Below are 83081 nucleotides of genomic sequence, written 5' to 3'. Positions count from 1 at the left end.
AATTCATATTGTTCCGCAGTAGCTCAGTGGTAGAGCACTCGGCTGTTAACCGAGCGGTCGTAGGTTCGAATCCTACCTGCGGAGCCATTTTTTTGTCCTGTTTATTGTGCTTCCATAGCTCAGCAGGTAGAGCACTTCCATGGTAAGGAAGAGGTCAGCGGTTCGAGCCCGCTTGGAAGCTCTCGAAAGTAGTTATGACTTTAACATCTTATGAATGGCCCCTTGGTCAAGCGGTTAAGACACCGCCCTTTCACGGCGGTAACACGGGTTCGAATCCCGTAGGGGTCACCAATTAATATGGAGGATTAGCTCAGCTGGGAGAGCATCTGCCTTACAAGCAGAGGGTCGGCGGTTCGATCCCGTCATCCTCCACCATTTAAGCCAAAAATATTACCAAAAAATACTTGGTGAAATTATAATTCATATAGGTTATACTAACTAAGTGTTCAAAAGAAGGTTTAAAAACTAATATGCCGGTGTAGCTCAATTGGTAGAGCAACTGACTTGTAATCAGTAGGTTGGGGGTTCAAGTCCTCTTGCCGGCACTCTTAATATCGGAGGGGTAGCGAAGTGGCTAAACGCGGCGGACTGTAAATCCGCTCCTTCGGGTTCGGCAGTTCGAATCTGCCCCCCTCCACCATTATTTTAATAAGCTTTGAGTAATGGACAAGATATTGTCCCTTTTTTTCTTTTTGGGCTATAGCCAAGCGGTAAGGCAACGGACTTTGACTCCGTCATTCGTAGGTTCGAATCCTGCTAGCCCAGCCATTTAGAGCCATTAGCTCAGTCGGTAGAGCATCTGACTTTTAATCAGAGGGTCGAAGGTTCGAGTCCTTCATGGCTCATTTTGCGGAAGTAGTTCAGTGGTAGAACATCACCTTGCCAAGGTGGGGGTCGCGGGTTCGAATCCCGTCTTCCGCTCCAAAATTTTATACGACTATTTTAAACCTTAAATGCATTGCATTTTAAGGTTTTTTTTATTATAAAAACCATTAAGCCCTGCGATAAGAAGAATTGGCACGCATCAAAAGCAAGAATTAAACTATTCAGCTACCGTTTTATTGGTACTAAAGAGGCTCTTTACTCTTGAGAAACGATTTGCGAGACTGAACTAAGCTAATAAGGTATGATAGAAGTTAAGTGTGTACTTTTAAAACCATTATATAAGCGATCTATAGATTAAAGAGTATTAGCATAAAGGTTCGGTGAATGACATTGCCTGATCGATAGGGGAAAAGGTGCTCTTTAAGTAATGCCAGTACGTTTGAAGAAGTTAATCTGGTTATGATATATATCAACAAATCCTGTCGATTATATATAGATGTTTTATAAAGAATCTACGGTTTGTTTGAGAGGTAGGTTAATTCAAGAATAAGGCATGGGGTCAAACGTAAAGAAAAACGACATTGAATGATAAATAGTGAAGGGCACAGGAGAAAATTTATATGACTGTCTCCTGGCTGTATACTTAGTACAGTAAAAGTTGACCCTTATCCGGAATGGATGAGGCAATGAATAGGGCCTATTCATTCTGGGTCTAAATATAATGAGTGAAACTAATACCAATTGGGATTTTGTTAGCCGTCAGTGGATACCAGAGATCATCATTCCACAAAGAAAAGCAGCAACCTTTTTAGGATTACTGCTTTACATATCTTGTGTGAGTTTGATAGAGATTGATTAATGAGTCCAGTTCAGTACTTGCTTTGATGACATCAGAGTCAAGCATTGAAGTTGAAGAGGCAAGTAGTATCATTCTTTGGCGGCATTGTTCAATATCCTTCATAAGTATATGTAGTTCCAAGTCTTCACTCCTATCTGCAAGAGGTTTTGTTACCTTTATTACCCATATTTATAAAGATTAAACAGTGTGTCAATGTAAAAAACAAAAATTATTTTTTATTGAAACTTTTCTCAAGGCCAGTGCGTATAAATGCTGAAGGCCGCCAATGCGGAGGATGGACAATTTGGAAGGACTTATTAAAGAAAGAATACAGGAAGTGCTGGGTGGTAAACAACAGGCATATGAAGACATCGTTCAGTTTTATAAAGACAGAGTATTTCAATTGTGCTATCGCATGCTGGGTGACCGCCATGAAGCAGAGGATGTGGCACAGGAAGCTTTTTTACGGGCATATATGAATATACACACTTTCCAGATGAACCGAAAGTTCTCCACCTGGTTATACCGGATTGCTACAAATTTATGTATAGACCGTATACGTAAAAAGAAGCCGGATTATTATCTCGATGCAGAAGTAGCAGGTACAGAGGGGCTTGATATGTATTCACAGATTCCATCGGATACAAAGTTACCTGAGGATGAACTGGAGAGTTTAGAGCTTAAAGAAAAAATGCAAAAGGAAATTCAGAATCTGCCTGAAAAATACCGCTCAGTTATTGTATTAAAATATGTGGATGAGCTATCTCTGAAAGAAATTAGTGAAATCCTTAATTTACCGGTAGGAACCGTGAAAACACGAATTCATAGGGGAAGAGATGCACTGAGAAAATCGATGCGATCTATATAAATGAGGTGGATTAAAATGAAACAATGCCCAGAAAACATCGCAGATTATATGCATGATTATCTCGACGATGACATTAATGAAGAACATTCCAATGTGCTTCTTTCGCATATAGCAGAATGTGATGAGTGTAAGAAAACCTTTCACGAGTTGAGTAAAACAGTTGCCTTTCTTCAAAGTAACCATATTACAGCACCTAGCGGATTTACCGCAAATGTAATGAGAAATCTACCTAAACAATCGAAAATGCGAAGGTTTGAAAAATGGCTGCAGCGCAATCCAGTGTTAATTGCCGCTTCGCTCTTTATTCTATTGATGGGCAGTAGCTTATTTTCCTATTGGGGAGAGGATGAACAGTTCTCATTCTCTAAAGACCCTAACTTGGTCGTCGAAGGACAAACTGTGATTGTTCCGGAAGGAAAGACGGTCAAAGGGGACCTTGTTGTCAAAAATGGAGATATAAAAGTTGAGGGCAAAGTCAATGGGAACGTAACGGTTATTAATGGAGATAACTATTTAGCAGGAGCTGGTGAAGTGACTGGAAATATAGAAGAGATTGATCAACTGTTTGAATGGATTTGGTTTCATACTAAGGATATAGCATCAAGAGTTTTTTAATCTATAGATAGAAATAGACCTATTTAAGGCAATCCACCGCGGATGGCCTTTTTCTTTTTCTATCAATGAATTTGGGACTGAATTCTTAGAGTTTGTGGAACAGTATGTTATAATAGTGGGGTTATACAACATAGCGGTATATACACCGTTCATGGGAAAGGACATGACTGGAGGAAATGACATGCCGTTTCTAAACAACTTTTCTTTATTAGATTATATTATAAACATAACCGACATCTTTCTCGTTTGGTTTGTTTTTTATAAATTATTGCAAATTATTAAAGGGACAAAAGCCGTACAGCTATTACGTGGAATCCTTTTAATTGTGATTGGACGCTTTGCGAGTGAAATCCTTGGCTTAAATACAATGAGCTATTTAATGGAAAATGTAATGACTTGGGGAGTTTTAGCCATCATTATTATCTTTCAGCCTGAATTACGACGAGCGCTCGAACAGTTGGGGAGAGGCCGTTTATTTTCCAGGACAAATTTTCAGGAAGAGAATGTGCAGGAGCAAACAATTGAAGCTATTATTAAATCGACAACCTATATGGCCAAGCGCCGGATTGGTGCCCTTCTTTCAATTGAAAGAGAGACGGGTCTTAATGATTATATTGAGACAGGTATACGTCTCGATTCCAGAGTGTCATCTGAGTTATTAATTAATATTTTTATACCGAATACACCACTGCACGATGGAGCGGTAATTCTGCAAAATGGCACAGTTGCTGCAGCAGCATGTTATCTTCCTTTATCTGAAAGCCCATTTGTTTCAAAGGAACTGGGAACAAGGCACAGGGCGGCGCTGGGAATAAGTGAAGTTACCGACAGCTTGACAATCGTTGTTTCGGAAGAGACAGGGAATATTTCTTTAACGAAAAACGGAGAGCTTTATCGGAATCTTTCGTTAGATGAACTGCAAAATATGCTTGAAAATGAATTGTCCATAAATAATAAAACGACCTCTTCGAATCTTTGGAATTGGAGGTCGAGAAAAGATGGATAAACTTATTTCTAGCAGTTGGTTTATGAAAATTGGGGCTTTTCTGATTGCACTATTCCTGTTTTTCTCTGTCAATAGTAACCCAATCAATAATTCCAGTAATCCTTATAATACACCTTCAAGTACAGAAACAGCCACGATTAAAAACGTGCCTGTTGAGGTTTATTATGATACCGATAATTTAATTGTCAGCGGGATACCCGAAACTCTGGATATTACGATTGAGGGACCTAAGAGTATAGTTATAACTGCTAAATCTACAATGGACTTTGAGATTTATGTAGACTTATCCGATCCTAAAATTGGTTCTCAAAAGGTACCAATCAAGGTAAAGAATTTATCGGATAAAATTAACTATACACTGACACAGGCCAATGCAACAGCAGTGGTAGAGGAGAAGGTAACAGAGAACTTCAAAGTCGAGGCTGAATTTGATAAAACACTATTAGCAGAAGGATATTCATCAGACCCGCCATATCTAAGTCCAACAGAAGTGGAAATAACGGGTGCCAAGAGCCATGTCGATAAGGTTTCTGTTGTAAAAGCAACTGTTAAAACGGACTCACATGTAACGAATGATATTCTAACTGAAGCAACAGTACAGGCATTTGATAGCAATATGAACTTGTTAGATGTGAATATTGAACCTAGTACAGTTGATATCTCGATAAATGTAAACAGTCCTTCAAAAGAGGTCAGCCTATCTGCTAAAGCTACAGGAGCACCGCCTGAAGGAGTTAAAATTGAAAGTATTAAAATTGATTCGGAGACAGCTACCATCTATGGAGGAGAATCCATTCTTAAAGATATAAAGGAGATAACGGTACCTGTTGATGTCAGCAATATTGATGAGGATACTGTAATTGAAATTCCAGTCAGCTTGCCTGATGGAGTGGTTGGATCTTCTATAGATACGGTTAAAGTGACAATTAAGATAAAGAAGGAAAATACTCAAACAATCTCGAATATACCTATTGAAATAAAGGGACTAGACAATGAGAAATATGAGGCGGAAATTCTTAATCCTTCAAAAGGGATGGTGGACCTGGCCATTGAAGGCGAGGCATCTAAGATTAAATCCCTGAAATCCAGTGATTTTGATATATTTATCGAGGTAAAAGAGTTAAATGTAGGAAACCATACAGTACCCTTAAAGGTGAATGCACCAGATGAGGTACATTGGGAACTGCCTAACAATAGTAAGACAATTACAGTGGAAATCTCAGAAAAAAGTTCAGATGGATAACAACCTACACTCTTTCATAAGACAGTTAGGTATATATAGGCAATAAAATATGAAGTGTATTAGTAGAAGGAGAGATTTTTAATGGGTAAATATTTCGGTACAGATGGTGTGAGGGGTGTAGCAAATAGCGAACTGACACCGGAGCTTGCTTTTAAGCTAGGCCGATTTGGAGGATATGTGTTAACAAAACATAATGAAAACCGTCCAAAAGTAATCATTGGCCGTGATACAAGAATATCCGGCTTCATGCTGGAAAGTGCCCTTGTAGCAGGTCTGCTCTCAATTGGAGCGGAGGTCATGCGCTTGGGAATCGTTTCAACACCTGGAGTTGCTTATTTAACAAAAGCATTAGGCGCAGAAGCAGGTGTAATGATTTCTGCCTCCCATAACCCTGTAGCGGATAATGGTATTAAATTCTTCGGATCTGATGGGTTTAAGCTTTCAGATGATCAGGAAGAAGAGATTGAAGCATTATTAGATATGGAAGAAGATCAACTCCCAAGACCAATCGGAGAAAACATTGGTAGAATCAATGATTACCTCGAAGGTGGGCAAAAATATATTCAATACTTAAAACAAACGGCGGACGAGGATTTCACAAATATCCATGTAGCCCTCGATTGTGCACACGGAGCTACTTCTTCTTTAGCAACACACTTGTTTGCTGATTTAGATGCTGATGTTTCGACTATGGGTGCTTCACCAAATGGTCTTAATATTAATGAAGGAGTCGGATCCACGCATCCAGATAAGCTGGCTGAATTTGTTCTCGAAAAGGGAGCGGATGTTGGTCTGGCTTTTGATGGAGATGGAGATCGATTAATAGCTGTCGATGAGAAAGGTAAAATCGTTGATGGAGATCAAATTATGTTCATTTGTGCAAAATACATGAAAGAACATAACCGCCTTAAGCATAATACAGTTGTTTCAACAGTTATGAGTAATATGGGATTTTATAAAGAATTAGATGTAAACCAAATCTTAAGTGCGCAGACAGCTGTTGGAGATCGGTATGTTGTAGAAGAAATGAAAAAAGGTGGATATAATCTTGGCGGAGAGCAATCAGGGCATATTATTTTCCTTGATTACAATACAACAGGAGACGGATTGCTGACAGGTGTACAGCTCATTAATATTATGAAGCTGACAGGTAAGCCACTTTCAGAACTTGCAGGCGAAATGAAAGTTTATCCACAAAAACTTGTTAATATCCGTGTAACAGATAAGCATCATGTAACGGATAATGATAAAGTGAAGGCAATTATTGATCAAGTGGAAGAGGAAATGAGCGGAAACGGGAGAATTCTTGTTAGACCGTCCGGAACTGAACCACTCGTTCGTGTAATGGCTGAGGCACCTACACAGGAACAATGCGATCAATACGTTGAGAGAATTGCCGATGTTGTAAGGGCAGAGATGGGCTTATAATAATAATCAATAACAATTAATGCATAAGGGGAACAGTTCTTCCTCTTATGCATATTTTATATATGTATAGCTGAATTATGAGATTTAAATGTATATTTTTGTAAATGTTGACGGAATGAGAGCAAATAGTGTATGCTGAAAATTGAGTTCAAAATAGAAGAGGAGGGAAGATGTTATTTAGTTATTAAAGCGCCAGGACTGGAGTAACCCAGTTGACGAGGTGGAGGTTATCGATCTTTCGGCGGATGCCTTCCGGTTGCATGCACAACTGACCCTCTTTTTACTAAATCAGTTTGGTGACAAATTGGACAGAATAAAAAGAGATGCATATATCAACTAAAAATTATTCAGAGATAAGGGGGCAAGTGTGCCCCCCTGGGCATTCTTGTTCCCTTCATCTTTTTTATAGGAGGATAAACAAGTATGTGTGGAATCGTAGGATATATTGGACATCAAGATGCTAAAGAAATTTTACTAAAAGGCTTAGAAAAGCTTGAATATAGAGGATATGATTCAGCTGGTATTGCTGTTATGAATGAGAACGGTGTACATGTGTTCAAAGAAAAAGGAAGAATAGCTGATTTACGTGAAAGCGTAGATTCATCTGTACAATCTTCTAAAGGAATTGGACACACTCGCTGGGCAACTCATGGAGTACCAAGCATAAGAAATGCTCACCCTCACCAAAGTTCGAATGGACGTTTTACGATCGTTCATAACGGTGTAATTGAGAACTATGAATTATTAAAGAGGGAGTACCTTCAAGATACTGATTTAGTGAGTGATACGGATACTGAGGTAATCGTTCAGCTTATCAGCAAATTTGTTGAAGAAGGACTTAACGTAGAAGCAGCTTTTGCAAAGGCTCTGGGTCTATTGCATGGTTCATATGCAATTGGCTTACTGGATGCACAAGATGAAGAAATCATTTATGTAGCTAAAAATAAAAGCCCATTATTAGTAGGTGTAGGTGCTGATTTCAATGTAATCGCTAGTGATGCGATGGCTATGCTGCAAGTAACAGACCAGTTTGTTGAACTTATGGATAAAGAAATTGTTCTTGTTACAAAAGATCAAATCACCATTAAACAATTGGACGGTACAGTAGTTACTCGTGAGCCTTACACAGCACAGCTGGATGCAAGCGATATTGAAAAAGGAACGTATCCGCACTACATGCTAAAAGAAATTGATGAGCAGCCTTTAGTAACTCGTAAAATCATTCAAGCTTATCAGAATGAAGCGGGTGAGCTAAAAATAGACGACGCAATTATTAATGCGATAAATGAAGCGGATCGTCTGTACATTGTTGCTTGTGGAACAAGCTATCATGCTGGCCTTGTTGGAAAACAAATGTTTGAAAAAATGGCGAAAGTACCGGTAGAAGTTCATGTAGCTTCCGAATTTGGCTACAATATGCCTTTACTATCAGAAAAACCATTGTTCATTTTCATTTCCCAAAGCGGAGAAACAGCAGATAGTCGTGCCGTACTTGTGCAAGTAAAAGAGATGGGCTACAAAGCCTTAACGATTACTAATGTACCTGGGTCAACATTGTCTCGTGAAGCTGACTTTACGTTGTTATTACATGCTGGTCCTGAAATTGCGGTTGCATCTACTAAAGCATACACAGCACAAATGGCTGTATTAACAATCCTGGCGGCTGTTGTGGCGAAAGAAAAAAATCAATTAGCAGATTTTGATGTAGTAAAAGAATTGGGAATCGTTGCGAACGCAATGGAGGCTCTATGTGATGACAAAGATAAATTCGAAATGATTGCACGCGAATATCTTGCTGTTACACGTAATTGTTTCTTTATTGGACGTTCTGTCGATTATTTCGTTGGCCTTGAGGGTGCGTTGAAGCTAAAAGAAATTTCCTATATTCAAGCGGAAGGCTTTGCCGGCGGTGAACTAAAACACGGTACAATTGCCTTAATTGAAGAAGGAACACCTGTTATTGCTTTGGCAACACAGGAAGCTGTAAACTTAAGCATCCGTGGTAACGTAAAAGAAGTGGTTGCACGTGGCGCTAACCCTTGCATCATTTCCATGAAGGGACTTGATCAAGAAGGAGACGCATACGTACTTCCAGAAGTTAACCCAATGTTAACACCTCTTATCTCTGTAATACCATTACAACTAATTGCTTACTATGCATCCCTTCACCGTGGCTGTGATGTGGATAAACCTCGTAATCTAGCAAAATCGGTTACGGTTGAGTAAGGAATCAATATAGTATAAACTCAATACCCAGCTACTCTTCGTTTGAAGGGAGCTGGGTTTTTTGAATTTGATAGAGGAAATTTTAGATGTACAATTAGTAAACTCATCCTTACTAGGTTATTTCTAAAGGTTAAGACTAAATGGGCTGTACACAAGAGCAAGTATATCTGGCTTCCCAGTACAGCCTATTTGTATATTCATACTCCCTAATTTACGAAAAATATAGAGGAGAATACAAATATAAGTTTGATAGACTAATGAGTCTGCACATTTTACATATTACTAAGCCGGTAATGATTTAATTTTGTTGAAGAGTTAGTAACTGTTTTCTCAAACAAATCACTCTTATAACGGAATACTATCCTTTAATAAAATTATACAAAACTTATATTTTTTCTATATATTTTGGTTTAAGTATCCGTGATTACGTGAATATAGTAAATGATTACAAAAAACTTACAAAGGGGAAATGAAAATTGAGTATTCTACAGAAAATAGCACTTGTATTAACGATCATTGGAGCTATAAATTGGGGGCTGATAGGTTTGTTTCAATTTGATCTTGTAGCAACTTTATTTGGAGGACAGGATGCCATTCTTTCTCGAATCGTCTATGCGTTAGTAGGTATTGCTGGTTTAACTAATATTGGGTTGCTCTTTGCTCCATCAAAGGAATCACGTATTGCGGCTTAATGATAATTTTAATCTCCCCCCTCTTTAAAGAGGAGGGATGTTTATGGGAAGATAGATGAGCTGACCAAAGATGAGGTCCTTTTCCTTGGACCTCTATTTGCCTAATGGGTGAACCTCAGGTGAGCTAATGAATTTTTATAGAGAAGAACGTAAGCGGTATATACATATTCTTGTTTAAGTTAGAAAATGGATAAAAAGTTCAAAATTGAGTAAGACACAGATAGCCCCGTGTAGTATCTTTTTATAGCTTCCCTCTTCATCCTCCTTTTAGCATAAATTTAAAAAGGTCGGCATATCGACCAAATTCATAAATGAAAATGATTGACAACATTCTGTAAAATCATGTAATGTATTATGTAACCGGTTACATATGGTACCGGTACCATATTTTGTTTGGAGATAAAATGGCTACTATAAAAGATGTTGCAAAGTATGCAGGAGTTTCTGTAGCGACTGTATCGAGATATTTAAATCAAGGCTACATAAGCGAAAAGGCACGTATGCAAGTAGAGGATGCAATTAAAGAATTAGGATATCGGCCCAGTATAATTGCTAGATCCTTGAATACAAAGCAGACAAATGCAATTGGGCTCATCATACCAGATATAACAAACCCTTTCTTTCCAGAGCTGGCAAGAGCAGTGGAAGACGCAGCATATGAAAATGGCTACACGGTTATTCTCTGCAATACAGATGAGCAGGCGGAGAAAGAACGCCAATACATTGAAACACTAACGAGAAAGTATATAGCAGGTATTATTTTGGCAACAAACGAGTTGGATAAGGAATATTACAAAAGCCTTAATGTCCCATTAGTGGCGCTTGATCGGTCAATTGGCGAAGGTTTTCCTACAGTAATGACCCAGAATATAGAAGGGGCGAAACTCGGATCTGAATTTTTGCTTAGGCAGCAAATCAATCATCTTGTTTGTTTACGCGGCCCAGATGGACTGAAGCCGGCTGATGATCGATTGAAAGGATTTTTACAAGCTACTGAAACCAGCCAGATTAAAACTACTATACTTGAGTGTCCATTTGATTTTAATGAGGCTGAGCAGATTGTTTTTAAATTATTGAAGGAGGACTCATCGATTGATGCAATTTTTGCCTGCAGTGATGTTTCGGCAATAGGAGCATTAAAAGCAGCCCATTCTCTCAAAATAACAGTGCCCGATCAATTGCAAATTCTCGGATTTGATGGGATTATGCTTGGACAGATGACGACACCTGGGTTATCGACAGTAGCACAAAATATTTATGAGCTTGGTTCTAAAGCAACTAAATTACTGATTAAACAAATTGATGGAGAATTACTCGAACAAATGACTGAATTTGTAGCTCCGCAATTAACCATAAGAGATTCAACAAAGGGGGCAATTCAATGATTACCATAATAGGAAGTATAAATATGGACTTAGTTTGCCAATCAGGGCTATTTCCTCAGCAGGGTGAAACAGTACTGGGAGAGCGGTTTGAAACAATTCCTGGTGGAAAAGGAGCTAATCAAGCAGTTGCTGCAGCCCGCTTAGGCAGCCAGGTTGCGATGATCGGTGCAGTGGGTAACGATAGCTTTGGTGACATGCTGATTGATAACCTTGAAAAAGAAAAAATTGATACAAATGGTGTAAGCAAGGTATCTGAAAGCACTGGTATAGCTAATATCATTGTGCATAATCAGGATAACCGCATTATTGTTGTGCCAGGTGCGAATTTTAAAGTAGATAAGACCTTGATAGACAAACACCGCAGGACAATTGAACGGTCAAAACTGGTCATCATGCAGCTTGAAATTCCGGTGGAAACAGTAGAATACACTTTGGATTTATGTTCCGAATTAAAGGTTCCCGTAATTGTAAATCCTGCTCCAGCCCAAAATTTCCGAGTGGAATGGATGGATAAGATTACGTTTTTAACACCTAATGAAACAGAATGCAATGTAATATTGGGTCTTTCAGCAGAACAAGCAGTTAGAGAGTACCCAAATAAATTAATAGTGACCTTGGGAGATAAAGGAGCTATGTATAGTGATGGTAATGAGATTATCCATGTAGAAGGATACAGAACGACCCCGGTTGATACGACGGGTGCAGGCGACACATTTAATGGCGCTTTTGCTCATGCCTATGTAAACGGAAAATCTCTTAATGATGCAACTCATTTTGCCAATATTGCAGCTTCGTTATCGGTTGAAGGATTTGGCGCTCAAGGCGGAATGCCTGGAATAGATGCGGTTGAGGCAAGGTTAAGGGGGAAGCTTGATGAAGAAAAAGGGAATCATTAATCGTGAATTAGCCGGTATTTTTGCCAAGCTTGGCCATACAGATCAGATTGTGATTGCTGATTGCGGACTTCCAATTCCAGATGGAACTGTATGTATCGACTTAGCCTATAAGCTTGGAGAACCAGGATTCATTCCTGTTTTGGAAGAGGTTTTAAAAGATTTGGAAGTAGAGCAGGTCTTTATAGCAGAGGAAATGAAGGAAACAAATCCTGATATAAACCACTACGTTCATGAATGCTTCAATGATATACAGAAGGTAACGCATGAGCAATTTAAAATACAAACAAAGGCAGCTAAAGTAATCATTCGTACCGGTGAAGCTTCGCCATATGCAAATATTATTTTACAGAGTGGCGTTATTTTTTAACAGAGGGTGGGTGAACGGCAAATGATTCAGATGTCCGGTATTTCAAAAGCATTCAGTGGTAATGTCGTACTCAGGGATGTCCAATTTGAATTGCTTAACGGAGAAATTCATGCGCTTATGGGAGAGAATGGAGCAGGAAAATCTACACTGATGAAAATCATGTCCGGTATTTATACGAAGGACAGCGGAGAGGTAAGAGTCGACGGTCATTTGATGGATTTTAAGTCGGCGAAGGATTCTGAGAACCAGGGTATCCATGTGATTCATCAGGAGTTAAATATTTTACCTGACCTTACCGTGGCCGAAAATCTATTTCTCGGCAAGGAACTAGAGTATGGACTTGGAGTTTTGAAACGTAAAGAAATGGAACAGGAAACAAAAAGGCTATTGAAAAAGCTAGGCCTGGATGTTCATCCACGGACCAGAGCGGGAGACTTATCGGTCGGGAAGCAACAAATTATTGAGATTGCAAAAGCGATTGCTTCTGAAGCCAAATATATTGTTATGGATGAACCTACTGCTGCCTTGACAGACCGTGAAATCCAAACCCTGTTTAAAACAGTTAGAGAGCTGAAAAGCAAGGGAATTTCATTCGTCTATATTTCCCACCGTATGGAAGAGATATTTGCAATTTGTGATCGGATTACGGTATTGCGTGATGGAGAATATGTAGGAGTGAAGGAAATCTCGGAGACAACATTCGATGAAATCGTTGCTATGATGGTTGGACGTCAGTTAGGAGAACGATTCCCTTCCAGAAATGCCAAGATAGGCAACAAGAAGCTGGAGGTGAAGGGTTTAAGTGCGGATAATGCCTTTCAGGATGTGTCATTTACCTTGCATCAAGGGGAGGTATTGGCACTCTCAGGATTGATGGGGGCTGGTAGAACTGAAATAGCAGAAGCTCTATTTGGACATAGGAAATCTACCCAGGGGGAGATTTTTATTGATGGTCAGAAGGTCCAAATTAAAACTCCCATAGAAGCTATGAAGCTTGGAATTGGTTTGGTGACAGAGGATCGAAAATCAAAGGGATTAATATTAGATTTCTCAATTAAAGAGAATATTATGTTGGCAAATTTAGAAAAGGGCTCTAAAGCTAGCGTTATACAGCCAGGCAAGGAGAATGAGTTTGTTCAAAATTACATAAATCAGTTACGAATACGCTCCTCTGGTGCAGAACAAATCGTTAAGTCTCTATCAGGCGGTAATCAACAAAAGGTTGTTATTGCCAAGTGGCTCGGCACTCAACCAAAAATTCTGATTCTGGATGAACCGACACGAGGGGTTGATATTGGCGCTAAGAAGGAAATCTATCACATTATCAATCAATTAGCCGAGGCTGGGGTAGCTATTTTAATGATTTCTTCAGAACTACCGGAAATCATAGGTATGGCGGATAGAGTGCTAGTGATGCAGGAAGGTAAATTGACAGGGGTAGTAGAGAAGAAAGATATGACACAAGAAAGAATCATGCATTTTGCGACAGGGGGAGAGAAGATTGTCTAAAGTGAACTACAAAAAGTGGCTTTCCAAGCTAGGTCCGCTATTTGGTCTATTGTTATTAATTGTGGTAATTACAATCATGAATCCGAGTTTCTTGACGGTCTCAAATATTTTAAACGTTTTACGACAAGTTACAATTAGCGGGCTGATTGCATTTGGGATGACATTTGTGGTCTTGACTGGGGGAATTGACCTTTCTGTCGGCTCTACATTGGCATTGACCGGTGCAGTGGCAGCAAGCCTTCTTGCCAGTGGTACAGATCCAATCATAGCAATGGGTGCTGCTCTAATACTTGGGTTAATCCTGGGTGCAATTAATGGAGTGATCATTACAAAAGGAAAAGTTGCCCCATTTATTGCTACTTTAGCAACAATGACTATTTATCGCGGATTAACGCTTGTTTATACGGAAGGAAAGCCAGTTTCGGGGCTGGGTGACTCTCTTACTTTCCAAATGTTTGGTAAAGGATATTTATTAGGAATTCCTGTTCCTGTTGTTACAACAATTTTGGCCTTCATTATATTATATTTCATTCTCCATAAGACAACTTTTGGCCGCCGAGTTTATGCTGTAGGTGGAAATGAAGACGCTTCCAAGCTATCTGGAATCAATACGGATCGAGTGAAAATTTGGGTTTACGCAATTACGGGTCTTTTAGCCTCTGTCTCAGCATTAATTTTAACATCACGTCTGAATTCAGCTCAGCCGACTGCTGGAGAATCCTATGAGTTGGATGCGATTGCCGCAGTTGTTTTAGGGGGTACTTCGCTAACTGGAGGACGTGGTTGGATATTCGGTACATTAGTAGGTGTATTGATAATCGGAGTACTGAATAATGGAATGAATTTAATTGGGGTTTCATCATTCTTCCAACAGGTTGTGAAGGGTGCAGTTATATTAATGGCAGTTCTTTTAGATCGCAAAAAACAAGCATAAAAGGGAGTGTATTAAATGAAAAAGTATTCATTAATTCTGTTGGCAGCAATGTTATCTGTTGTGTTGGCAGCCTGTTCAATGGAATCAGGAAGCAAATCAGAATCCAAGTCATCCAAGGAAAAAGGAGATATGGTTATCGGGTTCTCAGTATCTACATTAAACAATCCGTTCTTCGTGTCACTAAGCGAAGCTGCTGAAGAAAAAGCGGATAGCCTTGATGCAAAGATAACAGTAGTAGATGCTCAAGATGATGCTTCTAAGCAAGCGTCTGACGTAGAGGATTTAATTCAGCAAAAAGTTGATATGATCATGATTAATCCTGTAGATTCTTCTGCGGTTTCTTCAGCGGTTGAATCAGCTAATAGCGCTGGGATTCCAGTTATTACAGTAGACAGATCATCAGAGGGTGGAGAAGTTATATCTCATATAGCATCCGATAATAAGGCAGGCGGTAAATTAGCAGGCGAATATTTACTTACTTTAGTAGAAAAAGGTGCTCAGGTTGCTGTGTTAGAAGGGATAGCTGGTTCATCAGCTGCTATTGACCGTGGAGAAGGATTTAATGAAGCAGTAAAAGAATCAGTAGAGATTAAAGCTAGCCAAACTGCTAATTTTGATAGATCAGAAGGATTAACAGTTATGGAAAACATTCTTCAGGCTAATCCAGATATTGAAGCAGTATTCGCACAAAATGATGAGATGGCTCTTGGAGCTCTAGAAGCAATTGAAGGAAGCGGTAAAGATATTATCGTTATTGGCTTTGATGCGACAGATGATGCATTGAAAAAGGTTGAATCCGGTGAGATGGCTGCTACCGTTGCTCAACAGCCAGGTTTAATTGGTGAAAAAGCAGTTGAGGCTGCCGTAAATCATTTAGACGGCAAAGAAATCGATAAAGCTATACCTGTAGAGCTTAAGCTTATAAAAAAATAATAGATTTCTGTATATTTGTTAACTGAAAGAATAGATTTAGAGTGTCTTTACAATGGACAGTTGTCGATAGAGTCGGCAGCTGTTTTTTTGTGTGCATATTAATAAAATGGGAACTCTTTTACCCTTCAAAATCATTTGCCAGTAGATAGAAGAAAGACGTACTTTTATTGCTGTATCTTTCATATAAATATAAAACTTGGACAATATGGAGGAATGCAAATGAACTGGGATGAAGAATATGACGTTATAGTAGTAGGCAGTGGTGCGGGAGGATTGGTAGCAGCTATTACATCTGCGTATGGCGGTCTTCGCACAGCTATTATTGAAAAAGGATCTGTATGGGGTGGTTCATCGGCTTTATCTGGCGGAGGTTTGTGGATTCCAAATAATCATGTTTCGAAAAATGCTGGCTTACAGGACAGTGAAGAAGAAGCTCTTACTTATATGCAAGAAATAATAGAGGACACAGGGCCAGCATCTACGTATGAGCGAAAAGAGGCCTATGTGAAAAATGGTCACAGGATGGTAAAGTTTTTAGAGGATTTAGGGATGAAGTGGGTAGCGGGCTCATTGTATCCAGATTATTATCCTGAAAGACCTGGTGGTAAAATAGGTCGCTCCATTGAGGCGGAAATTGTTGATGCTAGGCTTTTAGCAGAGAACGAAGAGACCTTGCGAACGGGTGAGCTTGAGGCTCCGATGCCCATCTATTCCGGCAAAGTAGCCTCTTTACCAAAAGCCTTTACAAATGCAAAAGATTTTAACACGGTTGTCGGTATGTTCCTGAATGGATTTAAGCATAAGATCAAAGGTGAACATGCTATATCGATTGGAGGCGGATTGGTCAGCCGTTTACTCATAATTGCAAAGAAATATCAAGTCCCACTGATGTTATCTACACCCTTAAAGGATTTAATCATGGAGGAAGATAAAATTGTAGGGGTCGAGGCAGAAAAAGAGGGGAAACCATATTTTATCAAGTGTCGGTCAGTGATTTTGGCGGGTGGAGGATTTGAACGAAATCTGGAGCTGCGCAAAAAATATCATCATGTAGGAACAGACTGGACAGCTGCAAGTCCGGATAACACAGGAGATATGCTGTTAATCGCAGAAAAGCATAACTTAGATACTGCTTTATTGGATGATGCCTGGTGGGGACCTACAGCGATTGACGCAAGCGGTGCCCGAAAATTCCTTGTGCATGAACGTTCAATGCCACATTGTATAATAGTGGATCAAACGGGAGAACGTTATTTTAACGAGTCACAATCTTATACAGATGCTGGCCATGCGATTCTTGAAAGGCAAGAAAAGAATGGGAAAGCGATTCACTCATGGCTTATTATGGAGAGCAGACATCGAAATAAGTATTTGTTTGGTAACATGCTCCCAAGAAGAACTCCTAAAAGTGCAATTGAAAGCGGATTCTTAATTAAAGCGAATTCCATTGAAGAATTGGCGGAGAAATGCAAAATTAACATAGAGGGGTTAAAAAATACGGCTAACAGGTTTAATGATTTTTCAAAAAAAGGGTTGGATGAAGATTTTGGGCGTGGAAACTCAGTTTATGATAATTATTACGGCGATCCTACTTATAAAAATCCTAACCTGGGTGCTATTGAAAAACCGCCATTCTATGCCTGTAAAATTTATCCTGGTGATTTAGGGACAAAAGGCGGAATTGTAGCTAATGAACATGGGCAAGCTCTTCGCAATGGATTACCGATAGAAGGGTTATATGCAACTGGAAATTGTTCAGCATCCGTTATGGGACGTGTATATGCTGGTCCAGGTGCCACATTAGGACCATCAACGGTATTTGGCTATATATCCGCTAACCATATTAAAGAGAAACTACTAGTATCAGCTGAATAAGCCTTAGAGCTCGATATTTCACCAACGCACTCTGTATTAAGTATTAAAATCAACTCCGGTTTGAAAGTCTTCCTCTACTTGATAAAGGAAGACTTTTTGAGTTCGCTAAAATTCTTTCTTATTATTTAGTTAAAATGATTTTTTCTATTAAATCAGCCATCATACATGCTTGTTTTTTTCCAAGATTTATATAAAGACGGTGCCTCCCTAACAAGATGAAGCTTATAATAGACTCAGGACATATTGTACTTGAAAGTAGGAATGTAATTCATGAGTTCGAATGAAGATAAACCTTTTCGGGAGATGGGGATAAAAGAAAAGATTACAACTGTGGTGATTATCTGCCTAATTGTACTCATTCCTTTGTCGTTTGTGTTGGGTGTTACTTACTTTAGTTTTGCGGGCTTTTTTAGATTGTTTGGGGGAGAGTATGACTCTCGATTTACACTCTTCCTATTTGTTGTGTTTCTCTTTTTGCTTGGTTTGGTGTTGGATTTGTTTTCAATGGTGCTTGTTAAATTATCAAAACTCTATATATCTGGGACCTACCAATTATTCTCTGTGAAGTTTCTGTTTAACTGTATCTTTAGTTGGCTGACTATTTATACAGTAGACGAATTTATGGATCGCATTACAGTTCCTTTTATAGTGGAAATAATCGTGGTTATTTTTATGTTCTTCCTTGAAGAGGCTTTAGAGCAGAAGGAAACTTGAAAGACTATTAATATTTAAATACATATAATTGGTAAAAAATTTTATTATTAATCTGCTTAATTTTTAATTGGGAGGAGATTGTGATGGAAGAGGTTAATAGTAACGAGGTTTCAGGATATAAAGAAAAGCGAATTCGTTATTCCATTTTCAGTACAAATAAAGATTCACGTAGCCTGGCCATTATGTTTCCTGGGTTGGGATATACGGTTCATGGACCTCTTTTTCATTTTGCCACAGGGTTATATTTAAACAAAGGGATAGATGTATTGCAATTAGAGTACCCATATGGAGATTCTTTTTATGAGGATTTCACCTACAAACAGCTAGTTGAAGCGGTTATCTATGATTCCGGAGCAATGATTGATCATGCTCTGAAGGATAGAGAGTATGAAAATTTCTACCTGATTGGAAAATCACTTGGTACGATCGCGATGAGCAATGAGCTGAAAAAATCTCAATTCAAGGATGCAAAAGCTGTTTGGCTGACACCTTTACTAAAAAGAGATGATGTATGGAGTGCTATGAAAGACAGTTCTGTCAAAGGATTATGCTTTATTGGCGACCATGATCATCAATATATAGAGGATAGATTCAAACAATTGGATTATCATCCAAGTATGAAAACAAGGCTCTACCCAAAGGTGTACCACGGCATGGATTATGAAGGAGATATACTTAAGTCGATAGATGTATTAAAGGATATCATAGGTGAGATTGATCAATTTTAATTTCCATATAGGATGGAAAGTTTAAAAGCTTCATGCTGGGAGAGAAAGAATTTAAATCGTTTATGTGAATGAAATGCATAGGGACTATACCTTTTTTACATAATAAGAAAAATAAACAACTTAGGAGGATTCTTTATGAGAAAAAGAAGTATAGCAGTACTATTGGCATTCCTATGTATGTTCAGTTCACAGGTTCAGGCGGAAATTGGTCCTAAGGAAAAGGACTATTATGATAATTATCGAAGTATTTTGCAGGTTATGAAGGAAAGTATGTCTGAGGCTCCTAAAACAGGGGATCCATCGCTCGATTTTTTGTATGAAATGATTCCGCATCATGAAGCAGCTGTTTCTATGGCAGAAAATTTATTAAAATATGACGGTGCCAATAATCAGCTGAAAAGACTGGCAGATACGATAATTAAGGAACAGTTAAATGGTATAAGACAAATGGAGGAACTGAAAAATAAGCTAAAAAATAATCCTCAAGTGAATAAGCAGGCAGAAGCTGCTTATCTACAGACCTATAATAACATTTATAGCTCAATGATCACTCAATTGGAGGCTGCGAAACCAACGGGAAATGTTAATAGAGACTTCCTGACTGAAATGATTCCACATCATGAGGCTGCTATTGAAATGGGCAAAAATATATTAAGGTATACTCAAAATCCTGAATTAAGGACAATCGTACAAAAGATGATTGTTACACAACAAAGGCAAGTTGCAGAAATGAATAATTTATTAAAAACTATTCGATAAGCATAAAGAAGGTGACGTGAGAGTAAATCACGTCACCTTCTTGCTTTTTTTAGCATTCATATTAATCGTTATTGCGTGCTTCTCCGCCTTTTTTGCCGATCTCGCGGTAGAACTCTTTATCATGGTTATCGGAAGTAGCTTCTCCGCCCTTTTTACCGATTTCTTGGTAAAACTCTTTATCATGATTATCAGAAGTGGATTCTCCACCTTTTTGTCCAATTTCTTGGTAGAATTCTTTATCATGATTTTCGGAAGTAGCCTCTCCGCCTTTTTGTCCAATTTCTTGGTAGAATTCTTTATCATGGTTTTTCGAAGTAGCTTCTCCGCCTTTTTTGCCAATTTCTTGGTAGAATTCTTTGTCTTGCTTTTTAGATGTAGCTTTTCCGCCTTTGCGTCCTGCTTCTTCTCTAGACATTTTGTCTGCCATAATAAATCGCTCCTTTGGGTTTATTTTAATTGTTTTGTTGTATACTCTGTATATTTCCAACGTGAGTATAGTAAAAACGCTAAATTGAGTCTTTAATTCAAATGTAACGTGTTTGTAAATAGTTGAAAAAAAGAATCCTTTTTGAGGAAATTGAAATGTATTAGTAAGTCTGTAAGCCTAATAGAATCAACAATTCGGTTCATAAATTTCTATGTTTATACCAATATCCTTTGAACTATTTTATTAATTTAAAAGTGTATTTAAAAGATTGAAAGTTATAGGATATTCGAATTGTATTGAAGAATAAGTAAATCTATTCCTTTTTAAAACAGAATTCGCATTTATATTTGAGAGATATTGATATAATGGATGAGTTGAGACTAGAAAAGAGAGGAATAAAAGGATGCTGGGGAAATTTTTTTCATATTATAAACCGCATAAGCGGCTATTTTTGATTGACTTTACTAGTGCCATTATAGTTGCGTTGCTGGAGTTGGCTTTTCCGATGGCAGTCCAATGGTTTGTTGATGAATTGCTGCCGACAGGAAATTGGAGCATGGTCGTGACGGTCAGCATTTTATTATTAGCTGTTTATTTACTGAGTACATTCCTGCAATTTATTGTGAACTATTTGGGGCATAAGCTAGGAATAAATATTGAAACAGACATGCGACAGGAGCTCTTTAATCACGTTCAGCGGCAATCATTTCGATTTTTTGACAACACAAAAACCGGCCACATAATGAGCCGAGTGACAAATGATTTATTTGATATTGGTGAATTTGCCCACCATGGACCTGAGGATCTTTTCATCGCAATTATGACATTCTTCGGTGCCTTTGCCATCATGTTTAATATTAATCCTACTTTAGCGATCGTGGCGGTTATTCTAATTCCATTTTTAATATGGCTGGTGACATTCAGCAATATGAAAATGAACGCAGCATGGAAGAATATGTACGGAAGTATTGCTGATGTAAATGCTCGGGTGGAAGACAGTGTAGCAGGTGTGCGCGTTGTTCAATCGTTTACTAATGAAGCGTTTGAAATGGATCGCTTTGAATTGAATAACAGGTTATTCCGTTCTGCCAAGCTTGTTGCATACAAGGTGATGTCGTGGACACATTCTTCTATTTATATGATAACAAGGATGCTGACATTGTTGGTTCTTGTAGTAGGAGCCTGGCTCAGCTTTAATGGAACATTATCTTATGGAGAGTTGATAAGCTTCGTATTATATACGAATGTATTAATTAAGCCTGTTGATAAAATCAGTGCACTGCTTGAGCTATATCCAAAAGGAATGGCAGGCTTCAAGCGTTTTCGCGAGCTTATTGAACAGGAGCCAGATATACAAAATAAAGAAAATGCCATCTCAGTAAGTGGTTTGAAGGGGGATATTTCCTTCAGTCATGTTGATTTCAGCTATGATGAATCCAAACCAGTCTTACACGATGTCAATCTTGATTTAAAGGCAGGAGAAACAACTGCATTTGTTGGTCCATCCGGTGCCGGAAAAACCACGATATGCTCACTTATCCCACGTTTTTATGACGTGGATGCAGGGTCTATTAAAATAGATGGAATGGACATTCGCGATATGACAACTGAGTCACTCCGTAAACATATTGGAATTGTACAGCAGGATGTTTTTTTATTCACAGGAACCATTCGCGAGAATATTGCTTATGGGAAACTGGATGCCTCATTTGAGGAAATTGTAGAAGCGGCCCGAAAAGCTCATTTGGAAAAGATGATTGAACAGCTGCCGGATGGATACTATACGCAGATTGGCGAGCGGGGGTTGAAGTTATCTGGAGGGCAGAAACAGAGGCTTGCAATTGCACGTATGTTTTTAAAAAATCCGCCAATCCTTATTTTAGATGAGGCTACATCTGCCTTAGATACGGAAACGGAAAGAATCATTCAGCAATCGTTAAATGAATTGGCAGCGAACCGTACTTCGTTAGTAATCGCACATCGCCTGGCAACCATTCGTAATGCCGACCGTCTGATTGTTGTAACTGAGGATGGGATAGCTGAAGATGGGTCATATGAAGAATTGCTGAATCAAAATGGGATATTTGCAAACCTGCATAGAATTCAATTTGGGAAAGAGACTGTTTGATAAAACATTAAATAAAAACAGGTAGAAGATGAAAGCATCTCCAATTGTTTAACAATCGGGATCTTTGTTCAGTCAGCTACCTGTTTTTTGTATTATTAGTAGTTTACAATTTAACTTGGAGCTTCACTATTTTGTAGTGAATTGGGTTTAGCGTTCTGTTGGACAGGCTTCTGATTGTCATCAAAGGATGATCTGTTCTTTTCGTTACTTAATTGATCAACTTGTTGTTGTGCATTAGACTCATGCTCAGTTGTTTTCTGTTCCCCAGCTTTTAGTGGATCTCTTACTTGTTGTTTGGTTTTTTCATTCTCTTTAGCTTGCTGTTCTTTTAACTCTTGTGCAGCTTTCTCTTTTTCTTGTTCCATTCTTTTTTGTTCTTCAGCTTTTTTGACAGCTTCCTCTGCCTTTGCTTCTAGACCTGTTTTTACTTTTTCTTGTAAAGGGGTTACTTTAGCTTTAAAGTTATTTTCCCATTTCGTATAAGTTGGATACTTACTTAGATTCTTTTTCTTTAAATCTATAGATTTTTTCTCAAGTGTAGGCAGCTTGTTTAAGTTCGTTTGGGCGGCCGTAAACTCATTTTTCTTCACTTGGCTCTCTATTACGACGAGTAAGTTATAGCGTTCTACATCATATTTAGTATCTTCAGCCGTACGTTTAGCTGGTGTAATATATTTCTGTGTAAACAGAGTACGAGCTCCTTTGCCATAAAGCGGGGTCACTTTTTTCTGCATTTGCGTAATAGTTTGGTTTAATTTTTTATGTGAATCAGGTAATTTTGAGCTTACTATTCCATCATTTATCATTGTGACTACTGCTTTGTCAGCAGTTTGAAGAGTGGATCCATATTTGACCGCATTCATAAAGGTCAATGAACGTGATGTATATGTTTTCATGGCGGTGATATCTGCCTTAATTGATTTCGTATGCTTGCTTGGCAGTTTATTCACTTTAGATTGCAGGGTCTTAATATCCTTTGTCACTGTATTGTAGAGTTTCTGATGAGCACTTGTTATTTTTAGGTTAGAGGTACTCTTAATATCGGTATAGTAGTATTTTTTGAGTTTCTTAGCCGTTTTTAATTTAGCAGCGGAGTCTTTTTTCAATGTGGCTGCCGACTTTTTATCACGTGCGTCTTTTAGTTTTATACTCTCCTGTGCAACGTATAGGCCGACTCCTTGATTTTCTTTCCAAATCTGAGAAAACTGTGATACAGGTAGGTTTGTTTCACCTGCAGGTTTCCCAATCTCGGGTGTAAAGCTAGGCCTTTTTTTAGTGCTGATAAACCAATCTGAAAATCCACCGCCTGAAGGGTTTTTTCCTGGATATACTAATGAGTAGCCTGTCATTTTGCCAATCTTCTTAGCGTATACATGATCTCTATTATAATTCGTTTTACTTTGTTTATAGTTCCAATACAGAATGCGGCCGCTGCTATGATAGGCAACAGTCATTTCTGGATTAATTTGATTCACAAATTTAACAACAGCCTTTACTTCCTTCGCTGATTCAGGAGCTTTCCCTTTATAGTTCTTGTAGCTTGGAGATTTCGGAGAGTTTTTGATTTTCCCCCAATCTGCTTTATATTGTCTATTTAAATCAATTCCTTTGGCATTTGCTTTCCATCGTTTAAAGTTTTTGCTTCCATTATTCATTTTGATAATGGCTTTATGAGCGCTCTTAGGAAATGCTTTTAAACCTTGTTGCTGAAGAGTTACTCCATCAGGATTCACCATTGGAACAAACCAAATAGTGGAAGAATTAAGAAGGCCTTTTGCGTTGTATCCACTGATTTTTTTATTGCCCTTATAGGCTGCTGCATATTTTTCAATCATGTACATATTTAAGCTGGTCGTCAGCCATTCACGAGCATGATGGGAACCATTGATAAAAACATTGGCACTTTCCTTTCCAAGACCTACAGCATATATTTTTCTGCCGTATTCAGATGTACCAATTGTCTTTACTTGTATCAAATCCGGGTAAGCTTTCTTTAAGGCTGTAATGTCTTTCCCCATTTGTGTGTATGTATACGTCTTATTCGGATTGACAATCGTTTTCGAAGCAGCTTTCGTTTCCCCGGGTAGCTGAATTAAAAGTGAGAGTACTAGCATCATGACAATTAACTGACTTATTCTTTTCAAATATCCCCAACCCTTTCTAGTTTTGTAATCTTTAACCATCTACAAGTATATTATATTTACTTAGTTAGCAGAACTTTAAAATATAGGTTTGTCGATAATTTGGTTATTTTGAGGGATACCTGGAGTTTGTTGTCTAGCTACTAAATTTTATAGGTCAATATCACTGTTAATAGAAAGAATAAGACAATAGATATAGTAAATTCCTATTCTTTTTATATAGAGGCATTGTTGGATGGTATTTTTTATCCAGTAGATTTATAAACACGAAGTTTTGCTTCTGCCATTTGCAGGGTAGATATACTCTCATTTATAGTGAATGCAATCCATTATCTTTGGAGGTGTGGATTTAGCTATTCTGCCTATACCAATTTTAACAGCAGTTTCAGTTTATGAACTCAAAAAAACAGCCTGGACGTTTAATCAGTCCAGGCTGTTTCAACTTATTCTATTAAATTGCTTCTTGCTGTGATTCAGCAGGAGGGGAGAATGCTTTTTCTGATTTGGAGATTACCACTGATGCAAGAGCATTACCCAGTACGTTTACAACCGTTCTACCCATATCAAGGATACGGTCAATACCAGCGATGAACGCTAAACCTTCAACTGGAATACCTACAGTACCTAGGGTAGCTAATAAGACAACGAAGGAGACTCCGGGTACGCCTGCTATACCTTTAGAGGTAATCATTAACACAAGCATTAGAGTTACTTGCTCCATTATGGATAAATCAATATTGTACATTTGTGCAATAAACAGTGCTGCTAAGGCTTGATAAAGAGTAGAACCATCCAGGTTAAAGGAATAACCTGTTGGAATAACAAAGGTAGCAATATGCTTTGGACAGCCCTCTTGTTCCATCTTATCCATGATTCTAGGTAAAACGGCTTCAGAGCTTGCTGTAGAGAAAGCAAGGATTAGTTCGGCTTTTAACACTTTAAACAATCTGAAAATACTGTAGCCGACTGCCTTGGCAATTAATCCTAAAATAATGATCACAAAGAAAATCATCGTTCCATAGACCGTTATAACTAACTTACCTAAGGGGATAAGAGATTCCAATCCAAATTTAGAAATTGTAACACCAATTAATCCAAATACACCAATCGGTGCAAATTTCATAATGAGGTTAGTTATATAAAACATAATCTGGGCCACGCCATCAAAGAAGTTATAAACAGGCTTTGCTTTATCACCTACAGCAGCAACACCAAGTCCAAAAAGGACAGAGAAGAAGATAATAGCAAGCATATCTGTTGTAACAAATGCTTCAAATGGGTTGGCTGGGACAATATGAACGATCATATCAATAATAGATTGATCTTCCTTAGCTTCAGCAGACCCAACATAGCTGGATATATCCGTTTGCTCCAAATTTTCCATGTTTACGCCTTTTCCGGGCTGGAAAATATTTGCGGATACTAGTCCGACAACAATGGCTACCATAGTTACACATACAAAGTAAAGTAACGATTTACCACCAAGTTTCCCGACTGCTTTTATGTCTCCAACGCCAGCTATAGCAACAATAATACTTGAGATAATGATAGGTACGACAATCATTTTAATTAAATTGAGGAAAATATCTCCAAGCGGCTGTAGGTACGTTTGTGCAGTTGTGTTCTCATAAAAAATTGCACCAACAATAATTCCTAATACTAAGCCGATTAAAATTTGAGTAGCTAATGAAAATTTAAGTTTAGATGTTTTCATATAGTTAGCTCCCTTCTTTGGATGTTTTTTAGGATAAAAGCGTTTCGTGTTGAAATTCTTACTTCCTATCTATCATAAAGAGGAATATTAAAAGAGTGCGGATAGAAAGAGAGAGCAAGAAATATGAGTAGTTAGCTATGTAATAAACTAACTAAATCCTTTTAGACAGAATTAACAAAACAATAGAGGTATTACCACGGAGAGGCAAATTTAACAGCTAAGGGTATTAATGGCACAATAAACACATTTTAACACAAATGTTCAGAAAAGAGGAAATTTGAGAAACCGAGCATTTAAGATAGTATATTTAGGACTGGTAAATTAAAAGGTAAGGGTAGACTTCATTACAGAACTGTACAAGAAAATATATACATCAATGTTATTTAACAGTTGTTTTCAGGACTTAGGACACATTTTTAAAAATAATTGTTTATTTTTGGGAATGGATGGTATGGAGATACAAAAGGAGGAAGCGATCTATGTTAAAGAAAAAAGGGATGTTCTTCGTACTGTTCATACTAATTTTATTGGTAGCCTGCAATAAAGACGTAGCCGAGCAAACAACGAATGATACAAAGAATAGTGGCTCGGATAAGGTAGAGAGTAAAGTGATAGATATATACAATAATAAAGAAGAGAATATTGGAACAGCAGAGCTTAGTGAGGTAGCGAAGGGAGTAGTGATAGAACTGAAAGCAGATGGACTGCCGCCAGGACTGCATGGATTCCATTTTCATGAAACAGGAAAGTGTGAGGCACCTAGTTTTGAGACTGCAGGCAGTCATTTTAATCCAACTGATGCGAAGCATGGCATGGAGCACGAGGATGGTCCGCATGCCGGCGATCTTCCTAATTTGGAAGTGGGTGAGGATGGGTCCGTTAATGTGACGGTAAACGCAGAAAATGTGTCACTATCTAAAGGGGCCGATGCTGCTTTAGTAGATTCTGATGGAACCGCCTTGATTATACATGAAAATCCAGATGACGGAAAAACTCAGCCAACAGGCGATGCCGGTGATCGGTTGGCGTGCGGAGTCGTAAAATAAAATGAATCATAGGAAGAGTGTCATAAGGAGAAAAATATCAGGTAGGCTGAATCATACTGGTTCAGCTTTTCTTTTTAACCAGTAATTTTTTATAAAAAAGAGATTAGACAGGGGTTCTCTCTTGAATTATAGTAAATAATATACATATTAATCCCGTATTGGAGGTATTACATCAATGACAGAACCTCTTTTTTTAAAACCTGTCTTTCAGGAGAGAATTTGGGGTGGAACAGAGCTGAAAACTAAATTTGGCTATGAGATTCCATCTGAACATACAGGTGAATGCTGGGCGATATCCGGTCATAAAAACGGCCCGTCCATTATCGAAAATGGCCCTTATGCAGGCAAGACTTTAATCGAATTGTGGAATGAGGAACGCCATTTATTTGGTGAGATGGAAGGGAATGTGTTCCCTCTGTTAACAAAAATATTAGATGCCAATGCAGATTTATCCGTGCAGGTTCATCCGAATGATGAATATGCAAACATTCATGAAAATGGTGAACTTGGCAAAACAGAATGCTGGTATATCATTGATTGTAAGGATGGCGCTGAAATGATTTACGGGCATACCGCGCAATCCAAGGAAGAGTTTGCTTCCATGATTGAGAAGGGCGAGTGGAATCATTTACTGCGTCGCGTTTCCATAAAGCCAGGAGATTTCTTCTATGTTCCAAGTGGAACGGTCCATGCTTTATGTGAAGGGACGCTTGTACTTGAAACACAGCAGAGCTCAGATACAACCTACCGTGTATATGACTACGACCGCACGGACCAAAACGGACAAAAACGTGAGTTGCATATTGAAAAATCAATTGATGTGAGTATGGTGCCGCATCAGGATGCAGAAGTGCAGGTTTCCAAGACCGTATTGCCAGGGGCAGAATTGACTACGTTTGTGGAAACGGAGTTTTTCTCAGTTTATAAATGGGATATTAGTGGATTATCTTCATTTGACCAGAATCAGCCCTTTATGCTTTTTAGTGTTATTGATGGAGAAGGGGCTCTTAGAATGAATGAGGAGACTTATCCGTTAGAAAAAGGTGCTCACTTTATTCTTCCATCGGGTACAGGTAATTTTGAACTTGAGGGGAATCTTTCCTTGATTGTGTCACATCCATAAAGAGAAGCGTAAGGGGAATATCCTCTTACGCTTTCATTTTTTCTGTGAATCGCTTTGTGATTTGCTGAGGTCTTGTTATTGCACCGCCTACAACAACAGAATGGGCACCAACCTCTAAACAGCGCTTAGCCATTTCAGGAGTTAGAATATTTCCTTCTGCAATGACTGGGATTTTGACGGTTGATACAAGATCCCGCAATAATTTGAAGTCATCGTTATAAATGAATTTCCCCTTTGAATAAGGTGTATAACCAACTAGTGTGGTTGATATACAATCAAATCCAATTCGTTCTGCTTCAATTGCTTCGCCCAGAGTGGAGATGTCAGCCATAAGTAATTGATTAGGGAAGTGCAGGCGAAGAGATTGGACAAAAAATTCAAGTTCCACATTAGATGGTCTGGGACGATAAGTTGCATCCATCGCGATCATATCTGCTCCGGCAGATACAATATCGCTTACCTCTCGGAGCGTCGGAGTGATATAGACAGGTGAATCAGGATATTCACGCTTCACAATTCCTATAACAGGTAAGGGGACCTCCTGTTTGATTGCAACGATGTCATCATGTGAGTTGGCGCGTATTCCGCCAGCACCCCCCTGCATGGCAGCAAGCGCCATTTTCCCCATAATCATTGGGCTGTGCAGCGGTTCATCTTCAAGTGCTTGGCATGAAACGACTAAACGTCCTTTGATAGCCTGTAACATATGTAATCAAGACCTCCTGTAATAAATATACGAGTTACTATCCAATTCTATTTTACACAGTTGAGCTAATCATGTTTAGGATAATTAATTAAATATTATCCTGCGTTGTAATCTGTTGAGAGAGGAGTTGATTTTGTATGAAAAATATTTCACTTTATATGAGTGCTACATTAAGAGATATACCAGAAGCTATCTTACCAAGCGGTTTTAATTTTCGACTGTTCAGAGAAGGTGATGAACAATATTGGGCTGAAATCAATACGGCTACAAAGGAGTTTACCAATATGAAATCCGCTCTGAAACGGTTTGAGTCTGAATTTATGCCATATAGGATAGAGGCGAAAAAAAGGGTAATCATTCTTGAGACAGACGAAGGAAAACCGGTGGGAACCGCTGCTGCCTGGTTTGGCGATTTTAACGGTAAACAAACTGGCAGGCTACATTGGGTTGAAATACTGCCTGAATATCAGGGAAGGAAATTAGGTAAACCCCTTGTAATAAAGGCGCTCGAAATTCTGAGCTCTTTCCATAATGAAGCCTATCTGAAAACCCAGACAACGAGTCTGACTGCTATCCATATTTATCTTAAACTCGGGTTTAAGCCGGTCATCAGAAACGCTGAGGATCAGGAGGGGTGGAACTTAGTGTTTTCTCATTTTCAATGTAAAAAATAGCGGTCCTGTTGACTGCCTTTTTAGATATGGATAAAAAATATATCAAGAAGATGATAAACATCTTTTTCGAATATTACTTGCAATAAGTGTGCTTGGAACAAATTATCCATACCTACGAGATAAGCTAATGTACATACTATCTAGTGAAACTGCCGTATGGAAAAGATTCCTGTTTCGTGGAAACGGGTGGAATTGAGGGGCATTCTTTTTTGTAAGAATAGTAGTGATAGAATTAATAATAGTGTAAAGGAGGGAACTCGTTGAATCAGGAATTTTTATATATTGTCATCATTATTGCACTCGGTTACCTTCTAAAAAGGACTGGAATTCTAAAGGAAACTGATGGAGAGGTAATTTCGAGAATCATCTTTAACATCACCTTGCCATCCCTAGTCATTGTATCCCTGCAAACCTCCACTATAACGGTATCTTTATTGGGAATCACTCTTATTGTTATTCTTTACGGGATTCTTTCTACAATAGTGGCCTATTTTGTGTTTAGGAATGAGACACGTGAGATTAAAGGAACTTTTATGATGCTTGCCTCAGGATATAATGTCGGACTGTTCGCCTTTCCGCTTGTTGAGGCCTTTTGGGGCACAGAGGGATTACTGTATTTTGGTATGTTTGATGTTGGTAATTCTTTTATTGTATTTGGATTGGCCTATATAGTAGGAAGTTATTTTTCTGAAAATGGAATGAAGCTGGAGGGGCGCGCCATCCTTATGAAATTTGGTAAGTCCATTCCTTTAATGACATACATTGTTATGAGTGTCTTGAATTTTGGTCATATCCAGCTTCCATCGGCGCTTTTAGAAGTAGCAACAATCATATCTAAAGCGAATATGCCACTGGCCTTATTGCTGCTCGGAATATATTTGAAATTTTCTTTTGAAAAACAGTATATACGCCCAATTATAAAATACTTATCATTCCGATATGGCTTTGCATTGCTGGTCGGTATTTCATTATATTTTGTTCTTCCAGTTGATGATATGTTTAAATACACGATACTACTCGGTTTAGTCCTGCCAATTGGCCTCGCTGTTATACCGTATGCCCATGAATTTAAATATCGAACGACAATGATGATAGGTACGGTCTCAAATTTATGTATCCTCATCAGCATGATCTTAATGTATTTATTTTCCCTGTTTATTTTATAAGTACAATAGAAAACCCCTTTTTCAGCTATGTGAAAAAGGGGGCCTTTACATCTATATTAATTGATGGGGGTTACCAGTTGGAAGCCATCTTGCTCGATTTTTACCGGATGAGCCTGCTCCTTTGTTTTGTGGATAAGAGAGCGGTCTGCCAGCACGCTTTGAATTCCTCTCAGCATGAGGTTCAGAGAAAACAAGCTAAGTATAAAACCAAGTGATGGGCCAAGGACAATCCATTTATTGTAACGCAGTTCATGATAGGAGAGACCGATCATCCCGGACCATTCATGTGAAAGAGAGGTGGCAACATTATAAGGATCACTCATTGGAGCACTAAGGTCTATTGTTTCATAACCCCCAATCACGCACATAAAAGCGCCTAGCTGAACTAGCAGCACTAATGATTGGGCGATTTGCTGAAGAAAAATGACAATCAACCTTGATCTTAAATGATGCCTAATATGGACCTTTACAATCCACCATTTAGATCCTCCCAACAGACGGGATGCATCGATGAATTCATTTTTTAAGTAATACCGAAGTTCATCTCCTATTACGGAGGTTAAAGGAAGAAAGGTAATCAATGAAAGCATTAAGCATTGCTGAAAAATCACATCTATTCCACTTTCAGATATAAAAAACATCATGGCAATCAATATGGTTGGAATAAAACGAAATGCTCGAGTCAAAGGTTCTATTACCCAGTTGAAACGCTGATGATACAATCCATATAAGATTCCACTTCCCATTCCTAAAAACATCCGCAAAAGTCCAATTAATACAGCAATGAATAATGTATATTTAGCTCCTTCAATTACGTTCCAAAATGTATCCTGACCAAGTCTGTCTACACCGAAGGGATGCGTTAAGCTTGGTGGATAAGCCGGTTGATCAACAAGTTTTCCATCTTCATAAATAAGCTCAGGCGGAGGCTCGAGATGCGGTTTAATCCAAGCGGGATAGAGAAGGCTGGTTACAATAAGGATGAATAAAAATAGAAAACCAATCATAAAAGAAGGATTTTTAAGTAATTTTTTTATCATCCGTGTTCACCGCCCATCACTCGTTTTACAATCGTTTTCCCCCATATATCTAATAAATAGAAGGGGATAAATAAGAAGGTCAATCCTACAGCTATAAACTTGATGTCCAGCCCGTTTATAAAGGAGAATAGTCCATCCATATTTAATAAGCGCTCCAGAATGAGCAGGCTTGAGATGATGAACCACAGTAGATATTGCAGATTTGAAAAAATAGTGATTGTCGTGTTGCGAAGGATATGTTTGAAAAATATCTCTCTTTTGGACAAGCCCTTTGCATAAGCATATTCCACATACATCTTTTGTTGCTCTTCACTGACAGATAAATCAATCATTTGGAATAGCATAAAAATCGGCAAGATAGATAGAGCAATAATAGGTAGAAGGTAGACATGATCCTCTCCTAAAGCAACGGGATCCAGAATGAGCAAGCCTGTTTTTTTGAAAATCCATATTGAAAATAATTGAATCGCGAAGATCATGATGACATCTGGGATAGACTGAATAAAGAAGGCAATTTCACGAAAAAAATTCTGAAGGATTCTTGTTGAAAAGTAATGGAATACTTCAAATAATAGAGCGGCAATAAATGTTGCTAGTAAAGTGCCTCCTAAAATAAGAAGTGAATAAATAAACGGGTCTTTGAGACTGACCCAGAACAGTGAAAATTTCGGTATTCCTTGAGAAAAACTATAGTCTACCATGATTTGAATTTGATCGATAAATAAAAATGCCTCATAAATATCCTTGGCCTGGTTTGAGAAAGCCTTCCACCAGCTAATGGATGGATCTGCATTATTCCATACCCATAAAGAACTAAAAAAAAGAATAATAAGGTTTATAGCCAGAATGGTTAATATAAAATCTAATAAATGGGCAGAAATTTTTTTAAACTGTTTCATATGTATATTCACCTACTCCAACATGCTTTCTATATTGGCAAAATCTGAGACCAACTCCCATGACTTGTGTTGGCTTTTGCCATCTGTTTCTTTATCAAAGGTTGTCAAAATTCCATACATAACAATCCCGTCCACTTTTTTTCCGTCATATGTATAAGACCTGTATCCCAGACTGTCTTCTCTGATATACTCTCCAGATTCTCCATATATCTCTTTTACAGAAGCGGGTTGTTTATCAGGTACAAAGAGGACTTCAAGTTTATACTGCTCTAAAATTTTAGGGCGTTTGAATTCATATTTTATGTAGCCGTCTTCTTTGACTTTTGTTTCACCTTCCCATGCGATTTGGTCACTGCCGTTTTCTTTTAAGGTCACATGGAGAATAGAATTTTCATGAAGTGTACTTGAAAGTGATAAAATAACACTTCTATCACTATATTCCTTTATTGATCCCATAATTAAAACATCCTGTCTCAATTGGCCTCTGCATCCTATTAAACTGCAGAATAGGGAAATTATGAAAACTCCCATAACCCACTTCTTAAGCATCTCAATCTACCCCCCCTTTTTATCCCGGTATGTTGGCACTATAATGTTCATTCTATCCAAAGATTAATCAATATGTAAACAAAATATTTGGAATTTTTAATTAATCGATTGATTAAAAAAATACAGCTTCCATTTGGAAGCTGCATTCCTTTTATCTATTTAAATCGCTTATCCCTGGAGCGTGCTCGTTTGGCATTTCCGGTAGCTGTGGAACAGGGAATCCTTGCGGTGGAGGAGTGACTGACAAGGTTCCACCGTTTCTGCTCGGTGTTTGTCCCTGGAAAACTTCGGCGATTCTAGTTGGATCTAATCGGAAGTTAAACTGAGCATTATGGAAGCCCATATCCACGAACTTTTTGCATTCAGGATATTTATTTATATCATAATTTGGAACAGGGAAAATTTTGCCCCAATCCACACCTAAGGTTTCAAGTGCTTTAGCAAAAGCATTTTGATGAGCATTATCCCGGACAATTAAAAACCCGAGAGTCTCACGAAACGTTTGATTATTACTCATTTCATATATTCTTGTTTTCTGAAGTACACCTGTTGATTCGAGCATCAAATTATTCAGCAGATTAGCAATTAAATTACCATGGTCATAAACCCATGAGCCATTCCATGGATTGCCGCCTGCATCTACTGGAAGAGATGACTGAGCTCCCATAATATAATGGTGTGGATTGGCATGTTTGATTGCTTCATCTAGAGGAGCTCCATCTGAGCCACCATCACCAGGTTGTGAAGAAAGGCCAGAATCATTTAATAGTTGATTAATGGTGTTCTGAACAAGCTCGACATGACTGATTTCTTCTAAAAAGATCCCTCGAAGCAAATCCTTATACTGAGTGTCTTTGCCCCTGAAATTGTTACTCTGAAAGAAAAATTGCATCATTGTGCGCATTTCACCAAATTGACCGCCTAAGGTCTCCTGTAAGACTTTAGCAGCAGCAGGATCTGGCTTATCTGGTTTAATTATATTGATTAGCTCTTCTTTGTAATAATACATGCAGGCTTCTCTTCTTTCTTAATGAATTTATTAGTCAGTTGTCGTTACAACATGAAGAGGAGGCGGAACTAACCAGCCTTTTTCTTTGTTTATTTTTAATAATGCGGCCCCGAATTGTGCCTTTTTCATATGGAATTGTCCAAACATTAAGCCGATGTCTTCACGAATACATTGAGCCATTGCCTGAGCACAGGCAACGAGTCCAGCAGCAATATCAGCCGATACAAGTCCAGAAACCTCTTGATCTGTAAACCGTGCACCAGGAGGAATAGCCTCGATTTGGCTTTCCGGTTTTTCAGGTGGTGCAGGCGGCAGAGCAATACCATTATGTTTTAGTAATTCCTGCAGTTGTTTTACATCTGATCTAGCATTGGCGATCATGTCATCTAATAAATCTTTTAAATCATCATCACCAGTATGGTTTTTAAGGGTTTGAAAGCCAGGAATCATGGCCTGTGCACCCATTAATTGTGACCATACAGCAAATACCTCACCATAATGCATTGGTTCTTTTTGCGGATTTCCACTTAAAATGCCCATTAATCAGTCGACTCCTTATATTTAAATTTGAAGAACTCATCTGTTAATATGAACCAATTAACTACCAATTATACGTAAAAGAGGCAACCGATTGAACGGCTGCCTCTACATTGAATATTTTAATGATGGTGTCCATGTCCGCCTTTATGAGGGTTTGTTATTTCAAAACCTGGTTCAGGTAGATGGAAGTACTTAATCCACACTCCATCCAGGAATTCTTCTCGTTTATCAAGCAAGACATCAATATCCTTATCAGTCTTAACAATTTCGTCATGCTCAGTTGGTGTACTCAATTCAATATCATAGTGAGCATGGTCGCCATGCATATGGGAAATCACTACACGAATCATTTTCCCGTCGGCTTCCTCTGTACTCAATAATTTTTTTAATTCTTTGGCGGCATTCCGATTTATTTTACAATTCATTCTATCTCCTCCAATCTACTAGATCTCTTATAAGTGTAACTTAAAAATTTCCATTATTAAAATAATGAAGTATAATATAACCATAAAACTAGTTTTATGGTTATGTGAAGAGGAGGGGAATGTAAATGTCTTGGGTCATGAAAACAGATCATCGAATGCGCTGTATATGCGAAGAAGGTAAACAACAGCTACCAGCCGTTCATAATGAACAATCATTACTGGAGCTAGCAGAAATGTTTAAGGCACTTGGTGATTCTACTCGCCTGGAGATTCTGTCATTATTATTAATTGAAGATTTATGTAAATGTGAAATTGTTACAGCTCTTTCGCTTCCTAATTCCACGGTCAGCCATCATATTAAAATTATGGAAAAAGGCGGAGTTATTAAAGGAAGAAGAGAGGGGAAATATACAATTTATCGATTATGCGAAGAAAGGCTGGAGTCAATTATCAGCTTTTTACGTAAGCAGTAAAAAAGATAGGGGGAAACAAGATGAAGGGTGCTTATAACTTAACAGAAAATGCAATCTCCTCATCTCTTCTGAAGCTTTCCGTTCCTATAATAGCAACAAATTTTATTCAAACCACATATGGAATGGTCGATATGATTTGGGTTGGCAAGCTTGGCAGCGGTCCAGTTGCTGCCATAGGTACGGCAAGTTTCTTCGTTAATTTGGCGCTGGCTCTTGCAACAATGGTCTCGATTGGGAGCGGAGTCAAAATCGCTCATTGTATGGGGGCGAACAAAAAAGAGGAAGCGGCAGAATACATAAAAAACGGGTTTATCATGTCACTGATCCTGGCTATTTTATATACGCTTGTTGTATTTATCTATAAAGATTCATTTATTGGCTTCTTTGAGCTGGGCGATTCTCAGGTGGAGAGAATGGCTGTGCAATTTTTAGTCATCTCTATGATTGGTGTTATATTTTCTATTATAAATTTACTGTACAGTATGATTTTAAATAGTATGGGAAACAGTAAAACGCCATTTCGCGTCTACACTATTGGTTTTCTCGTTAACATGATCTTGGATCCTTTTTTAATTTTTGGGATCGGATTTATACCTGGAATGGGGGTTGTTGGAGCTGCGCTTGCAACATTAACAGCAAACATTATTGTTACGCTCCTTTTCTGGTTTAATTCTAAACGATTCATATCATTAGGGAGCCATACAAATTGGAATGGACGTAAGATGATAGAAGTAATTAAAATGGGGATTCCAATTACAGTCCAAAGAGTAGTATTCATCGGCATATCCATCATTATTGCAAAGATTATTGTGCAATGGGGAGCAGAGGCGATTGCTGTTCAAAAAGTTGGTATCCAAATTGAGTCGATTTCCTATATGACTATTGGGGGGCTGCAGGGTGCGATTGCCGCCTTTATTGGACAAAACTATGGTGCAAACAAAATGGACCGAATCCATGCAGGGTATAAAATAGCATTGGCTATGACCATAGGGTTCGGTTTACTTACGTCACTACTATTTATCCTGTTTCCAGAGCAGCTTTTTTCTATTTTTATCAGTGAGCCTGATAGTATAAAACTCGGAGCAGACTATATGAGAATCCTTGGATACTCGCAGGTATTTATGTGTATGGAGCTTTTAACAGTCGGAGCATTTAATGGGTTGGGGAAAACCTATATTCCGCCTATTTTTAGTATCACCTTTACAGTGCTCAGAATCCCGATGGCCATCCTTCTTTCCGTTCCATTTGGATTAAATGGGGTATGGATGAGTATCGCAATCAGCAGTCTTTTGAAGGGTGTTGTATTGGTAATTTGGTTTATGTTTACATTGCGAAAAATAAAAAATAAGACAGCAAGAATACACGCATAAGAACGGTTGGTAAGGAGAGTACATATATGACAAATATAGACCATAGACTTCTAAAGCTCATGAAAGAAAAACACCTATCGGAAACATTGTTTAGGGGAAATTTTGGCCTTGAAAAAGAAAATAATAGGGTTCATAAAAATGGGACATTAGCTTTAACACCACACCCGTCTTCATTCGGTGACAGAGCAAAGCACCCGTACATTACAACCGACTTTTCTGAGTCTCAGATAGAGATGGTGACTCCGGTGTTCCCGACGATTGATGAGGCGTTTGAGTTTCTGGAAAATATACATGATATTGTGAGTTTAGAATTATCTAAGCAAGGAGAATACTTATGGCCAGGCAGTAATCCTCCTATTCTTCCCGATGAATGCTTGATTCCAATCGCCAAGCTGGAAAACGATCAGGAGACCGAGTACCGATATAAACTTGCACAGAAATACGGAAGAAAAAAGCAATTAATAAGCGGTATCCATTACAATTTCTCGTTCTCTGACGAACTATTGCACGTATTGTATGATGAACAATCCAGCCATAAAACATATAAAGAGTTTAAAAATGATATTTATTTAAAAATCAGCCGTAATTTTAACCGCTATCGAGATTTATTGGTTGATGTGACTGGGGCCAGTCCAGTGTTTCATAATACTTATAACCAAGACTGCGTCTTAAGGGCAGAGCAATTAAATCAAGGAAGTTATTATCTCCCTCAAGTTCATTCATTTAGAAACAGCGTATGTGGTTATAAAAATCGAAAGGACTACCAGGTTTCCTATCAATCAGTTGAAGAATATGTTGAGGATATTCACAATTTGATTCAGAAACATGAATTGTTGAGCGCAAAAGAATATTATCATACGCTCCGCTTGAAGGCAGGTGCTGGTGAAGATCCCCTGCAAGGTCTTTTAGATAAAGGGATTCAATATATTGAGATTCGGTTGTTAGATTTGAACCCTCTGTTTAAAATCGGTACAAGTAAAGAGAATCTCTATTTCATTCACTTATTTATTTTGTATATGCTTCTGCTTGAAGAAGAGGAAAAGACCGATTTGAATTATTTATCCATCATAGCTGGAATGAAGGAAATGGCACGAGAATTATCTCTAGCTGATAAATACATCCATATACTGGTCGAAGTTGAAAATATGCTAATTGATCCGGAACTCTCTTATGCAGCAAGAATAAAGGAAGGTATAAAGCAGTCATCCTACGAATTGTTTCATATGAAACATTCTTTTGATTATTTACACGAAAGTGAAAAACATTCATTCACTTTATTGGGATATGAGGATATGGAGCTTTCAACGCAAATTTTAATTAAAGATGCTATTAAAAGAGGAATAGGAATCGAGATTGTTGATCGAGATGAAAACTTTATTGCTTTATCTGATGGGAAGAAAACAGAGTATGTGAAGCAGGCGACCAAAACATCGCTCGATTCATACAGTACTGTTTTGGTTATGGAGAATAAGCTTGTTACGAAGAAGATTCTTCGAAATGCTGGGATGAGAGTTCCGAATGGAGGGGCCTATCAATCACTAGAGGAAGCAGTTATGGATTATGAGAAATATAAGGCCAAGCAAATTGTAATCAAGCCGAAATCAACAAATTTTGGTTTGGGAATTACGATTTTCAAAGATTCATTTTCAAAAGAGGACTATGAAAAAGCATTAGGGATGGCTTTTCTTCATGATCGTACTGTGTTGGTTGAGGAATTCCTCAGTGGAAAGGAATATCGGTTTCTTGTAATGGGAGATGAAGTGACAGGGATCCTTCATCGTGTCCCAGCCAATGTGAAAGGTGATGGACAATCCAGTATTGCTGAATTGGTTACAGCGAAAAATAAAGATCCTTTACGGGGAAAGGGCTATAAAACACCCTTGGAGAAGATTCAGTTAGGGGAAAGTGAAGCACTTTTCCTAAAGGGACAGGGAAAGGATTTCGATTATATCCCGGCGGAAGGAGAGCTTGTTTATTTAAGAGAGAATTCTAATATCAGCACTGGCGGGGATAGTCTAGATCTTACTGATGCTATATCAGGGAGCTATAAGGAATTGGCCATTCAAGCTGCAAAAGCTGCTGGTGCTACAATCTGTGGAGTCGATATGATGATTGATGATCCGACTGCCAATGTCAGTGAACAAAATTATGGAATTATCGAACTTAATTTTAATCCTGCGATCCATATTCATTGTTATCCTTACAAAGGAGAAAATAGAAGAGCAGGGGAGCGAATTCTTCAATTACTTTTTGGGAAGTAAAAAGCGGCCGCAACAGGTTTAGTAATATCTGTTGCGGCCTTTTGCTAAATATAAGAAAATAAACTCCTGCCATATTGATTTAGGCAGTCATGCTGAGACAAGCATCAGCGCATTTGAAGCAAGCCCCGGCACATTTTTGGCAATGGTCATGATCGTGCTTTTGACATTCCTCGCCGCAAGCTTTACAAATCACTGCACAAAGATTACAGATTTCTTTTGCAAAAGGACTGTTAGATTGCATTGATTTAACCGCCAATGCACAAATGTCCGCGCATTCTCGATCCAGGCGGATGCAATCTGCCATCATCTTCATGTGATCCTCTTCTAAGCAAGCATCGAAACATACATTACAAGCATCTATACATTCAATACAGGCATCTATACAGACTTGGTACATGTCTTTATTCATAAAAAAACCTCCTCATTAAAAATGGTTATATCCCTATCTATTCACATTCCCTTGCTGGAAGGGAATAAACTCAATATGGATGTTGACGTTCGCTAATCTCATTAAAATATCTAAAATGCTTTGACTCTAACGTTACGTCATCATTTACGATATAGGAAGGGAGGGGTGAGAGAGGTGTATAAGATAAAGGAAGGGAGGGGTGAGAGAGGTGTATAAGATAAAGGAAGTCTCCGAGCTTGCTGGAGTCAGTGTTAGAACTTTACATTATTATGATGAAATTGATCTGTTAAAACCAGCTCATATTGAGGAGAATGGATATCGTTTATATAATGAGGGAAATTTAGCACGCCTTCAGCAAATATTATTTTTTAAAGAAATGGACTTACCGCTAAATAAGATCAAAGCTATTCTGGATGATCCCCAATTTGACCACTTGGATTCCTTGATGAAACATAAAAAGGTTCTGGAGGAAAAGCAGAAGCGGCTGGAGAAAATTATTCAATCCATAGATCAGACCGCCCAGGCAATTAAAGGAGGAAGGAAAATGTCAAGGCAGGATATGTTCGAGCCATTTGATATGAGTAGAGTTGAAGCACATATAAAAAAGTATGAAAAAGAAGTTAAGGAAAAGTATGCAGACACGGAGGCATTTCGCCAATCCCAGCAAAAAACAAATGGCTATCAAGCAGATGATTGGAAGGCAATTGAAATAGAAAATCAACAAATTTATCAGTCTTTAGCTGAATTAATGGACCGGGATCCTGCGGATAGTGAGGTTCAACAAATCGTCCATGAATGGCGAATGCATATTTGTAAACATTTTTATAATTGCACACCGGAAATATTTAAAGGGCTTGGCGAGATGTATATTTCTGACAAACGTTTTACTGATAATATCGATAGTACAAAGCCGGGGCTTGCCCGATATTTACATGATGCTATTCAAATCTATTGCCGCTAATTAAATAGAATGACGTATAGGTGCCTGAAAAGATAGGCACCTATTTTTTATAAAATTTAAAAATCTTATTTTGCTATATATTTTTGTTGATGTTTCCTAAAAATGTTGTATAATAATCTGAGTTTGGTAGTAAACATTAAGTTTGATAATAATAAACTTTCTCTAGTTAGAGTTTACTTATAATAAACGAAATTGAGGTCATACCATGTTAATGGAAATCGGAAGCAAAATTAAAAATTTAAGATTAAAAAAAGGTCTGACTCAAGAAGAACTTGGTGAAAGAACAGATTTAAGTAAAGGGTATATTTCACAACTTGAAAGAGGTCTCAGTTCACCATCTATCGAAACATTCTTCGATATACTCGAGGTTCTCGGCTGTACCCCAAAGCAATTTTTTGATGAGGAAGAACGTGAACAAAAAGTAGTATACGGAAAAAATGATACGACAGATTTTATAGATGAAGATCGGGGTTATCAAATCCAATGGCTTGTTCCAGAATCAAATGAAAAAGAAATGGAACCCATATTGCTTACATTGCAGGAAAAGGGAGAGTTCAAAAAATTTGAGCCCTCACTTTCAGAGACATTTGGCTATGTATTAAAAGGGAGAATCATGATAACACTCGGCAGAAGGACATACTTTGCCAAGGCAGGAGAAGCAATTTATTTTAACGCAACCGAAGAACATCAGATAATTAATGATTTCAACGGGATTTCAGAATTATTGCTTGTAGCGACGGATTCTTATCTATAATTAATATCCACAAGAAGGAGTAATGAACATGAATGATCATACAATTATTCGTTTTGAGAACGTCACGAAGCAATATGATGACGATCCAGCGGTATTAAATGATGTTAGCTTTGAAATTGAAAGAGGGAAATTCTATACACTCTTAGGACCATCAGGTTGCGGAAAAACGACGATTCTCCGCTTAATTGCCGGATTTATGCAGCCCTCTGAAGGAAAGATTTACTTTAACGGTAAATTAATAAATAATGTCCCGGCCAATGAGCGCCAGGTAAATACAGTATTCCAGGATTACGCCCTATTTCCACATCTAAATGTATTTGAAAATGTTGCATTTGGTTTACGCATTAAAAAAATGAAAAATGCAGACATTGCCAAGAAAGTGACAGAAGCATTACGCTTTGTTAACCTGGCTGGTTATGAAAACCGTGAAATTAAAGAAATGTCCGGTGGACAGCGTCAACGTGTAGCCATTGCCCGTGCGATTGTAAACGAACCGGAAGTAATCTTACTTGATGAACCTTTATCGGCGCTCGATTTAAAGCTTCGTACTGAAATGCAATATGAATTGCGTGAGCTTCAACGCCGCCTTGGTATTACCTTCATCTTTGTTACGCATGACCAAGAAGAAGCATTGGCGATGAGTGATGAGATTTTTGTTTTGAACAAAGGCAGAATTCAGCAAAGCGGTACGCCAACTGATATCTATGATGAGCCTGTTAACCGATTCGTCGCAGACTTTATCGGAGAATCCAATATTGTTCCCGGTAGAATGATTGCCGACTATATAGTAGAATTTGCAGATAAACGTTTTGACTGCGTAGACGGCGGTTTCAGAGAAAATGAGTCTGTAGAAGTGGTAATCCGTCCTGAGGATTTAGAGATTACTACACTCGAACAAGGAAAAATGCAGGTACGCGTTGATTCCCAATTATTCCGTGGTGTTCACTATGAAATTTGCTGTTTTGATGAAGCAGGTAATGAGTGGCTAGTACACTCTACGAAAAAAGCGGTTGTTGGGGAAGAAATTGGGTTGAGTTTTGATGAAGAAGCCATTCATGTCATGCTGCCGGGGGAAACGGAAGAAGAATTCGATAAACGCTTAGAAGCATATAATGAGGCCGGCCATGAAGAATAAAGCGAAAACTCTCTATCTGATTCCATACTCTATTTGGATTGCATTGTTTGTTGTATTCCCGATTATCCTGGTTGTCTATTACTCCTTTATTGGGATTGACGGCCAATTCACGTTGGATAATTACAGCAACTTCTTTACACCAGTCTATTTGAAAATGACATTAAGTTCGTTTTGGTATGCTTTCTTAGTTACAGTTATTTCTTTATTAATTGCATACCCAACGGCATTTTTATTAACGAAAACAAAGCATAAGCAATTATGGCTCTTATTAATTATCTTACCAACCTGGATTAATCTACTTTTAAAAGCATATGCCTTTATTGGTATTTTTGGCACATATGGTGCTGCCAACGCCTTTTTAGAGGTTTTTGGAATAGGAACAAAGCAAATTCTATTTACTGATTTTAGTTTCATCTTTGTTTCTACCTATATATTTATACCGTTTATGCTATTGCCAATTTACAATGCGCTAGAGGAAATGAACCAATCCTATGTAGATGCAGCCAGTGATCTTGGAGCATCCAAATGGATGACTTTCCGCCGTGTCATTTTCCCTCTGACACTCGACGGAGTGAAATCAGGTGCACAGGCTGTCTTTATCCCAGCCCTGTCATTGTTTATGATTACTCGTTTGATTGCAGGTAACCGAGTGATTACATTGGGAACAGCAATTGAACAGCATTTTCTCGTTACGCAAGATTGGGGAATGGGAGCTACGATAGCGGTATTCCTAATTATCGCAATGGCATTAATCATGATTCTGACAGGCAGAAGAAAGTGAGGGATGGACAATGAAAAAGAAATTTAAGCTATCAAATCTATATCTAATCTTAGTGTTTGCCATCCTTTATGCACCAATTTTCTATCTGATGTTCTATTCATTTAACAGCGGCGGAAAAATGCATGGCTTTGATGGTTTTACGCTGCAATGGTATAAAGAAGTATTCGCCGATACGCGATTGCTTATTATTGTGTTGAATACACTGGTTATTGCTCTGCTTTCAGCTACAATTTCTACAGTGATTGGTGTTTTTGGAGCACTGGCCATACATGAGGTACGCAAGAGAAGGACGAAAAATACATTACTTTCCTTGAACAATGTTTTGATTGTAAGCCCTGATGTCATTATTGGTGCTTCCTTCTTAATTATGTTCACCATTATTGGGATTAAACTTGGCTTTATGTCCGTTCTTTTATCCCATATTGCTTTCAGTGTTCCGATTGTTGTAATTATGGTATTGCCTAAACTTCAGGAAATGAGCCCGACATTGATCGATGCGGCTCGTGACTTGGGGGCGAGCCAGTGGAATGTGCTGACAAAGGTTATTCTGCCTTACATCACATCCGGTATTTTTGCTGGTTTCTTTATGGCATTGACCTATTCACTGGATGATTTTGCCGTAACCTTCTTCGTGACAGGGAATGGATTCTCCACACTATCCGTAGAAATCTACTCCATGGCTCGTCAAGGTATATCGTTAACGATTAATGCATTATCAACCTTGCTATTCTTATTTACAATTTTATTGGTTATTGGATATTACTTTATTACACAAAGAAGCACCAAGCCGCGAATGGGGGTTAAGGAATGAGCAAGCTAACCCGTACCCTGATTCTGATTTTGGTTGTATCATTCGGCCTTTTATATTTGATCAATCGATTAAATGCACATGAAGGATATGCCGGAGATAATACCTTAACGGTTTACAACTGGGGAGATTATATCGATACGGATTTAATTGAAAAATTTGAAGAGGAAACAGGCATTAAAGTCATATACCAAACCTTCGATTCAAACGAAGCGATGATGACGAAAATCGAACAGGGCGGTACGTTCTATGATGTAGCTGTTCCTTCAGAATATGCAATCAGCAAAATGAAGGAAGAAAACCTGTTGATTGAAATAGATCACGATAAAATACCAAATTTAAAGCACATTGATTCTCGCTTCCTAGACCTTTCCTTTGATAAGGGAAATAAGTATTCCATTCCATATTTTTGGGGAACAGTCGGAATTGCTTATAATACAAAGCTCCTTCCGAATAAAGAATTCAAAAGCTGGAATGATTTATGGGACGAAGAATTAGAAAATAAAATCTTGCTTGTTGATGGTGCTCGTGAAGTCATTGGAATGGGATTGAATAGCCTTCATTATTCATTAAATGACACGAATGAAGAGCATTTGCAGGAAGCTAAGGATAAATTAGATACATTAACTCCGAACATTAAAGCAATCGTGGGTGATGAGATCAAAATGCTTCTCGCTCAGGAGGAGGCAGCAGTCGGGCTGGTTTGGTCCGGTGATGCAGCTGATATTATGTGGGATAATGAAAACATTGATTATGTAGTGCCGGAAGAAGGCTCTAATCTCTGGTTTGATAATATGGTTATTCCGAAAACATCCAAAAATGTGGACGGAGCACACCAATTCATTAACTTCATGCTGGATCCTGAAAATGCTGCTCAAAACGCAGACTATGTAGGCTATTCCACACCAAATAATGCAGCGTTAGAAATTTTAGGAGAAGAAGTTTCAGGGGATGAACGCTTCTATCCACCTGCTGAGCTAACAGACCGACTTGAGGTCTACGATAATCTCGGCAAAAAGATGCTCGCGCATTATAATGAACTTTTCCTTGAATTTAAAATGCATAAAAAATGACACTTTGAAAACCGATTTCACCTGGGGGTGGGGTCGGTTTTTCTGTTTATCTAAAGAAATGATTTTCTTGAAGTAGCCAGCAAACCAGAATGTAAAAGATGGACGTGAAATTATGTTATATTTTTCACAATCCAAAAGGAATTTTGCCAGCCATGAACGAAAGAGTAATGTATTAACTTATTAAGGAGGAAAAATACTTGTCCAACACTCTGAATCAATTTGAAATAACTTCAATTTATCACATTACCAATAGAGGGGTTAGAAAGGAGCCAATATTCCATAATATGATCGATAAGCATAGATTCATGATTATTCTTGCTGAAGCCCATAGTAAATATGATTTTAAACTCCATGCGTACTGCCTTATGAACAACCACTTTCACCTTCTCTTAGAAACCTCCAATTCTCCTTTAAGCAAAATCATGCAAACCATTCAACAAAGATATGCCATGTATTTTAACCATACCTACAAATCTCAGGGGCATGTATTTCAAGCAAGCTACTATTTCAGAATCGTTGATAGCTCAAATGATTTTTTAAATGTCAGTAAATATATCCATATAAATCCTGTTGTGGCAGGATTGGTTACAAACCCTCAGGATTATCAGTGGAGCAGCTATGCCACATTCTCCAATCACTCACCTCGCAATCATCCACTAATCGAAACGGATACTACCTATTCTTTTTATCCAAATAATTCAAAAGAATTATATAAAAAATTCATTGAAAAACAATCATAATGGTTGTCATAGACTAAAAGGTGCTCATTCATTGAGCACTTTTTTTGTGGAAGAGCATATGAGCATTTCTGGTCCACCTTTATGCAGTCATAAAAAGTTCCCTATATTATGTGGAAGGTGGGTGAAAGGCAGGTGAAGTCCGGGGGAAAGCTGAGCTCTAGCCGAGCTATGAGGCACCTATGAACCAGCTATACCGGGGTAAAGGAGGGTGAAAGGCGGTTGAAGTCCAGAGGGAAGCACCTATCCCCGAGCTATGAGGCACCTATGGACCAGCTATACCGGGGTAAAGGCGGGTGATAGGTAGTTGAAGTCCATGACGAAGCTAAAATACGTAAAAAAACCCTCCCATTGATGGAGGGTTCAACATAGTTAGGGATATTATAACTGACTTCCAAAGAACTCTCGTGTCCGTTCTTCTTTAGGATTTTCAAATATTTGCTCAGGAGTGCCTTTTTCCAGGATGTTTCCTTCGTGCATAAAGAGGATTTGGTCAGCAACTTCGCGTGCAAAGCCCATTTCGTGAGTGACAATAACCATCGTCATTCCATCCTGGGCGAGTTCCTTCATGGTGGTCAATACTTCACCAACCAGCTCTGGATCCAGGGCAGAGGTTGGTTCATCGAATAGCATGATATCAGGTTTCATCGCCAGGGCACGGGCGATGGCTACACGTTGCTTTTGTCCACCGGATAGTTTATTTGGGTAAACATCTGCCTTGTCATCAAGGCCAACCTTTTTTAATAGCTCTAATGCTTCTTGTTTAGCTGTATCTTTGGCTATTTTCTTTACCATAATAGGTGCTTCAATTATATTTTCCAGTACAGTCTTATGAGGAAAGAGGTTAAAGTGCTGAAAGACCATCCCGATTTTTTGGCGTACTTCATTAATATTATGGGTTGTTGTTTCGATTTGTTCACCTTCAATAATGATGGAGCCGCTATCCTTTTTTTCAAGATAATTTAAGCAGCGCAGCAATGTACTTTTACCAGATCCGCTTGAACCAAGTAAACAGACAACATCGCTTTCATAGACAGTCAAACTAATATCTTTTAATACATGCAGATCTCCAAAGGATTTATTCAGATTTTCGACTTTTATCATTTCTCGTAATTCATTCATTTTTGTTTCCCCCTCTTACTAATCGCTAATTGCCATTCTTTTTTCAAGTGCTCGAAGACCCAGTGTTAACACAGCAACCAATATTAGATAGTAGACAGCAACAATGAGTAAATAGGTCATCTCGTCAAAATTATTGGATCCGAGAGTGGTCGCCACATTAAACAGCTCATTCAATGAGATGAAAGCAGCGAGAGAAGAATCCTTTAGACCGATAATAAATTGGTTACCGAGTGGCGGGAGGGCTCTTCGTAAGGCTTGAGGGAAAATGATTCGGCGCATGGCGAGTCCGCGTGTCATACCAAGCGAGCGGCCAGCCTCCATTTGTCCTTTATCAATGGATTGAATTGTTCCCCGGAAAATCTCAGCAATATAGGCCCCGTTATGAAAGGCGAGAGCCAATGATGCTGCCCAGAAATCCGGTATAAGAAAGATGCCGCTGAACCCAAAATAAAGAATGAAAATTTGGACAATTAACGGGGTTCCGCGAACAAGATATATATAAGCATCGGAAATGTAACCGAGCAATTTAATTTTCGAGATTTTAAGTAAAGCTACAAATAGTCCTATTATAATTCCGATTATGATGGAGACGACAGTCAATTCAAGAGTTAACAGAAGTGCATCGAAGAATACCCCGCGGGTATCAACTAATGTTTGAAAAAAGTGTGATAAATCTTGCAATCGTAACAGCTCCCTTTCATTCTTTATTATCTGGTTTTTGAGTAATATCTTCGCCAAAGTATTTCATACTAATTTTTGATAGAGTACCGTTTTTGCGCAGTTCCTCAAGTGCTTTATTAACCTCTTCAAGAAGTTTTGGATTATCCTGTGGAAGCACTATAGCTTGCTCACTTCGTTCAATCAGCTGTTGTCCAACAATTTTGAAGCCTTCTTTGGCAGCGGTTTTCCCAGTGACAAAATCGGTAATGACAGCATCATGTCGGCCATTGCTTAATGCCTTGAGTGCAGTCACATCACTATCGTATGTTTTAATATCAGATGTATATCTGCTCGCAGTGTCTGCATATGTAGATCCTTTGGCGGCTGCAACTTCTTTCCCTTTTAAATCTTCAACTGTCTTGATATCACTGTCTGGACGGGTGAAAATTTGTGGTCCTGAATAGTAGTAGGGAGTGGAAAAGAGGACGAATTTTGAACGTGCCTCATTAATGGTATGGCTGGCCACTGCGGCATCAGCTCTCCCAGTTTTTACACCTTCAACAATTCCCTTGAATTTCATTTGTTTTTGGACAGGCTCAAGCCCCAATTGTTTAGCGATGGCTTCCCCAACTTCAATATCAAAGCCAGTCATTGTCATATCATCGTTCATATAGCTGAAGGGCTTAAATTCCCCGGAAGCGGTGAAAACGAATTGATCGTTATTAATCAATTCTGCCCCGCTTGCCATTTGCTCCTTTTCTGCACAGGCAGTCAAGGAACCTAGCAGAAGGAGTAGAAAGATAAACGGAAGAATATTTTTTTTCATTCCAGTTGAATCTCCTTTCAGTGTCAATAGAGCTTGCTTTCTAACTAAATACCCATTAATGCCAGTAATTAACCAAAATACTAAAAAACAACTTTATTGGAATAGCAAATAGTAAGAAGAAGGACCTGTATGTCATCATAGAATACGCTGAGATTTTCAGGTATACTGATACTAATTAATAGGGAATAAATAGTATAAAGAAGAAGCTGAAAGATGAATTTATCGCTGATATAGATTTGAATAACTTAAGGAGTGATTTTCAGATGGAATATGATGATAAAGTCAAAAACCGTATTAAGAGGATGGAAGGTCAATTACGCGGGATACTTAAAATGATGGAGGATGGAAAAGATTGCAAAGAAGTCGTGACTCAGTTATCTGCGGTAAGGTCTGCAGTAGACAAGACAATTGGAGTCATTGTCAGCAGTAACCTTATTGAGTGCGTAAAAAATGCGGAAGATGTAGAGAAGGAAAAGTTAGTGAATGAAGCAGTGCATCTGTTGGTCAAAAGTCGCTGAGAGTTTCGGTTGGCTTTTTTTAATAAAATTTGATATACCTATAGGGGTAATGTTACGTTGAAATCTTAAAGGAGGCGGAATCAGTACGATGAAAACAATTGAGCCACAAGAAGTGGAAGCAAAACTAGCTGAAGGGCAGTCCTTAAATATTATTGATGTTCGTGAAGTAGATGAAGTACGTAACGGGAAAATTCCAACAGCGGTTAATATTCCATTAGGCCTGCTTGAATTTCGGATGAATGAGTTAGATAAATCAAAAGAATATATAGTTGTTTGCCATGCAGGAGGAAGAAGCGCCAGAGCTGTTCAGTTCCTTGAATCTGAAGGATACGATGTGACCAATATGAATGGTGGCATGCTAGAGTGGGAAGGGAAAACTGAATAATAAGAAAAGACGAGAACTTGGGGTCTATCCCATTCTCGTCTTTTTTGCAATCATTTTTTTGAAATTAATTGAGTTCAGGTGAATTAATAGAATCCTAATGTTTTTTATTGATGTCCATATCAGTTTACTGGATCCAATTAAATTCTTTGCTCCTACATAATAGGAAAATCCAAATGTAATCAACAAAATCTTAATAAAAATGAGTTCATAATACTAACTTACTATTCTAGCAATAAGCATACAACCATTCAGTGTGTATGCTCCTTTTATTATTTACTCGGATGCTTTTTTCACTTCAATATATAAAAGATGGTGATCTTCAGCATCCTCTACAGTAAAGATGAATCCATCCTCTTCCAATGTATCCCCAATGGCTGCATCGATTTTATGAGTTAAAAACCAACCGCCTAATGTATCTACATCCGGATAGTCCATTTGTATTCCAAGCAAATCCTCAATCTCAGACAATAGCATTTTTGCATCTAGAATATAATGATAGTCACCTATTCTACGAATCTCTGGTAGCTCATCTGTATCGAACTCATCGCGGATTTCCCCAACGATTTCTTCAAGAATATCCTCAACCGTAACAATACCGGAAGTACCGCCGTACTCATCAAGTAACACGGCTATGTGTATGCGTTCCTTCTGCATTTTCACAAGTAAATCGTGAATAGGAATCGTTTCAATTACCGTGATAAGTGGTTTAACATAATCACGGATTGGCATATCTGTTTTCAAACCGCTTCTAAGACTGGCTGTTAGTAATTCTTTAACATTCACAAATCCAATAATCGTATCTTTATCTCCATCTGTAACGGGATAGCGCGTATATTGTTCATTATTTAAAGAAGCAACAATATCTTCTAAAATATCATCCTTTTGAAACGTTTGAATTTCTGTTCGAGGCACCATGATTTCTCTGGCAATCCGATCATCAAATTCAAAGATATTGTTTACATATTTAAATTCAGATTGATTGATTTCTCCCTTTTTATAACTGTCAGTCAGAATCATCCGCAACTCTTCTTCAGAATGGGCAATGTCTCCTTCGCTAGCCGGTTTAATGCCAAATAGGCTTGTGATAAATCGGGCAGAATGGTTCAATGCCCATATAATCGGAAACATCACTCTATAAAACATAATAAGCGGCCGTGCGAAATTCATTGTAATCGTTTCTGCTTTTTGAATCGCAACGGATTTAGGCGCCAATTCTCCCACTACAACATGTAAAAAGGTAATAATAGAAAATGCAATCACAAAGGAAATAATACTTGCTACAGAATCCTGGATGTGCAGTTTTTCAAATAGGGGATCAATGAGATGTTTAACGGTGGGCTCCCCAAGCCAACCGATCCCTAATGATGTAATCGTAATCCCAAGTTGTGTCGCTGACAAATATTCATCTAAATGTGTTACGACCCTCTTGGCTGCCATTGCTTTTCGATTTCCTTCTGCAACAAGCTGATCTATTCTGGTCGCACGGACCTTAACAATGGCAAACTCTGATGCCACAAAGAACATCGTACTCACCAATAAAAATAAAAGTAAAACTATATTAACTATGTCCATCGTCTCCATTCAATCTCTTTACCCGTCCGGAGTAAAGATTCACCTCCTGACAAATATCCCTTTGTATATTTCTTCACCATCAGGAACGGGTTTAAACTTTTTTGCGACATATGGGAAAAAATACACATATAAACAGGATACTCCTGTAAGTGACTTTGCTCAATCTTTATGATACTCTTTAAATAGAAAGAATCATGAATGGTGGGCATTCATGATTCTGCAAAAGCCACTCCTTAACGGAGACGAGTATTGATTTTTTTAGGCCTCACTATCTTTTTAGAGCAGTGAGGTCTATTTTTTATTATTTATCGTGATTACTGTTAGAAGTAAGGTGGCAAAGCTGAATGTTACCATAAATGTCTCAAAGATTGACATGGGACATCACTCCATTTCGGATGGTTGGTGTCTGCTTAATGGAAGTGACTTTTGCTAGTTCATTATAGCATACATTTAGTAACAATAAGAACAAGTGTTCGTTTTAAGTGGAAATAATGACTTTCGACTCATCAAAAAAGCCGAGATATATTTATCCCGACTTGGATTCCAATGGTTTTTCTGAAATAATAATCCCATCATCATCAGCATACACAAATTGTCCAGGAGTCCATTCTACGTTTCCGAATGATAGTGTTCCGCCTTTTGTACCTTCGCCTCTCTTTTTACTTTTAAATGGGCATGTTCCAATCGCTTTTATTCCAACTTCTATATGGGCCAAGTCAGCTGAATCCCGGACACAGCCATTAATAATGATTCCGTTTATTTTTCTCTCAGCTGCAATGGCTGCCAACTGGTCACCCAATAATGCACAATTTAGAGAGCCCCCACCATCTACAACTAAAATAGTTCCAGGCTCAATCGTTTCCAAGCTTTCTTTTACCATTGAATTGTCTTCATATACCTCAACGGTTCGTATTTCGCCCTGAAATTCCTTTTTCTTACCATAAGAATAGAAAGGGGTTTTACATAGACTTAACCTGTCAGCGTACTCATCACATAAATCAGCCGTTTTCATGGAAACATCCTTTCAAAATTTAGTTGCAAGTTAATTATATTGAATTTTCTGTAAATTTTCCATTTATTAAGAGATGAATGTTTCTAAATACCGGCTTCATGGGAATATAAGAGATACAAGTTTTCTGAAGATAAGGAGAAAAAATAATGAGTATATTTAATAAGGTACTATTTATTTACAATGGTTCTGCCGGTCAGACAGAAACAGATCGGGCACTTGCCGCCGTACTCCCTGTAATTAGTACTGAAACGAAAGAATTAAAAGTGGTGCAAACGGAAGAGGCAGGTGAAACCAAAAAAATCTGTCTTAAGCTTGGGGAAGAATATGACCTTGTTATTATCCTTGGTGGAGATGGAACGGTACATGAAGCTGTCAATGGGCTTGCTGCTCTGGATAAGAGGCCTGTTTTAGCTATTTTGCCGGGTGGTACATGTAATGATTTCAGCAGAATGCTTAATATCCCGCAAAATCTAAAAAAAGCGGCAGAGACAATCATGAGTGGCCAACAAGTTCCGGTAGATGTAGGAAAAGTTAATGATGACCACTACTTTCTTAATTTTTGGGGGATCGGGCTAATCACCCATACATCAAGCAATATTGATGAAAACCAAAAGAGATTAATGGGGAAAATGAGTTACTTTATTAGTGCATTACGAACGGTGAAAGAGGCAGAGACATTTCATTATAAAATGAAGACTGATCAAGGTGAGTATGAAGATGAGGCAGTCATGATCATGGTGCTGAATGGGAAATTCATTGGATCTAATCAAATCCCTCTGCCATCCATTAATATGGATGATGGATTATTTGATGTATTAGTAGTGAAAGAATCATCATTTGGTGCGTTTCTTGATTTATTTTCACTTAATTCTCCTGATATAAACCTAAATGATGCTGAAACGAGGCTGTTTCATTTGCAGACCAAATCATTGTCAATTGAAACAGAAGAAGTGCTGGACGCGGACACAGATGGCGAAATTTATTTGGAAACTCCAGCAACTTTGGAAATCCTAAAGCATCATATACACATGATTAAGGGGTATTAGTACCTTGGGGTTACAAAGTACTTCTTTTCCTTTAAAATGGTAGAAAAGCCAGAATCGGAAGTGAGTCTATGTCTAAGTTGATAGAAAATACACCATTTCCCCGTACAAGAGAGGTGCTACGTACTGACATGCGCGAATTGGGGTTAAAAAGAGGTATGAATGTCCTTGTTCATTCCTCGCTATCATCAGTTGGATGGGTGAATGGAGGGGCTGTTGCCATTATTCAGGCATTGATGGATACTGTTACAGAAGAAGGAGCCATTATCATGCCGGCTCAATCTGCGGATTTGTCGGATCCGGCTGAATGGTTGAACCCACCAATCCCTTGGGAGTGGTGGGAAACCGTGAGAAATACAATGCCAGCTTTTGAACCTGCTATTACACCTACATATGGCATGGGGAAAATTGCAGAGCTATTTCGTACATATCCAGGTGTTTTAAGAAGCAACCATCCAAATGTTTCGTTTACTGCATGGGGTAAGCGTAATGGTGAAATCCTTGCCAATCATCAATTGGAAAATGGATTGGGTGAAGGATCTCCACTAAGAAAACTCTATGATTTAGATGCTCATGTCCTGTTTATCGGAACGAGCTATGAAACGAACACCTGCTTTCATCTGGCAGAGTATCGATCTGGTACCAGGGAAGTAATCCAAAAAGGTACTCCCATTTTTGTAGATGGAGAGCGGAAATGGGTGGAGTATACGGATATTGAATATGATGATACTGAATTTGATACAATCGGAAATGCTTTCGAACAACAGTACTCTGTTAGGAAAGGTAAAATCGGCAGTGCTGATTCCAAGTTATTTTCCTTTTGCGAGGCAGTTGATTATGCAGTAGAATTTTTTAAAAATGAAGCGAAGGCGAAGGTTTAGCTACCCAAGAATGAGAGTCTTTTATTTGCCATGTCTTTTTTACTTGGTGGCTGTCTCCGGCTTGATTAAACTTCCTCACTGATCTCCACATCTATCCTGTACAAAAAGAGGCTTTCCCAATAACTTGACTATGGGAAAGCCTCTTGGATTATTTATTCTACGTGCTGCATATCATTTTCGAATAAAAGTTCCATTTTACCATCATGAAATTCAAGCTTCGTTAAACTTGTATTCCCTGGCGGTGTCGCTTTAAAGACATCTGAAAGTGGTGTGTTTTTAATATGCGTAAGCAGAACACGCAGGAAAATAGAATGGGTCACAATAAGGATGGTACCGGAAGGGTTTTCGTTTATAATTCTTTCGAACACATCGACAGCTCTTTTCTTGAGCTGATTAAAGGTTTCACCTGTTTCTGTCTCAAATAAATGTGGCGTTTCCCAAAAGATTTTAAATTCCTCAGGAAATTCTGCCTCAATCTCATCTCTAATGCGCCCGTCCCAATCTCCAAAATGCATTTCACGTAAGTCATCTTCCTTAATCAGGCTAATCTCACGATCACCGATGATATATTGAGCTGTTTCATAAGCACGTTTTGATGTACTGCTGTACACTTTATCAAGTTTTACATCAGCAAGCCTCTTTCCAAGAGCTTTTGCATCATTAATACCTTTTTCGGTCAGTTCGCCATTTCCCCAGCCTTGCATAATACGATTGACATTCCATTCTGTAAGTCCATGTCTAGTTAAGTAGATTGTTAGCAACGTACATGTCTCCTTTGCAATTTGTGAATAATCATAAGTATAACGCAATCAAGGTTGGATAGAAAAACAATGGATTGTCAGTCTAATTTTAAAAAGATCGATCATAAGTGATAAACGTTGAAGAATATACTATAGGGGGGTATAGTATATTTAATAATAGAAAAACGGGAGGGAGGTCACTATGAGCGAGATAGAGATTACTGAAGATATGGGTAATCATTGCCATCATGACCAAGAACGAAAAAGCCATCATTCTGATAACGTAAAAAAAAATTTGATCAGTCGTTTAAATAGGGTTGAAGGGCAGATTAGAGGGATTAAAGGCATGATTGAAAAGGATGTATATTGCGATGATATTATAACCCAGATTGCAGCTACACAATCAGCCCTGAATGCTGTTGGAAAGTTGATGCTTGAAGGCCATATGAAATCATGTGTGGCAGAAAGAATTCAACAGGGTGATATGGAAGTACTCGATGAAGTATTAATTACCATACAAAAATTAATGAAAAAATAGGAGGAATTTAAAATGGAAACAACGATCTTAAATGTAAAAGGTATGTCCTGCGAGCATTGTGTGAAAGCAGTCGAAGGCAGTGTAAGTGAGTTAAACGGAGTTAGTTCTGTGAAGGTTACATTGGATACGGGAAAAGTGGAAGTCCAATATGACCCGGCAATGGTTAATCTAGAAACAATTAAAGAATCTATTGATGAACAAGGATATGATGTCGATTAATATATGATTCGAATTAATAGGCTAAGCCACGCCCTATTTAAATAATGCAAGTTCAACAATAAGGTGGTGAGTTTATGAAGCATGTCCATTTGCAGATTACGGGAATGACCTGTGCCGCCTGTTCAGCAAGGATTGAAAAGGTACTGGGGAAAATGGAGGGAGTTAAAGAGGTAAATGTGAACTTAGCCACTGAAACATCTGCTATTCTTTATGATCCTACTCTCTTATCAGCGAACGATTTAAGAGGAAAAATAGAAAAGCTAGGGTACGGGGTTACGACTAGAGTATCGGAACTAATGATTACCGGAATGACCTGCGCCGCCTGTTCAGCAAGAATTGAAAAGGTATTGAACAAGACGGAGGGTGTCTTAATTGCCAATATAAATCTGGCCTTGGAATCAGGCACGATTGAATATTCTAGCAGTGAGTTATCTGAGGAAGATCTCATTGCCAAAATAGAAAAACTAGGCTATGGTGCTTCACCAAAGGAACAGCATAAACAGGAAAGTGAAGACCCGAGGCAATCGGCTATAAAAAAACAACAGCTTAGGTTTATAGCAGCTGCTTTCCTTTCATTGCCACTATTATGGACGATGGTAGCCCATTTTTCTTTTACCTCCTGGATGTATATACCGGATATTTTACTGAATCCGTGGGTTCAGTTGGCTTTAGCGACACCTGTTCAATTCATTATTGGTTGGCAATTTTATAAAGGGGCCTATAAGGCTCTGCGAAATGGCAGTGCCAACATGGATGTATTAGTGGTGCTTGGTACATCTGCTGCCTATTTTTATAGTTTATATGAATCTATAGTAAAAAGTGGGCATCATCATGCTGAGATGCCGCATCTTTATTTTGAAACAAGTGCCATTTTAATAACTTTAATTTTACTGGGTAAATTATTTGAGGCTAAGGCAAAAGGCCGTACATCAGATGCGATTAAGAAGATGATTGGCTTGCAGCCTAAAACGGCGATTGTCATTCGTGATCAAAAAGAAGTGAAAGTTCCGCTTGCCGATGTAGTAGTAGGGGACTTAATCTATGTGAAACCCGGAGAGAGAATTCCAGTAGATGGTGAAGTGCTCGATGGCAGCTCAGCTGTGGATGAATCCATGTTAACGGGTGAAAGTGTTCCGGTTGATAAAAATCCAGGGGACCAAGTCTTCGGAGCCACCATTAATAAAAATGGTGCATTAAAGATGAAAGCCATTAAAGTGGGTAAAGATACAGCCCTATCCCAAATTATTAGAGTGGTTGAACAGGCACAGGGTTCGAAAGCTCCAATTCAGCGGTTAGCGGATAAAATATCAGGTATCTTTGTTCCGATTGTAGTGGGAATAGCCGTTTTGACATTTATAGCATGGTATTTTATCGTGGATCGTGGAAATTTCACTACGGCACTAGAAAATATGATTGCTGTTCTTGTAATAGCCTGTCCATGTGCGTTAGGGTTGGCTACGCCGACATCCATAATGTCTGGGTCTGGCCGGGCAGCTGAATTTGGTATTTTATTTAAAGGCGGAGAGCATTTAGAGACCGCTCATCAGATTAATACCGTACTGTTGGATAAGACAGGGACAATAACGAATGGTAAACCGATTTTAACGGATATTATACCAATCGGAAATTGGGAGCAGGAAAAACTGTTAAAACTCATAGCGGCAGCAGAGAAACCATCCGAGCATCCTCTAGCACAGGCAATAGTCGAAGCAGCCCATGAACATAATCTGGAGCTTACAGAGGCAGTAGATTTTCAAAGTACTCCTGGATTTGGAATTCGCGCTTCTGTTGGGCAGGATAAAGTCCTGGTAGGAACGAGAAAATGGATGACGGCTAATCAGCTTGATATCACCTCAACTCAGCCTTTTATGGAGGATCTTGAGAAAGAAGGGAAAACGGCGATGATTGCCGCGGTGAATGGAAATGTGGCTGGTATCATTGCTGTTGCTGATACGATTAAAGAGACATCCGGACAGGCGGTGCAACGTCTAAGGGATATGAGCATCGAGGTGTGGATGATTACAGGAGATAATCAGAGCACCGCGGAGACAATCGCAAAGCAGGCGGGTATTCAACATGTGATTGCTGAAGTTCTTCCAGAAGGAAAGGCGAATCAGATTAAAAGATTCCAATCTGAAGGAAGAAAAGTAGCGATGGTCGGCGACGGAATTAATGATGCTCCGGCCCTAGCGTTGGCCGATATCGGTATTGCTATCGGAACAGGTACAGATATTGCAATAGAAGCAGCGGACATTACCTTGATGAAGGGCGACTTAAATGGAATTGCAGATGCGTTTTATTTAAGTAAGCAGACGATGCGTAATATTAAACAAAATCTATTTTGGGCTTTTGGCTATAATACCCTTGGAATTCCAGTGGCGTTTATGGGACTGCTCGCCCCTTGGTTGGCAGGTGGTGCTATGGCATTCAGTTCGGTGAGTGTTGTCTTAAATGCCCTGCGCCTTCAACGAATTAAGCTAAAGTAAATAGAGTGAGGAAATGCCGACATGGTATGTGTCGGCATTTTTTTGCGTTGTATAACAAGTATAAGCAGCTGAGGCAATGGTTTAAAACAAATAAAGGAAACTCTCATCTTTTATAGAATGTAAAAAGCATGAGAGGTGGGATATTATGGAAATAAAGATTCCAAGGAAACGGGTGTCAAAGGGGAAGAAAATTAGTTTATGGGTAATTGCTATTTTAGTAGTCATTCTTATAATTGGTTCACTGGGAGCGGTTTATTTTGTTAAACGGCCTTTACCGCAAATGGAAGGTGAACTTGAACTTTTGGGTTTACATAATGAGGTAGAGGTTTTGCGTGATCAAGAAGGAGTTCCGCATATAAAGGCCGATGATACACAGGATTTATTTTTTGCCCAAGGTTATGTACAGGCTCAGGATAGGATGTTTCAAATGGATTTATCAAGAAGGCAGGCATCAGGCAGATTAAGTGAAGTAATAGGGGAAGCCATGCTTAAAAACGATAAATATTTCCGAACGCTAGGTTTGAGGAGAGCTGCTGAAGATTCTTATGAATCCTATTCACCGGAGGCAAGAGAAATACTTCAGTCATTTGCTGAGGGTGTAAATGCCTACATAAAAGAAAAAAAGGCCAAAGGGAAATGGCCGATAGAATTTACCTTTCTTGGGTATGAGCCAGAGGAGTGGACTCCGATTGATTCACTGACGATTGGTAAGTATATGGCTTTTGATTTGGGAGGAAACTGGAACAGTCAGGCTTTTCGTCACTATTTGCTGCAAAGTTTCCCGAAGGAAAAAGCATATGAACTATTCCCAAGCTACCCTGCAGGAGCACCAGTGAATATAACCAAGGATGAACTCGACATAGAAGGCAGTTTATCTTCTTCTGTTGTCCCGAATGAATATAACGGAAGCAATAATTGGGTAGTCTCAGGTGAGAAGACCCAATCTGGAGAACCATTATTGGCGAATGATCCACATTTATCTTTGGCCACCCCCTCTGTTTGGTATCAAAATCATTTGGAAGGGCCTGGCTATAATGTTAGCGGTGTCATATTTGCCGGTATTCCTGGAATCATTTTAGGTCATAACCTAACTATTGCATGGGGAGTTACGAATGTGGGTCCTGATGTACAGGATTTATATATTGAGAAGAGAAACCCTGAACAGGAAGATGAATTTCTTTACAAAAAAGAATGGGAAAAAGCTCAGGTTATTCATGAGAAGATAAAGATAAAAGGACAGAAATCGGAGGATTTTAAAATAACCATTACACGTCATGGGCCTGTCATCTCAGAATTTTTAGGAAGTGTTGGCAAGGAGCATGTTTTGGCTTTAAAGTGGACCGCTTTGCAACCCTCAAATGAGCTGGAAGCCGTGCTTAATATGGGTAAATCAAAAGATTGGACCGAATTCGAAAAAGCGCTGGAGGATTTTGAATCGCCGGCACAAAATTTTGTCTTTGCCTCAAAGGAAGGAACAATTGCTTATAAGGCTAATGGGAAGATTCCTATTCGAAAAGATAAGCAGGATGCTCTTTTACCGGTAGAAGGCTGGACGGGAGAAAATGAGTGGGTTGGATATATTCCATACAACGAATTACCGCGTACGATTAATGCTGAAAAAGGATACATATCAACGGCTAACAATAAAGTAACAGATGAACACTATCCGTATCATATAAGCCATGATTGGGCCCAGCCCTATCGCCAAATGAGGATTGATGAAGTTCTTTCAGGCAATGATAAATTAACGATTGAAGAGTTGAAGAATTTGCAAATGGATCAGCGAAATCTGCAGGCGGAGGAGTTCCTGCCGAAGTTTATAGAAGAACTATCAGAGACTAAAGAAACAGAGGCCATTGATGTTTTAGAGGACTGGAATTACATGGATGACAAAGAAATGGCAGCTCCGTTACTCTTCCAACTATGGATGGCAGAAATCTCGGACACCTTATTCACAGATGATATATCTGAAGAAATGCTCACCCTTTTCAGAGGCAGAAAGCAAGCTGTTGATCAGCTTCTTAGAAAAGCGTTAAATGGTGAAAAGAGTATTTGGATTGAAGACAAGGGTGGCTTAAAGACGGTGCTGGAAACCAGCTTGAAGAAAGCTGTTACAAAAGGGAAAGAGATACAGGGAGGGGTTCTTTCTAATTGGAGATGGGGGGATTATCACCAAATTCAATTTAAGCATCCGCTATCCTCAGTCAGTCCTCTTCAATATGTGTTTAATTATAAGGGGGAACTAGAGAGTGGGGGAAGTGCGGTTACAGTTCAGGCAGCTGGTTACGATACGAAGGGAACTATTAATCATGGAGGATCATGGAGGTTTATTGCGGATCTCTCTGATTTATCCAAGGCCTCACATATAGTCGGACCAGGACAGTCCGGGCAATTGGGAAGCGAATGGTACCAAAACCAAATGGAAGATTGGGTTACAGGGACATATCATCTAACGAAACTAAATGAAAAGAATGGAGTCAAGCTCCGGTTAATACCAAAAATAAAAAGGTAGTATTTTCCGAATAAGTAAAATAATTTAAAACGGTGCGTAAGTTTAGTAATGTTGGGAAAAAAGTCTTATAATTTTATACGAGAAAGTTTGAATCTTTTAAAACAGTGGGATTATATAATTTTAATCTTTATTTAAAAAATAAGGCTGGTGCCTACTCACTTTTTGCTACAGGTCAGATTAAAGGATTACCAATGTTACAACAACTTTACAATATAATTTTTTTACGGTTTTTTGAATCTTTTTTGGTTTAATATCGTCTAGAATAAAGGAGAAACTATTTACACCGATAGGATAAGCAGGGGATAGGTAATTAGATGTAGGCTTGACTAATCAAAATAGTCTAATAGCCACCTAACATCGTATTGATGAAGACATGCCGGAGGGGTTTGTATTGAAACATGGTAAAAGAGATTTTATATACCTTCATAAACAAGAAGCTGAGCATTTTGTAGCTTCATTTGGCATAGACTTTTTTAGTTTTATGCAATCGTTGAAAGAGCCGCCGCCAAATGTTTTATTATTGGATCATCCTTTTATGGATGTTGAATATGATATGCATACACAGTTTAATTATGTTTCCTTTCCCTCATATAAGAAATATTATAAAGAAAGTGGGAAGGAGTATGGGCATATAAGCTGGATTGATTTTGAGGATATTGAGGGGCTGGAAGAATTAGCTCCATGGGAAATCGCTGAAATCCTGTATTTCAGACATACATTTAACCATCTAAGATCTCCCTTTTATCCAAAATTAAATAATCGGTTTGTCTATTTAACATTAGAGGATGGCTTTTATAATAAAGTTTATTACCGGTATTGGAATGATTTTTACCAGTTAATTTCCAAGCTAATTCCTGAGCATGTGGAGATAAATAAGCCGGATCGATTATGGCTTGGCGGTAGAAAAAGAACAGAGAACGCAATAATCCCTTTAGAGATTCTGAAACAGTTATCCCCTTTGTTTAATGAGGGCGTAATCATTAGCTTTCATAAGTCAATTCAAACAAGACAAACTATCGAGATTCCAGTATGGGTTGTTGGAGATTATCGGCATGAAGATGAGCTAAGAGATGAGTTAAGGACGATTTATCAAAAGCGGCAAACTGTTAATCTCGTTTATCAGAAGAAAATGAAAGAATGGGTCATAGATGGAAAATAAACCTCCTGTAAAATTAAGGAGGTTTTCCTAATTTATTATACAGATATTCAGGTTCACAAATTATGTTCGAATATGCATATAATAAGAAGAATATAAGTTTTTCCTATAAAAAGTACCTGTCACATATTAATTTAATGTTCTGAAAAGGAAATGATACAATATATTATGTATCAATTAACGGAGGGTAAATTCAATGAAAATTAAACTAGGATTATTATATGGTGGAAAATCTGCTGAACATAAAGTATCCATGCAAACTGCTATGGCAGTCATCAAAGCATTGGATTCATCTAAATATGAGATACATCCGATTTACATAAATGAAGAGGGGGAATGGATTAAAGGACCGCAATTACAAGGACCAGTTGAATCTGTTAAAGAGCTGGAATTTGACCACAGAAGTCAGGCTGTTCAAACAACTGGTTTTAACAGTATTATCGCTAACGGATCTGATGATGCATTCGATGTTATTTTCCCATTATTACATGGCCCTAATGGCGAAGATGGTACAGTGCAGGGGTTGCTCGAGCTGCTTAATATTCCGTATGTAGGAAATGGTGTTCTTGCTTCTTCAGCAGGTATGGATAAAGTAATCATGAAGAATATATTTGCCCAGGCTGGGTTAGGGCAGGTTGGTTATGTTTCTTATTTACGTTCAGAATGGAGCGGAAATGAAGAAAAGGTATGCCAAGAGGTAGAAAAAGCATTGGGATATCCATGTTTTGTTAAACCGGCTAACTTAGGTTCCAGTGTTGGGATTAGTAAATGTGAAAATGCTGAAGAGCTGCATAAAGCATTTGAAGAGGCATTCCAATTCGACCGAAAAGTAATCATTGAAGAAGGTGTTACTGCAAGAGAGGTTGAGATTGGCGTTATTGGAAATGATTATCCTGAGTGTTCTGTTGCAGGGGAAATTATTCCGAAAAAAGCGTTTTATGACTATAAAGCCAAATACGAAGATGGCGATACAGCATTGGTAATACCTGCAGAGATTTCTCAGGAAGAATATCAAATGCTGCATGACATGGCAATTAAGGCATACAAAGCATTGGATTGTTCCGGGCTTGTAAGGGCAGATTTCTTCCTTACACATGACGGAAAAGCTTATATTAATGAAGTAAATACAATGCCAGGATTTACGCCATTCAGTATGTTCCCATTACTTTGGAGCCACACTGGAGTGGAATATCCGCAATTAATTGAAAAACTGATTAATTTAGCTATTGAAAGACATGCTGAAAAGCAAAAAATTAAATATACTATTTAATATAATGTAGCCTGGCTGTATAAATGAGAAATGTAAGAATCTGCGCATTAGATATTCTCGATGGGTTGATTTACGAACATCATTTCCGGCTTATTACTATTGATAGGGTTATGCATACTCAATTAAACGGCAGAGGAATGCTGTACAGCCGATTATTTAATTGGCTGTATCTGTTTTTTTTCAGGGATGATAAAGGGTAATGGAGGATTAATATGATCAAACGTACATTGGCTGAAATTGCAGCTATGGTAGATGGCAGCATAAATGAAGGTTTCAAAGATATACTTGTTTCAGGAGTAACAAATGATACAAGAAAAATCGAGGAAGGCAATCTATTTGTTCCTTTGCAGGGTGAAAATAGCAATGGACATAATCATGTAGAGGCAGCATTCGCTCAGGGAGCAGCTGCTACATTTTGGGAATCAGATGCACCGAATCCTCCTGAAAACAGAGCACTGATTTTTGTTAAGGATAGTTTAAAGGCATTACAACAGTTATCTAAAGCATATTTACATGAATTGGATACGAAAGTGGTCGGAATTACAGGCAGTAATGGGAAAACGACTACTAAAGATATGACCGCCTCGATCATGAAAACAAAATATCGGGTACATAAAACAAGTGGAAATTATAACAACCACATTGGATTGCCACTTACGATTCTGTCTGCTCCGGAAGATACAGAAATCCTGATTCTAGAAATGGGAATGAGCAGCAGTGGGGAGATTTCACTCCTTTCACAGATTGGACAACCTGATGTAGCGATTATTACTAATATTGGTGAGGCGCATTTACTTGACCTTGGTTCTCGCGAAGGAATTGCAGACGCCAAAATGGAAATTGTCGAGGGTTTAAAGAAGGATGGAACACTCATTTTTAATGGGGATGAACCTCTTCTGCTAAGCAGGGTATCCAAGCATGCCTATAAACAGATTACCTTTGGCAGCAGCATAACAAATGACTATTATCCTGTTCAAAGCAAAGCAGGAGAGAATGAAATGGAATTTACAATTGATGTAGATGGTAATCATCCTTTCGTATTGCCGCTCTTAGGCAATCATAATGTGCTGAATGCATTGGCGGCGATAGCTGCTGGCAGAACGATGGGAGTCTCCTGGGAACAAATCACGACAGGCCTTGCTGAAGTAAAACTATCTAATATGCGGATGGAAGTATCCTTTGGAGCGAGAGGCGAAAAAATCATAAACGATGCTTATAATGCCAGCCCGACTTCAGTTAAAGCAGCTATTGAATTAGTGAAAGGGATGACAGGTACGGGCAAGAAGATTCTTGTACTAGGCGATATGCTTGAATTGGGACCAGAGGAAGAGATGTATCACTCCAAAATGGGTGAATTAATCACAGAGGAGATTGATTATGTCTTTACGTATGGTAAATTGGCTGAAAAGATTGCCGAAGGTGCTGCAGAAAATTTGAATAAAGAACGCATTTATCATTTCAGTGATAAGGATCAATTATCATTGAAGTTAAAAGAAGTCATTGATGAACATTCTATTGTGTTGGTCAAAGCTTCGAGAGGGATGAGACTTGAAGAAGTCGTTCGTAGCCTTCAAGACTAAACCTTAAAGATATACTATCCCACGATGTCATTCATTCTTTAAGGATGAATGACATTTTTAAAAATTTCATACATATCTGCATGATTTGAATGAAATCTGGGTAATATATAACTGTATGTAAATAGAGGTTATTTATTAGTTAATTGGCGTTTTTATGCTGCACACTAAACTAGGTTAGTTAATCAATCGATTGATTAGTAGGTAAATGTAATATTTTATTTAATTTTGATACCAAGATCCGATTGCTTTGTATAAATCGAGTCCTGGCATAAATCATCTATGTGTACTACAAACAAAATTCTGTAAATATGTTTATAAACCTCTATTTTATTTAAAACAAATCGTGACTATAACGGCTTATCGTGTACAAGATTAGTGTGCAGCGCCTATTCTTCACCCATCAACGGCTTTAAAAAGGGAGAATACAGTTCTTAAATTAGCTAATTTAGAACCACAAAAGTATCTGTTAATAGCTTGAAGATTTGAAGCAGGAAAAATAGCATAATAGAATATTGCAAGTGCGATTATTTGCAATCCCGGTCTGTTTTTGTTAACATAAGTTAAATACATGCGTTTCATGAAAATTTTCCAAATGAATTGGACTTATGAACTCATGCTGCCGGGATACTGACGGCCGCTTTTTTTTGTGAGATCGAACCCTGTGCAACAGGCATGATTAAATTGACCGTAATCCTGTTTTACAGGAATGAAAAATATATTGAAGCAATTGTTAAAATAACACCTATCTTGGGGGTAGAAAAATTAATGACATTATTTAGTGAATTAGGAATTAGCAGCGACACATTAAGAGCAGTAGAAGGCATGGGGTTTGAAGAAGCAACTCCAATCCAATCTGAAACGATTCCACTTGCATTGCAGGGTGGGGATTTAATCGGACAAGCTCAAACAGGTACTGGTAAAACTGCTGCGTTTGGAATTCCGATGATTGAAAAAATCGATGTAAAAAGAGACGAAATTCAGGGATTAATCATTGCACCGACACGTGAACTTGCTATTCAGGTTTCTGAAGAGCTTTACAAAATCGGAGCAGGCAACCGTTCCCGCGTTCTGGCAGTATATGGCGGTCAGGATATAACTCGTCAAATCCGTGCGTTAAAAAAACGTCCGCATATCATCGTGGGTACACCAGGCAGACTGTTGGATCATATTAACAGAAAAACAATTCGTTTGAACAATGTTCATACTGTAGTTCTTGATGAAGCAGATGAAATGTTGAACATGGGATTCATTGAAGATATTGAATCTATTCTATCTTCTGTTCCAGATAATCACCAAACTCTATTGTTCTCTGCAACTATGCCTGATCCAATTCGTCGTATAGCCGAAAGATTCATGCATGAACCAAAAACAGTTCGTGTAAAAGCGAGAGAAATGACTGTACCGGCAATCAGCCAATATTATGTACGTGTTCCGGAAAGAGAAAAATTCGATGCATTAACTCGTCTAATTGATATCCATACGCCGGAATTAGCTATTATATTTGGCCGTACTAAACGTCGTGTTGATGAATTAGCAGAAGCATTAACAGTACGTGGTTATACAGCTGAAGGAATCCATGGTGATTTGACACAAGCACGTCGTATGTCAGTCTTACGCAAGTTTAAAGAGGGAGCAGTCGATATATTGGTAGCTACGGATGTGGCTGCACGTGGTCTTGATATTTCCGGTGTTACTCATGTTTATAACTTTGATATTCCTCAGGATCCTGAAAGTTATGTTCACCGTATTGGACGTACAGGAAGAGCGGGTAAAGAAGGTATGGCAGTTACATTCGTAACTCCACGTGAAATGTCTTATCTTGAAGTGGTTGAACGCACCACTAAAAAGAAAATGGAGCGTATAAAAGCTCCAACTGTTACAGATGCGCTTGAAGGACAGCAAAGAACTGTAAAAGAAAAATTGTACAATGTTGTTTCTTCTGAGGACTTAACGGCATATCTTCCGTTGGCTAAAGAAATGATAGAAGATCATACTGCAGAGGAATTAGTTGCTGCAGCATTGAAATTGTTCATTAGAGAGCCGGATGAAAAGCCTGTAACCATCTCAGAAGAGAGACCACTTCCATTCCGCAAAGATGGCTATAAAGGCGGAAAAGGTGGCGGAAGCAAACGTCCATATAACAGAGGCGGAGACAGAGATAGCCGTGGTGGCGGAGACAGAAGACGCAGCAGCAGCACCAATCAAGGTGGACGCAGAAAGTCTTACTCAAACTCTAAACCAAAAAACACAAGTAAATAAGATTTAAATAAAGGCCAATCCTACACATTAGGATTGGCCTTTTTGTAATGAATTACCTTCCATTGTTCATAATAAGCATAGGAGGTGAGTAAATCTTATGACTATTATTCGCTTAGGTTATGTAGCTATGAGTATGGAATTGAAAAATGCATCCCCCTCAAAAACAATGACATATGCGCAATTCAGCAAGCTGGCAAATAGAGAAGCCGCTATAAAAAGACTGGAGAAAATTGCAAAAACCAATCTTAAAAACTGCCTTCGTTTATTAATTCATAATGAAGTAAATGGTATCCAATTCTTTCGATTTTCCTCAAAATTAATACCACTTGCCAACCATCCGGATTTAGAAGATTGGAACTATATGGCCGGTATAAAAGAGGAAACAAGTGCGATTAAAGAATATCTAAAAAAGCATTCTCATATGAGAATTGATTTTCATCCGGATCACTTCGTTGTTTTAAATAGTGAAGATAAGAATATCTTGAAAACATCAATTAAGACATTAAGGATGCATTTTCGATTACTAAAAGCTTTTGGATTATCGCCAAAACATCGTTGTGTATTACATATTGGTGGTTTATATCAAGATAAGGAACAAGCTCTTGAACAATTTATTCATAATTGGGGATATGTGCCTGTGGATATTCAGGAAATGATTATATTGGAAAATGATGATACGCTATTTGGCATACAGGATACCCTTTACCTATGTGAAAAACTATCCATTCCAATGGTATTTGATTTACACCATCATAAACAAAACTGTCAGGGAGATTGGAAAGATCACTGGCCAAGGATTGTGCAAACCTGGAGTAATTCAAGCTTGCCTGTTAAAGTCCATCTTTCATCCCCGAAGAATGAAAAAAATAAAAAAGCACATGCTGATCATGTGCAAAAAGAAGAAATGATGGAATTAGTGCAGGGGAATAATAATTTGACAAGCCAAGTTGATTGTATGCTGGAGGCTAAGCATAAAGATTTTGCTGTTTTCAAGTTGATTGAGCAATTAAAATTGCTAGATGGCTTTAAAATAATGGATGGTGCTATATTTTCGTATGAGCCTGTGACAAATGAAAGTCGATAAGCTTGGCATAATAGTAATTACGGCTATGTATGAAAAGGTTCTGTGCCTCTCGTAATTCATGAGGACCTTTACCAATAGCTAAATAAAAGTGTTCAAAAAGGGTGAGTGATCCTTTTTCTGTTTGCAAAGTCTCTAATATCTTGCTTCCTAGATGTGTTTGGCCAGTTACCATATAACGATAGGCTTTTTCAGATGGGGATGTCGGTTGTATATCCAATTCTCTGCGCCATAAGCTCCTGAATATATCCAAAGAACAATTAAGTGAAGCCTCCAAATAAGGTCTGCGTTGCATATGGACATTTTTCAGCAGAGCTAATCCCTTCGTAACCCATTCTTTTGCTATAGGGAAGCTATCGAACATATAAGAATGAGCTATGATGTGAGACAGGCTGATTTCCAGAGTAGGGAATTGTTGCAATAAATCTTTATTGTTAAAGTATTGTTGGCAGGCGTTTCGAACGTTCTCTGGATTTGTGCTGCTGCATAACATAGAGACTAAATACATTTCTCCAAGCTGTATTTTAAAGATAGACAGCAAATCCTCCTCTTTACATAGTAAAAGCATGGGTTCGACAGCCTTTATTAATTTATTGAGTGGCTCTTGCAATCTTAACTGACTAATCCCATACATATGTGAAATGATAGAAGCAATATTAATTTCTAAACAGCTTGAAGACAGATTAAATGCTTGATCAATAAGCTCTGAGTTATCGATCTGAGCCTCTGCCTGAGCAATATAAATAGAAAATACATTTCTTAATTCATTATTTTCTGGGTTGGAGGAATCTTCGAGTATTAATGTTTTAATCCAATCCATGCATCCTAAACGGAATAAATATTCCAGGACAAAGAGTTTCTGAACTACTCCAGATGTACATTTGCAGTAATATGATTTTACAATTTTGAAGGCTTCCTTTTCATTTGTTAGTGATACAGAAGCCATTGCCTGCATGACATAGATTGGATGATACTGTTCATATGTATGAATAGAGAAGGTGTCAGATAAATTCATCCATTCAGGGATAGAAAATGTAAGGCATTCTTGGCCATTTCCTTTTATGGGTTGAGGAATCAAAAATTCACTGAATGATAAATCCATAGCTTCTACCTTCTCTCTCTAATTTAAAGATGCTATTTCTATTATAGTTAATTTTTCCTAGAGAGGAAATAGATTCATCTAATTATCGATTAACTAAAAATAGACGGGAGAGTGCAAAGCCCATTATAAGGCCGCCAATATGCCCTGTGATATTAATGGATGATTGGAAAAAAGACATGACTACCCCGATAATAATTAAAGCTAGTATAACCTGTGAATTTTGCTGCGAAATTAAATCTTTTCTAAAAAAGATGATATAGGCAAAACATCCAAATAGCCCATAAATGGAACCGCTGGCTCCCACATGAGCATACATTAAAGGTTCTGCAAAGAATGTAAGAACATTTGCAAGGGTACCGGACAGTATAAAAAGGAGACTGAATCTAAATGTACCTAATATATTTTCCAGTCCAGGACCAATAATAATTAAGGAGAAACTATTGAATAATAGATGGGAAAAGCCAATGTGAAGAAAGATTGGTGTGACCAATCTCCAATATTCACCCTCTGCAATGAATAAGTTAACTCCGCTTAATAAGGTGTAAAGATCTCTTCCAAGAGAGATTGGTAAAGAAGTGATAATAAAAAGAACTATACACACAGCTGTTAAAAGACTGACTCCCGGATAAAAACGGATAAATTGCCCGAAACTTTCGGTACGAGTGAACAAAAGACATCATCCTAACATAATAAGATTTGGTAAATCATTTATAATGAGGTAATGTTTAAACTAAAATAGCTATATAAATTGTGAGGGTGTGAACCAATGATTGTTGGAATTGGTATCGATATTATTGAACTTGAGAGAGTGAGAGATATTCTTAAACGGCAGCCGAAATTTGTTGATCGTATACTAACTGAAGATGAAAAGGAATACTATCTGTCACTTGGTGAAAATCGAAAAATCGAGTGGCTTGCCGGACGATTTTCTGCTAAAGAGGCATTTTCAAAAGCAAATGGTACAGGTATCGGCGGTAAACTATCGTTCCATGATATTAGCATTATTCCTGACAAGAATGGTAAACCGATTATCAAACATCCTTTAGAGGTAAAGGCACACTTAAGTATTACCCATACTAAACAATATGCGGCTGCCCAGGTTCTACTTGAAAAACGATAAAAATAAATTGTTTGTCCCCCGCAAGCACATATTCAGAAGGATTGTCTCATATATTCAATTAACGAATTGGAGAGACAAGGCCTTGTTTTGGACATTTACTACCCATATGTATTTAAGATAAAACACTCTTTGCGGGCTTTCAACAGCGTTATTGAATTAACATAAGAATAGCAGAAATAAAGAATGTTTTGAAAGGATGTATCTTAAAAATGTACTGGAATGTAAATGAACAAACCGGATCGGGCTTTCCTCTCCCTTTTACTTACTACTGTTAAAAGGGGATGAGATCTTGAGGAGGTTAATGATGCTGACGCTGACATTGGGATTTATGTTGGTCTTAGCAGGCTGCGGGGAAAAATCGCAAACTGAAGTTGTGGATGCGTTAACGGAAAAGATGAATGAATTAAAGGGATACAAAGCAGATGCGAAAATGACTTTAAAAATGGGTACAGAACCACAAGTATATGATGTGGAAGTATGGTATCAATCTCCATCAAATTACCGGGTAAACTTGAAAAATGCTCAAAAGGATCAAAGTCAAATCATCCTGCGGAATGAAGAAGGGGTATTTGTATTAACTCCAGCGCTTAATAAAAGTTTTAAGTTTCAAAGTGAGTGGCCAAAAAACAGCTCGCAGGCCTATCTGTATGAGTCTTTAATTACAGATGTAACTGTTGATAAGGATGCAACCTTTAAGGCAACAGATGATAGTTATGTGTTTGAGACAAAAACAAGATATCAGAACAATAAGATGCTTCCATTGCAGGTCGTGAAATTTGACCGCAAAACACTAGAGCCTGTAAGTGTAGATGTAATGGATTCTGATCGTAATGCATTAGTTCAGGTTGAATTTGAAAAAACGAAGTTCAATCCGAATTACAGTAATAGTGATTTTGATGTGAAAAAGAATATGACAGGAGCGCAATTGGAAGTGCCGGTAATGTCTTCTGAAGAAGATATTGATTTTGAAGCTCAATATCCAACAGCCGAGATACAGGGTGTGGAGCCTGCAGGAGAGAAAATGATCAAAACAGAGGAAGGAAAACGAGCCGTTCTGACATTTGCGGGTGATGAAAAACAATACACGTTAATTGAAACTAAATCAAAGATTGTCAAAGAAGCTGCGGTCACCATAGCAGAAGGTGAGCCGGTTGATTTAGGATTCACAATTGGCAATATGACAGAAAACTCAATATCCTGGTCTTATGAAGGGATAGATTTCATGCTCGCTGCAAAAAATCTCACATCAGACGAGATGATCATGGTTGCGAAATCAGTGCAGGAAACTGCAGAAAAATAGAAGTGGATGGACCTGTTAATAAAGGCAGGTCTATTTCTTTTTAGTTTCTGAGGAATGAATTGACTATCCTTTCATTAAGGGGAATAATCAAATTATAATCATCTAAAGGTAGGTAAACCTCTTATGAAAAATAGTCAATTATCCTATAGAGATACATGGGCAGAAATCAATTTAGATCATATAAAGCATAACGTTGAACAGATTAGGCATCTGTTGCCTCAAACTACTGACATCATGGCGGTTGTAAAGGCAAATGCATATGGACATGGAGATCGGCAAGTGGCTGAAGTGGCATTAGGTGCCGGAGCAACCAGTTTGGCCGTAGCTTTCTTGGATGAGGCGATCAGGCTTCGTCAGGCAGGTATAAAAGTGCCGATCTTAGTACTAGGTTCCACTAGGGCGGAAGACTCCAAGGTAGCCGTGCAGTACAATATCTCTTTAAATGTACATGACATTGATTGGATAGGGAAAGCTATAGCATATTTACAGGAAGAAAATATACAGCAACCGCTAAATATACACATAAAAATTGATACAGGCATGGGCAGACTTGGGATAAGGAATATACAAGAGATGAAAGAAATAGAATATATGCTTAAGAATCAAGATTATATTCATCTTGAAGGTATATTCACTCATTTTTCCAGTGCAGATGAGCTGGACTTGGACAAAACTCAAAACCAATTGTTGAAATTCAAGGAGATTCTTGATAATATGGAATACTTGCCGCCTTACATTCATACTAGTAATAGTGCGGCAGCTATGAGATATCCTGATGCCTATTTCAATACAGTAAGGCTTGGTATTTCCATGTATGGCTTAAGTCCATCACCGGAAATATCAAAAGACCTCCCAGTAACGTTGAAGCCTGCCTTATCTCTTTATACAAAGATAAAGCAAATCAAGAAGATTTCAATGGGTGATACAGTTGGGTACGGTGCAACGTATACAGCGAGTGAGCCTGAATGGATAGCCACTTTGCCTATTGGATATGCGGATGGATGGATCAGAAAACTATCTGGGCAATCTGTACTGGTTAAAGGACATAGAGCACCTATTGTCGGACGCATTTGTATGGATCAGTGCATGGTTAAATTAGATCAGTCTGTTCCTGAGGATACAGTGGTTACTCTTATCGGGAACGATGGTGATGAGACAATTACAGTTGATGAGATCGCCGAGAAATTAGAAACGATTAATTACGAGGTTATTTGTCAACTATCAAGCAGAGTCCCTCGAGTGTATAAGCAGGATGGTTTAATTGTTGAAACTGTAAATCAGTTATTTCATTATTAATTATTTAACACATATGTGCATGAATAATGAATAAAGGACAACTATTTAGCCTCATAATAAGAAAGAAATGTACTAGACACCTTTGCATGCAGAAGTAATAATGGTAAGATATAATAGTAAAGAACTATGTGGTTTGTAGTGATGGTGGAGGTGTTTGCCTGTGTCTGAGTCCAGTGCAACTACGGAAATTCTAATACGCTTGCCCCAAAATTTGCTAAGTGAGTTGGATGGATACGTGAGAGAAGAAAATGTGAATCGAAGCGAATTTATTTATCAAGCAACTAAAATGTATTTGCAAGAACGCAAAAAGAAAGAGTTTCGCGAATCCATGCGCCGTGGATATATGGAGATGGCCAATATTAATTTAACTATGGCTGCAGAAGCTTTCCAGGCAGAATATGAAGCTGAACATGCTGTGGAGCGTTTAGTTAGCGGTGAATAAGGGTTTAAATGTTAAACGTGGTGATGTGTATTTCGCTGATTTGTCTCCAGTGGTTGGATCTGAGCAAGGAGGGGTAAGACCTGTACTTGTTATTCAGAATGATATCGGAAATCGATTTAGCCCTACCGTAATTATTGCGGCAATTACGGCTCAAATACAAAAAGCGAAACTGCCGACCCATGTAGAAATTGACGCCCAAAAATATGGATTCGAACGCGATTCTGTTATTTTACTTGAACAAATTCGAACAATTGATAAGCAGAGATTGACAGATAAAATAACACAGCTGGATGATGAAATGATGCGTAAGGTTGATAATGCGCTCCAAATCAGTCTGGGACTCGTGGAATTGTAATAGTAAAAAGATTATAAATAATAAATATACTTCTGTGTTGAAGGTTAGGCTGCCAAGAATCCGAATTCTTGGCAGTTTTTTTTGCACTTTTTAACTTAGAAAAACTTATTTTTGGTTTAAGTTAGTGACAAAAAGGGAATGAAGTACAGGTTATAGAAATTACAAATACGTTGTTGCTGTATTACGGCAATATTACGAAGGAATTTAAGATTTCCTATTTCCTTTTTAAGTGTTTATAATAGTTTGTGAATATGGTTTTTTTGAAATTATTAAATAAATTAAAGTACATGTATCCATATAAAAGAATCTAACAGAAAACTTGATGGAGGAGGAACTAATGAATAAACTTGTGCAAAACTATATCCAGGGTCATAAAGACATCATTTTGCAGCAGTGGATTGAACGTGTAAAGGATAAAGCGGATGATCGAGTCGTGAAGATTGTTTCAGATCAAATGTTTATTCACACCAGTAATGAATTTATTGAAGTGCTGATTTCTAATATTAAAGATTCTGATGAAGAATTTAAAGTGAAACTTAGTGATTTTGCAGCTAAAATTATTCGTTTAGGCTGGCCGTTAACATTTGTGAATGAGGGATTGAAAGCATTTAATGTAGTTGTTACAGACGGTATGGTAAATGAAGGGGTAATGACAAAGGAAAATCAGCTTGAGATTGTGCTGGATTTTGACGAGTGGATTACCCCTTTAAATAATGAAATTCTGAATGTTTATACATCTACGTGGGAACGAACCGTTTCTTTGCAAAAAATTGCACTCCAGGAATTATCAGCACCTCTTATTCCTGTGTTTGAAGGGATTACTGTAATGCCTCTTATAGGTACAATAGATACAGAACGCGCGAGACAAATTATGGAAAATCTTTTGGATGGCGTAGTAAAGCATCGTTCTGAGGTAGTGTTGATTGATATTACTGGAGTGCCTGTTGTTGACACTATGGTGGCTCATCATATTATTCAGGCAGCAGAGGCTGTTCGTTTGGTTGGTGCCCGTTGTATGTTGGTGGGAATACGTCCGGAGATTGCTCAAACAATTGTCAACCTCGGCATTAACTTAGATGAAATCATAACTAAAAATACATTGAAAAAGGGTGTAGAGGCTGCCCTGGAAATTACAAATAGAAAAATTATCGTAACCCCGGAGGAATTAGTATGAGGATTCCGATATTAAAGTTGCATGATTGTCTCCTGATTTCTATTCAATGGGAATTGGATGATGCAACAGCGCTGCAATTTCAGGAGGATTTACTGCATAAGATACATGAAACAAATGCAAATGGAGTGGTGATTGATCTAACTTCAGTAGATATCATTGATTCTTTTATAGCTAAAGTCCTTGGCGATGTCATTGACATGTCAAAATTAATGGGAGCAAAAGTAGTGATTACAGGGATACAGCCTGCAGTTGCCATCACATTAATTGAATTGGGCATTACATTATCCGATGTGATGACAGCTTTGGATCTTGAAAAGGGTTTGGAGAAATTACAAAAGGAACTGGGGGACTAGCATGATGAGCACCCAATCCTACGTAAAAATTCTTAATGAGTGGGATATTGTTGCAGCCCGACAAGTGGGCAGAAATGTGGCCAAAGAGTTGGGGTTTGGCACCGTGGATCAGGCAAGAATAACCACAACCATAAGTGAATTAGCAAGGAATATCTATCTCTATGCAGGGCAGGGCCAAATATGCATTGAAAAAGTCTATGACAATGGGAGAACGGGTCTCAGAGTCATAGCAGAGGATAATGGTCCGGGAATAAGTGATATAAGAAGAGTAATGGAAGATGGATATACAACATCGGGAGGTCTGGGAGCTGGTTTGCCGGGAGTCAAGAGATTGATGGATGACTTTGATATTGACTCTGATGTTGGAAAGGGTACGCGAATAATGTCTACTAAATGGCTCCGATAGGGGGAAGGTATGTGGAAAATAGAGAGTGCATGGAGGAAAGATACCGTGAAGCTCTCTCGAATTACTTGAAAGAGCATACGGAAAAAGCGTTATATCTCGGACATAAAATCAGCAAAGAAGCTATAGAACAGATGGTATCACCTGAAGAGATAATAAGTTTGCATAAAAATACGCTAAAAGAAATACTTCCTGATATTTCGGAAGAAGTCAGCCACTCTTTTGATTTTTTGTTGGAAATTATGATGGAGTATGGTGTAGCCTTTCGTGAATTACAGAGTCTCCGCCATCAACAAAGAGAACTGAAGAGTGAGATGGAGATAGCGGCTAATGTTCAGCAGACTTTATTGGAAACGCGAGTTCCTGTACTAAAAAATCTTGAAATTGGAGCCATAAGTGTTCCGGCTAAGCACATGAGCGGAGATTATTTTCATTTTGTTCAGGATGAGCATAATCGAGTGGCTGTAGCGATTGCTGATATTATTGGCAAAGGGATACCGGCGGCGTTATGTATGTCCATGATTAAGTACGCGATGGATTCTTTGCCGGAGCATCGCACATCCCCAGCGAGTGTTCTGGAAAGTATTAACCGTGTTGTGGAGCAAAATGTTGGACCGAGTATGTTCATAACGATGTTTTATGGTCTATATGATCCCTCAAATCATATTTTTACATATGCTTCAGCAGGCCATGAACCGGGATTTTTCTATAATTACGAAAAAAATGAATTTACCGAGTTAACTGCTAAGGGTCTGTTGCTTGGTGTAGATAAAAAAACAGTATACAGGCAATATGAAAGAAAGATTGAAATAGGCGATATGATTATCCTTCTATCTGATGGGGTAACAGAGTGCAGGACAAATGAGGGATTTATAGAAAGAGATACGTTGGTTCAATTTATTCGGGAATCTATTCATTTAGATGCCCAAACCATTGTAAACAATCTCTATAAAAAGTTGGAAAAGATGCAACATTTTCAATTAAGAGATGATTTTACCTTGATAATTATGAGACGGAAGTTTTAAGTGGATAATTTCGGGTAAAGAAGGATAGCGGAACATGACTTTTTGAGGAGAGGTACAAATTCATGAATATTTCTATTGATGTACAGAATGTAAATTCTGAAATACATGTAAATGTTAAAGGCGAGATAGATGCATACACAGCACCGAAGTTAAGAGAGACACTATTTCCTTTGTCGGATCAAGATAAAGTAGTCATGATTATTGATTTAACCGATGTTTCTTATATGGACAGCACAGGTCTTGGGGTATTTGTAGGATTATTTAAAAATGTTCGAGCGCACAATGGGGATTTTAGAATCATCGGACTATCAGAGAGATTACATCGTCTTTTTGAAATCACTGGTTTAGCGGATATAATCCATATAAAAAGCCATGCAGAGGGTGGAACGCAATGAGTGAAACATACGAATATATTGAAATGAAGATACCTGCAAAACCTGAATTTATCGGGGTAATGAGATTAACTTTATCAGGAATAGCCAGCCGTATGGGGTTTTCATATGATAGTATAGAAGATTTGAAAATTGCTACGAGCGAGGCTTGTACAAATGCAGTTCAGCATGCGTACAAGGGCGAGCGGGATGGGGAAGTTATCATAGGCTTTGGATTATATGAAGACCGTCTTGAAGTAATGGTAGTCGATAATGGCGAAAGCTGTGATTTTGAAGAGGTGCGACAAGGCTTGGGGCCTTATGAGAGAGACCAATCAGTGGAATTCTTAAGAGAAGGAGGATTAGGTCTATATCTGATTGAAACGCTCATGGATGAAGTGAAAATACACCATAATGAAGGTGTGACAGTATTCATGACGAAGTTTCTTGAGGGAGAGCAGGTGGAGAGTGATGCAGAAACAATCTCAAACTAGTGATGAGAAAAAGGCACAAATGAGAGACCAAGTCACGGAATGGATTAAAGCCTATCAACTCCATGGAGATGAAGAAGCACAGGCTCAACTTGTTCAGCACTATACCGGGCTAGTTGAAACGATTGCGAGAAAGTATTCAAAGGGAAAATCATATCATGAGGATATTGCCCAGGTTGGCATGATTGGATTGCTGGGTGCGATTCGCAGGTATGATGATTCCTTCGGAAAAAGCTTCGAGGCTTTTGCTGTCCCGACGATAATTGGAGAGATTAAACGCTTTTTACGTGATAAAACATGGAGTGTTCACGTTCCTCGCAGAATTAAAGAGCTTGGTCCAAAAATCAAGTCGACTGTTGAAGAACTTACCTCAGAATTGCATCGTTCTCCTAAGATTGAAGAAATTGCTCAGTACTTAGAAGTTTCTGAGGAAGAAGTTTTAGAAGCGATGGAAATGAGTAAAAGTTATCAGGCGCTATCAGTGGATCACTCAATCGAGGCGGATTCAGACGGCGGAACAGTCACTTTGTTAGATATCTTCGGAAATGTGGATGAAGGATATGAAAAGGTGAATCAGCGGTTGGTTTTGGAGAAAGTTCTCCATGTATTGTCAGATCGCGAAAAGAAAATCATACAATACACCTATCTAGAAAATCTAAGTCAAAAGGAAGCGGGAGATCGATTAGGTATATCTCAAATGCATGTATCCCGTCTTCAACGCCGTGCTATAAAAAAACTGCAGGAAGCCATTAATGCTGAGAATTCGGAGTATATACGGTGAATCAAGAAGTGCTAAGGGATAGTAGAGTGCAATTAATTGTGTCTCAATCACCTAAACAAGGAAAGCTGTTATGTGGTGATGACTATTTTTATGAAGTGACGGATGATTACTTTATTTGTGTCATCGCAGATGGATTAGGATCAGGGGAGTTTGCTCATGAATCCTCTCGGGCAGTTACTAATGTAGTTCGGGAGTATCAGAGCGAGGATGTTGGAGATATTATGGAACGATGTAATCAGGCCCTGCTAAGAAAGCGAGGCGCCGCTGTCGCTATTTTAAAAGTGGACTTCAAAAAGAAAGAATTTCAGTACAGCTGTGTTGGTAATATCCGTTTCTATCTATATCCTCCAAATGATAAAATGATCTATCCCCTACCTGTAACCGGATATTTATCTGGAAGAAAGCAGAAATTCCATACTCAACAGTTTACATATACTCCGTCCACTAAATTTTTCATTCACTCCGATGGATTTGAAATGAAGGGGACGAAAAATTTCCTGCGAAATGCTAGTTCTCTTGAAGAAACTGCGAAAAAATTAGAAAGTCAAAATAGTGCCTTGAACGATGATATTACATTCATTTTTGGGAGTCTTTTATAATTATAAGAGACTTCTTTTTTGTGTTATTTATGAGAGTCCAGTATTTGTAGCAGAAAAGGTTATGATACTATAAAGGTAATTATTTGCAGAGGGAAGGTTTGTTAATGAAGTCGAAGAGTGAATTGGTTCAATATATAGCGTCAGAGCTTTCAGTGAAGGGGAGTCAAGTATCCAATGTATTGGCGCTTTTAGAGGATGGTAATACGATTCCATTTATAGCGCGTTATCGAAAAGAAATGACCGGCTCATTGGATGAGGTTGAAATTAGAACAATTTCTGAGCGGTGGACCTATCTCGATAATTTGGAAAAAAGAAAGGAAGAAGTCCTGCGTATTATTGAGGAGCAAGGGAAACTCACAGAGGAGTTATCACGTGAAATCATCAAGGCAGTAAAACTGCAAATTATTGAAGATTTGTATCGTCCTTTTAAGCAAAAGCGTCGCACAAAAGCAACGGTCGCAAAAGAAAAAGGATTAGAACCGTTGGCGAAATGGATCATGGAAGCTCCTCAAACTGCAAACCCACTTGAAAAAGCTGCTCAATTTGTTGATGTGGAGTTGGGAGTGACAACGCCAGAAGAAGCTTTAGATGGTGCGAAAGATATTATAGCAGAGAATATCTCTGATAATGCCTCTTTCAGAAAATGGATTCGGGATGAAACATTTAAGTTTGGCTTGATTAAATCTGTTAGTAAAGATGAGAAGAAAGATGAGAAAAAGGTATTTGAGATGTACTACGACTATGATGAAGCAATAGGAAAAATAGTTCCTCATCGCATTTTGGCACTTAATCGTGGTGAAAAAGAGGGAGTGCTTCGAGTTTCCATCAAAACCGATACACAGAAAATACTGGATTATCTCGCTAGAAAAATGAATTTGAATACAGCCAATCCGAGTGCAGTGATTATGAAGGAAGCAATAGAAGATAGCTATAAGCGATTGATTCAGCCTTCTATTGAAAGGGAGATTCGTAATGAGTTGACGGAAAAGGCTGAAGACCAAGCTATCTATATTTTTTCTGAGAATCTCAGAAATTTACTGCTTCAGCCGCCTTTAAAGGGAAAAATGGTATTGGGTGTAGATCCGGCTTATCGTACAGGCTGTAAATATGCAGTAGTCGATCCTACAGGGAAAATGCTTGAGGTAGGAGTGATTTATCCGCATCCGCCAGTAGCTAAAAAGAAAGAGGCAACGGAGGCTATTCTGTCTATACTCAAAAGATATAACATAGAAATCATCACAATCGGGAACGGAACAGCATCTCGAGAGACAGAACAATTCATTGCAGATACGTTGAAGAAGCAAAGTGAAAAAATCTATTACGTAATTGTAAATGAGGCCGGTGCAAGTGTTTATTCGGCATCAGATATCGCAAGAGAAGAGTTTCCAGATTTACAGGTGGAGCAGCGAAGTGCGGTCTCGATTGCAAGAAGACTACAGGATCCCTTGGCGGAATTGGTGAAGATAGATCCTAAATCTGTAGGTGTAGGGCAATATCAACATGATGTTTCAGAAAAAAAACTGAATGAGTCACTTGGTTTTGTGGTTGAAACGGCAGTAAACCGAGTGGGGGTTAATGTGAATACAGCCTCTCCTTCTCTATTGCAATATGTGGCGGGTCTTTCCAAGTCTGTAGCCCAAAATATCGTAAAAAAGAGAGAGAAAGAAGGAGCATTCCGAAATCGGGCTTCTTTAAAAAAGATTCCAAGGCTTGGTGCGAAAACCTATGAACAAGCCATTGGGTTTTTAAGAGTAATTGGTGGGGAAGAGCCGCTTGATCGGACATCCATACATCCTGAAAACTATCAGTCCGTTCGTTCTTTATTGAAAATGCTCGGTTTCACAACGGATGATTTAGGAAGTGAACGATTAAGAGAAGCGCTAACCACGGTGAAGAAAAGTGAAATGGCGGAGAAATTGAATATTGGCGAAATCACATTGGGAGATATTCTGGATGCCTTGATGAGACCAGAAAGAGATCCGCGTGACGAATTGGCTGCACCTCTATTAAAATCTGATGTACTGAAGATGGAGGATCTTAAGCAAGGGATGGAGCTCCAAGGCGTTGTTCGTAATGTCGTTGATTTTGGCGCATTTATTGACATCGGCGTAAAGCAGGCCGGTCTAGTTCATATCTCGAAATTGAGCAGACGATATGTAAAGCATCCAATGGATGTTGTATCAGTTGGGGATGTGGTGACTGTCTGGGTTGATCAAGTAGATATACCTAAAGAACGAATTGCCCTTACAATGATAAATCCGGCTGGATAATATAAACGTGAAGCATTGCCTTAATCGTATTGGGCAATGCTTTTTTTATAAAAAAACCAACATTGATTCAATAGTTGCACTTGCTTGCTGTTTTTTTCAAGAAAGGCTCTTTGGATTTGGTTTTGCAACCAAGCAGGCATATTTAGACCTCCTTTCATAAATGATGTACTATGAATAGGTGATAAGCCCATGGTTAGTTTATTGTATGTAACAGCCGCCGGGTTTGTTACTTTAAAAGTGTGGAGGTTTAACTTATGACGGACCGGGAATTACAGAAATTAGTTGAAAAAATATCCATAGAGGATTTTGGGATACCATTCACTCATAAGGCAATCTTTAATAACAGATTAAGGACAACAGGCGGACGGTATTTATTAGTGAGCCATAATATTGAGATTAATCGAAGATACTTAGATGAACTAGGAATGGAAGAGATAAAGGGAATTATTAAACATGAATTATGCCATTATCACCTGCACCTGCAAGGGAAGGGATACAGGCATGGAAATCGGGACTTTAAACAATTGATGGCAAAGACCAACTCACCTCGTTTTTGCTCAGCCCTGGAAAGCAATATCCGTGCTGTACGGCCTGTGAAATGGCTATACGAATGCCGATCTTGCGGTCTGGAATATCGACGAAAAAGAAAGCTTGATACAAAGAAATATGTATGTGGAAAATGTCGTGGAAAAATTATTTTAAAAAAATCGTTGACATAGACCTTGCTAACATGGTAACTTATTTGAGCGGCCTTATTAAAGCCGAAAGCAAAAATGACATCAAACTTTAACGAAAAAAACTTTTAAAAAAAGTGTTGACATGTTAAAAGAGATTCATTATAATAGATAAAGTCGACTGGGGCGCTTGAAGTTCTCGCGAAGAGATGAGAAAGTGCTTGAGAGACTGAAAGTTAGTAATGAACGGCCCCTTGGTCAAGCGGTTAAGACACCGCCCTTTCACGGCGGTAACACGGGTTCGAATCCCGTAGGGGTCACCAATCAAACCTCAGATTGTTTGAGTGAGATTAATATCGTCGCGGGGTGGAGCAGTCTGGTAGCTCGTCGGGCTCATAACCCGAAGGTCGCAGGTTCAAATCCTGTCCCCGCAATTAAACAAATGGTCCGGTAGTTCAGTTGGTTAGAATGCCTGCCTGTCACGCAGGAGGTCGCGGGTTCGAGTCCCGTCCGGACCGCCATTTATAAAATAACACTTATCTTATAAGAGAAAAGTGATTATAATAAAAAGTGTGTTATAAAACACCTTTGGGCTATAGCCAAGCGGTAAGGCAACGGACTTTGACTCCGTCATTCGTAGGTTCGAATCCTGCTAGCCCAGCCATTTAGAGCCATTAGCTCAGTCGGTAGAGCATCTGACTTTTAATCAGAGGGTCGAAGGTTCGAGTCCTTCATGGCTCACCATTATAAATATGCGGGTGTGGCGGAATTGGCAGACGCACCAGACTTAGGATCTGGCGCCTTACGGCGTGGGGGTTCAAGTCCCTTCACCCGCACCATTTATTACCACTTGAATTACGGTGGAATAAATACTATAATGATTGTTGTCGTCGCGTTATAACAAAACGCGGTCGTGGCGGAATGGCAGACGCGCTAGGTTGAGGGCCTAGTGGGGGTTAACCCCGTGGAGGTTCAAGTCCTCTCGGCCGCACCAACCAAATTAAATTATGCGCCCGTAGCTCAATTGGATAGAGCGTTTGACTACGGATCAAAAGGTTAGGGGTTCGACTCCTCTCGGGCGCGCCATTATATCGGGAAGTAGCTCAGCTTGGTAGAGCACTTGGTTTGGGACCAAGGGGTCGCAGGTTCGAATCCTGTCTTCCCGACCATCAACTTCTCTAATAAATTAAATACGCGGGTGTAGTTTAGTGGTAAAACCTCAGCCTTCCAAGCTGATGATGAGGGTTCGATTCCCTTCACCCGCTCCAATTATAT

82 protein-coding genes and 19 tRNA genes are annotated in these 83081 nt (G+C 38.5%); 79 read left to right on the top strand and 22 right to left on the bottom strand.

The window, feature by feature from the left end:
* Positions 1-12 precede the first annotated feature (12 nt).
* From A8L44_RS05145 to A8L44_RS05105, 9 genes are all read left to right on the top strand, one after another.
* Positions 13-87, top strand: a tRNA-Asn gene (locus A8L44_RS05145).
* A gap of 21 nt (positions 88-108) precedes the next feature.
* Positions 109-181: transfer RNA gene (locus A8L44_RS05140), tRNA-Thr, on the top strand.
* A gap of 35 nt (positions 182-216) precedes the next feature.
* Positions 217-291, top strand: a tRNA-Glu gene (locus tag A8L44_RS05135).
* Positions 292-299: 8 nt separating this feature from the next.
* Positions 300-375: transfer RNA gene (locus tag A8L44_RS05130), tRNA-Val, on the top strand.
* Between the two features lie 97 nt (positions 376-472).
* Positions 473-545 (top strand) — tRNA-Thr (locus A8L44_RS05125).
* An 11-nt stretch (positions 546-556) separates the two neighbouring features.
* A tRNA-Tyr gene (locus A8L44_RS05120) sits at positions 557-640 on the top strand.
* Between the two features lie 53 nt (positions 641-693).
* Positions 694-768, top strand: a tRNA-Gln gene (locus A8L44_RS05115).
* A 4-nt stretch (positions 769-772) separates the two neighbouring features.
* Positions 773-845 (top strand) — tRNA-Lys (locus tag A8L44_RS05110).
* 4 nt (positions 846-849) lie between these two features.
* Positions 850-924: transfer RNA gene (locus tag A8L44_RS05105), tRNA-Gly, on the top strand.
* A gap of 715 nt (positions 925-1639) precedes the next feature.
* Here A8L44_RS05105 and A8L44_RS18435 read toward each other — a convergent pair.
* Positions 1640-1804 (bottom strand): aspartyl-phosphate phosphatase Spo0E family protein, encoded by a 165-nt coding sequence (locus A8L44_RS18435; protein ID WP_077247995.1) that lies wholly within the window; start codon positions 1802-1804, stop codon positions 1640-1642.
* A gap of 163 nt (positions 1805-1967) precedes the next feature.
* On the opposite strand from A8L44_RS18435, the gene sigW reads away from it, so the two are divergent.
* From sigW to A8L44_RS05020, 17 genes are all read left to right on the top strand, one after another.
* Positions 1968-2531 carry an RNA polymerase sigma factor SigW gene (sigW, locus tag A8L44_RS05100; protein ID WP_066102665.1) on the top strand — a complete coding sequence of 188 codons (564 nt, stop codon included), beginning with the start codon at positions 1968-1970 and terminating at the stop codon, positions 2529-2531.
* Between the two features lie 15 nt (positions 2532-2546).
* Complete coding sequence (locus A8L44_RS05095) at positions 2547-3146, top strand: anti-sigma factor family protein (protein ID WP_066102661.1); 600 nt, start codon at positions 2547-2549, stop codon at positions 3144-3146.
* 181 nt (positions 3147-3327) lie between these two features.
* A complete protein-coding gene (cdaA, locus tag A8L44_RS05090; protein WP_066102658.1) occupies positions 3328-4152 on the top strand; it encodes a diadenylate cyclase CdaA in 825 nt (274 codons plus the stop codon).
* Complete coding sequence (locus A8L44_RS05085; RefSeq protein WP_066102655.1) at positions 4145-5395, top strand: CdaR family protein; 1251 nt, start codon at positions 4145-4147, stop codon at positions 5393-5395. Before cdaA ends, A8L44_RS05085 begins: the two co-directional genes overlap by 8 nt.
* A gap of 81 nt (positions 5396-5476) precedes the next feature.
* Positions 5477-6823, top strand: a complete 1347-nt coding sequence (glmM, locus tag A8L44_RS05080; protein ID WP_066102649.1) for a phosphoglucosamine mutase — start codon at positions 5477-5479, stop codon at positions 6821-6823.
* A gap of 423 nt (positions 6824-7246) precedes the next feature.
* The gene (glmS, locus tag A8L44_RS05075) at positions 7247-9049 is read left to right on the top strand and encodes a glutamine--fructose-6-phosphate transaminase (isomerizing) (protein ID WP_066102646.1); all 1803 of its coding nucleotides are present in this window, start codon (positions 7247-7249) and stop codon (positions 9047-9049) included.
* Between the two features lie 476 nt (positions 9050-9525).
* Entirely contained in the window at positions 9526-9741 is a 216-nt protein-coding gene (locus A8L44_RS05070; RefSeq protein WP_066102643.1) for a DUF378 domain-containing protein, read from the top strand.
* 404 nt (positions 9742-10145) lie between these two features.
* Positions 10146-11126: a LacI family DNA-binding transcriptional regulator gene (locus tag A8L44_RS05065; protein WP_066102639.1), complete on the top strand. Its 981-nt coding sequence runs from the start codon at positions 10146-10148 to the stop codon at positions 11124-11126.
* A complete protein-coding gene (gene rbsK, locus A8L44_RS05060) occupies positions 11123-12022 on the top strand; it encodes a ribokinase (RefSeq protein ID WP_066102636.1) in 900 nt (299 codons plus the stop codon). The genes A8L44_RS05065 and rbsK overlap by 4 nt, the downstream gene beginning before the upstream one ends.
* A complete protein-coding gene (rbsD, locus tag A8L44_RS05055) occupies positions 12000-12389 on the top strand; it encodes a D-ribose pyranase (RefSeq protein WP_066102633.1) in 390 nt (129 codons plus the stop codon). The genes rbsK and rbsD overlap by 23 nt, the downstream gene beginning before the upstream one ends.
* Before the next feature lie 21 nt (positions 12390-12410).
* A complete protein-coding gene (locus A8L44_RS05050) occupies positions 12411-13898 on the top strand; it encodes a sugar ABC transporter ATP-binding protein (RefSeq protein WP_066102630.1) in 1488 nt (495 codons plus the stop codon).
* 1 nt (position 13899) lies between these two features.
* The gene (locus A8L44_RS05045) at positions 13900-14832 is read left to right on the top strand and encodes an ABC transporter permease subunit (RefSeq protein WP_373925508.1); all 933 of its coding nucleotides are present in this window, start codon (positions 13900-13902) and stop codon (positions 14830-14832) included.
* A 15-nt stretch (positions 14833-14847) separates the two neighbouring features.
* Positions 14848-15765 (top strand): ribose ABC transporter substrate-binding protein RbsB, encoded by a 918-nt coding sequence (gene rbsB / locus A8L44_RS05040; RefSeq protein ID WP_066102624.1) that lies wholly within the window; start codon positions 14848-14850, stop codon positions 15763-15765.
* 219 nt (positions 15766-15984) lie between these two features.
* Positions 15985-17640 (top strand): FAD-dependent oxidoreductase, encoded by a 1656-nt coding sequence (locus tag A8L44_RS05035; RefSeq protein ID WP_175354242.1) that lies wholly within the window; start codon positions 15985-15987, stop codon positions 17638-17640.
* A gap of 270 nt (positions 17641-17910) precedes the next feature.
* On the top strand, positions 17911-18354 hold the full coding sequence (locus tag A8L44_RS05030; protein ID WP_066102618.1) for a YrvL family regulatory protein: 444 nt from the start codon (positions 17911-17913) through the stop codon (positions 18352-18354).
* A gap of 83 nt (positions 18355-18437) precedes the next feature.
* Positions 18438-19082, top strand: a complete 645-nt coding sequence (locus A8L44_RS05025) for a hypothetical protein (protein ID WP_066102615.1) — start codon at positions 18438-18440, stop codon at positions 19080-19082.
* Positions 19083-19217: 135 nt separating this feature from the next.
* Positions 19218-19841, top strand: coding sequence for a DUF305 domain-containing protein (locus tag A8L44_RS05020; RefSeq protein ID WP_066102612.1), 624 nt, complete (start codon positions 19218-19220; stop codon positions 19839-19841).
* Between the two features lie 61 nt (positions 19842-19902).
* On the opposite strand, the gene gsiB is transcribed toward A8L44_RS05020, so the two are convergent.
* Positions 19903-20268, bottom strand: a complete 366-nt coding sequence (gene gsiB / locus A8L44_RS05015; protein ID WP_066102606.1) for a glucose starvation-inducible protein GsiB — start codon at positions 20266-20268, stop codon at positions 19903-19905.
* A gap of 403 nt (positions 20269-20671) precedes the next feature.
* Here gsiB and A8L44_RS05010 point away from each other — a divergent pair, with 403 nt between their 5' ends.
* Positions 20672-22396, top strand: a complete 1725-nt coding sequence (locus A8L44_RS05010; RefSeq protein WP_066102603.1) for an ABC transporter ATP-binding protein — start codon at positions 20672-20674, stop codon at positions 22394-22396.
* Between the two features lie 110 nt (positions 22397-22506).
* Here the strand turns inward: A8L44_RS05010 and A8L44_RS05005 are convergent, their stop codons facing one another.
* Positions 22507-24540 carry a M14 family zinc carboxypeptidase gene (locus A8L44_RS05005; protein ID WP_066102600.1) on the bottom strand — a complete coding sequence of 678 codons (2034 nt, stop codon included), beginning with the start codon at positions 24538-24540 and terminating at the stop codon, positions 22507-22509.
* A gap of 448 nt (positions 24541-24988) precedes the next feature.
* On the bottom strand, positions 24989-26251 hold the full coding sequence (locus A8L44_RS05000) for a cation:dicarboxylate symporter family transporter (protein WP_066102597.1): 1263 nt from the start codon (positions 26249-26251) through the stop codon (positions 24989-24991).
* Positions 26252-26730: 479 nt separating this feature from the next.
* Between A8L44_RS05000 and A8L44_RS04995 the strand changes: the two genes are divergently transcribed.
* On the top strand, positions 26731-27297 hold the full coding sequence (locus A8L44_RS04995; protein WP_066102594.1) for a superoxide dismutase family protein: 567 nt from the start codon (positions 26731-26733) through the stop codon (positions 27295-27297).
* A gap of 175 nt (positions 27298-27472) precedes the next feature.
* Complete coding sequence (gene manA, locus A8L44_RS04990; protein WP_066102591.1) at positions 27473-28420, top strand: mannose-6-phosphate isomerase, class I; 948 nt, start codon at positions 27473-27475, stop codon at positions 28418-28420.
* A 25-nt stretch (positions 28421-28445) separates the two neighbouring features.
* Here the strand turns inward: manA and A8L44_RS04985 are convergent, their stop codons facing one another.
* On the bottom strand, positions 28446-29126 hold the full coding sequence (locus A8L44_RS04985) for an N-acetylmannosamine-6-phosphate 2-epimerase (protein WP_066102587.1): 681 nt from the start codon (positions 29124-29126) through the stop codon (positions 28446-28448).
* Between the two features lie 137 nt (positions 29127-29263).
* Here A8L44_RS04985 and A8L44_RS04980 point away from each other — a divergent pair, with 137 nt between their 5' ends.
* On the top strand, positions 29264-29800 hold the full coding sequence (locus A8L44_RS04980; RefSeq protein WP_066102583.1) for a GNAT family N-acetyltransferase: 537 nt from the start codon (positions 29264-29266) through the stop codon (positions 29798-29800).
* A gap of 260 nt (positions 29801-30060) precedes the next feature.
* Complete coding sequence (locus A8L44_RS04975; RefSeq protein ID WP_066102581.1) at positions 30061-30966, top strand: AEC family transporter; 906 nt, start codon at positions 30061-30063, stop codon at positions 30964-30966.
* A 56-nt stretch (positions 30967-31022) separates the two neighbouring features.
* On the opposite strand, the gene A8L44_RS04970 is transcribed toward A8L44_RS04975, so the two are convergent.
* The 6 genes from A8L44_RS04970 to A8L44_RS04945 form a co-directional block, all read right to left on the bottom strand.
* Positions 31023-32006: an ABC transporter permease gene (locus A8L44_RS04970; RefSeq protein ID WP_066102578.1), complete on the bottom strand. Its 984-nt coding sequence runs from the start codon at positions 32004-32006 to the stop codon at positions 31023-31025.
* Positions 32003-32905 carry an ABC transporter permease subunit gene (locus A8L44_RS04965; protein ID WP_066102576.1) on the bottom strand — a complete coding sequence of 301 codons (903 nt, stop codon included), beginning with the start codon at positions 32903-32905 and terminating at the stop codon, positions 32003-32005. The genes A8L44_RS04970 and A8L44_RS04965 overlap by 4 nt, the downstream gene beginning before the upstream one ends.
* Before the next feature lie 12 nt (positions 32906-32917).
* Positions 32918-33454, bottom strand: a complete 537-nt coding sequence (locus tag A8L44_RS04960) for a hypothetical protein (RefSeq protein ID WP_066102573.1) — start codon at positions 33452-33454, stop codon at positions 32918-32920.
* 151 nt (positions 33455-33605) lie between these two features.
* Positions 33606-34463: a manganese catalase family protein gene (locus A8L44_RS04955; RefSeq protein ID WP_066102570.1), complete on the bottom strand. Its 858-nt coding sequence runs from the start codon at positions 34461-34463 to the stop codon at positions 33606-33608.
* A gap of 30 nt (positions 34464-34493) precedes the next feature.
* Positions 34494-35003, bottom strand: coding sequence for a DUF3231 family protein (locus tag A8L44_RS04950; protein ID WP_066102568.1), 510 nt, complete (start codon positions 35001-35003; stop codon positions 34494-34496).
* A gap of 119 nt (positions 35004-35122) precedes the next feature.
* A complete protein-coding gene (locus tag A8L44_RS04945) occupies positions 35123-35428 on the bottom strand; it encodes a heme biosynthesis protein HemY (RefSeq protein ID WP_066102565.1) in 306 nt (101 codons plus the stop codon).
* 125 nt (positions 35429-35553) lie between these two features.
* On the opposite strand from A8L44_RS04945, the gene A8L44_RS04940 reads away from it, so the two are divergent.
* Genes A8L44_RS04940 through gshAB form a run of 3 tightly spaced genes read left to right on the top strand, consistent with a single transcriptional unit; the run spans position 35554 to position 39532 of the window.
* The gene (locus A8L44_RS04940; protein WP_066102562.1) at positions 35554-35901 is read left to right on the top strand and encodes an ArsR/SmtB family transcription factor; all 348 of its coding nucleotides are present in this window, start codon (positions 35554-35556) and stop codon (positions 35899-35901) included.
* Between the two features lie 20 nt (positions 35902-35921).
* A complete protein-coding gene (locus A8L44_RS04935; protein ID WP_066102559.1) occupies positions 35922-37271 on the top strand; it encodes an MATE family efflux transporter in 1350 nt (449 codons plus the stop codon).
* 26 nt (positions 37272-37297) lie between these two features.
* The gene (gshAB, locus tag A8L44_RS04930; RefSeq protein ID WP_066102556.1) at positions 37298-39532 is read left to right on the top strand and encodes a bifunctional glutamate--cysteine ligase GshA/glutathione synthetase GshB; all 2235 of its coding nucleotides are present in this window, start codon (positions 37298-37300) and stop codon (positions 39530-39532) included.
* Between the two features lie 79 nt (positions 39533-39611).
* Here the strand turns inward: gshAB and A8L44_RS04925 are convergent, their stop codons facing one another.
* The gene (locus tag A8L44_RS04925; protein WP_066102553.1) at positions 39612-39941 is read right to left on the bottom strand and encodes a four-helix bundle copper-binding protein; all 330 of its coding nucleotides are present in this window, start codon (positions 39939-39941) and stop codon (positions 39612-39614) included.
* 208 nt (positions 39942-40149) lie between these two features.
* Here A8L44_RS04925 and A8L44_RS04920 point away from each other — a divergent pair, with 208 nt between their 5' ends.
* The 7 genes from A8L44_RS04920 (at position 40150) to A8L44_RS04890 (ending at position 46193) form a co-directional block, all read left to right on the top strand.
* On the top strand, positions 40150-40902 hold the full coding sequence (locus tag A8L44_RS04920; protein ID WP_066102550.1) for a MerR family transcriptional regulator: 753 nt from the start codon (positions 40150-40152) through the stop codon (positions 40900-40902).
* A gap of 211 nt (positions 40903-41113) precedes the next feature.
* Positions 41114-41656: a helix-turn-helix domain-containing protein gene (locus tag A8L44_RS04915; RefSeq protein ID WP_066102679.1), complete on the top strand. Its 543-nt coding sequence runs from the start codon at positions 41114-41116 to the stop codon at positions 41654-41656.
* A gap of 28 nt (positions 41657-41684) precedes the next feature.
* A complete protein-coding gene (locus A8L44_RS04910; protein WP_066102548.1) occupies positions 41685-42791 on the top strand; it encodes an ABC transporter ATP-binding protein in 1107 nt (368 codons plus the stop codon).
* The gene (locus tag A8L44_RS04905) at positions 42781-43572 is read left to right on the top strand and encodes an ABC transporter permease (protein ID WP_066102545.1); all 792 of its coding nucleotides are present in this window, start codon (positions 42781-42783) and stop codon (positions 43570-43572) included. Before A8L44_RS04910 ends, A8L44_RS04905 begins: the two co-directional genes overlap by 11 nt.
* A gap of 10 nt (positions 43573-43582) precedes the next feature.
* Positions 43583-44383, top strand: coding sequence for an ABC transporter permease (locus A8L44_RS04900; protein ID WP_066102542.1), 801 nt, complete (start codon positions 43583-43585; stop codon positions 44381-44383).
* Complete coding sequence (locus tag A8L44_RS04895) at positions 44380-45453, top strand: ABC transporter substrate-binding protein (RefSeq protein ID WP_066102540.1); 1074 nt, start codon at positions 44380-44382, stop codon at positions 45451-45453. The genes A8L44_RS04900 and A8L44_RS04895 overlap by 4 nt, the downstream gene beginning before the upstream one ends.
* A 197-nt stretch (positions 45454-45650) precedes the next feature.
* Positions 45651-46193: an REP-associated tyrosine transposase gene (locus tag A8L44_RS04890; protein ID WP_066102534.1), complete on the top strand. Its 543-nt coding sequence runs from the start codon at positions 45651-45653 to the stop codon at positions 46191-46193.
* 378 nt (positions 46194-46571) lie between these two features.
* Here the strand turns inward: A8L44_RS04890 and A8L44_RS04885 are convergent, their stop codons facing one another.
* The 3 genes from A8L44_RS04885 to A8L44_RS04875 are packed head-to-tail and all read right to left on the bottom strand — an operon-like array spanning position 46572 to position 48798.
* The gene (locus A8L44_RS04885) at positions 46572-47312 is read right to left on the bottom strand and encodes an amino acid ABC transporter ATP-binding protein (protein ID WP_066102530.1); all 741 of its coding nucleotides are present in this window, start codon (positions 47310-47312) and stop codon (positions 46572-46574) included.
* Between the two features lie 18 nt (positions 47313-47330).
* Positions 47331-47993, bottom strand: coding sequence for an amino acid ABC transporter permease (locus tag A8L44_RS04880; RefSeq protein ID WP_066102526.1), 663 nt, complete (start codon positions 47991-47993; stop codon positions 47331-47333).
* A gap of 16 nt (positions 47994-48009) precedes the next feature.
* The gene (locus tag A8L44_RS04875) at positions 48010-48798 is read right to left on the bottom strand and encodes a transporter substrate-binding domain-containing protein (RefSeq protein WP_066102523.1); all 789 of its coding nucleotides are present in this window, start codon (positions 48796-48798) and stop codon (positions 48010-48012) included.
* A 263-nt stretch (positions 48799-49061) separates the two neighbouring features.
* Between A8L44_RS04875 and A8L44_RS04870 the strand changes: the two genes are divergently transcribed.
* Both A8L44_RS04870 and A8L44_RS04865 read left to right on the top strand, forming a co-directional pair.
* Entirely contained in the window at positions 49062-49316 is a 255-nt protein-coding gene (locus tag A8L44_RS04870; RefSeq protein WP_066102520.1) for a metal-sensitive transcriptional regulator, read from the top strand.
* A gap of 88 nt (positions 49317-49404) precedes the next feature.
* Positions 49405-49701 carry a rhodanese-like domain-containing protein gene (locus tag A8L44_RS04865; protein ID WP_066102518.1) on the top strand — a complete coding sequence of 99 codons (297 nt, stop codon included), beginning with the start codon at positions 49405-49407 and terminating at the stop codon, positions 49699-49701.
* Positions 49702-49974: 273 nt separating this feature from the next.
* Here A8L44_RS04865 and A8L44_RS04860 read toward each other — a convergent pair whose 3' ends face one another.
* The 3 genes from A8L44_RS04860 to rraA form a co-directional block, all read right to left on the bottom strand.
* Entirely contained in the window at positions 49975-51273 is a 1299-nt protein-coding gene (locus A8L44_RS04860) for a hemolysin family protein (protein ID WP_066102677.1), read from the bottom strand.
* 291 nt (positions 51274-51564) lie between these two features.
* The gene (locus tag A8L44_RS19440; RefSeq protein ID WP_368072419.1) at positions 51565-51648 is read right to left on the bottom strand and encodes a putative holin-like toxin; all 84 of its coding nucleotides are present in this window, start codon (positions 51646-51648) and stop codon (positions 51565-51567) included.
* 151 nt (positions 51649-51799) lie between these two features.
* On the bottom strand, positions 51800-52285 hold the full coding sequence (gene rraA, locus A8L44_RS04855; RefSeq protein ID WP_066102514.1) for a ribonuclease E activity regulator RraA: 486 nt from the start codon (positions 52283-52285) through the stop codon (positions 51800-51802).
* 146 nt (positions 52286-52431) lie between these two features.
* Here rraA and A8L44_RS04850 point away from each other — a divergent pair, with 146 nt between their 5' ends.
* On the top strand, positions 52432-53331 hold the full coding sequence (locus tag A8L44_RS04850; protein WP_066102512.1) for a diacylglycerol/lipid kinase family protein: 900 nt from the start codon (positions 52432-52434) through the stop codon (positions 53329-53331).
* Positions 53332-53399: 68 nt separating this feature from the next.
* Entirely contained in the window at positions 53400-54209 is an 810-nt protein-coding gene (locus tag A8L44_RS04845) for an aminoglycoside N(3)-acetyltransferase (protein WP_066102509.1), read from the top strand.
* Between the two features lie 152 nt (positions 54210-54361).
* Here the strand turns inward: A8L44_RS04845 and A8L44_RS04840 are convergent, their stop codons facing one another.
* Positions 54362-54970 carry a histidine phosphatase family protein gene (locus A8L44_RS04840; RefSeq protein WP_175354241.1) on the bottom strand — a complete coding sequence of 203 codons (609 nt, stop codon included), beginning with the start codon at positions 54968-54970 and terminating at the stop codon, positions 54362-54364.
* 181 nt (positions 54971-55151) lie between these two features.
* Here A8L44_RS04840 and A8L44_RS04835 point away from each other — a divergent pair, with 181 nt between their 5' ends.
* The 9 genes from A8L44_RS04835 to uvsE all read left to right on the top strand — a co-directional run bounded on the left by A8L44_RS04835 (position 55152) and on the right by uvsE (position 68053).
* A complete protein-coding gene (locus tag A8L44_RS04835) occupies positions 55152-55487 on the top strand; it encodes a metal-sensitive transcriptional regulator (RefSeq protein WP_066102506.1) in 336 nt (111 codons plus the stop codon).
* 12 nt (positions 55488-55499) lie between these two features.
* Complete coding sequence (copZ, locus tag A8L44_RS04830; RefSeq protein ID WP_066102503.1) at positions 55500-55706, top strand: copper chaperone CopZ; 207 nt, start codon at positions 55500-55502, stop codon at positions 55704-55706.
* Between the two features lie 74 nt (positions 55707-55780).
* Complete coding sequence (locus A8L44_RS04825) at positions 55781-58192, top strand: heavy metal translocating P-type ATPase (RefSeq protein WP_066102500.1); 2412 nt, start codon at positions 55781-55783, stop codon at positions 58190-58192.
* 145 nt (positions 58193-58337) lie between these two features.
* Complete coding sequence (locus tag A8L44_RS04820) at positions 58338-60704, top strand: penicillin acylase family protein (RefSeq protein ID WP_066102497.1); 2367 nt, start codon at positions 58338-58340, stop codon at positions 60702-60704.
* Positions 60705-61095: 391 nt separating this feature from the next.
* Positions 61096-61863, top strand: a complete 768-nt coding sequence (locus A8L44_RS04815) for a hypothetical protein (RefSeq protein WP_077247991.1) — start codon at positions 61096-61098, stop codon at positions 61861-61863.
* A gap of 193 nt (positions 61864-62056) precedes the next feature.
* The gene (locus A8L44_RS04810; RefSeq protein ID WP_066102491.1) at positions 62057-63130 is read left to right on the top strand and encodes a D-alanine--D-alanine ligase; all 1074 of its coding nucleotides are present in this window, start codon (positions 62057-62059) and stop codon (positions 63128-63130) included.
* A 212-nt stretch (positions 63131-63342) separates the two neighbouring features.
* Positions 63343-64710, top strand: a complete 1368-nt coding sequence (locus tag A8L44_RS04805; RefSeq protein ID WP_066102488.1) for a UDP-N-acetylmuramoyl-tripeptide--D-alanyl-D-alanine ligase — start codon at positions 63343-63345, stop codon at positions 64708-64710.
* 765 nt (positions 64711-65475) lie between these two features.
* On the top strand, positions 65476-66969 hold the full coding sequence (locus A8L44_RS04800; RefSeq protein ID WP_066102485.1) for a DEAD/DEAH box helicase: 1494 nt from the start codon (positions 65476-65478) through the stop codon (positions 66967-66969).
* 97 nt (positions 66970-67066) lie between these two features.
* Positions 67067-68053, top strand: a complete 987-nt coding sequence (gene uvsE, locus A8L44_RS04795) for a UV DNA damage repair endonuclease UvsE (protein ID WP_066102482.1) — start codon at positions 67067-67069, stop codon at positions 68051-68053.
* On the opposite strand, the gene A8L44_RS04790 is transcribed toward uvsE, so the two are convergent.
* Both A8L44_RS04790 and A8L44_RS04785 read right to left on the bottom strand, forming a co-directional pair.
* Positions 68013-69152, bottom strand: coding sequence for an AimR family lysis-lysogeny pheromone receptor (locus tag A8L44_RS04790; protein ID WP_066102479.1), 1140 nt, complete (start codon positions 69150-69152; stop codon positions 68013-68015). The two genes, uvsE and A8L44_RS04790, sit on opposite strands and share 41 nt — an antisense overlap.
* Before the next feature lie 82 nt (positions 69153-69234).
* Entirely contained in the window at positions 69235-69822 is a 588-nt protein-coding gene (locus A8L44_RS04785; protein ID WP_066102476.1) for a rhomboid family intramembrane serine protease, read from the bottom strand.
* A gap of 96 nt (positions 69823-69918) precedes the next feature.
* Here A8L44_RS04785 and acpS point away from each other — a divergent pair, with 96 nt between their 5' ends.
* From acpS to A8L44_RS04715, 14 genes are all read left to right on the top strand, one after another.
* On the top strand, positions 69919-70272 hold the full coding sequence (acpS, locus tag A8L44_RS04780; RefSeq protein ID WP_066102473.1) for a holo-ACP synthase: 354 nt from the start codon (positions 69919-69921) through the stop codon (positions 70270-70272).
* 286 nt (positions 70273-70558) lie between these two features.
* On the top strand, positions 70559-71572 hold the full coding sequence (locus A8L44_RS04775) for a LolA family protein (protein WP_225983700.1): 1014 nt from the start codon (positions 70559-70561) through the stop codon (positions 71570-71572).
* A gap of 123 nt (positions 71573-71695) precedes the next feature.
* Entirely contained in the window at positions 71696-72868 is a 1173-nt protein-coding gene (gene alr, locus A8L44_RS04770; protein WP_066102467.1) for an alanine racemase, read from the top strand.
* Between the two features lie 160 nt (positions 72869-73028).
* Positions 73029-73310 carry a CopG family ribbon-helix-helix protein gene (locus A8L44_RS04765; protein ID WP_049672447.1) on the top strand — a complete coding sequence of 94 codons (282 nt, stop codon included), beginning with the start codon at positions 73029-73031 and terminating at the stop codon, positions 73308-73310.
* Positions 73303-73665, top strand: a complete 363-nt coding sequence (locus A8L44_RS04760; protein ID WP_066102464.1) for a type II toxin-antitoxin system PemK/MazF family toxin — start codon at positions 73303-73305, stop codon at positions 73663-73665. The genes A8L44_RS04765 and A8L44_RS04760 overlap by 8 nt, the downstream gene beginning before the upstream one ends.
* Positions 73666-74002: 337 nt before the next feature.
* A complete protein-coding gene (locus A8L44_RS04755; RefSeq protein ID WP_066102461.1) occupies positions 74003-74839 on the top strand; it encodes an RsbT co-antagonist protein RsbRA in 837 nt (278 codons plus the stop codon).
* A complete protein-coding gene (locus tag A8L44_RS04750) occupies positions 74836-75192 on the top strand; it encodes an STAS domain-containing protein (protein ID WP_066102458.1) in 357 nt (118 codons plus the stop codon). The genes A8L44_RS04755 and A8L44_RS04750 overlap by 4 nt, the downstream gene beginning before the upstream one ends.
* 4 nt (positions 75193-75196) lie before the next feature.
* On the top strand, positions 75197-75598 hold the full coding sequence (locus A8L44_RS04745; protein WP_066102671.1) for an anti-sigma regulatory factor: 402 nt from the start codon (positions 75197-75199) through the stop codon (positions 75596-75598).
* Positions 75599-75609: 11 nt separating this feature from the next.
* Positions 75610-76620: a PP2C family protein-serine/threonine phosphatase gene (locus tag A8L44_RS04740; RefSeq protein WP_139063803.1), complete on the top strand. Its 1011-nt coding sequence runs from the start codon at positions 75610-75612 to the stop codon at positions 76618-76620.
* Between the two features lie 62 nt (positions 76621-76682).
* Complete coding sequence (locus A8L44_RS04735) at positions 76683-77015, top strand: anti-sigma factor antagonist (protein ID WP_066102453.1); 333 nt, start codon at positions 76683-76685, stop codon at positions 77013-77015.
* Positions 77012-77485, top strand: coding sequence for an anti-sigma B factor RsbW (gene rsbW / locus A8L44_RS04730; RefSeq protein ID WP_066102448.1), 474 nt, complete (start codon positions 77012-77014; stop codon positions 77483-77485). The genes A8L44_RS04735 and rsbW overlap by 4 nt, the downstream gene beginning before the upstream one ends.
* Positions 77463-78263: an RNA polymerase sigma factor SigB gene (gene sigB, locus A8L44_RS04725; RefSeq protein WP_066102445.1), complete on the top strand. Its 801-nt coding sequence runs from the start codon at positions 77463-77465 to the stop codon at positions 78261-78263. The genes rsbW and sigB overlap by 23 nt, the downstream gene beginning before the upstream one ends.
* A complete protein-coding gene (locus A8L44_RS04720; protein ID WP_225983640.1) occupies positions 78260-78862 on the top strand; it encodes a PP2C family serine/threonine-protein phosphatase in 603 nt (200 codons plus the stop codon). The genes sigB and A8L44_RS04720 overlap by 4 nt, the downstream gene beginning before the upstream one ends.
* Positions 78863-78966: 104 nt before the next feature.
* A complete protein-coding gene (locus A8L44_RS04715) occupies positions 78967-81132 on the top strand; it encodes a Tex family protein (RefSeq protein WP_066102443.1) in 2166 nt (721 codons plus the stop codon).
* 20 nt (positions 81133-81152) lie between these two features.
* Here A8L44_RS04715 and cmpA read toward each other — a convergent pair whose 3' ends face one another.
* Positions 81153-81272, bottom strand: coding sequence for a cortex morphogenetic protein CmpA (gene cmpA, locus A8L44_RS18675; RefSeq protein ID WP_139063802.1), 120 nt, complete (start codon positions 81270-81272; stop codon positions 81153-81155).
* A gap of 114 nt (positions 81273-81386) precedes the next feature.
* On the opposite strand from cmpA, the gene A8L44_RS04710 reads away from it, so the two are divergent.
* The 11 genes from A8L44_RS04710 to A8L44_RS04660 all read left to right on the top strand — a co-directional run bounded on the left by A8L44_RS04710 (position 81387) and on the right by A8L44_RS04660 (position 83074).
* Positions 81387-81851, top strand: coding sequence for a SprT family protein (locus A8L44_RS04710; RefSeq protein ID WP_066102440.1), 465 nt, complete (start codon positions 81387-81389; stop codon positions 81849-81851).
* Between the two features lie 203 nt (positions 81852-82054).
* A tRNA-Glu gene (locus tag A8L44_RS04705) sits at positions 82055-82129 on the top strand.
* Between the two features lie 37 nt (positions 82130-82166).
* Positions 82167-82240: transfer RNA gene (locus A8L44_RS04700), tRNA-Met, on the top strand.
* 10 nt (positions 82241-82250) lie between these two features.
* Positions 82251-82327: transfer RNA gene (locus tag A8L44_RS04695), tRNA-Asp, on the top strand.
* A gap of 68 nt (positions 82328-82395) precedes the next feature.
* Positions 82396-82470, top strand: a tRNA-Gln gene (locus A8L44_RS04690).
* Positions 82471-82474: 4 nt separating this feature from the next.
* A tRNA-Lys gene (locus tag A8L44_RS04685) sits at positions 82475-82550 on the top strand.
* 10 nt (positions 82551-82560) lie between these two features.
* Positions 82561-82645: transfer RNA gene (locus A8L44_RS04680), tRNA-Leu, on the top strand.
* Between the two features lie 68 nt (positions 82646-82713).
* A tRNA-Leu gene (locus A8L44_RS04675) sits at positions 82714-82800 on the top strand.
* Between the two features lie 15 nt (positions 82801-82815).
* Positions 82816-82892 (top strand) — tRNA-Arg (locus A8L44_RS04670).
* 6 nt (positions 82893-82898) lie between these two features.
* Positions 82899-82975 (top strand) — tRNA-Pro (locus A8L44_RS04665).
* Between the two features lie 25 nt (positions 82976-83000).
* A tRNA-Gly gene (locus tag A8L44_RS04660) sits at positions 83001-83074 on the top strand.
* Positions 83075-83081: the final 7 nt, after the last annotated feature.

The sequence above is a fragment of the Bacillus sp. FJAT-27986 genome (assembly GCF_001685035.1).
GTDB lineage: Bacteria > Bacillota > Bacilli > Bacillales > Pradoshiaceae > Pradoshia.
Note: the sequence above shows the minus strand (reverse complement) of the source record. Positions and strands in the feature narration are given on the sequence as shown.

Bases quoted from the DNA above. Each gene is read 5' to 3' on its own strand.
- A8L44_RS04980 (WP_066102583.1), top strand. From the start codon at position 29,264: ATGAAAAATATTTCACTTTATATGAGTGCTACATTAAGAGATATACCA.
- A8L44_RS04940 (WP_066102562.1), top strand. From the start codon at position 35,554: ATGTCTTGGGTCATGAAAACAGATCATCGAATGCGCTGTATATGCGAA.
- A8L44_RS19440 (WP_368072419.1), bottom strand. From the start codon at position 51,648: ATGTCAATCTTTGAGACATTTATGGTAACATTCAGCTTTGCCACCTTA.
- A8L44_RS04915 (WP_066102679.1), top strand. From the start codon at position 41,114: ATGGAAATCGGAAGCAAAATTAAAAATTTAAGATTAAAAAAAGGTCTG.
- A8L44_RS04875 (WP_066102523.1), bottom strand. From the start codon at position 48,798: ATGAAAAAAAATATTCTTCCGTTTATCTTTCTACTCCTTCTGCTAGGT.
- uvsE (WP_066102482.1), top strand. From the start codon at position 67,067: ATGACTATTATTCGCTTAGGTTATGTAGCTATGAGTATGGAATTGAAA.
- A8L44_RS04950 (WP_066102568.1), bottom strand. From the start codon at position 35,003: ATGGGCATTTTAAGTGGAAATCCGCAAAAAGAACCAATGCATTATGGT.
- A8L44_RS05020 (WP_066102612.1), top strand. From the start codon at position 19,218: ATGAGAAAAAGAAGTATAGCAGTACTATTGGCATTCCTATGTATGTTC.
- A8L44_RS04860 (WP_066102677.1), bottom strand. From the start codon at position 51,273: ATGGACATAGTTAATATAGTTTTACTTTTATTTTTATTGGTGAGTACG.
- cmpA (WP_139063802.1), bottom strand. From the start codon at position 81,272: ATGCCTGCTTGGTTGCAAAACCAAATCCAAAGAGCCTTTCTTGAAAAA.
- A8L44_RS05025 (WP_066102615.1), top strand. From the start codon at position 18,438: ATGGAAGAGGTTAATAGTAACGAGGTTTCAGGATATAAAGAAAAGCGA.
- rbsK (WP_066102636.1), top strand. From the start codon at position 11,123: ATGATTACCATAATAGGAAGTATAAATATGGACTTAGTTTGCCAATCA.
- A8L44_RS04995 (WP_066102594.1), top strand. From the start codon at position 26,731: ATGTTAAAGAAAAAAGGGATGTTCTTCGTACTGTTCATACTAATTTTA.
- A8L44_RS04710 (WP_066102440.1), top strand. From the start codon at position 81,387: ATGACGGACCGGGAATTACAGAAATTAGTTGAAAAAATATCCATAGAG.
- rbsD (WP_066102633.1), top strand. From the start codon at position 12,000: ATGAAGAAAAAGGGAATCATTAATCGTGAATTAGCCGGTATTTTTGCC.
- gshAB (WP_066102556.1), top strand. From the start codon at position 37,298: ATGACAAATATAGACCATAGACTTCTAAAGCTCATGAAAGAAAAACAC.
- A8L44_RS04715 (WP_066102443.1), top strand. From the start codon at position 78,967: ATGAAGTCGAAGAGTGAATTGGTTCAATATATAGCGTCAGAGCTTTCA.
- A8L44_RS04825 (WP_066102500.1), top strand. From the start codon at position 55,781: ATGAAGCATGTCCATTTGCAGATTACGGGAATGACCTGTGCCGCCTGT.
- A8L44_RS04870 (WP_066102520.1), top strand. From the start codon at position 49,062: ATGGAATATGATGATAAAGTCAAAAACCGTATTAAGAGGATGGAAGGT.
- A8L44_RS04985 (WP_066102587.1), bottom strand. From the start codon at position 29,126: ATGTTACAGGCTATCAAAGGACGTTTAGTCGTTTCATGCCAAGCACTT.
- A8L44_RS04745 (WP_066102671.1), top strand. From the start codon at position 75,197: ATGAGCACCCAATCCTACGTAAAAATTCTTAATGAGTGGGATATTGTT.
- A8L44_RS04735 (WP_066102453.1), top strand. From the start codon at position 76,683: ATGAATATTTCTATTGATGTACAGAATGTAAATTCTGAAATACATGTA.
- A8L44_RS05050 (WP_066102630.1), top strand. From the start codon at position 12,411: ATGATTCAGATGTCCGGTATTTCAAAAGCATTCAGTGGTAATGTCGTA.
- A8L44_RS04820 (WP_066102497.1), top strand. From the start codon at position 58,338: ATGGAAATAAAGATTCCAAGGAAACGGGTGTCAAAGGGGAAGAAAATT.
- A8L44_RS04955 (WP_066102570.1), bottom strand. From the start codon at position 34,463: ATGTATTATTACAAAGAAGAGCTAATCAATATAATTAAACCAGATAAG.
- A8L44_RS04750 (WP_066102458.1), top strand. From the start codon at position 74,836: ATGAGGATTCCGATATTAAAGTTGCATGATTGTCTCCTGATTTCTATT.
- A8L44_RS04885 (WP_066102530.1), bottom strand. From the start codon at position 47,312: ATGAATGAATTACGAGAAATGATAAAAGTCGAAAATCTGAATAAATCC.
- acpS (WP_066102473.1), top strand. From the start codon at position 69,919: ATGATTGTTGGAATTGGTATCGATATTATTGAACTTGAGAGAGTGAGA.
- A8L44_RS04810 (WP_066102491.1), top strand. From the start codon at position 62,057: ATGAAAATTAAACTAGGATTATTATATGGTGGAAAATCTGCTGAACAT.
- glmS (WP_066102646.1), top strand. From the start codon at position 7,247: ATGTGTGGAATCGTAGGATATATTGGACATCAAGATGCTAAAGAAATT.
- A8L44_RS05095 (WP_066102661.1), top strand. From the start codon at position 2,547: ATGAAACAATGCCCAGAAAACATCGCAGATTATATGCATGATTATCTC.
- A8L44_RS04850 (WP_066102512.1), top strand. From the start codon at position 52,432: ATGAGTATATTTAATAAGGTACTATTTATTTACAATGGTTCTGCCGGT.
- manA (WP_066102591.1), top strand. From the start codon at position 27,473: ATGACAGAACCTCTTTTTTTAAAACCTGTCTTTCAGGAGAGAATTTGG.
- A8L44_RS05065 (WP_066102639.1), top strand. From the start codon at position 10,146: ATGGCTACTATAAAAGATGTTGCAAAGTATGCAGGAGTTTCTGTAGCG.
- copZ (WP_066102503.1), top strand. From the start codon at position 55,500: ATGGAAACAACGATCTTAAATGTAAAAGGTATGTCCTGCGAGCATTGT.
- A8L44_RS05030 (WP_066102618.1), top strand. From the start codon at position 17,911: ATGAGTTCGAATGAAGATAAACCTTTTCGGGAGATGGGGATAAAAGAA.
- A8L44_RS05085 (WP_066102655.1), top strand. From the start codon at position 4,145: ATGGATAAACTTATTTCTAGCAGTTGGTTTATGAAAATTGGGGCTTTT.
- rbsB (WP_066102624.1), top strand. From the start codon at position 14,848: ATGAAAAAGTATTCATTAATTCTGTTGGCAGCAATGTTATCTGTTGTG.
- A8L44_RS04755 (WP_066102461.1), top strand. From the start codon at position 74,003: ATGAATAAACTTGTGCAAAACTATATCCAGGGTCATAAAGACATCATT.
- glmM (WP_066102649.1), top strand. From the start codon at position 5,477: ATGGGTAAATATTTCGGTACAGATGGTGTGAGGGGTGTAGCAAATAGC.
- A8L44_RS04925 (WP_066102553.1), bottom strand. From the start codon at position 39,941: ATGAATAAAGACATGTACCAAGTCTGTATAGATGCCTGTATTGAATGT.
- A8L44_RS05035 (WP_175354242.1), top strand. From the start codon at position 15,985: ATGAACTGGGATGAAGAATATGACGTTATAGTAGTAGGCAGTGGTGCG.
- alr (WP_066102467.1), top strand. From the start codon at position 71,696: ATGAAAAATAGTCAATTATCCTATAGAGATACATGGGCAGAAATCAAT.
- A8L44_RS04835 (WP_066102506.1), top strand. From the start codon at position 55,152: ATGAGCGAGATAGAGATTACTGAAGATATGGGTAATCATTGCCATCAT.
- A8L44_RS04960 (WP_066102573.1), bottom strand. From the start codon at position 33,454: ATGCTTAAGAAGTGGGTTATGGGAGTTTTCATAATTTCCCTATTCTGC.
- rraA (WP_066102514.1), bottom strand. From the start codon at position 52,285: ATGAAAACGGCTGATTTATGTGATGAGTACGCTGACAGGTTAAGTCTA.
- A8L44_RS04945 (WP_066102565.1), bottom strand. From the start codon at position 35,428: ATGAATTGTAAAATAAATCGGAATGCCGCCAAAGAATTAAAAAAATTA.
- rsbW (WP_066102448.1), top strand. From the start codon at position 77,012: ATGAGTGAAACATACGAATATATTGAAATGAAGATACCTGCAAAACCT.
- A8L44_RS04895 (WP_066102540.1), top strand. From the start codon at position 44,380: ATGAGCAAGCTAACCCGTACCCTGATTCTGATTTTGGTTGTATCATTC.
- A8L44_RS04910 (WP_066102548.1), top strand. From the start codon at position 41,685: ATGAATGATCATACAATTATTCGTTTTGAGAACGTCACGAAGCAATAT.
- A8L44_RS04965 (WP_066102576.1), bottom strand. From the start codon at position 32,905: ATGAAACAGTTTAAAAAAATTTCTGCCCATTTATTAGATTTTATATTA.
- A8L44_RS04970 (WP_066102578.1), bottom strand. From the start codon at position 32,006: ATGATAAAAAAATTACTTAAAAATCCTTCTTTTATGATTGGTTTTCTA.
- A8L44_RS04805 (WP_066102488.1), top strand. From the start codon at position 63,343: ATGATCAAACGTACATTGGCTGAAATTGCAGCTATGGTAGATGGCAGC.
- A8L44_RS05010 (WP_066102603.1), top strand. From the start codon at position 20,672: ATGCTGGGGAAATTTTTTTCATATTATAAACCGCATAAGCGGCTATTT.
- A8L44_RS05000 (WP_066102597.1), bottom strand. From the start codon at position 26,251: ATGAAAACATCTAAACTTAAATTTTCATTAGCTACTCAAATTTTAATC.
- sigB (WP_066102445.1), top strand. From the start codon at position 77,463: ATGCAGAAACAATCTCAAACTAGTGATGAGAAAAAGGCACAAATGAGA.
- A8L44_RS04845 (WP_066102509.1), top strand. From the start codon at position 53,400: ATGTCTAAGTTGATAGAAAATACACCATTTCCCCGTACAAGAGAGGTG.
- A8L44_RS04790 (WP_066102479.1), bottom strand. From the start codon at position 69,152: ATGGATTTATCATTCAGTGAATTTTTGATTCCTCAACCCATAAAAGGA.
- gsiB (WP_066102606.1), bottom strand. From the start codon at position 20,268: ATGGCAGACAAAATGTCTAGAGAAGAAGCAGGACGCAAAGGCGGAAAA.
- A8L44_RS04900 (WP_066102542.1), top strand. From the start codon at position 43,583: ATGAAAAAGAAATTTAAGCTATCAAATCTATATCTAATCTTAGTGTTT.
- A8L44_RS04905 (WP_066102545.1), top strand. From the start codon at position 42,781: ATGAAGAATAAAGCGAAAACTCTCTATCTGATTCCATACTCTATTTGG.
- cdaA (WP_066102658.1), top strand. From the start codon at position 3,328: ATGCCGTTTCTAAACAACTTTTCTTTATTAGATTATATTATAAACATA.
- A8L44_RS04935 (WP_066102559.1), top strand. From the start codon at position 35,922: ATGAAGGGTGCTTATAACTTAACAGAAAATGCAATCTCCTCATCTCTT.
- A8L44_RS04800 (WP_066102485.1), top strand. From the start codon at position 65,476: ATGACATTATTTAGTGAATTAGGAATTAGCAGCGACACATTAAGAGCA.
- A8L44_RS04865 (WP_066102518.1), top strand. From the start codon at position 49,405: ATGAAAACAATTGAGCCACAAGAAGTGGAAGCAAAACTAGCTGAAGGG.